This is a genomic window from Catenuloplanes niger (assembly GCF_031458255.1).
GTDB lineage: Bacteria > Actinomycetota > Actinomycetes > Mycobacteriales > Micromonosporaceae > Catenuloplanes > Catenuloplanes niger.
In genome coordinates this window covers 8095274-8210616 of the sequence record NZ_JAVDYC010000001.1, presented here as the reverse complement: position 1 = coordinate 8210616, position 115343 = coordinate 8095274, and the positions used below count along the sequence as shown (strand labels likewise).

Sequence of the window (115343 nt, the reverse complement as noted above, 5' to 3'; positions counted from 1 at the left end):
CCGCGGCTCCTGGCGGGACTTCGAGTCGTTGAGCTTGCGGCGCAGGTCGTCACGCACGTCGTTCAGCGCGGCGTGCAGGTCCTCCTCGGTCGAGGTGGTGACGATCTTCGGGCGGCCGGCGATCCAGCACTCCAGCGTGACCTTCTGGCCCTTCGCCTCCCGGTCCTTGACCGACACCTCCAGTTCGGTGGCGTCGACGTCGAAGGAGGCGAGGCGCGCGTCCAGCGTGGCGAACTGCTCGGCGATCCAGTTCCGGTCCCCCTGGGAGAATCCGGCGCCGACCCGCAGGCAGGTGGCGACGGTGGCCGGGCTCGCGGCGGTAGTCATGGCAGCTCCTCACGTACGTTCCGGTACGGCATGCCGCGGGCCGTGGCGGCCCCGCGGTGCTCGGTCTCATACCCGTTCTGCGGCGATCCAATACGCATTGGCTGCTATTTTGCGGATGTAAAAATCGAGAAATTCCAATTCGTCGCTGCGTGTCGCACATACGACAACAACCGGTGGCAGACCAGCAGTTTCTTAACCGGCACGTGACAATCCGGGATTAGGGTCCATGCCAATTGATCGCCATCACAGCGTGGCTCCCGGTTTCCGGGGAATTCCGGAGGTGCGGCATGACGGAGATCCCGGTCACATCATTGACCATCGGCATCGCGGCCACGCCGGACGACCGACGCCGGCTGGCCCGGCTGCTCGGCGACACCGAGGCGTTCCTGATCGTCTCCAGCGTCGACCAGGCCCGCCAGTTCCTCGACATCGTCGGCTCCCCCGAGTCGACCGTGATCACGACGCTCGCCGCGACCGCGACCGCCACCGCGACCATGGCCACGCCACCGGCGGCGGCCCCGGTCGTCGCGGAGCAACCGGCGCTGCGCGTCGACTCCGACCGGCGCGTGCTGCGCTGGCGGGACCGCGAGGTCAGCCTCACCCCGCTGGAGCACGACTTCCTGAACTGCCTGGTCGGCTCGCCCGGCCAGGTGTGGACCTACAAGCAGCTGCACCTCGAGGTCTGGGGCAACGAGCACCTCGGCCGCGGCTCCGACCTGCACTCCGTCGTCCGCCGCGTCCGCCGCAAGCTGGCCGACATCGGCACCTCCGCCCGCATCCTCTCGGTCCGCGGCGTCGGCTTCCGCTACGCGTCCCACTAGGGAGGTGTGGTGGAGCGAGGCCCACCACACCCGCCCCGGGGCGCGTTCAGCGGTACGCGGCGGCCTGCACCGCATAGAGGCCGGCGTACGCGCCGCCCGCGGCCAGCAGGGTCTCGTGGTCGCCGGCCTCGGCGACCCGGCCGTCGCGCAGCACCACGATCAGGTCGGCGGCGCGGACGGTCGAGAACCGGTGCGAGACGAACACGGTGATCGCACCGGCGCGCGCGGCGACGGCCGAGGCCTGGGCCGCGTACCGGTCGAAGAGCCGGTGCTCGGCATCGGGGTCCAGCGCGGACGCCGGCTCGTCCAGCACCAGCAGCAGCGGCGTACGGCGCATGAACGCCCGGCCGAGCGCCAGCCGCTGCCACTGGCCGCCGGACAGGCCGGTGCCGTCGGTGTAGGCGGTGCCCAGCGGCGAGTCCAGGCCGCGCGGAAGCGCGTCGACCATCGCCTCCGCGCCGGCCCGGGACAGCGCGTCGCGTACCGCCCGGTCGTCGCCGAGCCGCGGCAGGTCACCCACGCCCACGGTCTCCCGGACCGGGAACTCGAAGCGGACGTGGTCCTGGAAACCGGCCGACAGCCGGTCCCGCCAGCGGGCCGCCGGGATCCGCCGCAGGTCCACGCCGTCCACCAGGATTCGTCCGGTGGTCGGCGTGTACAGGCCGCACAGCAGCTTGATCAGGGTGGACTTGCCGGCACCGTTCTCGCCGATCACCGCGACCGTGGCGCCGGCCGGCAGCGTCAGGTGCACGTCCCGCAGCACCGCCCGGTCCGCGCCGGGGCGCCGGAACGAGACGCCGTCGAGCGTGATGCCGGTCCGCAGCCGGTCCGGCACCTCGCCGTCGCCGGTGGCGCCGGTGCCCGCGACCGCGGCCCGCACCTCGGCCGCGTGCCGGTACGCGGTGTCGATCCGCTGCAGGTCCCGCACCAGCGCCACCGCGGCGGTGAACTGCGCGTTGACCTGCACGGCCAGCGCGACCACGAGCACGACGGTGCCGGCCCCGGCCGCCCGGTCGACCGCGACGAGCACGGCCGCGCCGTAGGCCGGCGCGAACAGCGCCTGACCCGCCGCACGGATCGCGGCGGCACGCAGCTGACCCGCGGTGAGCAGCCCGGTGGCGGTCCGCCACAGTGCCGCGTGCCGGTCCAGCAGGAGCCCGCCCACCCCGGCGACGCGCAGCTCGCCGGCGTACCGCGGGGAGGTGACCAGCCCGAACAGGTGCCGCGCCACCCGGGTCGGCTCGGCCGCCGCGGTCCGGGCCCGGTCCAGGACCCGCTCGGCGAGGCGGGCCGCGGCCAGCGGCGGCAGCACGGCCAGCGGCAGGAACAGCAGCAGCGGGCTGACCCGGGCGAGCAGCACCGCGGTGACCGGCACGGCCAGCACCAGGCCGCCGAGGCCGAGCACCGCGCCGAGCCCGGTGTGGAACTGCCGGCTCTCCCGCTGCAGCAGCGTGAACCGGTCGGCCAGGTCCGCGCGCTCGTGGTGCGCGATGCCGTCCGAGCCGTTGGAGAGCGCGGCCAGGTCCCGGTCGAAGTCGAGCTCGGCCAGTTCGGACAGTTCGAACCAGAAGACGTGCCCGAAGTGGGTGAACGTCAGCGCGGCCACGGCCAGCACGGCCACGGCCGCACCGGACACGGCGGCGGCCACCGGGCGCCCGGTGAGCACCGCGCCGGTCATCGCGGCGAGCGCGGCGGCGATCAGTGGGCCGGCCAGCGCGCCGCCGAGCGCGAACCCGGCCGCGGTCAGGATGCGGCGCGGGTCGGCGCGCCACGCGTTGCGCAGCAGCAGGACGGCCGTGGAGATCATGCGGGCACCTGCCGGTCGTGGTAGCGGGCGGCCTGCAGGCCGTACATCCGCGCGTAGTCGCCGCCGAGCGCGATCAGCTCGTCGTGGGTGCCGCGCTCGGCGACCCGGCCGCCGGCGAGGACCACGATGTGGTCGGCGTGCCGGACGGTGGCGAACCGGTGCGACACCAGCACGGTGGTCGCGCCCCGGGTCAGCTCGGCGAACTCGTCGAAGAACCGGGCCTCGGTGCGGACGTCGAGGCTGGCCGTCGGCTCGTCCAGGACCAGCACGGTGGCGCCGTGCCGGAGCGCGAACACCGCCCGGGCCAGCGCGATCCGCTGCCACTGGCCGCCGGACAGGTCGGTCCCGCCGGTCAGGTGCGGTGCCAGCGGCGTGTCCAGCCCGGCCGGCAGCCGGTCCAGGTCGGCGGCGATCCCGGCGGCCGCGGCCGCGGCCCGGATGCCGGCCCGGTCGTCGAGCGGACCCGCGGCGCCGAGTCCGATGTTGTCCGCCGCGGACATCTCGTACCGGGCGAAGTCCTGGAACGTGACCGCGATCCGGCGCCGCCAGGCCGCGACGTCCGTCCCGGCCAGGTCCACGCCGTCGACCAGGATCCGGCCGGTGTCCGGGTCGTGCAGCCGGGCCAGCAGCTTGACCAGCGTGGACTTGCCCGCGCCGTTCGCGCCGACGATCGCGGTGCACCGCCCGGCCGGCAGCGCGAGGTCGAGCCGGTCGAGGACGGGCCGGTCCCGGCCGGGATAGGTGAACCTCACGCCGTCGAACCGGATCTCGCCGCGCACGCCGGGTGCCGGGGCGGACCCGGCCGGCGCGCCGCCCCCGGCCAGCCCGGCGAAGCGGTCGACCGCGTCGTGCGCGCGCATCCCGACCGTGGTCTGCAGGTCGACCTCCGGATAGAACTCACCGAGCCGGAGCGCGCCGAGCGTGGCCAGCACGGTCAGGAAGAACGCGGTGGCGGGCAGGTGCCCGCCGGTCGCGCCGAGCGCGGCCAGCACCAGCGCGACGGCCGGTACGCCGACCGCGGTGACCCGGTGGAACGGCGCCAGGTAGGCGGCCCGCCGCGCCGCCCACAGCGGGTGCAGCCAGGCGTGGTAGGCCGTGCCGAGCCGATCGTGCAGCCAGCCGCCGAGCCCGAAGACCCGGATCTCCTTGCCGGCGTCCGGCGCGACGGACAGCCGCCGCAGGTAGTCGATCTCCCGTTCCGGGCCGGCGAGCGCGTCCCGGGCCGCGGCGTAGCGGCGCAGCCCGTACCGCTGGGCGTGCCGGAACAGCAGCACCACACCGGCCAGCACGGCACCGGCCCACCATGCGAACGCCACCGCCACGCACAGGCAGTAGCCGGCCCACTCCACGACCCGGGCGAGCAGCACCACCGCGGCCGCGCCCGCCTGCCCGGGACTGCGTACCCCCTCCTCCAGCTCGCGGGCGGCGATCCGCAGCGCGTCCACGGTCGCCGGCCGGGTCAGTGACGTGAGGCCCGGGTCGGCGAGCGCGGCGGTCATCATCCGCGCGGTCACCGCGCCGTCGATCCGGCGCGCGGCCAGTTCGGCCAGCGCCGTCCGGACCTGCGCGAGCACCTCGCGCAGCAGCAGCGCGCCGGTCGCGACCGCGAACCAGACCAGCAGCCGCGGGCCGCGCACCGGCCCGGCCGAGGCGCCGAGGACCTGGCTGCTCGCCACCGCGAACAGCACCGGCAGCGCGCCGGTGACGAGCGCGGTCGCGGTCAGCCCGGCGACCGTCCCGGCCCCGGCGAGCGGCACCACCCGGAGCCCCGCGGTCGTCGCCCGGAGCCCCGCGGTCAGCGCGGCCGACCCGGTCACCGCCCGCAGCAGCGCGGTCATCGCCCGGCCAGCACGTCGGCGCAGCGCGGCAGGGCCAGGAACGCGGCGACGTCGTTGAGGTTGAACGGGCTGATGGTCGGCACCGCGGGCAGCAGCCGGATCAGCGGCGTCGGATACTTCGCCACGATGTGCAGGTAGTTCGGGATCAGCGTGGCCAGGTTGTCGGCGAACACCTTCTCGTGCGGATGGTGCAGTGCCACGGCCGCGCGGCTGATCTCGAACCGGGCGCCGGCCAGGTGCAGCCGGATGCCGAAGTCCACGTCCTCCCCGCCCCAGCTGCGGAAGTGCTCGTCGAACGCGCCGACCTCGCGGGCCAGCGCGGTCCGGACCGAGACGTTGCAGCTCCAGAACACGGTCCACGGCGCGGGCAGGTCCGCCAGGTCGTCGTGGTGGCGCCGGTAGAAGTCCTCGCGCATGTCCGGCCAGCGCCCGTCCGCGGCGAGCGTGGCGATCGCGGCCCCGGCGTCGGACGGGTCGATCAGGTCGATGATCGTGGCGGCGTCCTCGTTGTCCAGGTTGAAACCCCAGACGTAGCCGATGACGGCCCGTTCCCCACCGCCGCGGGCGTGCCGGTCGACGTGCGCGCGGACCAGGCCGGGATGCGCGAGCACGCCGGAGTCGAGGAACACGCTGACGTCGCCGCGGGCGTGGGACAGCCCGAGGTTGCGCACGGCGGAGACCCGGTAGCCCTCGTCCGGCTGGAAGTGGTAGCTCAGGTCCAGCCGGTCGCGGTAGGCGTCGACCACGGCCGGGGTGTGGTCGGCCGAGCCGTCGTCCGCGACGATCACCTCGAACCGGCCGGCCGGCAGGTCCTGCCGGGCCAGCGACTCCAGCGTGTGGCCGAGCAGCTCGGCCCGGTTGTAGGTCGGGATGATCACGCTGGCGCTCAGTGCGGTTGACATACCAGCTCGCTCCTGGGGTGTGCATGCGCGGCCTCGGCGACGGCCGCGACGAAGAGGTCGATCCGGGCGCGGGTGACGCCCGGCGTGCAGACGATGTGGCTGAGACCGCCGACCGACGGCATCGGCCAGTCGCGCGGCACCGGTCGCGGCGGCGTGGCGAACACGACCGTGCGGGCCTGCGGATGCGCGCGCCAGGCGGGCCAGCCGGCGGCCGTGAGCGCGCGTTCGGCGTACTCCGCGGTGGCCCGGCCCCGGTCGGCCAGCTCACGCAGCCCGTCCCGGCCGTGCCGGCGCATCAGGTACCACAGGATCAGCGCGGCGTGCCCGCTCCGCGAGCTGCTGAGCGCGTCGGGTGCGCCGCACATCAGGTCGCCGGGGTCCGCGGCGACGCCCGGGGCCCGGCGGGCGAGGTAGACACCGCACGGGAACGGGACGCCGAGGAACTTGTGCCCGCTGATCGACAGGCTGTCCGCACCGGCACCGGTCAGCCCGAACGGCGGCGGCCCGGCGCTGGCGAGTGCGAGCGGCAGCCCGGCCAGCGCCGCGTCCGCGTGCACGTACCCGCCGGTGGCCCCGGCCCGGCGCAGCGTGGCCCGGATCCGCGGTACGTCGTCGACCGCCTCGGTCAGCGTGGTGCCGACGGTCGCCAGCACGATCGCGGGCCGGCCGCGCACCAGCCGTTCCAGCGCCGCGTAGTCCATCTCGCCGCGCGGGCCGGCCGGGACCGCGACCGCGTCCATCCGCAGCAGGTCGGCGGCGCGGGCCACGCTCGCGTGCGCGGCCGTGGAGTGGTAGACGCGGGCGCCGGGGTGGCGGCGCCGGGCCTCCCACAGCCCGGCGAGCACGCCTTCGCCGCCGCCGGAGGTGACGTAGCCCCAGTGCCGGCCCGGCGCCGCGCCGAACACGTCGGCGAGCTCGCCGACCAGTTCGCGTTCCAGGTCCTTGGTGTGCCAGGCGAACACCGGGTCGGTGCCCGGGTCGCCGTAGTTGTTGAGCTCGTAGGCGAAGAACGCGGTGAGCACGGCGGGCAGCGGTGCGGACCAGCCGGGGAAGCCGACCTTGGTCCGTTCCGCCGCGATCAGCGCGAGCAGGCGCTCGGCGAGCAGCGCCTCGGTCACCGGGCCGCCCCGGCGACCAGCGCCGCGAGGGCCCGGATCGGGTCGTGGCGGGCGAACTCGTCCCGCATGGCCCGGGCCTGGCGCCGGTACGCGGCGTCGGTCAGCACCGTGCGTACCGCGTCCCCGATCCGCTCCGGGCCGGGGCGGCCGGTGCGCACGTCCACGCCGACGCCGGACCACGCCACGCGGGCGGCCACCTCGGCCTTGTCCTCGGTGTCGCCGGCCACCACCAGCGGTACGCCGTGGTGCAGCGCGGTGTGCACGCCGCCGTACCCGCCGTTGGTGACCAGCACGTCGGCGTACGGCAGCAGCAGGTCGAACGGGACGTAGCCCTCGACCCGGGCGTTGTCCGGCCGGTCCGGCAGCAGCCGGCGCACCTCGTCCGGGCCGTCCGGGCGGGCGGTGGCGACGACGACCAGCGCGTCCAGGCCGGCCAGCCCGCGCATCGCGGGGACGATCAGCTCGGACAGGTCGTCGTTGGCGAGCGTGCCCTGGGTGACCACCACCACCGGCCGGCCGGCGCGCAGTTCGGGCCACCATCCCGGCGGTTCGTAGGCGCCACCGGCCGACGGCGGCAGCGCGCCGGCGCACCGGAACGAGGCGGGCGCGTCCGTGCGCGGGTACTCGAAGGCCGGGACGGTGAGCTGCAGGTAGTGGGCGGGCGCGGTGACCGCGCAGTCGAAGATGAAGCCGGGCAGCGGGACGCCGAGGCCGGCGAACGTCTTCTCGATGTCGCGCTGCATGTCGGCGTACACCTCGAGCAGCTCGGTGTTGAGCGCGCGGATCCGGTCGCGGTCCGCGGTGAACGGCACGCCCAGCCCGAACGGGGGCGCGTCCGCGCTGGTCAGCATCGGCGGCAGCACGCCGAGGCAGACGGTGAGCGGCCGGCCCGGATCGTCGGTGAGGGAGAACGGCAGCGCGCCGAGGAAGATCGTGTCGTGCACCAGGACGGCCGCGGGGAACTCGGTGAGCAGCGCGGTCAGCTGCCGGTGCTGTGCCCCGGCGGCGTCGGCGAAGACCCGCTGCCAGAAGAACGCGTGCTGGCCCGGCCCGGGTGGGACGTCCGCGAAGCCGGGGAACGAGGCGTCCATGTCGCGGTCGTCGAAGTCGGCCTCGGGGTCGAGCGGGACGAATCGCAGTCCGGCCGCGCGGACGCGGCCGGCGTAGCGGGCACCGGTCAGGAACAGCACCTCGTGGCCGTGGGCGGCCAGGTCGGTGGCGGCGGTGAGAAGCGGGGTGACGTGTCCGTGGAAGGGCGTGGCGGCCACGATGACAGAAGTCATGGCGATCCCCTATAAGGTGCTTTGAGCTGATTGGGAGCGTTCCCAAGAGAGGGCGGCGGAACGCTAACACGCCTGCGGGTTATGAACTTTTACGTTCCCTTAAGCCCAAAGGTCACCTTTCGGGGACGTCGACGGGAGCCACCTGCGTCGATGCCGAGGAGGTCCGCCCGAAAGCGTGACGTGACGAGTGCCACAACGAAGGGCCCGCCCCCGGTCTCGTCGACCGGAGGCGGGCCCGTGGTGGGGACCGGGTGTCAGCAGGTGGTGGGGCGCAGTGCCCAGTCGACCGTGGTCGGCGTACTCGTGTTGATCTTCGTGGTCTTGGTCTGCGGCTTCCAGCCGTCCTTGGCGACGATCAGGGTGAGCGGGTTGTTGCGGTTGTCCAGCCAGTGGGCGTACCGGCCGGCCGCGTCCGTGGTGAACGTGAAGGACTGTGCCCAGGAGTCGACCTGGACGGTGGCGCCGGCCAGCGGTGCGCTGACGCCCTGGCAGTTGATGCCGGTCACGGTGCCGAGCAGCTTGCCCCAGGTCTTGGGCGGCTGGACGGTGAGCGTGACCGACACCGGCGCCACGGTGTACGGCGTGTTCTCCTTGATCGCGATGCCCGCGGTGTACGTGCCGGGCTGCTCGACCGTGCCGGCGAGCGTGGCCGTGACCGTGACCGACTTGCCGGGCGCGAGCGTCGCGGTCGTCTTGTCCAGCGTCAGCCAGGAGACGTCCGCACCGGTGGCGCACTCCTCGAAGCCGGGCAGCACCTCACTGTCCGGCAGCGCGTTGAAGTTGCCGGACGAGCCGCCCACCTTGTAGAAGCCGCAGGCCGCACCGCCGCGGTAGCGGGCGGCGTTCGCGTTCGGCAGCGCCGACCAGGTGCCGGCGTCCGGGTCGTAGGCGAAGCCGGCGTTCGTGATCGCGCCGCCCTGCGAACCGCCGACGACCAGCAGCTTGCCGTTGGCCACCGCGTACGACGACGCCCAGTTGTCGGCCGGCGCGTCCGCGATCGCGGTCCACGCCGTGCCGTCGAAGGTGTAGGACGCCTTCTGCGAGGCGGAACCGTCGTTGCCGCCGGTGCAGTAGATCGCGTCCGCGATCGCGCCGCACGAGCCGAACGCCACCGACTTCGGGTACGCGGCCGCGGTCGACCAGGTGTTCGTGCCCGGGTCGTACGCGGTCACGGTGTTGGACATCGGGGTGCAGGCGGCCGTGGTGCAGCCGCCGATCGCGTAGAGCTTGCCGTCCAGCACCGCCTGCGCGGCCGCGGCGCGCGGCGCCGGGTTGTCGGCCAGCTTGGTCCAGGTGTTCGCGTCGGGGTCGTAGGACCAGGTGGTCGGCGACGGGCCGGCCGGGCCCCAGCCACCGGTGACGTAGATCTTGCCGTCGATCGCGCCGGCCGTGACCGCGTTCCGCGCCTCGGGCAGGTCCGCGATCCCGGACCAGGCCTGCGCCACCGCGTCGTACACGTAGTTCTTCGCGGAGGACGCGGTGCCGTTGCCGCCGGCGATGGAGTAGGTCCTGCCGTCCAGCGACACGACCCGGTTGTCCATCACGTTGGCCGGGTAGTTGCCGATCCCGGTCCACGGCGCCGCGCTCGGCGCCGTGGCGGCCGGGACCGCGGTGGCGGCCATCGACGAGCGGCTGGCGAACGAGGCCGGCGTGGTCAGTCGCTGCAGCGGCGCACCGGCGGCGGCCAGGAGCTGCCGGTCGGTGACCTTGGTGCCGTCCGCGCGGAGCAGCTCGAAGCCGCCGGGCCGCTCGCTGAACTCCAGCTCGACCGGCAGCCCGCCGTTGTTCTTGACGGTGATCTTCTTGCTGACCGTGCCGTCCGGCATGCGGACCGTGCCGGTGACCGCGGCCGGGGTGACCGTGATCTGACCGGCCGCGAGCTGGAACGACGTGGCGACGACCCGGTTCGCCTTGACCGTGACGGACTTCGTCTGGGACGCGTAGTTCGCCGCGGCCGCGGTGTAGTCGATCTTTCCGGTGGCCGTGGAGACCAGCCAGAAGAAGCCGTCCTCCAGGCCCGGGTCGTCCGGCGTCGCCGCGGTGACGGCCGAGGTGCCGCCGCCGCTGACGGTGGCGCCGTTGACGTACCCGCCGGTGTTCTTGTCCTCGACGTGGCCGACGACCAGGCCGGCGGTGACCGGCTTGCACTCGAAGTTGGTGCCGATCAGCACGTTGTCGACCGCCCACCACCACTCGTAGCTGGCGTCGTAGTAGCGGAAGCGGACCTGCACGTCCGGCTCACCGGCCGCGGTCGGGATCGGGATCTCGGTGGTGCGCGGGCCGAGCGCGTCCGTGGTCTGCCGCAGCACGTTCGTCCAGGTGGCGCCGCCGTCGACGCTCAGGTCGACATCGGCCCGGTCCGAGCCCAGCCAGTTGAAGTCCTGGTTGAACCGGATCACCGGCGCGGTCACCGCGGACAGGTTGACGACCGGGCTGACCAGCGAGGTGTCCTGCGCGCCGCCGGCACCGTACTCGTCGCTGTCGACGATGGCGAAGCCGCCGGTGCCGCCGGTCTTGTTGCCGCGGTTGCCGTCGTCGGTGAACTTCCAGGTCTGGCCGCGGCCGGCCGCGTCGGTCACCGTCCAGCCGGCGGGCGTGGAGGCGGCGTCGAACGTCTCGTACTCACCGTCGGAGACCCAGCCGTAGCCGGGCGCGGTGGTGCACGCCGCGACGTCGACCGGCACCGCCTTGTCCCAGGTGGCGTCCGAGACGCCGACCGTGACGTTCTCGCTGACGGTCTGGTATCCGGGGTAGACCGGATCCACGGTCAGCTGGTAGGTCGCGCCGGCCGGCAGCTCGAGCTCGTAGTAGCCGTCGGTCGGGTCGGTGTAGTCGGACACACCGGACGGGCCCGCGACGGTGATCTTGGCGTACAGCGGCCAGCCGTGACCGGAGCCGTCCGTGATCGTGCCGGTGACCTTGACCTTCGGCACCTCGGCCAGCGCCACGTCGAGCGTGGTGGTGGCGTTGTTGCTGATGGTGACGGTGCGGGTCACGGTGCCGAACCCGAAGCCGGCGATCGTGACCGTGTAGTCGCCGGCCGGCAGCAGCACGCTGAACGTGCCGTCCGCGGCCGTGGTGAGCGTGCGCTCGACCGCGCCGGCGACCGTGACGGTGGCACCGGCGACCGGCGTGCCGCCGGGCCCGGTGACCGTGCCGGCCAGCGTGCCGGTGTCGCCGATCGGCGCCGAGTTCAGCAGCGCCAGCGCGTCCAGGCGGCCCTCGCCCCAGACGTTGTTGTCCGTGGCCGTACCGCCGCAGCTGGTGTTGTTGACGTCGATCGCGCTGCCGTCGAGCAGCGCGCGGGTGCCGGCGATGTCACCGACCAGCGCGGGCGCGGCCGACCAGAGCAGCGCGATCGCGCCGGCCAGGTGCGGTGCGGCCATCGACGTGCCGGAGATGCTCTCGTAGCCGTTGCCGGGGACGCTGGAGCGCACGTTCACGCCCGGGGCGGAGATGTTCGGCTTGACCTCGCCGTTCTGCCCGGCCCCGCGGGAGGAGAAGTTCGCGATCGCGTTGTTCACGTCGTAGGCGCCGGCCGAGTAGTTGCTGACCAGGCTGCCCGGGGAACCGCTGGTGTTGCAGCCGGACAGGCCGATGTTGCCGTTGGACCAGACGCCGAAGATGCCGGACGCGGTCCAGGCGTTCGTGATGTCCTCCATGAACGGCTCGTTGGACGGCAGCCGCGTACCCCAGGAGTTGTTGATGATGTTGGGCCGCTTGCTCGCGTCCGGGTTCTGGCCGGCGGAGTCGGTCGGCTCCAGCATCCACTGGCCGGAGGTGATCAGCGCGGCGTCGGACGGGCAGCAGCCGTTGGCCGCGATCCACTTGACGCCGGGCGCGACGCCGACCTGGTTGCCGCCGTCGGCACCGGCCATCGTGCCCATCGTGTGCGTGCCGTGGCCGTCGGTGTCGCACGGCGCGTCACCGGCACAGGCGTTGGCCGCGTCGAAGAAGTTGTAGTTGTGGTCGAACGTACCGTCGCCGTTGTTGCCACGGTACTTGCCGACCAGCGCGGGGTGGTCGAACTGCACGCCGGTGTCGATGTTGGCGATGACGACGTTCTCGCCGGTCACGCCGTACTGCGACCAGACGTCGTCGGCGTTGATGCTGGCGATGCCCCACTCGAGGGCGTTCACGGTCTTCTCGTCGTCGCCCTCCTTCGTCTCCGGGATCTCGTAGGCGACGCTCGGGTAGAGGCCCTGCACCTCGGGCAGCGCGGCGATCTTCTGGGCGGTCGTCGTGGACCCGCCGGTCACCTTGATCGCGTTGGTGGCCCAGAACGACTGGAAGCTGACCCCGGCCGAGGTCAGCTCCGCGCGCACCTTCTCCTGCGCGGCGTTCGCCGTCTTCTTCAGCTCCGCGGCGACCGCGGTGCCGCGCGCGTTCCAGTCCTTGGTCGCGGCGGCCTTGCCCAGGTCGGCCTTTGCGGTGAACCGGATCCAGTAGTCAGCCTCGGCCTTCGCCGCGAACTGCTGCGCGAGCGCCGGTGGAATCTTGTCCTCCTTGGCGGCGGCCTGCGCAGGCTGCGCGCCGACGACGGACACCAGGAGGCTCGCGGCCGCGACGGCGGTGGCCGCCGCGGCTCTAAGCAGGTGTGGACGATCGAACATCGATGCTGCCTCTCCTCGGTACGACTCGGGGGGTTGAGCGAGTCATGCGGAGGGCGGCGGAAGTCTCGCCCCGCCGTTCGGAGGATCTCGCGAACGGCGAACTTCCATGCCCAGGCTCCGGAGGGATGACGCCGGAAGCCCGAAGGGACACTATGATCTAGCAGAATGGACGATCAAGACGGTACGTAAGCAAGTTGTCACCAAGAGATAAGCATGCCGACGACGAGCCGAGCCCGCTGCTGATCGCGGTCGCGGCCTCCCCCGCCGAGCGCCTCCGGCTGGCCGAACGCCTGGAGGGGATCGCCCCGGTGCTGCTGGTCCCGGATCTGGACGAACTGCGCCGATTGCTGTCCGCGGAGCCCGGCGACGGCGGTTGACAAGCCTCCGACGTGAGCAGTTCCCGAGCATTCAGCGGGCTTACGTCGTACTCCCAGCGGACTTTGATGTTTGAAACCGCCGTTCGTGGTTAGGGAGCCGCGGCCTCGACGAGCGGGAACCAGCTGCCGCGGTTCGGCACGTCGGCCAGCACGGCATCGCCGACGACCCGCTCCAGCAGCTCCGGGTCGACCTCGGCGGCCGGCGGCGCGTGGCCCTCGACGAGCCACCTGCCGTCCGCGGTGAGCCGCACGCAGGTGTTGTCGTCGACGCAGGTCGCGGGCGCGCCCGGGGTGGTGACGCCGGTGTGCGACGTCCAGCGCGCGTCGACCAGCCGGACCGCGATCGTGGGCACGCCGCTCTCCAGCACGTCGACCGGCATGGTCAGCCCCCGGTACTCCGGCCGGTCCGCGGTCAGCCGGATGCTGCCCAGCTGCTCGCTCACGCTGAGCGGCCAGTCGTCGACCGTGCCGCCGGACGTGAGCGTGTATCCCTCCGGCACGGTGACCAGGTCGATCGGGGTGGTGGCCGGATAGGGCGCGGTCATCGTGAGACCCTCCGCGACCGCGAGAAGATCCGCCCGGGGGTACGGCTCGGCCGCGATCATCGAGATCACCGCCCACGCGTCGTCCGCGTACTGCCAGGCCACCCCGGGACGCGGCTGCTCGTCGACGAACTCCCGCTGGTAGGGCACGTTCTCGGCCCAGAAGCCGTCCCGCCCGCGCACCGTGATCCGCTCCTGGCCGAGGTAGCGCTCCGGGTCGTAGACGCCGGGCCGGTAGACGGTCAGCAGCGCGTCGTAACCGGGCCGGGAGTCGATCACCTCGCCGTTGTCGTCCTCCAGCTCGACCAGCTCGTACGGCCGGCGGATCCACGCCTCCTGGTAGCCGGGCGTGACCAGCATCGGCTCGGACACCTTCAGCTCGCCGGCGGTGTAACCGTGGAACGTGTAGCTGAACGGCGGCGCGGCCAGTCCCTGCGCCACCACGTCACCCGGCACCGCCAGCTGCCCGGTGTCCGGCTCACCGTCGGTGACGGTGATGAAACCCGGCGCGTTCCGGGCGACGATCACGCCGGTGACCACCACCGCCGCCACCGTCAGCGTGGCGCTGATCAGCGCGATCCGGGTTCCCAGACGCTCCCGTCGCAGGTCACGATCGGTGGGTGGGGTGTCGTACACGATGGAGGCTCCCGGTCCGGCTCCGCTGACATGTCGCCGTGGGTAACGGAACGAGGGGGGCCACCGGTTCACCCACGGATCGAGGAATTTCCCGTCATCAGGCGACCGGGGTGGGCGGCAGGGCCTCCGAAGAGGGAGAATTCCGATCACTACCGCCCGTCGAAGGAGACCGATGGCTCCGCCCCTGACCCGGCTGACCGGCCTGTTCCGCGCCGGCAACCGGGACCACTCGCCGCTGACCAGCGCGTTCTCGCTGATCATCTGCGGCCTGCTGGCCGGTGTGGTCGTGGCCGCGGCCGCTTTCCCGGTGGCAGCGATATCCGGCCTGGCGACGAAGTCCGGCATCGAGGCGTTCGACAGTCTGCCCACCGAGATCACGGTGCAGCGGACGCCACAGAACACATATCTGTACGCGTCCGACAACAAGACACAACTCGCCATGATCTATGACGAGAACCGCAAGGACATCGAGTACCGCGAGATGCCGCAGGTCATCCGCGACGCGATCGTCGCCGCCGAGGACCGCACGTTCTTCACGCACAACGGCGTCGACTACAAGGGCATCCTGCGCGCGTTCCTGAACAACAAGAACAGCGAGGCCGCCCAGCAGGGCGCGTCCACGCTGACCATGCAGTACGTGCGGATGGCGATCTCGTACTCGGCCACCCACCCGGCCGACGTGGTCGCGGCCACCGAGGACACCACGGCCCGCAAGGCCCGCGAGGTGCGGTACGCGATGCAGGTCGAGGAGGAGATGTCCAAGGAGGACATCATCACCAACTACCTGAACATGGCACCGTTCGGCGCCGGCTCCTACGGCGTCTGGGCGGCCAGTCAGGTCTACTTCTCCAAGCAGCCCAAGGACCTCACGATCGAGGAGGCCGCGCTGCTGGCCGGCATGGTCAAGGCGCCGTCCGCGTACGACCCGACCACCGAGGAGGGTAAGAAGCTGGCGCTCGACCGCCGCAACAACTACGTCATCCCCGGCATGGTCGAGCTCGGCTTCATCACGGCCGAGGAGGGCGAGAAGGCCAAGCGGGCCGAGATCAAGGTCAACGGCAAGCGCACGCCGGGCGGTTGCGTGAACACCAGCAAGAACGACTGGGGCTTCTTCTGCGACTACTTCTACCGCTGGTGGATGGACCAGGAGACGTTCGGTGCCACGCCGTACGACCGGGAGCGGCGGCTGAAGAGCGGCGGCTACCGCATCGTGACCTCGCTCGACCCGAACATCCAGAAGTCCGCCCGGGCGAACGTCGGCCGGTACGCGGCGGACGGCAACCGCAACGCGCTGACGGTCGCGGCCGTGCAGCCGGGCACCGGGCACGTGCGCGCGCTCGCGGTCAACCGGGTCTACAAGAACGACGACCGGGGCAACGAGCCGAACAGCGACCCGGTGAAGCGACGGGCCGGCGTGCGCGGGACGTACCCGAACACCACGAACCCGATCATCACCGGCAGCCCGGACGTGGGCGGGTTCCAGGGCGGGTCGACGTTCAAGCTGTTCACGCTGGTCGCGGCGCTGGAGAAGGGCTACCCGCTGACGTACGACATCGCCTCGCCGCGGTCGTACTACGTCTCCAACTTCCCGGTCGAGCCGAACACCACCGGGCCCTGCCGCGGCCGCCCGGTCTACTGCCCGGCGAACTTCTCCTCGTCGCTGACCGGCACGTTCAACATGTGGTCCGGGTTCGGCCGGTCGGTGAACACGTACTTCGTGCCGCTGGAGGAGCGGGTCGGCGCGGACAAGGTGGTCGACGCCGCGAAGCGCCTCGGCATCAAGTTCCGCACCGAGGAGGACCAGCGGCTGGAGAAGGGCTCGTCCACCTGGGGCGCGTTCACGCTCGGCGTCTCCGACACCACGTCACTGGACCTGGCGAACGCGTACGCGACGATCGCCGCGGACGGCCGCTACTGCGAGCCGATCCCGGTCGCGGAGATCTGGCAGGACAAGCAGAAGCTGGCCGCCGGCGATCCACGCTGCGGGCAAGCGATCGACAAGGACGTGGCGCGCGCGGTCGCGGACGCGGCGCGCTGCCCGGTCGGCGACCGGTCCGAGACGTCGCGGTGCGCGGGCAGCACCGACCCGGGCGCGCGCGACCGGATCGGCAAGCCCGTGATCGGCAAGTCCGGCACCACGGACGGCTACCGCACCGCCGCGTTCGTGGTCAGCACCGTGCAGCTCACGGTCGCCGGCATCGTCGGCGACCCGGACAACCACAACACGTCCATGCAGGGTGGCGGCGACGCCTGGGGTGATCCGCACTCCGAGGCGGTCAACCCCGCCGTGATCAACACGCTGGCCGACGCGATGAAGGGCAAGGAAGCCAGGGAGTTCACGCCGCCCAGCGAAAAGATGATCACCGGCAAGCTGGTGTCGATCCCGTCCGTGACCTGCAACTCCGAGGCGGATGCGATCACCCGGCTGAAGGCGCGCGGCTTCCAGGTCCAGGTCTCCGCCGAACGCGTCGACTCCACCTGCGCGGCGGGCCGCGTCGCCCGCACCGAACCCGGCGACAGCACGGTCGAGGGCGGCACGGTGGTCCTGCGCATCAGCAACGGCAACGCGCCCCCGCGCCCACCGGCCAACGGCGGTGGCGGCAACAACGGTGGCGGCGGCAACAACGACGATGACGATGACGACCAGGGCATTTCCATCCCGGACATTCCCGGCCTGCCCGACATTCCGGGCTTCCCGGACTGACCGGTGCCCGGTGGTGAGGGAATCCGATTCCCTCACCACCGCGCCGGCCCGCCCGTCACGCACGGCACCGAACGACGATCCCCGTGTCGCTGGTGGCCGTGCGGCGGACACACTCGCAGACCGCGTGGCTTGTGCGGCGCGTTGCCGGCTCCGGCCGCCACGGCAGGAGACCATCCGGGCACCGGCACACAGCACCGCACCGGCTCCGCGGATCAGCGACTCCCGCACCGTCGGGTGCGCCACGACCCGCTTGCCCCTGCACCACCCGTACCGCGCGCGCCGGCATCGACGACCGTCGCACCTTGCCCATGCGGCGTGGTCAAGGTGTGGTGGTATGCGGCCTCCGCGGGACGGGATCCGTAACCGCTCATCTCACAGCGGGGGCGGGTGAGCCGGTGTCGCGGGTGTGGGCAGGGACGAGCCGCGAGCAAGACAAGCTGAGTGGCATCGGGCACCGGTTCGGCCGCGGACGGGCCTACCTTCCGGATCGTTGTTCGGTCACATGACCTGTCGGACCCTTCCTCTACAGTGGCCCGCGGGGTGAGGGAGGCGGGCAATGACCGAGATGTCAGACGCGAACCTGGACCGGATCGCCGCGGCCGTCGGCCACGGCACACGACTGTTGGCCGGGCGGCTGGCCGACGGCCCCGCGGCACGCCTGGGCCGACTCGGCGTCGCGAACGACCGGGCCCCGGAGTTCCCGTCCGCCAACGCAATCCCGGCCGGCCGGGCACCAACACTTGACGGCCGGGCACCGTCGCTTGACGGCCCGGTGTCGTCGCTTGACAGCCGGGTGTCGTCGCTTGACAGCCGGGTGTCGTCGCTTGACAGGCCGGTGCCGTCGCTTGACGGCCGGCCGCTATCGCTTGACGGCCGGCCATTATCGCTTGGTGGCCGGGCACCGTCGCCGAGCGACCACCCGGTACTGGCCGCGCTTCGGGCTCTCGGCGCGCCGCTGACCGAGCGGGTGCTCGGCGCGCTCGAGCTAACGCTGACCGAGCTGGGCGACGTCGCCGGCCCTGCGCTTCTCGGCGCGCACGTGCCGCAAGTGCCGACCGGGCCGACCGGGCCGACCGCCGGCGGATACTGGATGGTCACTGACGGGATGGCCAGTGCGGCACTGTCCGCCGCGGCCACGCTGGTCCGCACGCTCGGCGACCCGGTACTCGACCTGACCCGGCGGCTGGCCGGGCACCCGGCGGTGCGGTTGCCGTCCGCCCCGCCCGGTGCGGACGAGGAGGCGATCGCGGCCCGGCACGGCGCCGGACATGTCGGACTCGCGGTCGCGGTGGCACACGCGGCCCTGCGGAACACGGCCCCCTGGCCGGGCATCCGGCACGCGGACGCGGCGGTCGGGCTCGGCCTCGGCGTAGCCGCGATCCTGCTGCGGGAGACCCCGATGCCACCCGCCTACGCCGCAGCTCGGCTGGCGAAGATCCGCGCCGAGTACCAATATCCCCAGCACAGCACGGGCAGCGTGCTACCGGCCGGCCACCTGTTCGCCCTCACGGAGGCCGACCACCTCCCCGAGTCCACCCGGCCGTCGGCGCCCGAGGACGACCAACCGCCGCCAGCCGCCCGCCCGGCCGGAAACCCCGAGCCCAGCGGAAGCCACGAGCCCAGCACGAACGGCGAGCCTGGCGCGAACGGCGAACCTGGCGCGAACCGCGAGCTAAGCGGAAACCCCGAGCCCGGCGGGAACCGGGTACCAGGCGGGAACCGCGAACCAAGTGGGCACCGCCAGTCAGGCGGGCACCGCGAACCAAGCGCGGGAAATGGGTTCGGGGATACCGGGTTGGTCGTCGCGGTCGATGGTGGGGCGGTGATCCGGACCGGCGGGGACGGCGGACATGTGCGGGTGGAGCTGGACGTGCTGGCGGAGGCGCCGGAGACCGTCGACGAGGGATGGGACGAGGTGGCGGAGGTCAGCTGGCGGGCCCGGACGGGGCAGGCGACGCTGATCGGTGCCGGCCGCGGATCGCACCGCGGCGTGACGCCGCCCTGGCCCGGCGACTACCGGCTGCGGGTGCACGCGCGTGGCCGGGACGTCGAGGACGGTGGGCCGGAGTCGTACCGGCTGACCGTGTGGGCCGCACCGCCCGCGCCACCGCTCCTGCTGCGCGGCACGGACCGGCTCGGCCACCGGCTGCGCGGCGAGCCGGCCGCGCCCGTGCCGCCGCACCGGGCGTACCGCTGGATCCGCCACTCCCGGCTGCAGCTCGCGGCCACGGTCACGATCGCGACCGGGGTGACGGCCGACGAGGCGCTGCGCGCGTTCGGGGCGGACCCGGACGCACCGCTGCCGTTCCCGGACCGGGCGTTCGGCGCGGACGCGCTGACCGTGCTGGCGACGCCGGATGCGGTGCTGATCGTGGAGGAGCACCACCGTCGTGGGTCGCACGCCGGGGTGCTGGCCGCGCTGTCCGCGCGCGGCCGGGCCGCCAGCATGTTCTGGAACGACAACGCGCGCACCCGGCTGTCGTTCGCCGAGCACGGCTGGGTCCTGGCCAGCGTCGAACCGGCACCGGACCCGCACCCGGACATCCCGGCCGGCCCGGTCGCGGACGCGCTGGCCGGACTGGACCTGGCGGCGTTCGGCGAGCGCGCGGAGAAGGGCCTGCTCGCGGTGGAACGCTTCACCGGGCGGGGTCTGACCCGCGCCGACCTGGCGGCGATCGACGCGACCGGCATCGCCTTCGCCGCACCGGACCCATTCACGGCCCCGCCGGCCGACCCACCGGCCGCCGCCTCGCCACACGGTCTCGGCCACCCGCTCGAACCACCACCGCGACCGCACCCGCCCACGACACCACGGGCCCACCGGCCGGCCACCGATTCGACACGCGGCCTCGGCCGCCTGCTCGGAACGCTCGACGTGCCGGGCGGAGCCAGCCGCGGCCCGGCCGCACCGCACGGACCGGCATAGGCACGCCGGCCGCATCCTCGAACCCGGCACATCCCGACCGCATCCGACCCGGCTCGGTCCGGCCGCGGAGGCAGCCGGGCAGCGAAGTCCGCCGGCTCGGGGATAAGCCGGCCACCGACCCGGCCGACCACAACACCTGGCCCGGCCGGGACCTCGGATCCAGTCAAAAGCGGATCTTCCCGCTTCCGGCGTGGTGCTGCCCGCATGCTCCCGCGGGCACCGGTCGTCGCTGGCGCTCCTCCCTGCACGCCGGGTGGGTGGTCACCAAACCCGGCGGCAAGCCGCCGAACCCCGCCAGCTGCCCCCGCTCTGCTTGCAGCCGCCCTCCCGCAAGGGACAAACCGCGGCATCGCCCGCACAGGTCATGCCCAGCCCGTGTTCGCGCCCCTGCTGCCCCGCCCACCGGCTCATCACCGCTGCCGCACTCGAAACCGCTACCGCACTTGGAACCGCAGCCGCACTCGGAGCCGCTACCGCACTCGGAGCCGCTACCGCACTCGGAATCGCAGCCGCACTCGGAACCGCAGCGGCACTCGGAGCTCTCCACGCCCGAAATATCGCACTATCTCGCTCCCAGCGGGAGGCTCCAAGCCCGCAGAGGTCCGCCCGACCGCCCTGAGTGATCAATCAGGTGAGCAAAAAGACGATCCACTTCGTCTAATGACCTCTTTTTCGCCCACCTGATTGATCACTCAGGACACCCACCTTCGGGGGACCGAGATCCTTCGCGCGGCGAAGCGCTGGAGGAGCATCGTGGGCGCGGACGCGCCCCTCGCAGGCGCGCGCACCACATGCCGAAGCGCCACAACCCGCTCGACAGAGGTCCGGCACAGGCCCCGGCACGGGCCCGGCGGCAAGTCCGGCCCACACGCGGCGGCAGACCCGGCAGACCCGGCAGACCCGGGCGGCAGGCCAGGCAGGAACCCGGCGTCGAGCATGCCGCCGGGTCCGGCGCGCACCCGGCGGCAGGCACGGCGCCGGGCAAGACGTGGCGGGAACACGGCGGACGCAGCGGCGCCGGGCAAGACGTGGCGGGGACACGGCGGACGCAGCGGTGCCGGGTGAGACGTGGCGGTGCCGGGTGAGACGTGGCGGGAACGCGGCGGAGATGGCGGCACGTGGCGGGTGAGCGGTGGGGGTGTGGTGAGTGGGGTTGGGCGTTCGCGGGGGCGCCGGATGCCGTTAACGCCACGCTCTGCTTTCGGATAACCACGGAACGCTAGGGTCCTCGGCATGGATCGACGATCTTTGTTGCGTGCGACCGTGGCGGGCGCGGGTGGGCTGGCGCTGCCGTTCACCGCATGGTCGGCGGCGTATGCGGCGCCGGCGCAGAACGCGGCCGGGCCGTACGGGCCGTTGCAGGCCGCGGACGCGAACGGCATCGCGCTGCCGGCCGGGTTCACCAGCCGGGTGGTCGCCCGGTCGCGGCAGGTCGTGCCGGGCACCTCCTACGTCTGGCACGACGCGCCGGACGGCGGCGCGGTGATCCCGAACGGCAGCGGCTGGGTCTACGTGTCGAACTCGGAGGTGAGCGCGTCCGCGGGCGGGGGCGCGTCGCGGATCGTCTTCGACGCGAACGGCACGGTGACCGGCGCGTCGCGGATCCTGTCCGGGACGAACATGAACTGCGCGGGCGGCAGGACGCCGTGGAACACCTGGTTGTCCTGCGAGGAGGTGTCGCTCGGCCGGGTGTGGGAGACGTACCCGCTGGGTGGCACGGCCGTGGTCCGGCCCGCGATGGGGCGGTTCACGCACGAGGCCGCGGCCGCGGACCCGGACCGCGGGGTCGTCTACCTGACCGAGGACGAGACGGACGGGCGGTTCTACCGGTTCGTACCCACGGTGTGGGGTGATCTGTCCGCGGGCACGCTGCAGGTCATGGTCGCCGGCTCGGGCACGTCCGGCACGTTCACCTGGCGAACCGTGCCGGACCCGGACGGCTCGCCGACGCCGGTCCGCCGTCAGGTCAGCGGCGCGAAGTCGTTCAACGGCGGCGAGGGCTGCCACTACGCGAACGGGACGGTGTGGTTCACCACCAAGGGCGACAACCGGGTGTGGCAGGTGAACCCGGCCGCGGGCACGTACGAGCTGGCCTACGACGACAACCTGGTCTCGCCCGGGTCGGCGCCGCTGACCGGGGTGGACAATGTGACCGGTGCGCCGTCCGGCGACCTCTACGTGGCCGAGGACGGCGGGAACATGGAGATCTGCCTGATCACGCCGGACGACCGGATCTCGGTGTTCCTGCGGGTGAGCGGCCAGGGCTCGTCGGAGCTGACCGGGCCCGCGTTCACCCCGGCCGGTGACCGGCTCTACTTCTCGTCGCAGCGTGGCACGTCCGGGTCGTCGTCCGGCGGCATCACGTACTGCGTGACCGGCCCGTTCCGGCGATGAAACGGGCCGGTTCACCGGTCACACGCGGAACCGGCACTCGGCGACGCTGAGCTTGCCCCAGATGACCGTGCGCCAGTTGCCCGTCCACTCGCCGCCGAAGCTGGCGCAGATGTGCGGGCACTTGGCGCGCGCGTCGTCGTTGTTCCACAGCGGTCCGGCCGGGACGTCCGTGGTGTACTCGTCGACGCCGTCCCGGTGCACCGGCAGCTCGACCTCGACCACGCTCATCGCGCCGCCGACCACGGTCCACCACTGGCCGGTGAACGTGCCGCCGTGCGCGGCCGCGATCCACGGGCCGACCTGTTGGGCCTGGTCGTTGTTCCACAGCGGGCCGGCCGGGATCGCCACCTTGAAGGTGCCGCCGTAACGAGCGGTCCGTTCGGCCTTCGGTGCCGCACCGGCCGCCCCCGCGGCGGTCAGTCCGGCGATCACGGGTGCGGTGGCGACGCCCGCCATCAGCACGCGACGGTTCATGAGAGCCTCCTCGATCTCACGCCGACGATCATCGGCGAAGTCACCGTAACGGCTCCCCCACCTGCGAAAACGTGGAACGGCGTTACGTCCTCGAGATCAACGGTCGCAACGCCTCGCCCGCGGAGGTCACAACGCCCGGTTCGTGCCCGTTCCGGATCAGGCTGATGATCACACCGCCGACGCCGTGCGCCAGCACCTCGTCGTGCAGCACGGACGCGAGGTGGTCCGGCGTACCGGCGATCGTGATCGGCCCCCACGTGTCCGGCAGCTCCGCCATGATCCGTTTCGCCTCCGCCGCGGTCTCGGTGACCACCGCGCGGGTCAGGAAGCTGGTCGTGAGCGTGGCCGGGTCACGGCCGATCTCCTCGCAGCGTCGCCGGAGGACGGACAGTTTGTGCGGCAGGTCCGGGCGGTAGCAGTTGATGTTGTGGTGGTCGGCGTGGCGGGCGGAGAGCCGGAACGTCCGCTGCTCGCCGCTGCCGCCCAGCATGATCGGGACGGTCGGGCGCAGCCGCGGGTTGTTGATCGCGGCTCGGGTCCGGTACCACGCACCGTCCACCGTGGGCCGCTCGCCGCGCAGCATCGGGCCGATGATCCGCAGCGCCTCGTCCAGCCGGGCGAACCGGTCGGTCCAGGTGCCGAACGCGAAGCCGTAGTCCTCGTGCTCGCGCGCGAACCAGCCGGCGCCGAGGCCGAGCACCGCGCGCCCGCCGGAGATCACGTCGAGCGTGGTGACGGTCTTCGCGAGCAGCGCGGGATTACGGTACGTGTTGCCGGTGACCAGCGTGGACAGTCGCACGGTGCGCGTCTCGCGGGCCAGCGCGGCCAGCGTCGTGTACGCCTCCAGCATCGGTTCCTCGATCGGTGCGATCGCCGGGAGCTGGTACATGTGGTCCATCACCAGCACCGTGTCGAAGCCGGCGGCCTCGGCGTCGCGGGCCTGCCGCGCGACCGTGCCGAAGATGTCGCCGGGCGCCGCGCCGGGATAGCTGAAGCTCGGGATCTGGTAACCCAGTCGGATCGTCACGCCGCGTACCTCCACGCCAATGTAAGAGACCTCTTACACTGCTAATGTAAGAGACCATTAACACCAGGGCAAGCGGGGGTACGGAGAGTGGCGCGCGGCTATCACCACGGCGACCTGCGGGCCGCGCTGATCCGGGCGAGCCTGGAGGTGCTCGCCGAGGACGGGCCGGGCGGGTTCTCGGTGGCGCGCGTCGCACGACGACTCGGGGTCAGCACGGCCGCGCCGTACCGGCACTTCCCGGACCGGGAGCACCTGCTCTCCGCGGTCGCGGCCACGGCGGCCCGGGACCTGGCGGGCGAGGTGACGGCGGCGGCGGACGCGGCCGGGACGGACCCGGTGGCCCGCTTCGCGGCGGCCGGGGCGGCGTATCTGCGCTTCGCCGTCCGTACCGGCGCGGGATTCTTGGTGATCTTCTCGACCGAGTTGTCCGGGGTGGACGATCCGGAGCGGACCGCGGCCACCAGAGCGCTGATGAGCGACTGGATCGAGCTGGTCGCCGCGACCGGCGACCGGCCGATGCAGGACTCGCTGCACGTGATCGAGGAGCAGATCGCGCTCGCCCAGGGCTACGCGGCGCTCTACACACAGGGCTTCTTCCACCGGTCGTCGGTGCCGGTGGAGGAGATCGCGGCGCGGGTCGCGCTGGGCAGCCGGCGCCTGGTCACCGGCGGCTGAGGCCGGCCCGGCAGGCCCCGCCGCCCGCCGCCACCGCCCCGGGACGCCGGCGGATCGATCAGCCGTCCCCGCACGCCCCGGCCGGGCGGACAGCGGTCACGCCGGACGCGCCCCACCCGATGGCCCCGGCCGCTCGGCGGACGCGGGCGGCTCAGCGAACCCAGCCCACTCAGCGGAAGCGGGCGGCTCAGCGGAAGCGGGCGGAACGGCGGGCCAGCGGTGCACGGTCGTGCCGTCCGCGGTGAAGAGCACGGGGTGGCCGTCGATCTCGGCGGCGGCGACCGCCAGGATGTCGCGGGCGTGCGTGGCCGGTCGCGGGCCGAGCGGGTGGTCGCCGTGGAAGCGATGCAGGTCGCGGCCGGCGGCGACGGCGAGGACCGGACCGAACGCGGAGACCGCACGCGCGCCGTCCACCGGGACCGCCGGCACGCACGCGTCCGCGGACGCCCACATCACCCGGCCCCCCTCGACGAACGGCACCCGGTCGGCGACGCCCGCGTGCACGGCGAGGCGCGCGGCGTGCCGGTGCTCCTCGACCGGCTTCGGCGCCCGCGGCCCGAGCCGGGTGCGGGACGTCCGCACGCCGGTGACGCTGTCGTACCCGTGGACGGCGCCGTCTCCGAAGAGGACGTGCGCGGTGCCGCCGTGCGCGGTCAACGCGATCACGGTGCGGGACGACGCGCGGAACGTGCGGCCGGGGGCCGCCAGCGTGGTCGCGTGCCAGCGGGCGCCGGCCGGGCGCCAGAGCCGGACGAGTTCGTCGCCGTCCAGCGTGAGCACGCCGAGGCCGGCGGCGTCCGCGAACGGTTCGCAGCGCGCCCATGCGGACGGCGCGGCGAACGCGCGCACGGGGGTGCCGTCGCCGAGTTCGTGGAGGACCAGGCCGTGCCGGACCACGGTGACGAGGAGACCGCCGGTGACCGCGAGGCGGCGGGCGGGACTGGAAAGGAACGGGTGGGCACCGTTCGGGTTGTGCACGCAGGGATTCTGCACCATCGCGGTCCGAACACAAAACAACATTTACGAAATCGACCAGCGCCTATTGCCACACGTTCCGTCGTCGTGCTTGATTGTTTCTGAGTGTTTCCCGTCTGTTGCGGACCGGAACGCACGACGCCCCCGTGAGAAGGGAAAGCGTACGGATGAAGGCATTCACCGCGCTGGTCGCCGCGCTGGTCGTGGTCACCGGCTCACCCGCGGTCGCCGCTCCCCCACCGGCCCGGTGGCAGCCGGGCACCCCGCCGATCGCGACACCGTGGACAGACGACGCCGGCCCGCACCACGCGCTGCCGGAATATCCGCGCCCGCAGCTGACCCGCGCCCGCTGGCAGAGCCTCAACGGCGTGTGGGAGTTCGCCGCCGCCACCGCAGGGCAGGCACCGCCGACCGGGACCACGCTGGCCGAGCGGGTGCTCGTGCCGTACCCGATCGAGTCCGCGCTCTCCGGCATCCAGCGCTCCGAGGACCGGATGTTCTACCGGCGCACGTTCACCGTGCCGGCCGGCTGGCGGGTCGGCGGCGACCAGCGGCTGCGGCTGCACTTCGGCGCGGTCGACTACGACGCGACGGTCTGGGTCAACGGCGTCCGGGTCGCCACGCACCGCGGCGGGTACGACGCGTTCAGCGCGGACGTCACGGACGCGCTGACCCGGCGCGGCCCACAGGAGATCATCGTCGGCGTCGAGGACCTCACGGACGCGACCTGGCAGCCGGTCGGCAAGCAGCGCAACACCCCGGACGCGGGCATCTTCTACGTCGGCGCGTCCGGCATCTGGCAGAGCGTGTGGATGGAGCCGGTGCGGCGCGGCGCCGTCGACCGGCTCGACCTCACCCCGGACGTGGCCGGCGGCCTGCTGCGCGTCAACCCGCGGATCGCGGCCGCGGCCGGGCTCACCGTCGAGGCGGTCGCGAAGCAGGGCAACCGGGTCGTCGGGCGGGCGAGCGGGGCCGCCGGCGGTGAACTGCGCGTCCCCGTACCGAAGGCGAGGCTCTGGTCCCCTGATTCACCGTTCCTGTACGACCTGTCCGTGCGGGTGCTCCGCGGCCGTACCGTGGTGGACGAGGTGGGGTCGTACTTCGGGATGCGCGAGGTCGGCAAGGCGGTCGGCGCGGACGGGAAGCTGTACCAGACGCTGAACGGGAAGATCCTGTTCAACCTGTCCACGCTCGACCAGGGCTACTGGCCGGACGGCATCTACACCGCGCCCACGGACGAGGCGCTGCGGTTCGACATCGCGCAGACCAAGCGGCTCGGCTTCAACACGATCCGCAAGCACATCAAGACCGAGCCGGACCGCTGGTACTACTGGGCGGACAGGCTCGGCATGATGGTCTGGCAGGACATGCCGTCGATGCGGACCGGCGGCACTCCCCCGGTCGAGGCGCAGGTGGAGTTCGAGCGCCAGCTGCACGAGATCGTCGACGAGAAGAAGTCCTGGACCTCGATCGTCACCTGGGTGCCGTTCAACGAGGGCTGGGGCGAGTGGGACCGCGCGGCCACCGGCCGGATCGCGGACGCGGTCAAGGCGCAGGACCCGACCCGGATCGTCAACGCGCACAGCGGCGTCAACTGCTGCGCGTCCAAGGGCGACTCCGGGCGCGGCGACATGATCGACTGGCACGACTACGTCGGACCGGCCGCGCCGCAGCCGGACGCGAACCGGGTCGCGGCCGACGGCGAGCACGGCGGCTTCGGCCTCGAGGTGCCCGGGCACATGTGGTACCCGGACGGGCACGCCTACGAGATGACGCCGGACAGCGCGACGCTCACCCGGCGGTACGTGGAGAACCAGACCGACCTGCTGCGCGCGGCGGAGCGGTGCGGGCTGTCCGGGTCCGTCTACACCCAGATCACCGACGTGGAACATGAGGTCAACGGCTTCTACACGTACGACCGGGCGGTCGAGAAGATGGACTTCGCCGCGGTCGCGGAGATCAACAAGCGGATCATCGCGTCCGTGGACGGCAGCGGCGCAGGCGCCCCGGCACCCGGCACGCCCGGGCCGGCCGGCGTGGGCCACTGGCCGCTCGACGGGAACGCCGTCGACGCCGTCGGCGACCACGACGCCACCCTGACCGGCGCGCCCGCCTGGACCGACGGCGTCTCCGGTGCCGCGCTGCAACTCGACGGCGCCGGGCAGTACGCGGAGACGGCCGGGCCGGTGCTGGACACCACCGGCAGCTACACCGCGTCCGCGTGGGTGCGGCTGGACAGCCTCGGCGGCTGGGCGACCGCGGTCGGCCAGGACGGCGCCAACCGCAGCGCGTTCTTCCTGCAGTACTCCAGCGCGGACAACCGGTTCGCGTTCTCCTTCGCGGGCGGGCGCGCGCTGGCCCCGGACGTGCCGGAGACCGGCCGCTGGTACCACCTGACCGGCGTCCGGGACGTGGCCGTGGGCACCATCACGCTGTACGTCGACGGACAGCGGACCGGCAGCGTCAGCGCCTGCCACGGTGACTCCTCCGGTGGGCCGCTGACGATCGGCCGGGCCCGGTACAACAGCGGGCCGGTCGACTTCTGGCGCGGTGCGATCGACCAGGTGCGTGTCTACGATCGGGCACTGACGGACGCCGAGGTGGCCGAACTGCACTCGACCAGCATGTGATCCATGTGGTCCGGAACGTGCAAATTGCGCGTTCCGGACCACCCCCGCGCCGCCTCGGTCGTTGACCCCTTCAGAATCCCCCTCGGCTCTGGAGGTACCCGGATTGACCTCTGGTGAGGTGCCGCTGCGACGTAGTGCGTACGCCACGACGAACGTGGACGAGGCGCACGACGCGATGCGCCGCGTCTACTTCGACTTCGCCGCGCGCGTGCCGCCCCGGCTGAGCGAGTTCAGCTACCAGGTCCGCTCCGTCGACAGCGGCGTCATCGGACTGGACCGCATGCGGTACTCCACCACGCTGGACATCTCCACCGAACCGGTCGGGTACGTGCACGCCACGTACGTCCTGAACGGCAAGCTCACGATCCGCGCCGGCGGCGAAGAGGTGCACGTCACCACCGGCGACCTGGTGCTGGTGCCGCCCGGACAGTGCTTCCAGGGAACCCTGAGCGACTTCGACGTACGGATCATGCGGTTGCCGCTGACCGCGGTCACCCACGCGGCCGCGGCCCGCTGGGGGATGGAACCGGCCGACTTCGCGTTCCGTTCGATGAGCCCGATCTCCGCGTCGCTCGGCCGGTACTGGCAGGAGACGCTCACCTACCTGCACCGGGTGGTGCTCACCCCGGACGCCACCCTGCCCAGCGCGCCGGCGCACGCGGCCATCATCGACCTGGCCGCCGCGGCCACCATCGCGACGTTCCCCAGCACGGCCACCACGGCCTGCTACCTCCCCGGCCCCGGCGAGACCGGGCCGGCGACGGTCCGGCGCGCGATCGCGTACCTCGAGGAACACGCGGCCGACGCGACGACACTGGCCGACGTGGCGACCGCGGCCCGCACCGGGCCCCGTGGCCTGCAGGCCGCGTTCCGCCGGCACCTCGACACCACGCCGATGGCCTACCTGCGGCGCATCCGCCTCGAACGCGCGCACCGGGACCTGCTCGCCGCGGACCCGGCCCACGGCGCCACGGTCGGCGCGATCGCCCGCCAATGGGGCTTCACCCACCTCGGCCGCTTCGCCGCCGCCTACCGCGACGCCTACGGCACCTCCCCGGCGGAGACCTTGCGCACCCGCTGACTCCTCGGCGTACGCACCCGTCCTGCCGCACACCCGCTATATCTTCCTAGGAGGCTAGATATCCGGCGGGCCTGCATACGATGAACGCCATGCTGGGGGCGCACTTCGCGATCACGCCGGAGCAGGAACGCGCGCTTCACGCCGCCGAGGACGCCGGCGAGATCGACGAGTTCGTCGGCGAACTCGAGGAATCATGGTCCGAGGACCGGCTCAAGGTTGACTCGGACAAGGCCTGGGACGCCATCCACCGCTGCCTTTCCGACGGCATGCCGCACCACGGCGACGGCGGATATCCGCTGTCGCACACGATCCTCGGCGGACGCCATCTGCACGACGAGCACCACGTCGTGCACATCACCGCGGCGCAGGTCAGCGACGTGTCCGCCGCCCTGGAGCGGGTGGACCGGGCATGGTTCCGCCGGCGGTTCGACGCGATCGACGACACCGGGTACGGCGGCGCTCTCGACGACGCGGACTTCGCGTACACCTGGGACAACGTCGTCGACATCCGCGACTTCTTCCGCCGCGCCACCGCCGCCCGGCGAGCGGTGCTCTTCACCGCCACCTGACCGGATGCACGAAACCGTCGCGCCGGCCACCCACCGCACAAGATCCACAGTCCTGCACGCAGGGCCCGACTCGTTGACGTGACTTCAGGCGTGGTACGCCACTCAGTGCAATGAAGACACGGAGCACGAATACGGCATATCAATCAAAGGCTTGACCACCCGACTGACTCCTGAAGACCGAACCGCGGGAAACCGGTATGGACGGGTCGACATACGCCGAGCAGGAGGTGCACCGGAGCAAGAACAACCGGTTCATCGCCCACGTGGTCGACGACCGGTTCCAGGCCCCCTGCGGGCCACTCCACCTCGGTGAAGCCATCCACGAACTCCGCCCGTGGGCGACCAGCCGGCACCGAGGTGCCCGCTAACCGGCGACCTCGTCGATCATCCAATCACGTCGCCGTCCGGCGCCACCCAGCATCACGGCTCCCCACAGCGGTCGACGCACGAATCTGCCGATGAGCGAATGTCACTCTGGGGGATCGCGGGATGTGCGGCGTCTCGACGGTCCGCAGGATGCCGGGCGGTGGCGAGACTGTGGCGGAATGCGGCACCTCCCCTCGGTGGTCATGGCCGTGCCGTCGGGAGTGGAGCAGCGGCGACCAGGGCCGGCCGGGGCGAGCTGAACGTCCAGTCGCCAGGTTGCCGTCGCCGGTCACGACAGCTCCCGCACCACACGGCCCGGGATCGACGTTTAGATGATGCATGTCGATGGACTCGTCATGCGCCGATCGTTGGCGTCATCGATATGTGATACGTCGTGGGCGAGGATTGGACCGTCGTGGTGGCGTTGAGTCGGTCGGCTTTGGTTCGTGTCGGGGTGGCTGTGGTGCTCGTTGTTGGTGCGGGGGTGATCGCGTGGGAGATGGTCACGTGCTCTCCGCCTCGCGAGCAGGCGGAGATGGTCAAGCGGTTTCAGGCGGACCCTTTGCTCGACACGGTTCCGCCTGACGGCCGCTTCGCTGGGGAGTATGCGCGAACCTATAGTTGCGACTCGGGGTTCGGAAATGGTGGCGGAGGTAGCCTGACTGGGCCGGGCTTCGCTGAGGTGGGCAAGCGGTACAACACCCCGGCCGCCTACACCTACGACGATCTGCGCCGGCAGTTCGACCAGCCGGCGCGGGCGGCTGGCTGGGTCAATGATCCGGGGCGGACATATCCGGAAGCCGGACATCTCGGGTACTGCCGGCAGGTCGGCAACCGGTTGGTCCACGCGCGCGTAGGCTCCACGGACCGGACGGCGTGGATTGAGGGTTCACCGGGTTCGGGTATCGAGGGATCATGCCAGCGAGCGGATGCCCTGCGAGGCCGCGGCGACTCTCAAGATCAGTAGGCGCCGCTGCGGATTTCTGAAGGCGAAAGCCACATCCAGGCACGTGATCATGCCGGGGCTCGCGGGAGGGGATTGCCCCACGATGAAGGTCTCGCTATTGCACCAGACGCCCTTGAATCGACCTCTTACCATGAACCAATTGATGCCGATCGAGATAGGGGAAAGCTTTGATCGGAAATCTAATCCAAGTCATCAGTCTAATTGCCGTCGCTGCGACGATCCATTTCGCTTCCCGGCAAACCAGAAGCCTGCGGGAGCAAATCAGAATTTCCAACCTCGTGAGTCGCTACGAAACATTGGGGCACGCGAGCGAAAGGTATGACGTCGGTTTGCAGCTAATTTTCCAACGACCGGATTTTCGCCCTTATATTTTCGAGCGTAAATCTATCGACTTAACCGGAGATGACCTGGCGAGGGTGTTGATCATAGCCGACCTCATGGCCGGGGCGGCGGATTATGCGGTCCGGGTAGGAAGTCGATTCCCGGACGATACAGGGTCCGACTGGATCGGGGTTGCACAGGCGATGACGATGCAGCCAGTCTTTCGAAAGCTGACGCTGGAGCGCCCCTACGAATTTCCTGACCTGATCAAGTTTTTTCAGACCGAGGTTGATGACCAAACGCCGCCACCCACCAGTTAGTCCGAAAGCGCCGTTGCCCCACTCTTGTCGCTGGAGTCATGAAATCCGCCGCATTGACATTGCGGCCAACCCGCTACAGGTCAGGGATGGAATGCATCAGAGCGGACACTCGGACTTCGTCCCGGATCGGTAGGGATGAACCCAATTCGGGCCGCATTCGGGGCATAACGTTCGAGAAGTCACGACGCTCAAAACCTCGCACTCCTCGTCCGTCGGCACAGCGTTTGAGCGCTGGCACGACTTTGCACCGGAGGACATGTTCGCGTGGCACGTCGAGATCACGGAGCTGTGGCGCGAATGGACCGACAACCCGGAAGCACGGTCCGCGCCGTTCCGGGTGTTCGGGTGGTACGACACCGGCGGGCCGGCGCACCTCGGGCGTCTGGACGGGTTGGCCCGGGCCGGGCGACTCGGCGAACTCGCCGTTCTCGCCGAAACCGACAACCGCGCCCGTCGGCGCCTCGACCGGCAACTGCACGATGAGGGTCGTGCGGACGAGCTGCGGGCCCGGGCGGTCGGTGGTGACCGGACCGCACTCCTTCTGCTGATCCGGCTTCTTCGGGCCCGGGGCGAGGACGACGCGGCCCGTCAAGTGGTCCAGGAGCTCGCCACCACCGGCGACGACTATGCGGTGCGGCTGGCGCACGGCCCTCTCCCGGAGCCCTGGCCGCCGTCGCCCGCCGGATGATCACCGTCGAGGTGGGCCGGGGACCTCACGCGTACCGGCGAAGTGGTCTGTGCGGGCATGTCAGGGTCTTGTGGGGTCGCCGCCGGGACGGATTTGGTGGCGTGCGGCGGCGTCCGATACCTTCCGTCGCGCCTTCGACGGTGGGATACGTCGACGAGCGGATATTCCTCTCCGCGGTGGGGAGGACGGGCTGCTGACGATCGGAGAGACGTGCTCCAGGAACAACTCGCCCAGGCACCGGCCGAGCCCGTGCGGGACCGTGCGCCGGTCGGGCGCGCGCCGTGGCCGAGCCGGCTGCTCGACCTGCTGCTCCTGGTCTCGACGGTGACGTCCGCGGCCGTCACGGTCCGGGGGCCGAGCACCGGCACGAAGGTCGGGTTGGCGACGCTGGTCTTCGTACTCACGTCGGTGATCTGGATCGTGCTCGGCCTGATCTACGCGACGGTCCGGATCCGCCGTATCCGGCGGGCGCGCCGGGGTGACACGGGCTGGCCCGGCCGGCTGGCCGGACGGCGCACCACCTACCTGATCACGCTCGGCACCGCGCTCATCGTGCTCTCCAACGGCACCAACATCGTCGTGTTCAAGGGCAGCGATCTGAACTCGTACATGAGCCGGGTCATCGGCATCACGATGGTGCTGGTGGCCTGGACGATCCTGCAGCTCGCCTACTCCGAGCGGTACGCGCGGATGGAGCTGGAGAACACCGGCCCCGCGCACCTGGACTTCCCGGCGACGCCGCACCCCTCCCTGCTGGAGTACGCCTACTTCGCGTTCACGGTCGGCTCCACGTTCGGTACGTCGGACGTGACGGTGCAGACCAGCCGGATGCGCGGCGTGGTGCTGTGCCACGGCCTGCTCGCCTTCGTCTACAACACCGCCGTCCTCGGCATGGTGCTGAGCCTCATCGCCGGCTGACCCCGCACCACGAACCGGCGGCGCCGGCGCGCTTCCGAAGGCCGGCGCCGCGCCCGCGGACCCGCTCCGGCGGGCAGGTCCGGGCCTTGCTCACCGCAGCGGTGGGCGAGGCCCGGTGCGGTGATCACCGGCTGGTGGCGCGGGTGCCGGCGTGCCGCGCGTGACGAGCTTGGCAACGCCGAACGCGACAAGCCAGGGCAGCGACAGGAAGCCGCCGCAGGCGAGCAGGATCATCAGGACGGCGTCGCCGATCTCACCGTGGAACCGCAGGTCCGGCCACGAGAAGTTACTGCCCAGCAACGACAGCCCGTAGAACAGCACGATCACGACACTGATCCCCGTCGCGATGCGCCGACCACGCGGGCTCCCCGACGCGGACCAGGCCCCCATCCCCAGCATGATCATGGGCGCCAGGCACAGCCCGGACATCAGGACCAGCCCGATGTACGTCGCGCCGGGCCCGTCGGCCAGGATCGTGTCAGGAACATCGGCCATCGGGGCTCTCCAGACGTGGCAGGGTGGGTGGGCGTGATCAGCGCTCCGATCGGGCGGACCGGAGCGGCGGTCGGGGCGAGCGTACGAACCGGGTTCCAGCGCATGCGGATGTCCTCGGCGCGGTGCGACGGAAATTTCCACCGTTTCTGTCGGGGCGCGGCGATGATTTCCCGGGCGCGCTCGAGTCTGCATGCCCGTAGGGGGCGGGACGGGGACCGTCCTCACTCATTCGGGACTGATGGGGGGCGCTGTGAGCGGTATCCGGGTGTTGGTGGCGGGAGCGAGCATCGCGGGGCCGGCGCTGGCCCACTGGCTGCGCAGGCGAGGGGCCGCGGTCACCGTGGTGGAGCGGGCTCCCGCGTTGCGTCCCGGCGGGCAGGCGGTGGACGCCCGCGGGGTGGCCAAGGAGGTCATCCGGCGCATGGGGCTGGACGCGGTGGTGCGCGCGGCCCGCACCGAGACCGCCGGCGCGCACACGGTCGACGTGAACGGGAACGTGCTGGAGACCTTCCGTGCGGACGACGACGGCGGCGACGGGTACATCTCCGAGATCGAGATCCTGCGCGGAGATCTGTCCCGGGTGCTGTACGAGGACACCCGGGACGCTGTCGAGTACGTGTTCGGCGACCGGATCGCCGGGCTCACCCAGGACACCGACGGCGTCGACGTCATCTTCGCGGGTGGCGGCCGGCGACGCTTCGACCTGGTGATCGGGGCCGACGGGCTGCATTCGGCGTTGCGGGCGACGGTCTTCGGACCGCACGAGCGGTTCGTCCGTCACCTCGGTCTGGTGTTGGCCTTCTACAGCGTGCCCAACGAGTTCGGGCTGGACCGCTGGCTGATCGACTACCAGGATCATGGGTCCGGGCGCTCGGTCGGCCTGCGGCCTCTTCCGGACGCCGGCCGAGCGATGGCCATGCTCTCCTTCCCCGCACCCGACTTCGACATCGACCACCGCGACGTCGAGGCGCAGAAGGGACTCCTGCGGGAGCGGATGTCCGGCCTGGGCTGGTCGACCCCGCGCATCCTCGCGTACCTCGACGACGCCCCGGACTTCTACCTCGACCAGGTCGCCCAGGTCGTGATGGACCGCTGGTCCGCCGGACGGGTGGGGCTGCTCGGCGACGCGGCGTTCAGCTCGTCACCGTTCTCCGGCGGCGGCACGGGGATGGCCCTGGTCGGCGCCTATCTGCTCGCCGGAGAGCTGGCCGCCGCCGGCTGGGACCCGCGGGCCGGGTTCGCCGGCTACGAACGGCGGATGCGCCCGTTCGTCGAGGCCAACCAGGAGATCGGCCGTCTGCACGTGCAGAGCCGCGCCGTCCCGGACGCCGAACCCGCCCCGGAGCCCGACATGGAGTCGCTCATGGCGGTCGTCGAACGCGCGATCAATGGCGTCGACCTGCCGGACTACGCGGACGTCCCGGACTCCGAGACCTCGACCGCGCCGTAGGGCGCCGACGCGCCCTCGCGCAACGACCCGGCGGAGACGCGAAGGCGGGCAGCGCGGGTAGCCGTGGCTCCGGCGCCCGGCGCGGCCCCGGCCGGCGGGCCGCTCCTTGACGGTGCACGGCAGGCTGAACTCGAAACCGCCGAGCGCGCACCTTGCGGCATGACAGGACGTCTCATTCGCCGCACCGGCTCCGGTGTCGTCGCTGAAGCGATCGGCAGATCTCGGCATCGAGCGCCGACAGGTTCGGGATGTCCGCACCGTCCCACCAACGAATCGCCTCGACCTCGTCGTTGGGTTCGAACGGGGTGCGGCCGCCGAGTACGGCTCCATAAACCGCCGCATACTCCACGCGGTTGTCCGGCTTCAAACGGAAAACGGCAAGTCCGATGTAGGCGACGTCCGGCGCGGCCTGACCGGTTTCCTCCACGAACTCGCGGACTGCAGCGGCTCCAGGTGTCTCACCACGGTCGATCATGCCGCCGGGCAGCTCCCACCGCCCGCGCCGGCGGTTGAGGACGAGGAGCGTAGAACCCTGGTGCCTGCCGACCACCAGCGACAGGGGAAGCGGCACATCGGGGTCGAGTCGCTCAAGATCCCGTTCGTGTCCGGTTCGGAACTCCAGGAGTTCATTTCCGTCAACGTCGACAGCGATCGGCGGATTCACGGACACAATAATCGCAACGGCACGCGGGCTGGTGCACGCGGCCCCGACCGGGTCATCGGGAGAGCTCGGTGGTCCGGAGATCTGTCGCGATCATCGAGAAGACGGCCAGGTCGTGTGCCTTCTCGCCGTCCCACTCGGCCATCCGCAGGGTGCCCTCCCGGTGATATCCGGCCTTCTCGGCGACCCGCAGGGAAGCGACGTTGTCCAGGCGGGCATGCAACTGGATCCGCCGCATCCCGCCGTCGGTGAGTGCCCACCGGCCGACCGCGCGGGCCGCCTCGGTCGCGTGGCCTCGACCGCGCCGATCGGCCCGGACCCCGTAGCCGATCTCGCTGTGCCCCGCCTCCCAGTCGGTGTCACGTAGCCCGATGCTGCCGACGATCTCGCCGCTGGACTCCTCCACCATCGCCAGGTGCACACCCTCGCCGGTCAACCGCCGCCGGTGCACCGTCTCGGCCAGCCACCCCTCCACGTCGGTGACGGCCCCGGGACCGCCCGGCGGCAGTGCCGTCCGGTCACCGGCCGCCACGAGTGCTGCTACCCGCGCCGCGTCCCGCGACCCGAACTCACGAATCTCCAAGCCACCCGAGATGATCTTCACTGGAGGGAACATGGCGAGCAGCGTAACCCCACCCATCGGTACGTGACCGGCGCCCACGGTGCCGGCCGGGACCGAGCGCGTGAAGGGTGTGAGCGCGGGCGGGCGGGCGTCCCCGGCGGGTCGGGGTGGACCGCGCCGGGGATCGTCGGTGTCAGCCTGCCTTGTGGGCGCCGATCTCCGTCTCGCTGACCCGGGTCGGTTCCAGCACGCGGTGCAGGAAGGTCTTCGTGCGCTCCTCGCGGGGGTTGCCGAAGACCTCGGCGGGCGGGCCCTGTTCGACGACCACCCCGCCGTCCATGAAGACCACCCGGGACGCGACCTCGCGGGCGAACGCCATCTCGTGCGTGACCACCAGCATGGTCATGCCCTCGGCGGCCAGGCCGCGCATGACCGCGAGGACCTCGCCGACCAGTTCCGGGTCGAGCGCGGACGTCGGCTCGTCGAAGAGCATCAGCTGGGGGTCCATGGCCAGCGCGCGGGCGATCGCCACGCGCTGCTGCTGACCGCCGGAGAGCTGGGCCGGGTACGCGCCGGCCTTCTCCGCCAGGCCGACCCGTTCGAGGTTGAGCGCGGCGATCCGGTCCGCCTCGGCGCGGGAGCGTTTGAGCACGCGACGCTGCGCGATCGTCACGTTCTCCCGGACGGTGAGGTGGCCGAACAGGTTGAACTGCTGGAACACCATGCCGATCCGGCGCCGGACCGCGTCGATGTCGCAGTCGTCGTCGGTGACCTCGACGCCGCCGACGTGGATCGTGCCGGACGTCGGCGTCTCCAGCAGGTTCACGCAGCGCAGCAGCGTGGACTTGCCGGAGCCGGACGGGCCGATCACGCAGACGACCTCGCCCGGCTCGACCGCGAGGTCGATGCCGCGCAGCACCTCGAGCCTGCCGAACGACTTGTGCAGGCCGCGGATGTCGATGGTGGACATGGCGGTCACCTCTCCCTCGCGGCGCGCCGCTCCAGCCCGCGGACCAGCTGCGACAGCGGCAGCGTGATCAGCAGGTAGAGCAGGCCGGCCACGACCAGCGGCGTCGGGTTGACGCGGGTGTTGAGCGCGTCACCGGCGAACTTGGTCAGCTCGATGGTCGTGGAGGTCACGCCGAGCACGTACACCAGCGAGGTGTCCTTGGTCAGCAGAATGATCTCGTTGGTCAGCGGCGGGATGACGATCCGGAACGCCTGCGGCAGGATGATCGAGATCATCGCCCGGGTGTGTGACATGCCGAGCGTGCGCGCGGCCTCGAGCTGCCCCTTCGGGACGGCCTGGATGCCGGCGCGCAGCGTCTCCGCCATGTACGCGGCCGCGGTCAGGCCGAGACCGAGCGTGACCGAGCCGTAGACGCCGCCCGGGATCTCCCGGTCCGGGAACGCCAGCGGCACGCCGTAGCCGACCATGAACAGCACCAGCAGCGACGGCAGGCCGCGGAACAGCTCGATGTAGGCGGTCGCGAACCAGCGGTACGGCAGGATCGACGACAGCCGCATCAGCGCCAGGATCAGGCCCAGGACCAGGCCGAACACGAACGCCAACAGCGTGTAGAGAACGGTGTTGCGCAGCGCGACCGTGATGGCCTCGGGGAACATGCCCTGCGCGATGTCGAGCCGGAAGAACGCGTCCGACAGGGTCGCCCAGTCCGCGGCGGTCACCACGGCCAGGATGACCAGTGCGAAAACCACATAGCCGGCGGTACGGACGAGCCGTTGCCGCCGGCGTCGAGTCAGCTTCATGTGGTCGGTCAGGCGGTCGGCTTGGCGCCGATCCAGGTCGCGTAGATCTGGTCGTAGGTGCCGTCGGCGCGGGCCGCGGCGAGCGACTCGTTGACGGCCTTGAGCAGCTCGGCGTTGCCCTTCTTGACCGCGAAGCCGTACTGCTCACCGGTGTCGAAGCCGGCCGCGACCTCGACCTTGCCGACGTTGTTCTTGATGTACTCGTTCCAGACCGGCAGGTCGTTGACGGCCGCGTCGACCTGCTTGGTGGCGAGCGCCTGCTGCTGCGCGGCCAGGTCCTTGTACGAGACGACCTCGATGTCCAGGCTCTTCTGCTCGACCTGGGTCTTGATGTAGTCCTCGCCGGTGGTGCCGCCCTGCACGCCGACGCGCTTGCCCGCGAGCTCCTCCAGCGTCTTGACCTGGTTGCCGGTGAGGACCGCGAGCGCCTGGGTGGCGTCGAAGTACGGGTCGGAGAAGTCCAGCACCTGCTTGCGCTCGTCGGTGATGGTCATGCCGGCTGCCGCGATGTCGCACTTGCCGGCGTTGAGGTCGGAGCCGGACTTGATGCCCTCGAACGGCGTGTCGATGATCTCCTGGGTCACGCCGAGCTTCTTCGCGACCAGATCGACGAGCGCGACGTCGAAGCCGACCACCTTGCCGGTCTCGTCCGGTGCCTGGAACGGCGCGTACGGCAGGTGCGTGCAGGTGGTGAGCGCACCGGCCTTGATCAGCGCGACGCCGCCCTCGGTGGTGCCGCCGGTGTCCTCCTTGGCGCAGCCGGCGAGCCCGCCGACGACCAGCGCGGCGGCGGTCGCCAGCGTGGCCATCCGGCGCGAGTATCCGAGCGATTTCATGCTTTGTCTCCCCAGGTCCCTGCCCGCACGCCAGGCGGGTCGAGCCACATTAATCCAGAGTTATCCGCCCGGCAACAGAGAAGATCATCCTACGTCGGCGGCCGGACGTGACCGTGCACACACCTTCCGCTTCCCCGCGTTGCCGCCGTCACCGTCGTGTCCCCCGGCTGGACATTTCCCATTGATCACATAGGATTAGGCGCCAATTGAGGGGGGTCCCGTGACGGAGATGGTGTTCTCCGCGCCACCGGCCGCGCAGCGTGCGCACGTCTGGCGCCGGCTGCGCCGTGACCGCTGGGCCGTGACCGGCGGGGTGGTCGCCGTGACGCTGGTCGCGGCCGCGCTGGCCGCGCCGCTGCTCACCCGGGTCTCCGGGCACGACCCCTACACCTACGACCTGGACGCGGTCTCCGGCGGCGGCGTGCCCCTCGGCGCCGGCGGCGGCATCGGCGCGGAGCACTGGTTCGGCGTCGAGCCGATGACCGGCCGGGACCTGTTCGCGATCGTGCTGCACGGCGCCCGCACCTCGCTGCTGGTCGGCGTGGGCGCCACACTCGTCGCGATCGCGATCGGTGTCGCACTCGGCGCCACCGCGGGCTTCGCCGGCGGGTGGTGGGACGCGCTCGCCTCCCGTACCACGGGTGTGGTCTTCGGGTTTCCGGCCCTGGTCTTCATGATCGCGCTCAGCGCGGTCGCGCCTCCGGAGATCCCCCGGCTGCTCCTGGTGGTGCTGGTCGTCGGCTTCTTCGGCTGGCCGCCGATCGCCCGGGTGGTGCGTGCGCAGACCATCGCGCTGCGGGAGCGCACGTTCGTGGTGGCCGCGGTCGCGCTCGGTGCCCGGCCGCACCAGGTGCTGTGGCGGCACATCCTGCCGAACCTGCTGCCCACGGTGCTGGTCTTCGGCACGATGCTGGTGCCGTCGATGATCGGCATGGAGGCCGCGCTGTCGTTCCTCGGCGTGGGCGTGCCGCCGCCGACGCCGTCCTGGGGCCGCTCGATCGGCGACGCGATCTCCTGGGTGCAGCTCGACCCGATGTACCTGCTGTTCCCCGGCGGGGCGCTGTTCGCGGCCACGCTGTCGTTCAACCTGCTCGGCGACGGACTCCGGGACGCGCTCGACCCGCGGCTGCGGGAGCTGCGCCGATGACCTGGATCCCGCGGCGTCTCGGCGGCATGCTCGGCGTGCTGCTGATCGTCAGCTTCCTGACGTACACGCTGCTGATCGTGGCGCCGTCCGACCCGGCACTGATGTCCTGCGGGCGCCCCTGCACGCCGGACCGGCTCGCGGACGCCCGCGCGTTCATGGGGTACGACCAACCGCTGCTCGGGCAGTACCTGTCCTTCCTGGGCGGGATCGTCACCGGCCGCACGTTCGGCGACGGCGCGGCCGCGGTCGAGTGCGCCGCCCCGTGCCTGGGCTACTCGTTCCGGCTCGGCGCGCCGGTCACCGAGCTGATCGCCGAACGCGCGCCGGTCACGTTCTCGCTGGCCGTCGGCGCGGCCGTGCTGTGGCTGCTGCTCGGCGTGACGGCCGGCACGGTCTCCGCCGTCCGGCGCGGCTCGCTGCTGGACCGCGCCGCGATGACGCTCTCCGTCGCCGCGGTGTCCGCGCCCGCCTACCTGGTCGGGCTGATCGGCCTGCTGATCTTCGGGTTCACGCTGAACGTGGTGCCGGTCTCCGGGTACGTCCCGCTGACCGAGAGCCCGGTCGACTGGGCCTGGCACCTGGTCCTGCCGTGGCTGGTGCTCGCGCTGATCTCCGCGGCCGTCTACGCCCGGCTCACCCGCACCCAGCTGCTGGACGTGCTCGGCGAGGACTTCGTGCGCACCGCGCGCGCCAAGGGCCTGCGCGAGGGCACGGTGCTGCGCCGGCACGGGCTGCGCAACACGCTCGTACCCATCGTCACGTACTTCGGTCTGGACCTCGGCAGCCTGCTCGGCGGCGCGGTCCTGACCGAGCGCGTGTTCAGCATGCCGGGCCTCGGCTCGCTGCTGATCGACGCGTACGGCAACGCCGACCTGCCCGTGATCATCGGCGTCACCGTCTTCTCGGCCGCCGTGATCGTGGCCGCCAACGCCGCCGTGGACGTGCTGCACGGCGTGCTCGACCCCCGTCAGAAGGGAAACCGATGAGAGCCCGCCATGCCGTCGCCGTGGCCGCCGCAGTGATCCTGGGGCTGTCCGCGTGCAACGCCAACCCCTCCGGCCCGCCCGGCGAGACCACCGCGCAGAAGGGTGGCACGCTGCGCATCCTGTCCTCGGCCAGCGAGTTCGACCTGGACCCGGCGAAGAGCCAGTCGCTGGCGATCACCTCGTCCGGCCTGGTGCTGCGCCGGCTCACCACCTGGGACATCTCCCCCGGCAAGCCGCCCGCGGTGGTCCCGGACCTGGCCACCGACACCGGCACCACCACCGACGGCGGCCGGACCTGGACGTTCACGCTGAAGGACGGGCTCACCTACCCGGACGGTTCGGCGATCACCACCCGGGACATCAAGTACGGGCTGGAGCGCTCGTTCGCGCCGGAGCTCAGCGGTGGTCTCGGCTACCACAAGGCGCTGCTGGCCGGCGGGGACGCGTACCGCGGGCCGTACTCGGGGCAGTCGCTGGACTCGATCGCCACGCCGGACGACCGGACGATCACGTTCACGCTGACCAGCGCGTACGGCGACTGGCCGTGGATCGTCTCGATGCCCGCGTTCGCGCCGGTGCCGAAGGCCCAGGACGACCCGGCGGACTACGGCAAGAACCCGGTCCCGTCCGGGCCGTACCGGATCGCCTCGTACACGGCCGGGTCCGAGGCGGTGCTGGAGCGCAACCCGGCGTGGAAGCAGGAGACCGACCCGGTCCGCACCGCCGGGCCGGACCGGATCGTGTTCCAGCTCGGGCAGGACACCACGGTCGCGGCGCAGCGGCTGGTCGCGGACTCCGGGGACGACCGGTCCGCGTTCGGCGCCAACTTCGTGCCCCCGGCCCAGCTCGCGCAGGCGCAGGCGAACCCGGCCGTCAAGGACCGGATCGTCACCTCGTCGCCGGGCGCGCTCGCCTACCTGGTGATCAACACCAAGAGGGTCACCGACCTGCGGGTACGCCAGGCGCTCGCCTACGCCACGGACAAGCGCGCCTACCAGGTCGCCTCCGGCGGGGAGACCGGCGGCGGGCTCGCCACCACGCTGATCACGCCGGGCATCCCGGGGCGGGTCGAGTACGACCTGTTCCCGGCCGACCCGGCCGGTGACGCCACGAAGGCGAAGTCGCTGCTGGCCGAGGCCGGCCGGACCGCGCCGAGGCTCACGCTGCTGGTCCGCAGCGACGGGCAGTGGAGCAGCCAGGCGCAGGCGCTGCAGCAGGGCTTCGCCCGGGCCGGGATCCAGGTCGAGCTGCGCACCGAGGAGTACGAGGCCTGGCGGGAACACGTGACCAGCGGCGACCGCGACGACTGGGACCTGACGCTCACCTCCTGGCAGCCGGACTTCCCGTCCGCGAACGGCAACATCCAGCCGCTCTTCGCCTCCGGCGAGATCGGCGGTGGCGGGTTCAACCTCTCCCGGTACTCGGTGCCGGAGGTGGACGCGCTCATCGCCCGGGCCACCGCGGAGGTCGACCCGGCGGCGTCGCAGGCGCTGTGGGCGCAGGCGGACCGGCGCATCCTCCAGGACGTGCCGGTGGTGCCGCTGATCTACACCAGGAACTCGTTCCTGCGCGGGTCCGCGGTGCAGAACTTCGTGATCGGCGAGTTCCCGGCGTACCCGAACTATCTGAAGGTGTCGCTGAAGCAGTGAGTGAGGTGCTGGAGTTCGACGGGGTCTCCGTCGCCTTCGGCCGGGTGCGGGCCGCCCGCGACGTGACGTTCGCGTTGCGCCGCGGGCGGGTCCTCGCGCTGGTCGGCGAGTCGGGATCCGGCAAGTCGGTGACCGCGACGGCCGCGCTCGGACTGCTGCCCCCGTCCGCGACCGTCACCGGGAGCATCCGGCTCTCCGGCGAGGAGCTGGTGGGTGCGCCACCTGGCGTGCTCCGGGCCGTGCGGGGCGCGCGGATCGGCACGATCTTCCAGGAGCCGATGAGCGCGTGGAACCCGGTCTACACGATCGGGGCGCAGATCGCCGAGGCCGTCTCGGTGCACCGCCGGCTCGGGCGGGCGGCGCTGCGTACCCGCGTGCTGTCGCTGTTGTCCTCGGTGGGTCTGGACGAGCCGGACCGGATCGCCGCGTCGTACCCGCACCAGCTCTCCGGGGGGCAGTTGCAGCGCGCGATGATCGCGATGGCGATCAGCGGTGACCCGGACGTGCTGATCGCGGACGAGCCGACCACCGCGCTCGACGTCACGGTCCAGGCCGGCATCCTGGCGCTGCTGCGCGGCCTGCGCGACACCGCGATCCTGCTCATCACGCACGACATGGGCGTGGTCGCGGACCTCGCCGACGACGTGGTGGTGATGCGCGCCGGGTCCGTGGTCGAGTCCGCGCCGGCCGAGCGGCTGTTCGACGCGCCGGCGCACGACTACACGCGTGCGCTGCTGGCCGCGGTCCCGTCGCTGACCGGCGAGTTCCCGGCCGCCCCGGCCACCTCGGCCGCGCCCGTGGTGTCGGTCCGGGACCTGTCCGTGGTCTACGACCGGCGCGTCCGCGCGGTCGACGGCGTGTCCCTGGACATCCCGGCCGGCACCGTGGTCGGCCTGGTCGGCGAGTCCGGCTCCGGCAAGTCCACGATCGGCCGCGCGCTGGCCGGTCTCGCCCCGGTCACGGCCGGCACCGTCACGGTCGGCGGCGTCGGCCTCGGCGCCGCGTCCCGGCGGGACCTGCGCGCCGTACGTACCCGGATCGGCATGGTCTTCCAGGACCCGGCGAGCGCGCTCGACCCGCGCCGCACGGTCGGTGACAGCGTCGCCGAACCGATCGTGCTGCACTCCCGCGCCACGGACGCGCGCACCCGGGTGGCCGAACTGCTGGACGCGGTCCGGCTCGACCCGTCGCTCGCCGAGCGGTACCCGCACGAACTCTCCGGCGGCCAGCGCCAGCGGGTGGTGCTCGCCCGGGCGCTCGCGCTGCGGCCCGCGCTGCTCGTCGCGGACGAGCCGACCAGCGCGCTCGACGTGTCGGTGCAGGCCGGTGTGCTGGCGCTGCTCGCCTCGTTGCAGCGGGAGCACGGTTTCGCGTGCCTGTTCATCAGCCATGACCTGGCCGTGGTCCGGTCGATCGCGCACCGGGTGGCGGTGCTGCACCGGGGGCGGGTCGTCGAGGAGGGCACCACCGGGAAGGTGCTGACCGCGCCGGAGCACCCGTACACCCGGCGGCTGCTCGACGCGGCACCGGTTGCGGACCCGCGACGGCAGCGCGCCCGGCAGGCATCCGCTTCCTGAGGACGGCGTCACGCACGGCAGCGCGGGCTCCCGGCATCCGGAAGCCCGCGCTGTCGGTCAGGGTCAGCTCGGCCCGTTCGCCTCGCTGATCATCTCCTGGAGCGCGGCGCGCAGCTCGGGCAGCGGCGCCACCTCGGCCGACGTCGCCGTCCGGGCCGCCGCCGGGGTGCGGACCGGGCCGGCCACCGGGAAGACCTCGGTCTCACCCGGAAGCGGGATGCCCGGACAGGTCACCGAACCGGGACGCGAGTTGTGCAGCAGGAACACGTTGACCATGCCGTCCACGCAGGGGTTGCCGTCCAGCGCGTACTGGCCGTGGAACGGTGCGTCGTCCACCGAGATCAGGCTGACGCCCGGCGCGGCCCGGACCGCGGACCTGGCCTGCTCGTAACCGGTCTGCGGGTCGAACTCGCTCTGCACGACCAGGATCCGGCCGGTCACCTGGGCGGGCAGCTGCGGCAGCTGCTGACGCGGCGCGTCCGACCAGAAGCCACACGTCTCGCCGATGCCGTACTGCCAGCCGAACAGCGGGAACTGCGGGCCCTGCTGGTCGCTGAGCCGCTTGTACCAGGCGGCCGAGCGGGTCGGCTGGTCGTTGCAGGCCACCGCGAACCGGGTCGTCGGCACCAGCGCGTAGTCCGCCGGGTCGTCGGCGAGCGCCTTCGCCGCCGCCTGCGGGGTGAGCGCGCTCAGCGGCACGCCGAACCGCTCCCGGGACACCGTGTCGAGCTGCGGCGCGAGATCCGATTCGGTCAGCGGCGGGGTCTCGCCGTTGGCACCGGCGACCCCGATCGCCAGCACCAGCGCGGCCAGCGTCCAGGCGAACGGCGAGCCGAGACCGACGAACGCGGAGTCGTAGTCGTCCGGGCTGACGCCGTTGGCGGCGAACCAGGCCCGGCCGCGCTCCCAGTTCGCGGCCGCCTCCTCGGGCGTCGCGCCGACATCGTCCGGGAACTGGCGGGTCACCCACGGCAGGAACGTGTCCTCGAACAGCCGCTGGTTGATCGGCGGCCAGGCCTCGAACGCGGCCTGGAGCCGGCCCTGGAAGTCGACGCTGGAGTCCAGCACCATCTTGCCGGTGCTGGCCGGGAACAGCGACGCGTACTTCGCGCCGAGCCAGGTGCCGTACGAGTAGCCGAGGTAGTCCAGCTTCGGCTCGCCGAGCAGCAGCCGGATCAGCTCCATGTCGTGCGCGGTCTGCCAGGTGGTGATGAACGGCGCGAGCGCCTCGCTCTGGCAGGCCTCGGCGATCGCCCGCGGCGTCTTCTGGTGCTCGGCGATGCTCTCCGCCGAACGGTCCCGGGCGTCCAGGTCGGTGCGCTGGGAGATCCGGTCGAGCGGCACCTCGCAGGTCTCCGGGTCGAAGCCGCCCTCCTGGCCGGTGCCGCGCGGGTCCATGCCGATCAGCGCGTACCGTTCGTGCAGCTGGGGCTGCAGCGCGGCGATCGCGCCGGGCAGCGACGTCCCCTGGCCGCCGGGTCCGCCGGGGTTGAGCAGCATCGAGCCGAGCTTCTCGCCGCTCGCGGCGACCCGGCTGATCGAGACCTGCAGGGTGCGCCCGTTGCCCGGTGCAGCCCAGTCGCGGGGCACCGTGACCAGCGCGCACTCGGCCGGCACCGTGCCCTCCTGGGCCGGGAACGCGCACGCTCCCCAGGTCAGTTCCTGATCTGCGAAGGCGTCGAACGGTCCGGTCGCGGCGGACGCCGGGACGGAGGTCCCGGTGAGCACCAGCGCCGTGGTGAGTGCGAGCGCCGCACCGGCGGTCGGTCTGCGCACGGGCAGTCCTTTCGATGGCGGGTATCTGACCCGGTCGATCCCAGCACCGTTCCGCTCGGGCGTCCAGGGCCGGTGCGTCCATGTAGTACTTTCGGCCGGTATGGGGAGACAGACGCCGATCCGGGTCCTGGTGGCCGACGACCAGGCCCTGGTCCGCACCGGCCTGCGGCTCATCCTCGACGCCGAGCCGGACATCGAGGTGATCAGCGAGGCGGCCGACGGTGCGGCCGCGGTGCGGCTGGCCCGCCTCCTGCGCCCCGACGTGACGCTGATGGACATCCGCATGCCCGGGCTGGACGGTGTGCGCGCCACCGAGCTGCTGGCCGGCCCGCAGGTCACCGACCCGCTCCGGGTGGTCGTGGTGACCACCTACGACGTCGACGAGCAGGTCTACGCCGCGCTGCTCGCCGGCGCCTGCGGTTTCCTGCTCAAGGACGCCGGCGCCCGCTGGCTGCCCGAGGCCGTCCGGGCCGCGGTCGACGGCGAGGCGGTCGTGTCCCCGTCCGTCACCGTCCGCCTGCTGCGGCACTTCACCCGCTCCGCGGCCGCCCCCGCCGGCCCGCCCGGCCTGCCGGTCACCACGCGCGAGCTGGACGTCGTGCTCGCCGTCGCCCGCGGCCGCACCAACGCCGAGATCGCCGGCGACCTGCACATCTCGCTGTCCACGGTGAAGACGCACCTGGCGAGCCTGCAGGGCAAGCTCGCGCTCCGGAACCGTACCGAGATCGCGATCTGGGCCTGGCGGCACGGTCTCGTCGGCCGCGACGGCCCGCCGCCGTCGCTCCACTGAGGACGGCGGCGGGTCAGCTGCGGGCGACCAGGCGGACGTAGGTGAAGTAGGCGCCGAGCGTGGCCACCAGCGAGGCGATCAGCGCCATGCCGGTGCCGACACCGACCCGCAGCGGGCTCATCGCCGCGAACGTCATCGCGGCCAGCAGGATGCTGAAGATGCTCAGGAACGTGAACGCGATGACCAGCCCGTTGAGCAGGCGCGCCCGGCGGCCCTGCAGGCTCGACGACAGCTGCTGGTGCAGCGTCCGGAGGAAGCCGAGCCGGCCGTCCAGCGAGTCGAGCACCCGCCCGAACTGCCATTCCTCCTCCAGCGCCCGCCAGATGATCTGATCGGTCGAGTCCAGGTGCGGCTCCACCGACGCGTACCGCAGCCGGAACGACTGCACCGCGTGGTAGAGCCCGAGGATGCCGTTCGTCTGCTGCTCCAGCGCGTCGATCGTCAGGTCCGGGTCGTTCGGCCGGACCCGGGCGAGCTGGCTCTCCAGCGCGGCGTCGTGGGCCAGCGCGGTCGCCCAGCACACCTGGTGAACGCCGGCCAGCCGGATCAGGCCCTGTACCAGCTGGTCGTCGGCGTCCTCCGCCACCACCACGCAGTTGCGACCGACCCGCACCACCGGCGACCGCGGTGTCTCCACCACGCACCGCCGCCCGACCGGGGTCACCCGCGCGGCCAGCGCGGTCCGCTCCGCGTCGGTGGACTCGGGCGTGGGCGTGATCAGGTAGACCGCGTTCGCCCAGAGCGCCATCACGTCCGTCGCTTCCAGGCCGAAGCGGCGGCCCGGCCGAGACGCGCCCGGACCAGCGCGGTCACCTCCGGCGCCATGGCCGCCACCAGACCGCGGGTGTCGAGGACCAGCGAGCTCGCGTCCCGGTACGCCGTCGCCGGCAGGTCGAAGGTGAACAGCACCAGCCCGGTTCCCACGTTCCACAGGCTCAGCCGCGCGTCGACCAGCCGCCACCGCGCGGTCTCGCCGGACAGGAACCGGTCCACCCGGTCGCCCACCACGTCGGGCACGCCGCGCAGTTCCACCACGCCGCGCGGCATGCGGCGCAGGAACCGGTCCAGGATGCCGGCACCGTAGTCCTGCAGCCCGAGATCCTCCTTGTCCGCCGGTGCCCGCCACGGCCCGTAGCCGCGCAGGCTCTCCTCGGACGCGTCGGCCCACCCCCGCAGCTCGGCGCGCTCCGTGGAGCCGACCGGAAAATAGGCCAGCACGCGTACCCGCTCGGCAACCACCGGCGATCCTCCCCACATAGGCGGACTCCGATGGTACGGACGGCGCGCCACCACCGGCGGGGTCCCGGTGACCGGCGGCGGGACGTGCAGGGAGGAGCGCCGGCGACGACCGGTGCCCGCGGGAGCATGCGCGACGCCACCACGCCGGAAGCGGGAACATCGGCTCTTATGGCATTTGCTCCCGCCGGAAGTACGCGTGGTACGCGTCGGTATCACCCTGGAAGAACGGTGCGAAGAGCGTGCCGTCGACCGTGAAGGTGAGTGGCTCCGGTCCGGGAACGGCGGTGCCGAGCGGGTCGGGGAACCGCAGGTACGACGTGGCGGTGGACTTGGCGATCAACGTCAGTGGGCCGTAGCGCAGCGCCTGGAGGCCGGGGTCGTCGAGCGCCGGCTCGGTGTGCAGGCGGTACGGGAAGCGGACCTCGACGCGGTCGCCGGTCCGCCAGGCGCGGGAGATCGAGGCGTAGCCGTCGGCGGCGGCGGTGACCGGCCGGCGGCGGCCGTTGACCGTGACCCGGAACGTGTCGCGGGCCCAGGACGGGATGCGCAGGCGCAGGTCGAGACGGCCGTCGCCGGTGACGGTGAGCGTGCTGGTGTCGGTGCGGGGGAAGTCACCGGTCTGCGTGACGGTGAGCCCGCGCTCGGCCCAGTGCAGCGTGGACGGCAGGTAGAGGTTGACCCACAGCGTGTCGCCGGCCACCGACCGGAAGTAGATGGTGTCCTGGTATTTCGTGTGGTTCTCCAGGCCGGTGCCGCCGCAGCAGGTGCCGACGTTGCCGTAGCCGCGGCGGACGCCGGGGCCGACCGGGACCATGTAGGTGACCAGCGGGTCGGTGGTGCTGTCCGCGTCGCGGCGGGACGCGAGGATCTGGTTGACCAGCGCGCGCTCGTAGTAGTCCGTGTAGCGCGCGTCCGGCGCGTGCCCGAACAGCGCGCGGGCGACCTTGAGCAGGTTGTACGCCGCGCACGTCTCCGCGTTGGTGGTGGTGACGATGCTGGCCGCGATCGCGTCCCGGGCGCGGAAGATCTCGCCCTGGCCGGTGCCGCCGTGCGCGTAGGTGCGGTGCGGGACGACCATGTCGAAGAAGTTCGCGGCCGCGGTGCGGTAGCGGGTCTCGCCGGTCTCCTCGTACAGCCGCAGATAGCCGAGGAACTGCGGGATGTGCTGGTTGGCGTGGCGGCCGTCGAGGCTGTCGACGCCGGCGGCCGCGTCCGCGAGCAGCGCGGTGTTGTCGAAGCAGCGTGCGGTGTCCAGGAACGTGGCGTCACCGGTGAGCGCGGCCAGGTCGGCCAGCACCTCGTTCATGCCGCCGTACTCGCCGGCGATGTAGAGCGCCCACATCCGGTCGAGCTGGGCGCGGGGCAGGTGGCCGAGGCGGCTGTGCACCCACTCGCCCATCCGGCGCGCCGTGTCCAGCGCGATCTCGTTGCCGGCCAGCGTGTGCGCGTCCAGCAGCCCGCGCATGATCTTGTGGCAGGTGTAGTAGGGCGCCCAGATCGCCGGGTACGTCACGAACTGTTCCAACTGGATGAACTGCGTCTCCGGGTACGCGGCGAGGAAGCCCGCGTGGCTCGGGCCGGGCGCGCCGCCCTGGCCGGTGACGACGGCGGCGTGCCGATCCTGGCCGGACGCGTCGTGCACCGCGGTCCCGGCGGTCTCCTCGAAGCGATATGCCACCACGTTCCCGTCGAACCCGGGCGTGGTCAGCACCCGGTCGTAGATGTGGAACTCGCTCACCGTCGCGGCGAGATGGGCGTCGCCGTACTGCGAGCGGCCGATCCAGTTGTTCTTCGGTGCGCCCAGGTCCGCCGGGGTCAGCGTCATCGCGGTGTTCGTGCCGGCGACCACGCCGTCGACGTACAGCGTGCCGACCGCGCCGTCGAGCGTGACCGCGACGTCCACCCACTCCCCCACCGGCAGGCGCGTGGTGCTGGTGATCCGCTGTTCGCCGCCGCTGCCGCCGGTCGTGATCGCAAGACGCACGCCGGCACCGTCGTCCGCGGCCAGGAACATGTTGACCGTGGTGCCGGTGCCGACATCGACGATCCGCGACCAGGTACGGCGTTCGGTGAGCCGCAGCCGGACCGCGATCGTGCAGCGGGTCAGGCCGTCGATCGTGGCGTCCGGCAGGCCCACGTACTGCCCGTCGCCGGTGAGCGTCAGGCCGTCGGTCCCCCAGGTCGGCGCGGGTGGTGGCGTGCCCGGCGCGCCGACCCGCTCCGCCCACGCGTCCTGGCACTCCCGGAGACCGGCGACGATCTGGTCCAGTTTGTCCTTGAAGAGTGTTTCGCCGGTGGACGCCCAGGCCTGGGCCAGCATGGAGAGGAAATGGCCGCTGTAGTGGCCGCGCAGGTTCCCGGTCGCGTCGTCCCACCCACCGGGCGGTGGCGCACCGCGGGTGTCCAGGCCGGCGGCGGCCCGGAAGTTGCTCAGGACCCGGTCGACGGGGTACGCGCGGGCGTAGGCCAGCATGCGGTCCCGCTTCCCGGTGAAGACGCCGGGCAGCAGCCGCACCTGGTCGAGGCGGAACGGGACGGCCGTGACGTGGGCGGCGGTGTCGCCGGCGCCGGTGGCATCGGTCGCTTCGGCGGTGTCGGTGAACGGGATCAGGGCACCGAGTTGCAGCAGGTGCCGGCGGGACAGGCCAGTCATGTCGAGCCTCCAGTCGCGGTCCCCCATACCACGACATTGTTGTGCGTCTATGACATTGTGTATAGCGGCGGTCTACCGATCGCGTGAATCTCGCGCGGGCGTCTCACGTTCGGCCCCGCTCGGGCGTTGGAGGATCCGTGAACTCGTACGAATACCTGGACACCGCCGTTGATCCCGCCGAGGCGCGCCGCCTCGAGGCCGTTCGCCGTTACGTGCTCGTCGACCAGCCGGTGGAGGACGCCTACGACCGGATCGCCTACCTGGCCGGCACGATCTTCGACACCCCGATCGCCACCGTGTCCCTGGTCGAACAGGACCGGGTGTGGCTCGCCGCCTGCCACGGACTCACCGGCGTGCGTGAGGTCGGCCGGGAACCGGGGCTGTGCGCGTCGGTCATCGCGCAGGACGACACCTACGTGGTCACGAACGCGGCCCGGGACCCGCGCACGCTCGAACACCCGCTGGTCCGCGGCGAACTCGGGCTGCGCTTCTACGTCGCCGCACCGATCCGCACCCACGACGGCTACCGCCTCGGCACGGTCAACGCGATCGACAGCCGGCCGCGTACCGCCACGCCCCGGCAGCTGCGTGCGCTGGAGCACCTCGCGTCGATGGTCTCCGACGAACTGGAGATGCGGCTCCGTCTGATCCGCAGCGCAGCCGGCCGCTGACCCCGCCGGCCGCGGTGCGGCGTCCCCACAAGACGGTGCTCACGATCCCGTCGACGGCCGGCACGGCCTCCGCGACGGGCACCTCCCGGCGCACCGCATCGCGCACCCGAGCGCGGAGGTCCCGTGCCGGCTCGGGTCGGTGATCCGCTCGCCGAGGATCGGGGTCAGCAGCCCGCGACGGTCAACCGCGATCACACCGGCGGCCGCGAGCCGGTCCCCTCGGCCGCCGCCGCTCCAGCACGTCGAACCAGCGCCGCGGCCCGCGCACCGCGGCGCTGTCGTCGTCCAGCCGGCCCTTCGCCGGCCGAAGGCTGAGCAGGTACGGCCGGTGCGGCAACCCGTCCGCGGCGACTCTCCGCCGGGTCATGTCTCCCCCGCCCCTCGCGTCACGCCCAGTCGACGGCGTGTTCCCGGCACCGGGTCAAGGGGGCGGGTACGGGTCAGCGGCGGACGCGGTGCACGGCGTGCTCGAACGCGGCGCGCGTCATCGGCAGCGTCGGGCTGGACGCCATCAGCATGAGATCCTCCCGCCAGGTCGTGGTGCCGTCGAGGAACCGCAGCACGCGGTCGGCCGGATTCCGGTCGAAGAGCCGGTCGAAGAACGCGACCCCGTCGGTCAGCCCCCGGTCCAGCGCCCGCAACTGCACCGCGTCCATCCACAGATGCCGCGCCGGATACGGCGGCGCCGGCACCGGCGGCCGCCCGTCCGCGAGCGCCCGCGCGATGTCGTCCGCCTGCCGCGCCATCGCCGAGAACGTGTATCCGGTCGACGGCCGCGTCGCCCCGCCCGCCGTCCCGAGCCGCACCACGCGCGGCGACGGCCGGGACACGAACGGCCCGTCCGTCATCGGGATCACCCCGTCCTCGACCTCCCGCACCCGCAGCGCACGCAGATCCAGACCGAGCAGCCCGGCGTACGCACGCAGCGCCTCGTCGTAGGCGTCACCGCTCAGCGTCGCGGGCGAGAACTCCGTGTACTCGATCAGCGCGAACCGGTCACTGACCGGCAGCACGTACCCGAACGAGATCCCGCGCTCCGGCTGCGGCGTCCGGAAGTCCATCAGGACGGCCCGTCCCGGCTCGAACGTCGCCCGGTCCGCCTCCAGCCACCACCCCCGGAAGTGCTGCAGCCACGTGGTCAGCCCCGGCCGCTCCGGCTTCCGCGGCCGAGAGTCCAGCACCCACCCGGCCCGCACCAGCGGCACCCCGTCCGGCCCCGTCACCGTGACCCGCTCGCCGTCGTCCTGCACCGCACCCGCGGGCGCGGTGACCCGGACCGCGTCCAGGCGCTTCTCCGCCTCGGCCGCCAGCTCGTACAGCGGCGCCGACCGCAACATCGCATACCGCAGCGGCGCCAGCCGCAACACCCGCCGCCGGGCCGGCGTGACCACGTCGACCTCGTCCCAGCTCGCGCTGAGCAGCGGATCGAGGAACGTTCCCGGCTCCCCCCAGAACGCCCACGTCCGATCCTGCCCCCGCTTGTGCACCGGATCGACGATCGCCACCCGGAGCCCGTCCACCCCGGCCCGCCCGAGCGCGGCCAGCACGAGCGAGGCCGCTCCCCCGCCGCCCACCAGGGCGATGTCGACATCAGTGATCACCCGGCCAGCCTGCCGCCCTGCTCACCACACGTCAAACCCGCAGGGCCGCCCCAAGAGCGCCACGGAGGCGTCGGGAAGATCGGGAACCTGATCCGGCGGGACAGGACCGCATTCAGGACGTCCGTGACGGCGGGTCAGGTGGCGGTCATCGCGACGCGGACGTGGGTGCGGCCGGCGGTGGTGGAGATGGCCATGGCGTCGCAGAGTTGGCGGACCAGCCAGAGGCCGCGGCCGCCCAGGCTGTCGTCCGGTGGTGGGCCGTAGCCGACCAGGGGGTCCGGTGGGCCGGGGCCGTCGTCGGAGACCTCGCAGACGATGGTGTCGTCCGCGCGCCAGAGGCGCAGGTGGCGTTGGCCGGAGCCGTGGCGGAGGCCGTTGATGGCGATCTCGGTGGCGACCAGCAGCAGGTCGTCGAGCGGGTCGTCGGGCCAGCCGGACGCGACCGCGCGCACGGTGCGCCGGATCGCGCCCAGCTCGGAGACGTCGCGCAGGACCAGGTCGGCGGCGGGTGGGCCGGTGACCGGTGGCGGGTCCTCGGGCAGTTCGGGCAGCAGCGCGGCGGGTGGGCGGTAGCCGGTGCTGTCCCGGCGGTCGGGGTCGCGGACCACCGGATGGGTACGGTGGGCGTCCGCGACGACCTGGTCGGGCAGCACGCGGGTGTCGTACGGGCAGACGATCCACGCGGGGGCGTCCGCGAACAGCGCGTTGACCGCCGACTCGTACCGCGTCCAGGAGCGGTGTCTGTCGACGCCGCCGAACACAACCTCGCCGACGATCCGGGCCCGCCCGTGGCCGCGGGCCTGGGCCTGCGCGAGCAGGCCGCGCCAGCCGGCGATGGTGACGGCGGGCCGCCGGTACCACTCCTCCCGGTCGATGAACATGACCTGCGCCGCGTCCGCACCGAGTGCGTCGCGCAGCAGCGCCGTGTGGTCCGTGCGCACCGCGGCGACGAGCGCGTCGCCGTCGGCCAGGCCGTCGCGGAGGAACGGCAGGACCGCGTCGCAGTAGGCGGTGTCGCTGTCGTAGAGGAGTGCCTCGTGGCACAGCCCGGTCCCGGTCATGCCGGTCCCCCGGCGTAGGGCGAGCGCACGGCCAGCAGCCTGATCAGCTTGGTGAGCTGCGGCGACTCGCCGACGAGCCGGTACGTGCGCCGCCCGTCCCGGACCAGCCGGGTGATCGTGGCGACGTCGTAGACCGCGGCCTCGGACAGGTCGACCTCCGCCGCGGTCCCGGCGGCCGCGGCGTCCTCGGCCAGCGTGTCCAGCATCGCCGCGACCGCGTGCCGGTTGGACGCGTCGATCTCGCCGCGCAGCGTCAACCGCGGTGGCGTGGCCGAGATCCGCATGCGCAGGGCCGGCTCCCACTCGGCCTCGTCGGCCCCGGGACCCTTGGTGCACGGGTGCGCCGCCATGATCGGCGCGAGTTCCGCGGCGGTGAACAGGCGCCGGTCGTACAGGCAGAGCGCCATCGCGTATCCCTCGGCGAAGACCCGGTTGACGCCCGCCTCGTACCCGGCGAGGTCCTCGGATCCGGGAAGGCGGGACGCGGCCCACGCCATGTCACCGATCGCGCGGAGCCCGGCCCAGCCCGCGGCCCGGGTCACCGCCTGCTCGGCCGCCCAGACGGCGGGCATCGCGGCCGCGTCGAACCGGCCGGTCGCCAGGTAGCCGCCGGACGACGAGGTGATCCGCAGCTGGCCGGCCGCGACGGCCTCGGCGACCGGCACCCCGCGCGCGTCCAGGCCGGCGGCCACGGCCTGCGGTAACAGGCTGTGCGTGAGGTACACGATCCGGTGCCGGCGGGCGAGGCCGTCGGCGACGCACCGCGCGGTCACGCGCAGCTGCTCGTCGTCGGTGCCGATCGTCCAGCACACGTGATCACCCGGTTGCAGCGTCGCCACCATCGCCGTCACCTCCCATCCCTGTCAGCACGCCGTTCGAGTCGGGCCGGGACGGCGACGATCACTCCGGGCCGGCGGACGCACCGGCCGGGTGGCGCGGGCGGGTCGATCCGCGCCGAGCCGGACATATCAGAATATCCGCGGCCACCCCGGCTACCACGCAGCGGGAGCGTAGTCCTTCAGAAAACACCCGTACACGTCCTCGCCCAGCTCGCCGCGCACGATCGGGTCGTAGACGCGCGCCGCGCCGTCCACCAGGTCGAGCGGCGCGTGAAAGCCCTCCTCGTGCAGCCGCAGCTTCGTCGGGTGCGGCCGCTCGTCCGTGATCCAGCCGGTGTCCACGCTGGTCATCAGGATGCCGTCGGTGAACAGGTCGTCCGCGCTGGTGCGGGTCAGCATGTTCAGCGAGGCCTTCGCCATGTTCGTGTGCGGGTGGCCGGCGCCCTTGTAGCCGCGGGTGAACACGCCCTCCATCGCGGAGACGTTCACCACGTACCGGCGTGGGTGCTTGGATCGGGTCATCGCCTCACGCAGGCGGCTGACCAGGATGAACGGCGCCGTCACGTTGCACAGCTGCACTTCGAGCAGCTCCATCGCCGGCACCTCGTGCACCCGGTCGCTCCAGCTGTTCGTCGGCGCGGTGTCCGGCACCAGGCCGCCCGCGTCGATCAGCGTGGACCCGGCGGTCAGCGCGAGCGCGGTCACGTTGTGCGCGCTGACGGTCGGCACGCCGCCGGTCAGCTCGCCGGCCGGGGACCGCCCGCCGAGGAACTCCATCTCCGGCAGCGGGCCCGCGGGCAGCGGCTCGGCCTCCGCCGCCGTGATCGCCGCGTAGCTACCGGGCGGACGCCGTACCGTCTGGGCCGCGTTGTTGATCAGGATGTCGAGCGGCCCGCGGGCCGCGACCGAGTCGGCCAGCGCGACCACCTGGGCCGGGTCCCGCAGGTCGATGCCGACGATGCGCAGCCGGTGCAGCCAGTCGCCGCTGTCCGGCATCGCGGCGAAGCGCCGCACCGCGTCGTGCGGGAACCGGGTGGTGATCGTGGTGTGCGCGCCGTCCCGCAGCAGGCGCAGCGCGATGTACATGCCGATCTTGGCGCGCCCGCCGGTGAGCAGCGCGTTCCGGCCGGTCAGGTCGGTGCGCGCGTCCCGCCGGCTGTGGTTGAGCTCGGCGCACGTCGGGCAGAGCTGGTGGTACCACGAGTCGACCTGCGTGTACCGCTGCTTGCACACGTAACAGCCGCGCGGCTGCTTCAGGACGCCCGCGGTGCGCCCCTGCGTCCGGCTCTGCAGCGGCAGCCCCGCGGTCTCGTCGTCGATCCGGCCGGGCGCGCCGGTCGCGGTCGCCTCGGTCACCGCCCGGTCCGCGGCCAGCACCGCGTCCCGCCGCTCCTTGCGCCGCGCCAGCTTGACCGTCTTGAACAGCCCGGCGGTCGCCCGCCGCACCGCCACCGCGTCCGGGTGCTCCGGCGGCAGCGCCTCAGCCTCCGCGAGGACCTCCAGGCACACCGCCAGCCGTTCCGGATCCAGACCTGCTCCACTCACGTCCGGGAACTGTACTGGCCGGACCCGCCCCGGCCCCAATCCAGTGACCCCTCACGGCACCAGAACGATCTTTCCCACGGTACGGCCGGCCTCCCCGGCCCGGTGCGCCTCAGCCGCCTCGGACAGCGGCAGCACCCGGTCGACGTGCACCCGCAGCAGGCCCTCGTCGACCAGTTCCGCCAGCTCCTCGAGGCCGGCCCGGTCCGGCTCGGCCAGCAGGAACCGGCCACCCGCGGCGACCGACGCCGCGGTGTCCGCACCGTTCAGCGTCAGCAGCATCCCGCCCGGCCGCAGCGTCCTGACCAGCGACGACACCTGACCGGCCACGACGCCGATCGCCAGGTCGACGTCACGCACCACGTCGCCGACGTCCGTGTCGCGGTAGTCGATCACCTCGTCCGCGCCGAACTCGCGTACCAGTGCGTGCTTGTCCGCCCTCGACGTCCCGATCACGTGCGCGCCGCGGGCCTTGGCGATCTGCACGGCCAGGTGACCGAAACCACCGGCCGCGGCCGGGATCAGGACGCGCTGGCCGGCCCGCACCCGGGCGGTGTCGACCAGCACCTGCCACGCGGTCAGTCCGGCCAGCGCCAGGCCACCCGCCTCGGTCATGGTCATCGCCCGCGGCCGGTGCGCGAAGTGCCGGGCCGGGCCGGTGACGTACTCCGCGTACGCGCCCGCCTCCTTCGGGAACCGGAAAAGCCCGAAAACCTCATCACCGGGTACGAACCGGGTGACGCCCGGTCCGACCGCGGTGACGACCCCGGCCGCCTCCCAGCCCACCGTGAACGGCGGCGTGCCCAGGTAGCCGCCGCCGGCCCGCACCTTCCAGTCGACCGGGTTCACGCCGGCCGCCCGCACCTCGACCTGGATCTCGGCCGGCCCCGGCTCCGGCCGGTCCGCCGCCACCCACTCCAGCACCTCGGGACCGCCGAGCGTCCGCTGCAGGATCTTCCGCACGCATCGACCTTAGGGCCTTAGGCCTCTTGTTTTTCGCACCGACGTTGATCCCTGTGCGGATTCTGTGCGTACTCATCGCCACCAGGGTGTGTCGGTGTGCGGTGCAGTTCGGTGTGTCGGTGTGTCGGTGTCGAGGAGGACCCGTGTTGTGGTGGCGACGTGTGTCGGGCTCGTTGATCGTGTCGGCCGGTCTGGTGCTCATGCAGTCGGCGGCGGCCCAGGCCGCGGAACCCGGCGTCCCGGTGCCGCCCGGTGAACTGATCCCGGACACCGCCACCGGTGAGGTCACCGACGCGGACATCGACCTGGTGGTCAAGGTGCGGCTGGCCGGGCTGTGGGAGATCCCGGCCGGCGAGATGGCGCAGGAGAAGTCCGAGAACTTGCGGATCCGCGAGATCGGCAAGGACATCGCGGAACAGCACGAGGTGCTGGACCAGCTCGCCCGGGACGCCGCCGAGAAGCTCGACATCAAGCTGCCGAACAAGCCGAACAAGGACCAGCAGGGCTGGCTCGACGAGATGGAGGAGGCCGAGGGCGAGGAGTTCGACCAGATCTACATCGACCGGCTCCGCGCGGCCCACGGCAAGATCTTCCCGGCGATCGCGACGATCCGGGCCAGCACCCGCAACGACACCGTGCGGCGGCTGGCGCAGCAGGCCAACCAGTTCGTGGCCACCCACCTGACGTTGCTGGAGTCCAGCGACCTGGTCGACTTCGAGGCGCTGCCCACCGCGCCGAACCCGGCGGCGTCGCCGTCGAAGGCCAGCAGCCGGGCGCTCGACGAGGTCGCCGAGACCCAGACCATCCAGTCGAACCAGAACCTGGTCCTCGGGCTGATCGCGGTGGTGGTGGCCGGCGGCGCGTTCCTCGCCTGGCGCACCGTGGGCACGTCGTCGCGCCGCACGTCCCGCCGCCGCTCCCGCTTCTGACCGACCGCCGCCCGTTCCCGGCCGGCCGGCGCTTCCGGCCGGCCGGCGCTTCCGGCCGGCCGGGCTACGGCGCGCGGAACGATATTCCGCGTGCGCCGGGCCTCGCGGGTCGCCGGCTGTCCCGTCAGGCCGGGCCGTCGTCGACGGGTGCCGGTGTCAGGTGGGTGCGCAGGGCCGCGGCGAGAGCGTCCTGGGCCGGTGGGGCGACCCGGTCGTTATCGGGCGTGCCGAGATAGCCGAAGACACCCGGGCCGCGGCGGTCCGCCGGGAGGTCGGGCATGCGCGGGACCACGTGGAAGTGCACGTGGGCGAAGCCTTCCCGCTCGGCGAACTGCACCAGATAGGTCTTCGCGCAGCCGGTCACGGCGCGCAGCGCCCGGGACAGCCGCACCTGCCAGACACCGAGGCCGGCCGCTTCCGCGTCGGTCAGGTCGGCGATCGCCTCGACGTGCCGGAGCGGGACGAGGACCAGCCAGCCGGGCAGTGCCGAGTCGAAGGCGTGGGCGACCCGCCAGTGCCGGTCCGCGACGATCAGCTCACGCGGCGGCAGCGTGCCGGCCGCCCGATTGTGCCGGCAGGTGTAGCAGTCCATTGCCGACACGGTAGTGCGCGCCCCGGCGGGTGACGTGCGCGGACGCCGGGCATGATCGTGGGATGACGACGGTGGTCGGTGGGGTGGACGAGCTGCTGGCGCGGGCCCGGCACGGGATGCGGCGGCTGGCGGCGCGGGAGGTACCCGGGGCGGTGGCGGCGGGTGCGCTGCTGATCGACACGCGGACGGACCGGCAGCGGGCACGGCAGGGTGACCTGCCGGGTGCGATCGTCATCGACCGGACCGTGCTGGAGTGGCGGCTCGATCCGGCGTCGGCGAGCCGGATCCCGGAGGCGACCGGTTACGACGTGCCGATCGTGGTGGTGTGCCGGCAGGGTTACAGCTCGAGTCTGGCGGCGGCGAGCCTGCGGGCGATCGGCCTGCACCGGGCCACCGACCTGGAGGGCGGCGTGGAGGCGTGGATCACGGCCGGGTTGCCGACGGCTACCGGGCCGGCGGACGTGCGCGAATGACATGATCTTCCTCCGGTGGGCGGCGCGTCGCGGGCGGCCCCGGGCGAGGACGGGTTGATCATGGACGCTGGGGAAGAACCGGAGAACCAGGCGCCACCGGTACGGAAGCGCCGCCGCGCGCTGTGGTGGACGCTCGGCGGGATCGCGGCGCTGGTCGTGGTCGCGATCGTGGTGGCCGGCGCACGACTCGCTACGCCGCTGCGGGCGGACCCGGCCCGGTTCGCCGAGGTCGCCGCGGAGGTCGAGGACACCGGGGACGCGCTGATCATGCGACCGGCCGTGGCGTCGACCGGTGACGGGATCGTGTTCGTCCCCGGCGCGCGGGTCGAGGCCGAGGCCTACGCGTGGACGCTCGCGCCGCTGGTCACGGCCGGTTCGACCGTGATCATCGTGCGTCCGCCGCTGCGGTTCGCGATCCTGGAGCGCCGCGACCTGGCCGAGTTCACCGCGCTCGCACCCGAGGTGACCCGGTGGGGAGTCGGCGGGCACTCGCTCGGCGGCGTCCGGGCCTGCACGTACGCGGCGAACGAGCCGGGCCGGGTGGCCGGGCTGCTGCTGCTCGGGTCGTACTGCAACGACGACCTCTCCGGCACGGCGCTCCCGGTGCTCAGCATCGGCGGCTCGCGGGACGGCTTCAGCACGCCGGAGGACATCCGGGAAGCGGCTCACCTGCTGCCGGCCGGCGCGACCTTCGTCGAGATCGAGGGCATGAACCACTCCCAGTTCGGCGCGTACGGCGACCAGGACGGCGACGGCACCGCGACGATCGACGACGAGGCCGCGCGGGCCGCCCTGATCAAGGCGATCGACAACCCTTGACCTCAACCCCGGTTCAGGTCGGACGCTGCTACGGCGACCGGGCGGCGGAACGGCCGGGCGTCCGGCCGGTGCGTGCGGGCGGCCGGCCGGGTGGGTTCGCTGCGCGCCACGTTCGGGGGTGGCGCGACGCCGACCTGCGACGGTGCCGGGCGGCACGCGGCGCCGTCGCCGCCCGGGCCACCGCGGCCGACCGCGGGATCGGGGCCTCCGCCACGCGGGGCCACCACGGCCGGCCGCCGGATCACCGCGTTCCGCCACACGGGCCCGCCACAGCCGGCCAGCCGCCGGGTAACCGCGTTCCGCCACGCGGGGCCGCCACGGCCGGCCGCCGGGTCGGCTCGTCCACCGCGCGGGGCCGCCGGCGTGTCGTCGCCGGGGCCGCGCTTTCGCCGGAGCGGGGCGGGGCGGGGCACCGTGTGCCCGCGGTTCGTTCCGCCGTCGGCACGTCGGCGCTGCCGGCCGGACCGGGACGATCCGTGGGGGTGCTCCGCCGACCGGGTCGCGCGGCGCCTCGCGTACCGTGAAATGATCTTGATTTTGGTTGTCGGTAGGTCGCGATAGGGTGACGGGATGACGGCGGCCGAGCGCGCGTACGCGTACATGAAGGAGCGCATCATCCGCGGCGAGCTGGCCGGTGGCGCGCGGCTCAGCGAGGGTCAGATCTGTGCTGAGCTGGAGCTCAGCCGCACCCCCGTGCACGAGGCGTTTCTTCGCCTGGAGGCGGAACGGTTGCTGACCCTCTCCAGCCGGCAGGGCGCGGTGGTGACCGCGATCCCGCCGGGCGAGGCCCGCGACGTGCTGGAGATGCGCGGCGCCCTGGAGCGCACCGCCGCCGCCCGCGTCGTCGCCGACCGCGTCGACCCGGCCCGGATCGCTGCGGCGCTCCGCACCCCGCTCGGCTACCAGCGCGAGGCGCTCGACTCCGACGACCTGAACGCGTACGTGGTCGCGGACTGCGACTTCCACGGCGCGGTGATCACGCTGTCCGGCAACCGCATCGCCGCCCACTTCTACGACCTGTTGCGCGACCGTCAGCTGCGCCTCTTCCACCAGGTCTTCACGGTCGGCGGCCTGAAGCCCGACGAGGCGCTCGACGAGCACGAGGACCTCGCCCGCCTCCTCGCCGCGCACGACGCCGACGGATACCTCGCCGTCCTCACCCGCCATCTCGCCCGCCACCAGGGCGTCCTCTGAACCGGACCGCCCACCACCGGCGTGTTCCACGATCGGCGGATCTCCGCTCGACCGCGTCACCGTCGCCCGGCGGGACGCGAGACGGCCCGCCGGTGACCGGCCGCACGCGGCCTTGACCGACGTCCACACCGGCGAGAGGCGACGCGAATGCTGCCACGACGGGTCTACTGGGGTCTCGCAGCCCTCGGCACGATCGTTCCCTACACGGCGCTGGGGATCTTCATCAGCCGGCACGGCCCCGACCCGGTCGAGCTGACGCGAGAGGCGTTCGGCTCACCGGGAGCCGTCTTCTTCGCGCTCGACGTCATCCTCTGCGCCGTCACGGTGCTGGTCAGCGTGCTGCGGGACACGCGTGACCGCCGCATCAGGACGGTCGTGACAGCCGCCACCGTGCTGGTGGGCCCCAGCTGCGGCCTGCCGCTGTGGCTGGCGCTCCGCCAGCCGGCGAACCGGACCGAGCACCGAACATGAGAACCACGCACCCGCCCGAACCCTGCCGCGGTGCTGCCCTGCATCGCCGACCGGGCGGCCGGGGTCAATCCACCGGTGCGCGGACGCCGCGCCGGCATCGTGGGCGGTATCGCGACGTTCGCCGGCGGTGTCAGAGGCACAGCGGGCATGGCTCGACACGGGCGGACAGCTCCCGCGCGGCCCACTCCTCGAGCTCGACCCGGGTCCCGCAAATCTTGCTGTACTCGCCGGAGGTCCACCGCGAGGCCCCGGGCTGCAGGACGTTGATCGTTCTGGTTGGCGGGACACCATCGTGGGTGACCTCATCCGACCACCGCGTCTCCGCATCGGACGGCGACGGCTTGCCGGACTCGCCCGGGGTGGGTTCGCGGCCGCGGTGGTCGGGGACGGAAGGGGTCCGCGGGGATGGATGCCGCGGTACTGGCTCTCGGCGCGGGAGATGCGGGACCGGTTCCGCGGCGCCGGGTTCGCGGAGGTCTTCGAGGGCAGCACCCCCGCCGAGGGTACGGAACCGCCGTACGGCTGTCTGCTGGTCCGCAGGACCGGACAGCGCGCACGGACGGCGCCGCCGGGGCAGGTCAGCAGAACTCGGCGCACACCGCGTTGATGGTGGCGGACGCGCGTCTCGAGGCGGACTGGCCGTTCTGGGCGTAGGTCACCCAGGCCACGATCTCCTTGTCGGTGACGGCGCTGACCGCGACCGTGCAGCTCGCCGACGTCGCGGTGCAACCGCTGACCACCGAGGAGTACGGGCCGGTGACGTCCCAGGAGAACGTGTAGCTTCCGCTGAGGTTGTCGACCAGGAAGCCGACCTGCACGTTCCGGTGGAGGTGCAGGTTCGTGCACGCGGGGGTGAACGGCACGACCGGGCCCGGCGAGACGCGGCAGCCGAACGTCTCCGCACCGAACGCGGCGGCCGGCGACGGGACGGCGATCAGGGCGAGTGCGGTGGCGGCGGCAGTGATGAACGGTTTCACGGTGCTCCTCCTTCGTCGCGGCCGACCGCCTTCCGACCGGCGGTGACCGCTGCGGCAGAGCCTGCCGGCACCGACTGGACCGCGACTGGACCGGCGGCGCGGGAGCAGCACCGAGGGCGGTCGCCGCCGGCCGCGGCTCAGCGCAGCACCAGCAGGTCGAGCGTGTCGACGACCGGGCCGGAGCCGGTGCGCGCGGCCTCGGTCAGCCGGGCGACGCCGGCCGCGTACGCCTCGTCGCTGATCAGTTGCAGTGGGGTGTGCGCGGCGCGCCGGAGCGTGGCGGCCGCCTCGGCCACCGACCGGGCGGACACCTGCGCGACCGGTTCGCAGGCCGCGGTGCCGAATCCGGCGGTGGCGAACGCCGCCTCGACGCCGGCGACGCTCGGATAGCCGTCGAGCACCGCGACCGCCTCCGGGAACCAGCGGAACAGGTGGATCGCCTCGTGCCGGCCGGCGAACGCGGACCGGATCAGCACCGGCGCACCCGGCTTCAGCACCCGCCGGATCTCCCGGGCCGCCGCCTCCAGGTCGGGGATGTGGTGTACGACGGTGGAGAGCCACACGGCGTCCAGGCTCGCGTGCGCGGCGGGGATGTCGTCGGCGGCACCGGGCAGGACCGGCGCGATCACGGCGCGCTCGCGCATCGCCGCCGCGGGTTCCACCGCCAGCACGTCGAGCGCCGGCCACCAGGAGCGGAACGCCCGCGTCCAGCTGCCGGTGCCGCATCCCAGGTCGAGCAGGCGTTTCCCGGGAGCGGGACGGACGTGGCGGCCGACCGCCGCACGCCACCCGGCGAGGCCGTCGTCCCGCAGGTGCCGGGTCTGCGCGAACGCCGCGGCGTCGGCATCGTCGTACGCGATCAGGGCCATGCACCGACCTCACTCCGCGACGCGGGCACCGAGCAAGCGTCTGTGCACCGGTTCACAGCTAGGCTGGCGCGATGCCCCGTCCCGGCCCCGCCCACGCGGTCCATCCCGGCACGTTCGACCCCTTCACCCCCGGCCACCTCGACGTCGTCGACCGGTCGCGTCGCCTGTTCGCGCACGTCACGGTGCTGGTCGCCGTCAACGGCGGCAAGCGGCCGTCGCAGCCGGCCGCCGCCCGGGCGACCGCGATCCGGGCTCTGCTCCCGGCGGACTGGACGACCGTGTCGGTGGTCGCCTGGCCCGGGCTGACCGCGGACTACTGCCGGCAGCGGGCCGGCGGCGTGATCGTCCGCGGGGTCCGGAACTCGACCGACTGGCAGCACGAGCACGACCTGGCCGCGATGAACGAGGCGCTGGGCGTGCCCACCGTCTTCGTACCGGCCCGCCCCGGCCTCGCGGCCACATCGTCCACCGCGGCACGGGCACTGCAGACCTGATCACCCGGCCCCGTGCCACCATCGGGCGGTGCGCAACGAACAACGGGTCCGGACGGGGACGGCGGAGTCGCGGGAGTTCGCGCGGCGCGTTCAGCTGGCGATGAGCCTGTCGTCGCGGCTCAACGCGCTGCCGTTCGACGATCTCGACGCGCGGCGGGCCGTGCTCGCCGAGATCTTCGGTGGGCCGGTGCCGGAGTCGCTGTCGGTCCTGCCGCCGTTCCACTGTGACTACGGGCTGGGAGCGGCGTTCGGGGAGCGGGTGTTCATCAACCAGGGGTGCTTCTTCCTCGACTACGGTGGCATCACGATCGGCGACCGCGTCATGATCGGTCCGCGGGTGACGCTGAGTACGGCCGGGCATCCCGTCGAGCTCGGCGAGCGCTACGACTTCATCACCCACGCACCCATCGTGATCGAGGACGACGTGTGGATCGGTGCGGCGGTCACGGTCACCCCGGGCGTGACGATCGGCCGCGGCTCGGTCGTCGGCGCCGGCGCCGTCGTCGCGCGGGACGTGCCGCCGTTGAGCGTGGTGACGGCGACCAGCATCGTCGAGCGCAGACGCCTCAAGCCCGCCTGACGGCAGCCGGCTCCGCGGGCGAGCGGGCCGGGTGGGCGCCACGGCGTCCCGCCCGGCCGGTGCCCGCCGCTCGGGGCGGGGACCGGCCGGGGTGCCGGTCAGCTCAGCACGAAGGTGCCGGCCCGTGGGCCGGTGGTCAGCGTGCCGCGGTCGTGTCGCAGGTGGACGGCCGGGTCGGTGGCGAGGTGCAGCGCGATGCCGCCGCCGGGGCGGCGTACCCGCCGGAAGGGGGTGGGTGCGGTGCCCGCCGCGACCGTGACCGTGCCGCCGGTCACCTGGAGGTGCCGGTCGGGGTGGCTGACGGTCTGGATCGTCTCGGTGCCGTCCGGGCCGGGGACGAAGCGGAACTGGGTGTGCTCCAGGTCGCGTGGGGCGACGGGTACGGTGACCGCGGTGCCGTCGTGGTGGACGAACGCGCCGCGGGCGTCCGCCGGGGAGATCCGCACGATCGGGCCGCCGGCGCCGACCGGGATGCCGAACATCGGGGTGCCGTCCGCGTGCCAGTAGAGCTTCTGCACGCGGGTGTGCCGGTTCGGGTCGTGGAGCGGGTCGCCGGTGATGTCCCGGTAGTCGCGGGCGTGGTAGACGAGCACGTCGGTGACGCCGTCCTCGGCCACGGTGAACGAGTTGTGGCCCGGACCGTACCGCCGGGTCCGTTCGTCGGTCGTGAAGACCGGGCCGGGTGTCTTGGTCCAGGACGCGTTGCGCATCAGGTCGGCGGACGCGGACGCGGTGAGCAGGCCCATCGCGTAGCGGGCGTCGGTGGCGGACGCGGAGAACGTGACGAAGACCCGGCCGTTGCGGATCAGGACGGCCGGGCCCTCGTTGACCCGGAAGCCCTGGATCTCCCAGTCCCGGGTGGGGGTGGCGATCCGGGTGGGTTTGCCGCCGAGCGTCCACGGGTTGGCCATCGGCGCGATGTAGAGGCTGGAGTTGACCGCGATCTCCGGCTCGGACTGCGCCCAGACCAGGTAGCGGCGGCCGCGGTGCGCGAACGTGGTGGCGTCCAGCGTGAAGCCGTCCCATTCGGTCGCGAGCCGGCCGCGCAGCGTCCACCCGGCCGGGTCGGTGGGGTCGGCGAGCGGGGACTCCAGGACGTACGTGCGGATCCGGAAGACGTCGTCGGAGTCGCCGGCCGCGAAGTAGATGTACCACCGGCCGTCGATCCGGTGCAGTTCCGGCGCCCAGATGTGGCCGCCCATCGGTCCGGTCGCGGGCCGGCGCCAGACCACGGACTCGGTCGCGGTGGCCAGCCCGGCGATCGTGGTCGCGCCGCGCACGATGAGCCGGTCGTACTCGGGGACGGACGCAGTGAAGTAGTAGTTGCCCCTGATCCGCGGCGTGATGAACGGGTCGGCCCGCTGCGGGATCAGCGGGTCGGCCGTGGGCACGCCGTAGATCTCCGCGTCGGTGCGGTCGTCGCGGGCGGTCGCGGGTGCGGCGGCGCCGAGGCCGCCGAGCATCCCGGCCCCGGCCACGCCCAGCAGCAGGTTGCGTCGGCTGGTCATCTGCGGGCCCCTCACTTGGTCTTCAGTCGCAGGAACGTCACGGAGTTGGCCGGGAACGTCCGGGTGAAGTCGGACGAGATGCCGCGGACGGTGCTGACCTGCGGCTGGATCGGCTCGGCGGAGCGGGTGTTCTGCTCCCCCGGGTCGCCGGTGATCACGGTCAGCTGAGCGCGGTCACGCACCCGCAGGCCGCCGAGGTCGATCCGGGTGACCGCGTCCGAGGACTGTGCGTTGACCACCTTGACGATCAGGTCGTCGCCGTCGCGCGTGACCACCTGCGCGACCGGCGCGGTGACCTGGTCGTCGGTGAAGCCGGCCCATTCCACGCCGTCGAGCAGCAGTTTCACGGACGTGCCGCGGACCTGGACGGTGAGGTCGTAGGTCCGGCCGGTCTCGATCGTGCTCGGCTTGAGCAGCAGTTGTTCCTTCGCACCGCCGACGCCCTTCTCCACGCCGCCCTGGGTGTTGTTCCAGCCGCCCAGGTTCCACCAGTAGAACGCGCCGGTGTCCTTGAGCCCGAACCCGACCAGGAAACCCTCCGCGCCGGAGAGCTTGGTGGCCTTGACCGAGTAGTCGTAGTCGGTCGCGGTGATGTCCGCGCCGCGCACCATGGTGTCCTGCGCCGCGGTGTCCGACTGGGTGTAGGCGCCGTCCACCACGGACCAGGCGCCCCGGCCGGTGAACGGCGACCAGGCGTCCGCACCGGCCGAGAAGTCGTCCGCGAACAGCACCTCGCCGCCGGGCGTGGTGACCCGCACATCGTCGTAGCGGGCCGCGGTGGCCCAGGTGGACAGCCCGACCGCGCCGGTGATCGGCTGCGGTTCCAGACCGGGACCGACGAGCGACGACGGTACGGTCCGGTCGCCCACGTTGTTCATGAACAGTTTCTGCACCTGGTAGCTGGTCGAGCCCCAGGACTCGTCGTTGTCGAACCAGATCAGGTCGGGCCGCCACTGCACGTGGTCGACGTTGGCCAGCAGCGGCGCGTAGGAGGCCATCCGCACCACGTCCGCGTTGCGTTCCAGGCCGGTCATGTAGGCGGCCTCGGCGAGCGAGTTGAACAGCTTGTTGTCCAGCGACGCGTACTCGCCGAGGAACACGTCCGGGCCGTTGCGGTCGTAGGAGTCGTAGCGTTCGTTGTGCGACAGGAACCAGGCCGGGCTGTTGTAGTAGTGCTCGTCGATCATCTCGGTGCCGGCCGCGCGGTTGAGTTCCCACAGCCGGTCGAACGTGGCACCCGTGTCGTCCGGCCCGCTGTTGCCGACCACGACGATGTCCGGGTACCGCGCCTCGATCGCGGCGCGGAACCTGGTGAACCGGGCGAAGTACGCGTCCGGCAGGTTCTCCTCGTTGCCGACCGCGACGTGCGTCAGCGCGAACGGCTTCGGGTGCCCCATGTCGGCGCGCAGCTTCCCCCACGTCGACGTGGCCGGGCCGGTCGCGAACTCGATCAGGTCGAGCGTGTCCTGGATGTGCCGTTGCAGCAGCGCCTCGTCGTCCGTGGCCCGGTTCTGCCCGCAGCCGGTGACCAGCGCCGGCACCACCGGCAGCGGCATCGCACCGAGGTCCTCGGCGAACTGGAAGTACTCGTAGTAGCCCAGGCCGTACGTCTGGTTGTAGCCCCAGAAGTTCTTGTTCGTCGCCCGCTGCTCGACCGGCCCGACCGTGTCCTTCCACTGGTACGACCGCGCCCGCTCGAAGTTCGACGCCGCGTCGTACCCCTCGTGGCTGCCGGTGTTGACCAGGCACCCGCCGGGGAACCGCACGAAGCCCGGGTTGAGCGCCGCGACCTTCTCCGCGAGGTCCTTGCGCAGCCCGTTCCGCCGGTTCTTGAACGTCTCCCGCGGGAACAGCGAGACCTCGTCCAGCCGCAGCGTGTCCGCTCCCCCGGCCGCGACGGTGAGCCGTCCCGCGTCCGTGGTCCGGTTCGCCCGCAGGACGCCCGTGTACTTCGCCCAGCCGGCTCCGCGGGTGGTGATCGTCAGGGGGGCGGCGAGCGCCTGGCCGGCCGCGTCGTGCAGCGTGACGGTCAGCGGCGCGGCGCCGGCGGCCCAGACGGAGAAGTCGTAGAGCGCGCCCGCGGTCAGCGCGATCCCGCTGTTGAAGCCCGCGTTGGTCAGCGACTGCCCGCCGGCCAGCCGCAGGTAGGTGCGGTTGCGCTCGTGGAGCCGGCCGTCGTCGTCGGCCGTGGTCCCGGTGGTCGTCCAGGCGGTCAGGCCGGTGAACGACGGGTGGTCGACCGGGAGGAACTCGAACGACCGGTTCCGGACCAGCTCCGCGTAGAGCCCGCCGTCCGCCGCGTAGTTGATGTCCTCGAAGAACACGCCGTACATCGAGTCGGGGATCTCCACGCCGGTCGCGGCGGGGTCGAGCGTGATCGTGTACTCCGGCGCGGCCACGGAGGTGCCGGGCGCGGCCAGCAGCGCGGTGCTCAGAAGCAGGGCCGCGCCGGCCCTGGTGAGGATGCGTCGTCGGGACATTGCATGGACCCCCGGGGTCATGTGAGCGCTAACACAGCGCCCACAGTGTTAACGACACATCTCCATTCGTCAACGTCTCGGCGGCCGCCGGAAACATCGGTTGACACCCTATATAGAGTACGAGACATGCCACCGTTCCGTGCCACGTTGCAGACCCGGCTGGTCCTGCAGACGCTGCTCACCGACCCCGAGGCGGAGCTCTACGGGCTGCAGATCGTCGACGCCACCGGCCTGCCACCCGGCACCATCTACCCGATCCTGGCCCGACTCGAGGGCGCCGGCTGGGTCGCCAGCCGCTGGGAGGAGGGCGAGCACGCCGAGGGCCGCCCGCGTCGGCGCTACTACCGGCTGACGCCGGACAGCGTCGCGCCGGCCGGTGCGCTGCTGGCCGAGTCCGACCGCCGCCGTGCCGCACACCGCCGCCCCGCCGTCCCGTTCCCGCACCCGCACCCGCCGCTCGGAGGTCTCACCCGATGATCGACGCCATGATCCGGGCCGGTGCCCGGCTGCTGCCGCCCGGCCACCGCGACCGCTGGCGTGAGGAGACGCTCGGCCTGCTCGCCGACGTGCGCGGCGCCCGCCGGTGGTGGTACGCGGCGGACGTCCTGGTGAAACTGCCGGCACTGCGCCGCTCGCTGTCCGGCCGCCCCAGCCTCCTCCCGGTCCTGGCCGGCCTGGCCATGCTCGGCACCACCGCGCTGATCGTCGGCACACCCGCACTGGCCACGGTGATCGGCGAGGACAACGCGGAGGCGCTGTTCCTGGTGGCCCCGCTCGGCCTCGCACCCGCGGTCGCGATGCGCGCGTCCACCGCCGGCGGCGGCCGGTTGCGCACCGGCCTCACCGTCGCGGCCTGTGGCTTCGGCGCGCCGATCGCGGCGGTCCTGATCGCACTGGCCAGCATCGCCGGGCCGCCCACCGGCGTCGCCGCGACACCCACCGGCACCGCCGGGCCGCTCACCGGCGCGCTGGTGGCCGCGGCCGTGCTGTGCGCGACGGCCCCGGCCGGCTGGCTGATCGCCACGTCCGTCACCGACCTGCGCGCCCGCCGCGCCCCGGCCGCGCTCTGCGCCGCCGGTCTGCTCGCCGGTGCCGCGCTCACCCTCATGCTGTTCTGTTTCGGCGTGAGCCTCACCCGGGGCGGGCTGCCGTCGTCGCTGCAGAGCCTGGCGATCCTGAGCGTCGCCGTGCTGCTCCCCGCCTACCTGGTGTGGAGCGTGTGGACCGGCCTGCGACTGCTGCGCCCGGCCCCGGCACCCGGCCACGCCGGGTTCCGGTAGCACCCGGCCCGGCCGTCCGGCTGCGGCACCACGTTCCCGGTGGCGGGTGCGGCCCGCATCCGCCACCGGACGCTCACCCACCCGGCCGGGGATACCGGCTCCGCAGCTCCCGGAGCCGGGCGGCCCGGCCGTCAGCCCGCGGATCCGCGGGCCCGGCGCCGGCGGGCCGGGGAACGGCCGGCGGATCCGGCAGGCCGAGCACGGCGGCGACCGTCCGCACGACGCCCGCCACGTCCCCGGCCGCGATGCGCGCGGCCACGGCCGCGGAACGGTGCCGCAGCCGCGACGCGAGGACACGGCATTCGGCGGTGACGGCACCGGCACCGCGCCGCACGGCGCAGGCCTCCGCGTCAGCGAGTTCGATGACGAGTCGCAGTGTCGTGCATCCGGACACCTCCCACCAGGCGCGCCACTCCGGCCTCGAGCCGATGTCGTCCGTGATCTCGAGGACGGCGTCCGCGTAGGCGGTCCAGTCCCCGCCCCCGCCGAACACCAGCGGCTCGCACCACCGCGAGCGCTCGTCGGCGACGCCGCCGAGTTCGCCGATCAGGTCCCAGAATTCCTCGTCGGTCACGGTGCCTCCGCTCCGTCGTCGGCGGGACGGTGCCGCCGGCTCGAGGTGTGCGCCGGACGGGCACGCGTAGTCGTGCCGGGCCCGGGTATCCGGCCGCCATGGCACGATATGCGGTGGCCGCCTCCGGGCAGGCGCGTGGCGACGACAACATCCGGCAGCCGGCCGGGGACGCGCACGCCTGGCTGCCCGGGACCAACCAGACCGTCTGCGGCGTGCCGCTGGCCCGGGCCGGGCTGCGGCGCTTCCCGCACGTACCGTGGGAATATCGTTCCTCGGACGTGCTCACCGAGGCCGACGAGGTCCGGCACCTGTGCGAACGGTGCCTCGCCGCGACCCGCCCGCGCGGCGCCCGCGGGCGCGGATGGGTGCGGGTGTCACCGCGGCCCTGAGCCCGCCTCGCGTGTCCGGGCACGCGTCGTCAGAGTGCCGGGGCGGGGCGGCCTGCCGGGGCGGGGCGGCCGCACCGTTGCGGCGCGGGCCATCGGCCGGCCCGGAACGCGGCCGGGGGCGCGCCCATCAGCCGCCGGAACGCGGCCGTCATGTGTGACTGGTCGTAGAAGCCGGCCAGCGCCGCCACCTCGGGCAGCGGCAGGTCCGGATGGTCGAGCACCACCCGGACGCGGTCGATGAGCGTGTAGAGCCGCGGCGGCACGCCGACGCCGGACGTGAACAGCCCGCGCAGGTGCCGCTCGCTCACGTGCAGCCGCCGCGCGGCCCGGTGCACCGGTTCCGGCCGCGCGCCCGTGAACAACCGCGCCGCCGTCCCCAGCAACCTCGACGGTCCCGCCGGCGCCGGTGCCGCGTCACGCAACAGATCCACCACATCAAGATCAAAATTTCTCAGCGGTACGGCGCGGTCCGTGATCGCTCGCACCGGGAGCCCGAGGAGGTCCGCCGCACGCCCGGAGGCGACCCGGACCCGCACGCATCCGGCGGGCGATCGCACCCCGTCCCAGTAGTGGGCGCGCGTGCGCGGACCCATCACCACCACGTCCTCCGGACCGGGCCGGCTCCCGGCCGGCCAGGCCAGCTCGGTGCCGTGGTCCGGCTCCGCCAGCACCGCGTCCCCGTGCCACCGGTGCGGCACCAGCCGCGGCGGCCCCTCGAACCAACTGCTCACCCCGTCACGGTATGCGCCGGCCGGCCCGCGCCGCGCCCCCGCGCGGCCGATCGTGCCGAATCGTCCCAACCGCGCCGGTCACCCCTTGACGGTGACCGGCGCGCGGCCCCGGTAGCCGACCGCACCCTCGCCGACCGTCTGGTGGGTGCCGACGAAACCGTCCCCGCGCCCGTCGAACGCCACGGTGCCGTTGTTGCCGTGCTGGTCCCGCCAGCTCACCCGGGTCAGCCGCACGCCGGCGACGCCGACCGCGAGATCGAGGTGACCGGCCCGGTGCCAGCCGCCGCCCCAGCCGGCCTCCACCTCGAACGTCCGCACGGTGGCGCCGGACCCGGCGTCGTCCGCGTCCCACCGGCCGGCCAGGTCACCGCGGAACTCGCGCGGTGCGGTGGAGCCGGGCGGGCGGCACCAGCCGTAGAACTCGTGCAGTTCGCCGGTGAGCGTGACCGCGTACTCCGCGCCGGACGAGTCCGCCCAGGCGAGCTGCGCGAGCGGGCTGTGCCGGCCGGTCCCGACGTACGCCAGGACCGGCGGGCCGGGCTGCCAGCCGCGGCCGGCGAGCGTGCGGGTCGCGTACCGCAGCAGGGGTTTCTCGGCGGCGTGCCGGTCGAGCGCGTGCGCGGACCGGTCCCGTTCCCAGACCGAGTCGACCGTCACCCGGTAGAGCCAGAGCATGCTGCGCGCGCCGGCCCCGGAGGTCAGGCGCAGCGTGTTGGCGCCGGGGCTCAGCATGCCGGCCGGGAAAGCGAAGTCCATCCGCTGCGGCAGGTCGCCGCCGCCCGGGATCCGCCAGTCCCGCACCACGGGCTGCCCGCCGACGGTGACGTCCAGCGGCGCGTAACCGATCTCACCGCCCAGCTCGGACACCAGCGCGACGATCCGCAGCGTCGCCTCGAGGTGCGCGTTCTCCGCCGGCACCTGGAACGTCATCGTCACCGATCCGCCCGCGCCGAGTGCGAGGTGCCCGCCGGCCGGGTGGCCGCCCTCGACCGTCAGCTCGGCGTTCCCGGTCAGCGGCGGCGTCTGCGCGAAACTCACGTACGTCGGTTCCATCGCGCGAGCCTACGGCGCGCCGTGGTCGGGCCCGGACCGACCGGTGCCGGCCCGGTGGCCTCGCCCGCGCGGCCGAGACCCGGTACGCGCAGTGCCGGAACGTCCTATATCCGGCGGGGCCGCGCCGCGCAGCATCGACGGCATGATTCTGGTTACCGGTGCCACCGGCACCATCGGACGGCTGACGGTCGCGGGGTTGCTGGCGCGTGGCGTGCCGGTCCGCGCGATGACCCGTGATCCGCGGCGGATCGCGCCGGCGGACGGGCTGGAGGTCGTCGCGGGTGACTTCGACGACCCTGGCTCGCTGCGCCGGGCCGCGACCGGCGCGGAGCGGATCCTGCTGGTCACCGCGCCGCCGGAGCCGACCGAACGGCACGACGTCGCGATGGTCGACGCGGCCGTGCGGGCCGGGGCGGGCGCGGTGGTGAAGCTGTCCGCGATCGGGACCGGTGAGCGGTACGCCGGTGGCGTCATCGGCGAGTGGCACCTGCGCGGCGAGGAGGCGCTGCGCGGCAGCGGGCTGTCCTGGACGATCCTGCGCCCGTCCGTCTTCGCCTCCAACACGCTGTGGTGGGCGCCCGCGATCCGGGCCGGCGCGCCGGTGCCGGACCCGGTGGACGGCGCGCGTCAGGGCGTGGTCGACCCGCGCGACGTCGCCGCGGTCGCGGTCGCGGCACTGACCGGCACCGGCCACGACGCGGCGGTGTACACGCTCACCGGCCCGGCCCCGGTCAGCGTGGGCGAGCAGGCGCTCATCCTCGGTGAGGTGCTCGGCCGGCACGTCGCGGTCACCACCGCGCCACCGCCGGCGGCCGCGTGGGCGGCCGGGATCGCCTGGTCCCGCGACGGCCACAACGCGGTGGTCACCGACGACGTGTCGCGCGTGCTCGGCCGCGCCCCGGCGAGCTTCCGTACCTGGGCGGCCGACCACCGGACCGCGTTCTGAGCGGGGAAATGCCGACCACCGGCGGAACCGGGCGGTGTCCTACCGTGGGCGGCATGGCACCTACCCCGCTGGATCTGATTCCCGCCGCCATCGACCGGTTCGGCGCGCGGGTGCGCGCGGTGCCGGCCGATCGGTGGGACGCGCCGACGCCGTGCACCGAGTGGACCGTCCGCGATCTCGTCAACCACATGGTGAGCGAACACCTGTGGGCGCCGCACATCCTGGCGGGCGAGACGCTGGAGCAGGTGGGCGCGCGCTACGACGGTGACGTGGTCGGCGACGACCCGGCCGGCGCGTGGGCGCGGGCCGCGGAACTGTCCCGGGCCGCCTGGCTCGGCACGGACCTGGCCGGGTCGGCCCGGTTCTCGTTCGGCGAGGCGCCGCTGACCGTCTACGCGGATCAGATGCTGGTCGACCTGACCGTCCACGGCTGGGATCTCGCCCGCGGCGCCGGCCTGGACGAGTCCCTCGACCCGGACGGCGTCGCGCACAGCCTGGCCTACGCCCGGGCGAACGTCGACCGTTTCTCCGGCCTGGGCATCGTCGCTCCCCCGGTGCCGACGACCAGCACCGACCCGGCCGTGCAACTGCTGTCCCTGCTGGGCCGCACGGTTTGAGTCCTGTCCCGGCCCGGCCGGGACGTGCAGGGAGGCCGCCCGCGGCCGACCGGTGCCCGCGGGAGCGTGCGGAACCCCGCCACGCCGGAAGCGGGACGACGAAGCCCTTGATCTGCTGTTCCGGTCGCGGTGTCCCGCTCCACCCGGGACACCGCGACCGGGCCGGTCAGGCCGCGGCGGCCAGGTCGTCCGGGAAGTCGAGGCCCAGCTCGCGCAGCACGTCGATGTTGAGCTGGTACGCGATCGCCGCCTCCGCCGCCAGGCGCTCCAGTTCCGCCGGCGGGTACGGCAGCGCGTCCAGGCGCGTGCGGTAGGCGTCCTTGTAGGCGCGCGGGTCCGGGATCCGGTCGAAGACGTAGAACGACGTGCCCGCGCCGTAGGACGACCGCAGCGCCGGGCCGAGCATCAGCCCACCGGACAGGTCGCCGAGGTAGCGCACGTAGTGGTGGGCGATGAACCCGGCCGGCCACTCCGCGCACGCGGTGCGCAGCCGCGACGTGTAGCGCTCGGTGGCCGGCAGCGCGGACACCGCCGACGCCCAGTCACGGCCGTGCAGCTCGCGCAGGTCGGCCTCGAGCGTGGGCAGCCGGTCGAGCGCCGGATCGACGAACGCGCCGGCCACCGGGTCCGCGCGCATCCGTTCACCGACGCTCTCCAGCTCGCGGTAGATCAGGTAGTGCTGGGCGGCCAGCGCCGCGAACCCGGCGACCGGGACCGCGCCGACCGCGAGCCGGGACAGGAACCCGGTCGACTCCGCGTCGCGGTGCGCGGTGGCGGTGGACTTGCGAAGGTCGAGCGCGAATCCGGTCATGTCAGGTCCTCCGATGCAACGGTGACGGGCAGCACCAGCGGCCGGCCCGTACGGGGATGCGGCATGACCTCGATGTCGTGCCGGTACACCTCGGTCAGCAACGTCTCGGTGAGCACGTCCGCGGGCGGTCCGTCCGCGCGCACCCGGCCGGCGGCCATCAGCACGATCCGGTCCGCGTGCGCGGCGGCCAGGCCGAGGTCGTGCAGCACCACCACGACCGCGTCGCCGCGGGCGGCCCGCTGCCGGGCCGTGCGCAGCACCAGCTCCTGGTGCCGCAGGTCGAGCGCGGCGGTCGGCTCGTCGAGCAGCAGCACCGGCGTGTCCTGGGCGAGCACCCGGGCCAGCGACGCGCGGGCCTGCTCACCGCCGGAGAGCGCGCGGAACGGCCGGTCCGCGAACGCGGTCATCTCGGTCGTCGCCAGCGCCGCGTCGACACCGTCCGTGGTGGCCCACGGCGCCCGGCCCATCGCCACGATCTGCCGGACCGTGAACGGGAACGTGACCGTGTTCTGCTGCGGCAGCACGGCGCGCAGCCGGGCGAGTTCGACCGGCCGGTACGAGCCGAGCGGCCGTCCGTCGAGCAGCACCTCGCCACCGGCCAGCGGCACGTCGCCGCAGAGCGCGGCGAGGAGCGTGGACTTTCCGGCGCCGTTCGGGCCGATCAGCGCGACCACCTCGCCGCGGTCCACGGTCACGGTCACTCCGTCGACGATCGGCCGGCCACCGAGCAGCACGCGTGCGTCCCGTGCTCCGATCATCCCCAGCCTCCCGCCCGGGCGCGGGTGCGGCGCAGCAGCCAGAAGAAGCACGGGCCGCCGACCACCGCGGTGAGCACGCCCAGCGGCAGCTCCTGATACTCCAGCAGCGTGCGGGCGAGCAGGTCGCCGAGGACCACCACGACGGCACCGCCGAGCGCGCCGGCCGGGATGAGCACGCGATGGCCCGGCCCGGCGACCATCCGCACCAGGTGCGGCACGACCAGGCCGATGAACGCGATGATCCCGGTGAACGCGACCGCCGAGGCGGTCAGCAGGGCCACCACCACGATGGCGGTACGCCGGAGCCGCTCCGTGTCGACGCCCAGGTGCCGGGCCGGGCGCTCGCCGAGCGCGAGCAGGTCGAGCCGGCGGGCCAGCAGCACGGCCACGGTGACGCCCGCGACCGCGCACGGACCGGCGACCGCGACCGCGGCCCAGTTCGCCGAGGCGAGGCTGCCGAGCTGCCAGAACGCGATCGCGCGGACGCCGTCGTCGTCGGTGAGGAACATCAGCAGGCCGAGCAGCGCGCCCGCGGTCGCGTTGACCGCGACGCCGGTGAGCACGAGCGTGACCACCTCGGTCCGGCCGCCGGACCGCGACATCGCGTAGACGGCCGCGGTGGTGATCAGCCCGCCGGCGAACGCGGCCGCGGCCACGGTCCACGGGCCGAACAGCGACGCGCCGAAGACGATCGCGGACGCGGCACCGACGGCCGCACCGGACGACACGCCGATCACACCGGGCTCGGCGAGCGGGTTGCCGAACACGCCCTGCATGAGCGCGCCCGCGCTGCCGAGCGCGGCGCCGACGATCGCGGCCAGCACGACACGCGGGAACCGCACCACCCACAGCGCGTTCTCGCCCTGCGCGACCGCCGGCAGCGGGCCGACGTCCAGCCCGAGCCGGTGCAGGATCGAACCGACCACTTCGGACGGTGCGATCGGCACCTGCCCGGAGCCGGCCGCGACCACGCACACGACGACCACGGCAACGGCCAGGGCGACGATCAACACCGCTCCGGGGGTACGGGTCCGGAGCGACGACCGTCCCCGTGCGGCACGGGCGGCCTGGGACGGCGGGTGGCCTTCGGACCCGCTCGTCGTGCGAGGGCCGTCCGCCGTCCCCGGGAGTGGCGCCGCGCCGGACGAGCGGAGCGACGACCGGGAACTCAGCACGGCGTGTACACCGCCTCGGCGAGGGCCTGGATGGCGCGGCCGGTGCGGGCGCCGAAGTTGAGCAGGATGCCGTCCGCCATGTCGACGATCCGCCGGTTGACCCCGGCCGGGGTCTGCGCGACGCCGGGCAGCTCGAGCAGGCCGTCGACGCCGCCGACCGAGTTGAGGCCCTCGGTCATCACCAGGATCACGTCCGGAGCCGCGTTGATCAGACCTTCGCTGGTCATCGGCCGGAACTTCTCCAGCCCGATCTCGGTGCCCGCGTCGACCGCGCCGATCGCCTGGATCATCGCGTCCGAACCGGCGCCCTTGCCGCCGATCAGGTAGACGCCCGCGCTGCCGCGCACGTAGAGGAACGCGATCCGGGGTGGTTTCCCGCCGGGCGCGGTCGCCTTCGCCGCGTCGATCTCGCCCTGGACGCGGGTGACCAGCCGTTCGCCGGCCTCGGGCACGCCGAGCGCGGCCGCGACCGCGCGGATGTGCCGCGGAACCGCCTCCAGGTTCTGCTCGTCGTCGATCATGACGACCGGGATGCCGGACCTGCGCAGCTGCTCCAGGACCGCGGCCGGCCCGATGCTGTCGTCCGCGATCACCACGGTCGGGTCGAGCTTCAGCACCGCCTCCGCGCCGAGGTCGTGGCCCTGCGGCGTGACCAGTGGCAGCTTCGCCGCGGCCGGGAACGTGGTGGACGTGTCCCGCCCGACCACGTTGCCGCCCAGCCCGAGGCTGAACACGATCTCCGCGAGCGAGCCGTAGAGGTTGACCGCCAGGATCCGGCTGACGTCGGTGACCGTCACCGTCGACCCGTCCGCGGAGTCCACGGTGACCGGCAGCGCGGGCGTGGGCGCCGGGTCGAGCGGCGTGATGTCGTCACCGTCCAGCGCGGCGGTCACGATGCCGCAGTCCCCGCCGGCCGACGAGCTGGACCCGCCCGCCTCCGCGACGGTGGTGCAGCCCCCGGCGGCGAACAGTGCCGCCACGGCCGCGATGGTGGCCAGCTTGCGCACGGCACTCCCTCTCCGATGGTGATCCGATGTGGAACGCGCGGCCCGGCCGGCCGCCGCCGCGCGGCGAGCCCCGGCCGCGCGGCCGGCGTCCGCCGCATGCCCGGCGTCCGCCGCATGCCCGGCGTACGCGGCATGCCCGGCGTCCGCCGCGCGGCCGAGGTTGCCGGTGGGCGCCGCGGGACCGTCGGGTGCCGGGTGGCCCGGGGCGGCGGCGTCGCCGGGTGGGGTCGCGCCGTGCGGCCGGACGGCGGTCATGTGGTGGTCCCGGTGCGGTTGCCGCGGCGGCGGAGGCGGCCGGCGACCACGGCGATGGCGATGCCCGCGAGGAACGCGGCGCCGATGCCCCACCAGTGACCGAGCGGCGTGGCCGCGCTGACCCGGTTGAGCGGCGTCGCCCGGCCGGCCATCGCGGCCGGCTCGCCCGGCGCCGGTGGCAGCGAGGCCGTGGCCTGAGCGGTCGCGGCCGGTGCGGCGAACGTGCGGCCGGGTGTGGCGCTCCCGCCGGGGGCCGGCACGCCGGCACCGCCCGGCCCGCCGCCGGCCGCCGTTCCGGTGTTGCCCGCACCGCCGGCGGCGTCGCCCGTGCCGCCGGCCGGCGCGTTGCCGCCACCGGTCGTGCCGCCGCCGTTGGCGCCGCCACCGTTGGAGCCGCCGCCGTCGGAGCCGCCGGACCCGTTCGTACCGCCGGAGGCGAAGGTCACGGGTATCCGCACGTCCTGGGAGCGGTCCTGGGTGCGGGTGTGGTCGTTGCGGGTCACGACGGAGCAGGCCCGGACCGTGCAGTCGACCGCGCCGATCGTGGGTGTCACGCGGATCGAGGCGGAGAACGAGCCGCCGCTGCCGTACGGCGTGGTCAGGCCCTCGGCGTAGGACGGCGGATTCGACGAGATCCAGATCGAGGCGCCGGAGCTGCCGGACGTGTCCGCGCCGCCGCCGCACGGCGTGGGCAGCGCGCCCGCGCCGTTGTCCACACAGAACGCGACGTAGATGCCCTTGGTGTCGTCGTAGCCGCGCCCGGAGACCGTGACGGTCTCGCCCGCGCGGCTGAGCTGCTCCGACTTGGAGACGGTGAGGCGCTGGCCCCCGGTGCCGTTCGCGGTCGTGTCGGCGCGCGCGGGCGCCGCCGGCAGCACCACGACGGCCAGCACCACCACCGCGGTCAGACCGGTCCTGATCTGCACAGACCCTCCACGCTTGATCCAGTTAGTTAGGCGAGGCTAACCTAAACCACGAGCGGAGGCACCAGTGCACCTGCTCACAAAGTTGATCATTTACTTTGCTTGTTAGGCAAGGCTAACCTAACTGCCGCCCGGTCCCAAGAGCCGGGTGAGGGTTCGCACCCTCCGAGGAATGTCCGAAAGGGACACACATGGCCCTGAAGACCGGCCCTCGCCGGGCCGCGTACTGGGCATCCGCCCTGACCATCGGCGCCGCCGCGGTGCTGACCGTCGCCTCCCCGGCCTCGGCCGCCCCCGCCGACGTCGCCGGGGGCAAGCTGGACTGGGGCTTCAAGGCCTCGTTCCGCAACTACGTGAAGAGCGGCAACGGCAACCCGCCGATCGGTGCCAGCAACGGCGCCAGCATCGACACGGACGGCACCTTCGACTTCCCGGCCACCGGCGGCACGTTCGACGCCGCGGCCGGGACGGCGACGGTGAACTACGGGGGGACGGTCGTCTTCTCGTACCCGGCGCACTTCTTCACCATCACGATCGCGAACCCGACCGTCGTCGTCGACACCGACGGCACCGGCACGCTGTTCGCGGACGTGGACCTGACCGGCATGGCCGAGCAGCACCTCGACCAGGCGGAGGTGGCCACGCTCGCGGTCACCAACCCGGCGGTCGACGGTGGCACGATCACCTGGACGAACCTCGCGGCCACGCTCACCGACACCGGTGCCAGCGCGTTCAACGGGTTCTACGCCGGTGGCACGCAGCTCGACCCGCTGACCGCCTCGGCGTCGTCGTCCACGACGACGCCGGAGGAGCCGGAGGAGCCGGGCAACCCCGGCCAGCCCGGCGGTGGCAGCGCCACCCAGCAGATCACCGCGGCCGTGACCGGCGGCGCGCTGACGCTCACCACGTCCGGCACGTCGGTGGCGCTCTCGGCGGCGACGCCGGGCGCGACCGCCACCGGCGCGCTGAACGCGGTCACGGTCAGCGACCTGCGCGGCACCAACGCGGGCTGGGACCTGGTCGGCCAGGCCACGGACTTCACCAGCACCACCGGTGGCGTCATCCCGGCCGACAACCTCGGCTGGACCCCGACCGCGACCGTCGTCAGCAGCGGCCTGCAGGCCGCGAACGGCGTCACGGCCGCGGTCACGCCCGGTGCGCCCGCCGCCCCGGGCAGCGGTCTCGGCAGCAGCCGGGCCCTGTGCAGCGCCGACGCGGGGAGCAGCCTCGGCAGCTCCACCTGCGGTGCCGCGCTGAGCCTCGGCGTGCCCGAGTCGAGCGCGGCCGGCTCCTCCTACGCCGCGGTGCTCACGCTCACCCTGGCCTGATCCGGGGCCGCTGACGGTGCCGGCCCGGGTCGAGCGGGCCGGCACCCGTACGGATCGACGCCGGCCCCTCCCCTGGGCCGGCGTCGCCGTCCTGCCATCCCACCACATTGGAGCTTCCGCGCCGTGACCACCATCCGACACTCCCGCCGCCCGGCCACGGCGCTGGCCCTCCTCGCGGTGGCCGTTCCGGCACTCGCCCTCCCCGCGCCCGCCGCCGCCTCCGCACCCGTCGTGACCGCCGGGCCGGCCGCCGGAGCCACGCTCGCCGCCGGGCCGGCGACCGGCACGACCGCCGGCACGACGCACATCGCCCGCGGCACCGCGCTCGCCGCCGAGGCCCGGGGCGCGGCGTCCGTCGCGGCGGACACGAAGTGGTCGGTGCAGCCGTCGACGGACCGGGGCCCGGACGGGCGGGACTACTTCATCTACGCGAACGCGCCGGGCAGTGAGCGGACCGACCACGTCGGCATCACGAACCTGACGGACGCACCCCTGACCTTCACCGTGTACGGCACGGACGCGCACACCACGGCGGACGGCGCGTTCGCGCTGCTGCCCGCGGCGCAGTCACCGACCGACGTCGGATCGTGGGTGACGCTGGCGTCGCGCGCGTACACGGTGCCGGCGAACACCCGCCTGGACGTGCCGTTCCGGCTGACCGTGCCGAAGAACGCCACGCCGGGCGACCACGCGGGCGGGCTGGTCGCGTCGATCGCGGAGTCCACCACGGACGCGAACGGGCAGACCGTGCTGGTCGACCGGCGCATCGCGGTCCGGATCTACCTGACCGTGGACGGGCCGGCCCGGCCGGAGATGACGATCGACGGGCTGCGCGTGTCGCACACCCAGGGCCTGAACCCGGCGTCCGGCGGCACCACCACGGTCACCTACCGGCTGCGCAACACCGGCAACCTGCGGCTGACCGGCGCGTCGACCGTGCGGGTGACCGGCCCGGCGGGCTGGCGGCTCGCGTCCACGGACGCGCTGGCGGTGCCGGAGCTGCTGCCCGGCAGCGAGATCACCGTCACCGAGCGGATCACCGGCGTGCAGCCGGCCGGGCGCCTCACCGCGACCGTGTCCGTGGTGCCGTCCACACCGGACACGCTGCTCGGGCCGGTCACGCTCGGCACGTCGCTGTGGGCGCCGCCGTGGGTGCTGATCGGCCTGCTGGCGCTGCTGCTGGCCTGGGCCGGCTACCGGCTGGTCCGCACCGTCCGGGCCCGCCGCGCGACGGCCGGGAAACCCGCGGACGTCACCGAGACCGTCGAGACCGCCGCGCCGTGAACCGGCGCCGGGCGCGTCGCCGGGACGACGCGCCCGACGCCCGGTCACCGGGACGCGGTCAGCTCCAGACCATGTCGATCTGGCGCTCGAAGACGCGGTAGCCGGCGCGGTCGAACGCGGCCGCCATCGGGGTGTTCCCCACGTCGGTGGCGGCGCGCACGTGCGGCACGCCCTGCTCGGCCAGCAGTCGCGTGCCCGCCGCGAGCAGGTCGTCGACCAGGCCCCGGCCGCGCGCCTCCGGCACCACGCCGATGTACGCGATGACCGGGTGGTAGCCGTTGTGCGCGGGCAGCACGAACCCGGCCGGTGTGCCGTCCGGCAACTCGCCGACCCGCCACCACTCGCGCGGGCTCGGGTAGCGCAGCAACTCCTCGTGGTACTGCGCGCGTGCGGCCTCCCCGGCCGGGCGCCGGGTCAGTTCGTCCCGGCCGTGCGCGTCCAGCGTGCCCGTCATGACCCGGGTCATCAGGTCGATCAGCTCGTCCGCGCCGTGCGGTTCGCGGAACGTGAGGCGGCCCCGGGACGGCGGCAGCGGCGCGGTGGCCGGCCAGTGCAGCCGCAGCCGCTCCACGAACAGCCGGCCGCCGAGCGCCTCGACCGCGCGCATGCGCAGCTCGGCCGGGCCCGGGTCGGCCCGCCAGTCCGGCGGGAGGAAGCGGGTGAACTCCGGCCGGCCGCGCACGGTCGACAGCGCGCGCTCCAGCAGGCGTACCCCGTCGTCGAGGTCCTGCTCCCGGTCGACGTCGAAGACGTCGATGACCATCGGTTCCGGGTCGCCGGGCCGGGACCAGAACGCCACGCGGGCGGTCAGCCGGTCGTCGCGCAGCGCCACCCACAGCCAGTGGGCGTGCCGCCGGCCCGCCGCGAAGTCCGTCGCGATCTGGTCGTTCAGCTGGTACGGCAGGCGGTTGAACAGGTCGAGTTCGTCAAGCCCGGTGATCGGGCGAATCGTGAGCGTCACGGCTCTCCTCGTGCGAGTGCGTGCCCGTGCGCCGGGAGGGCACGAGCGAATCGGTCCTGCGATACATCGCGCCTCCTTCCTGTTCGTGGTCCGGCCCTCTTCCTAACCACTGCGACCGGCGCCCGCAACCGGTTTCCGGCCCTACACTCGCGCGATGGACGCGGTGGTGAGGTTTCGGGTCGGGGATGTGACGCTGGCCTGTGCGGTGACCGGGCCGGTGGACGCGGCGGTCGTGGTGCTGCTGCACGGCGGCGGCGCGGACCGGTCCACCTGGGACGGTGTGGCCGGTGCGATCGCGGCGCGGCACCGGGTCCTCGCGGTGGACGTGCGCGGGTTCGGGGAGAGCGACCGGCCGGGCGTCTACCACCTGACCGCGATGCGGGACGACGTGTTCGGGCTGCTGGACGCGGCCGAGGTCGCGCGGGCCGCGCTGGTCGGGCACTCCAGCGGTGGGACGGTGGCGCTGCTCGCGGCCGCGCACCGGCCGGAACGGGTCACCCGGCTGGTGCTGGAGGAGGCGCCGATGCCGAAGCCGGGCGCGCTGCGGCTCGGGCCCCTACGGCGGCCGGACGCCGAGCCGCCCTACGACTGGGCGGCCCGGGAGACCGTCGTGGCGCAGCTGAACGCGCCGGACCCGGCATGGTGGGCGGCGCTGCCGGGGATCACCGCGCCGACGCTGATCCTGGACGGCGGGCCGGGCAGCCACCTGGACCCCGCGCTCGCGCGTGAGGCCGCGGCGCTGATCCCGGACGCGCGCGTGCGGGAGATCCCGGCCGGGCACCACATCCACCGGGACGCACCGGCCGCGTTCACCGGCGCGGTGCTGCCCTTCCTGAGCCAGTGATCAGCGGGGGCGGGTCAGGCCGGTTCCGGGACCGCGCCCGGGTCGCCGCCCGGGTCGTCCGGCGTGGCTTCGATCGGCGGCGGCGGGAGCGTGTCCGGGGTGTCGGGCAGCAGCTCACCGGCGTCGTCCGGGGCGGGCTCGGTCGGGTCGATCGGCGGGTACGGTTCGGGATGTGCCATGACCCTTCATGCCCCGGCGGCCGGAACGCAAACCAGGGCCGGGCACCGGCGGGACCCGCGCCGCGCCGGTTCAGCCGGTCAGGTACCCGCGTCTGATCAGCGCCGTGCGCAGGGACTTCAGGGCGTAGAACGTGCGCGACTTGACGGTGCCCTCCGGGATGCCGAGGCTCCCGGCGAGCTCGGCGACGCTGCGGCCCTCGAAGTACGCACCCACCAGGATCTTCCGGGAGTTGTCGGGGAGGGAGGCGATCGCGGCGCGCACCTCCATCCGGTCGATGGTGCGCCGCGCCTCGTCGTCCACCCGCGCGGCCCGGCTCTCCAGGTGCTCGTCGCCGACCATGACCACCCGGACGCGGGCCGCGCGCACGTGGTCGATCGCGATCCGGCGGGCCACGGTGAGCAGCCAGGCCCGGTTCCAGGTGCCAGCCTCGTTACGGGCGTCGGGGTGCTGCCAGGCCCGAATCGCGGTCTCCTGCAGCAGGTCAGCGGCCAGATGGGCATCGCCGGTCACCCGGGTGAGCGTGACCATCAGCGCCGTGCCGTGCTCCCGATAGAGGTTCTCGAGGCCGTCCGAGATAGCCACGCGCATCACCCGAACCTACGAAGATCGGCTGCACGCGTCGTCACCCGAGAGCGGCAAATGCGCATACCCCCCTGGGGGTACGCGGCAGTCCTTCGCGGGGGAGACGCGCCGGGCAATCCATCCACGATAGCGTCGTGACGTGCGGAGACTGTTCGACCCGGTGATGACCGACGTGCTGCTGGCGACCGCGCTGACCGGGTTGACCGCCACCTCGCTCGTCACTATGAGTGACGGCCCGCCACACTGGCAGGCATCGACGCTGGCGTTCCTGTCCGTGGCGCCGGTGGCGCTGCGGCAGTGGGCGCCGGTCGGCACGCTCACGGTCATCATCAGCGCGCTCGTGCTCTACGGCCTGTGCGGCTTCGGTGCCTGGCCGAACTCGGGGCTGGGCCTGGTGATCGGGCAGTTCACGGTCGCGATGCTGCGCTCCCGGCGGATCGCCGCGGTGACGTTCGTGGCCACGCTGCTGACCCTCGTGGTGGCCTACCACACCTACCCGGTGCGGCTCACCATCCCGGAACTCCTGCAGTACGCGCTGGTGATGGTGATCGCGTGGACGGTCGGCGACAGCACCCGCCGGTGGGCGCTGCGCGCGGAACGGGCGGCCACGAAGACCGCGGAGGCGGTGGTCGAGGAACGGGTGCGGATCGCCCGGGAGATGCACGACATCGTCACGCACCACATGTCGGTGATCTCGCTGCAGGCCGGCGTCGCGGAGTACGTGCTGGACTCCGACCCGGCCACCGCGCGGACCGCGATCTCCACGGTGGGCGCGGCCGGGCGCGAGGCGCTGTCCGAGATGCGCCGGCTGCTGGACGTGCTGCGCATCGACCACGGCGCCGAGTCGTTCCGGCCGCAGCCGGGCCTGGGCGACCTGGACGACCTGGTCGCGCGCACCCGCTCCGCCGGGCTGGCGGTCGACGTGCACGTCACCGGCCGGGTGCGGGCGCTCGCGGCCGGGCCGGACCTGTGCGCGTACCGGGTGGTGCAGGAGTCGCTGACGAACGTGCTGCAGCACGCCGGTCCCGCGACCGCCCGGGTCGACGTCGACTACGGCGACCTCACGCTGACCGTGAGGATCACCGACGACGGTACGAAGACGCACGACCCGCCGCCGTCGCCGGACTCGCACGGCATCCGCGGCATGCGCGAGCGAGCGGCGCTCTACGGCGGCGTGCTCACCGCCGGCCGCCACGTCGGCGGCGGTTTCCGTGTCCTGTTACGCCTTCCGATCGAGGAGATCCCTTCATGAGTGAGCCCGCGAGCTCATTGCCGGCTCACCGCCGGCCCCACGGCCCGGCCGGGGGTGCGGCATGACGCTCCGGCTCGTCGTGGCCGACGACCAGGCGCTCATCCGCGCCGGCCTGATCGCGCTGTTCAACGCGGCGCCCGGGATCGAGGTGGCCGGGGAGGCGTGCGACGGTGCGGAGGCGATCGCGGTCGCGGAGCGGACCCGGCCGGACGTGGTGCTGATGGACATCCGGATGCCGCACGTCGACGGCATCGCGGCCACCCGGGCGATCCTGGCCGGCGAGCACCGGCCGCACGTGGTCGCGCTCACCACGTTCGACCTCGACGAGTACGTGTACGCCGCGCTCAGCGCGGGCGCGTCCGGCTTCCTGCTGAAGGACACCCCACCGCAGCGGATCATCTCGGCCGTGCACACGATCGTCGCCGGTGACCTGCTGATGGCGCCCCGGATCACGCAGCGGCTGATCGAGGCGTACGCGGACCGGCACCGCTCCCCCGCCGCCACCGTGCCCGCGCTGAACAGCCTGACCGCGCGCGAGACCGAGGTGCTGCGCCTGGTCGCGAACGGTCTCTCCAACACGCAGATCGCGGAACGCCTGGTGCTCAGCGAGGCGACCGTGAAGACCCACGTCAAACGCCTGATGGGCAAGCTGGGCCTGGCCAGCCGCGCCCAGGCCGTGGTCGCCGCCTACGAGAGCGGCCTGGTCGCCCCGCGCGGCCGCTGAGGCCTTACCCTGCCGGGATGATAATCGGCACGGGGTCGGTGAAGGTGGGCGGCGGCGTGACGATCGCCTACCGGACGGCCGGGGACGCGGGTGCGCCGCCGGTGGTGCTGTTGCACGGCGGCGGCAGCCGGGGCGCGGCGAGCTGGGACTCGGTCACCGTCGCGCTGGCCGCGGCCGGGACCCGCCCGGTCGCGCTCGACCTGCGCGGCCACGGCGGCAGCAGCCGCACCCGGGACTATCCGCTGACCGGGTTCCGCGACGACGTGCTCGCCACGATGGACGCGCTGGGACTCGGCACGGTGTCCCTGGTCGGACACTCGCTCGGCGCGCACACCGCGTCGCTGGTCGCGCAGGGCGCACCGGGACGGGTGACGCGGCTGGTGCTGGAGGATCCGCCGGTGCCGTCCAGGACACCGGGTGTGCGGAGTCTGCCCGGGTGGACGCTGTTGCTGCCGATGCTGGGCACGGCGGTGCGCCGCGGCGGTTTCGACCGGCGGGCGCTCACCCGGGCGGTCCGGCAGTTGCGCGAGCCGGACCCGGCCTGGTGGGCCCGGCTCCCGTCGATCGTCGCGCCCACGCTGGTGATCGGCGGCGGCCCGCGCAGCCACGTCGCCGCCGAGAGCCTCGACGGGCTGGTGCGGGCGCTGCCGGACGGCCGGCTGGTCACGATCCCGGCCGGCCACCGCGTGCACAGCACCGCGCCGGCCGCGTTCGAGGCCGCGGTCCTGCCGTTCCTCACCGCGCCCCGCTGACCGCCCGATCACCCCGGCCGACCGCACCGCCCGCTGACCACCCGGTCAGGCGACCCGCCGAGCGGCCGATCAGGCGGCCCGCCGAGGCGGGCCGGTCGGGCCGGTCAGGTGCCGAGCGGGCCGGCCGGGACGTCGCCACGGAGCGTGATGCGGTGCATGACGCGGCGCGCGTCGCCGTAGTCGCGGTTGGCGTAGTGCGAGGTGCTGCGGTTGTCCCACATCGCCACGTCGCCGGGCCGCCAGCGGTGCCGGACGATGTGCTCCGGCTTGGTCAGGTGCGCGTAGAGCAGGTCCAGGATCGCGCGTGACTCCGCGTCCGACACGCCCACGATGTGCGAGGTGAAGCCCGGGTTGACGAAGATGCCCCTGCGGCCGGTCTCCGGGTGCACGCGCACGACCGGGTGTTCGACCGGGTCGAGCCGGGTGACGACCTCGCCGTCCCACTCGTTGCCGCGGCCGTTGCGGCGCTGCGCCAGGTAGTAGCCGAACTCCCGGTTGCCGTCGTGCACCGCGGTCAGCCCGTCCACCAGCCGCCGCACGCCCGGATGCAGCGACTCGTAGGCGAGCTGCGAGTCGGCCCAGCTGGTGTCGCCGCCGCTGGGCGGCAGCGTGACCGCGCGCAGGATCGAGCCCATCGGTGGCCGGCGCACGAACGTCACGTCCGTGTGCCAGACGTCCGCGAACCCGTTGTCCGCGCTGTCGATCGCGTAGATCTCCTGGTGCCGTTCGCTGAGCGGGCCGATCACCGGATGCGACGCGGTCAGTTCGCCGAGCCGGTTGCCCAGCCGCACCTGCGCGTCCACGTCCAGTGTCTGGTCGTGGAAGAACAGCACCTTCCGGTCGACCAGCGCGGCCCGGACCGCGGTGATCTCCTCGTCGGTCGCGGTGGCCAGGTCGAGCCCGTGCACGTCCGCGCCGAAACGCGGTCCGAGCGGCTCGAGGCGGAGCTCCACTGTGGTCGCGGTCATGACCAGATCCTTTCGACGGTACGGTGAAACGGCTGTCTTTCGGGCGGCCACGCGGCCAGGCGGCCGGCACGGCCGGGCAGCGGCGCGGTCAGGCCGGTGGCGCGGTCAGGCCGGTGGCGCGGCCGGGCGGTGGCGCGGCCGGGCGGTGGCGCGGCCGGGCGGCGGCGCGGACCGCGTGGCCGATCTCGGCGCGCAGGGCCGCGTACTCCGGCCGGGCGCGCAGCTCCTCCGGTTCGACGTCGCCGCGGGGCAACGGGATGGGCAGGTCGAGCGCGATCCGGCCGGGCCGTTCGGTGAGCACCACGACGCGGCTGCCGAGGAACACCGCCTCGTCGACGCTGTGCGTGACGAAGACGCTGGTCCGGCCGGTGGCCGCGCTGACCCGGCGCAGGTCCTCCTGCAGGCGTTCCCGGGTGAGCGCGTCCAGCGCGGCGAACGGCTCGTCCAGGAGCAGCAGCGGGTTCTCCACGGCGAGCGCGCGGGCGATCGCGACGCGCTGCTGCTGACCGCCGGAGATCTGCCAGACCCGGCGGCGTGCCACGTCGTGCAGGCCGACGTTCGCCAGCAGCTGCGGCACGCGGGCGCCGCGTTCCTCCGGTGGCACGCCGGCGTAGCGCAGCGCCAGGTCGACGTTGCCGCCGACGGTCCGCCACGGGAACAGGCGTGGCTGCTGGAAGACCAGTCCGGCGCCGCGTCCCGGCCGGGGCGGCGAGCCGGCCGTCCGCACGGTGCCGGCGGCCGGCTCCTCGAATCCCGCGATCAGGCGCAGCAGCGTGCTCTTGCCGCACCCGGACGCGCCGACCAGCACCAGGAACTCGCCCGCCGGCACGCGCAGGCTGACCGGCCCGACCGCGGTGACCGCGGCCGCGCCGTGCCCGTACACGTGCGTGACGTCGTCGATCTCCACGGCCCAGGCCGCCGCGTCGGTGGTGCCGGTGGTGCCGGTCACGTCGTTCCCGGTGGTGGGCGCCGACGGGCCGGCGCGGTCAGGAGAGCGCACCGGGCAGGCCCTTCACGTAGATGGCCCGCTGCACGGTGGCCAGGTCCGGTACCGAGTCGATCTTCTTCTGGTCGTGGAGGAACCGCGCGGCCTCGACCAGGTTGTCGGCGAGCCGGCCGGGGGCACCCTCGGTGCCGAGCCACTCCGGCGTGGCCAGGTCCGCGGGCTTCAGGAAGACGCCCTGGCTCAGCTGGTTCCGCGCGTCCTCGGGGGAGATGTTCAGCTCCGCGCCGACCGCGGTCGCGGCGGCGGCCGGGTCGGTGGCGATCAGGTCCAGCGCCTGCGCCTCGGCCCTGCGCCAGGCGTCGACCGCGTCCGGATGCGCCTCGGCGAACGCGGTCGAGACCACGCCCAGGTCCAGGGTGGGCCGGCCGGCGGCGGCCAGCTCGCGGCTGGAGATCAGCACCGTGCCGTCCTTCTTCAGCGCGTCCAGCGTGGGCAGCCAGGTGTACGCCGCGTCCAGGTCACCACGCGTCCACGCGGCCAGGATGTCCTGCGGCTCGAGGTCGACGACGGTCAGGTCGGACTCGGTCAGCCCGGCCCGTGCCAGCGCGGCCAGCAGGCTGTAGTGCGACGTCGACGCGAACGACGTGGCCACCTTCTTGCCGCGCAGCCCCGCGATGTCCGTCACGCCGGAGGCGTTGCGCGCGACCAGTGCCTCGTTGTCGCCGGCCACGTCCAGCACGAAGGCCACCTGGTACGGGATGTTCAGCGGAGCGGAGAGCCCACGCGCGACCGGGCTGGAGCCGATCGCAGCGATGTCTATGCTGCCGGCCACGAACGCGGTGTTGATGCTGCCCCCGGAGTCGAACTTGGTCCAGGTGATCTCGTAGTCGGGCAGCGCCTTCTCCAGCAGCCCCTGGTTCTTCACGATCAGGTCGCCGGACGGGAACGCCTGGTAGGCGATGCGGATGGTCCGGTCCGCGGCGTCGCCACCGCCGCCGCCACGGCCCTGGCTGGCCGCGCCGTCACCGCACGCGGCGGTCGCCATCAGGACCGCCACCGCCGCCACCGCGAAACGCTTGAAGCTGCTCACACTCGTACCCTCTGCTGGTCGATGTCGATTGGTTCTAGATGCGCCCGCGCCAGGGCACCAGCCGCTCCTCGGCCTGGCGCAACAGCGCGTCGATGAGCAGGCCGGACAGCCCGATGGCGAAGAGCCCGAGCACCACGACGTCGGTCTGCGAGTAACGCTGCGCGTCCCGGACCATGCCGCCGATGCCGGGCACGCCGTTGATCGTCTCGGCCGCGACCACGGACGAGTACGCGATGCCGACCGCGAGCCGGATCCCGGTGAAGATCTCCGGGAGCGCGTGCGGGAGCACCACGTCGCGGACCACGTCGCCGCGGCCCGCGCCGAGCGCCCGCGCGGCCTCGACCAGCCCGGCCGGTGCCGCGTGCACGGCCGCCGCGGTGGCGACCGCGACCGGGGGCAGCGCCGCGATCGACAGCAGCCACAGTTTCGGCGTCTCGTCGATGCCGAACCAGATGATGAACAGGCTGAAGTAGGCCAGCGGCGGCAGCGCCCGGACGAACGTGACCACCGGTTCGGTCACCACCCGCACCCACGGCACCGTGCCCATCACCACGCCGACGACGAGACCGGCGGCGACGCCGATCAGCGAGCCGATCAGGATCCGGCGCAGGCTCACGCCGAGGTGCTCGATCAGCAGATGTCCGCTGTAGCCGTCGGTCGAGGTCACGATCAGCTGGTGCCAGACCGCGGCGGGCGACGGGATGAACGTCGGGTTCCGCATGAACCGGGCGGTCAGTTCCCAGAGCACGAGCAGGACGACGACGGCGAGGACCCGCAGCGCGACGTGGCGGCGGCGGGCCGGTTTCGTGGTCACGGGCGCGCCGGCGGACGGCGGCGCCGTGGTCTCCAGTACGGCGGTCACCCTGATATTCCTATAGGACTACTCGGGATTGGGCAATGCCCGTTCACGCTTCGGGAGACACCCGGGTGTGCGAGGGTCACCCACGGGGTATGTGAGCGGCGCCCCCGAGCAGGAGGAACACGTGCCCACCGAACTCAACGTGCCAGCGGCCTGCGCGGTCGTGGTCAACCCGGCGAAGGTGCCGGACCTCGACGAATTCCGGCAGACCGTGACCGAGACGCTGGCCAAGGCCGGCTGGCCGGTGCCGGTCTGGTACGAGACCACGCCCGAGGACCCGGGCCGCGGCCAGACCGCGCAGGCGCTCGACGAGGGCGCCGAGGTGGTGTTCGCGGCCGGCGGCGACGGCACCGTGATGGCCTGCATCACCGCGCTGGCCGGCACGGACGTGGCGCTGGCGATCCTGCCGGCCGGCACCGGCAACCTGCTCGCGGCGAACCTGGGCCTGTCCACCGACCTCGCGGCCGGGCTCGGCACCGCGATCGAGGGCGGGCTGCGGCGGCTGGACGTGGGCCGCTGCGAGGACGCGTGCTTCGCGGTGATGGCCGGCCTCGGCTTCGACGCGAAGATGCTCGACTCCACGTCGGAGACGACGAAGAAGCGGATCGGCTGGCCGGCGTACGTCATCGGCGCGGTCAAGCACCTGCGCGACCGGCCGACGCGGGTCACCATCACGATCGACGGCGGCCGGCCGTTCCGCCGGCGCGCCAAGACCGTGCTGATCGCGAACGTGGGCCGGCTGCAGGGCGGCGTCCGGCTGCTCGAGGCGGCCGACCCGGCGGACGGGAAGCTGGACGTGGCCGTGCTGTCGCCGCGCACGCTCCGGCAGTGGGCCGCGATGGCGTGGGCGGTCGCGCGGCGGCACGAGCACGTACCGGCGCTGGAGGTCCTCCGCGGCTCCAAGGTGTCCGTCGTGACCCGCCGGCCCGAGCCGCGTCAGCTCGACGGCGACCTGATCGACCCCGGCACCCGGCTCGACGTCGAGGTGCTGCCGAAGGCGCTGTGGCTGTGCGTGCCGCAGCCGGCCGACCACCCGGACATCGCGACCGACGCGGACGCCGTGGCGGACCGCGCGAAGCGCCTGATGAAGTCCGGTCAGTAGGCGCCGACCGACCACAGCGACAGGTACGGCAGGACCGGCGCGAAGTAGGAGACGCCGCCTGCCGTGCAGTTGCCGGAGCCGCCGCTGAGCGTGCCGAGCCCGGTCGTGGTGGCGAAGAGCGGGCCGCCGCTGTCGCCCGGCTCCGCGCACGCGGTCGTCCGGGTCAGGCCGTACACCGTGCCCTCGGCGTAGTTGACCGTGACGTTGACCGCGGTCACCGTGCCACCGCGCAGGCCGGTCGTGCTGCCGGACCGCTGCACGGCCTGGCCCACGGACGCGGTGCCGAACGCGGTGATCGGCTGCAGCGTGCCGTTGTAGCGGTTGACCGCGCTCGGGTGCGGTGGGAGCACGACGCCGGCCGGCGGCACGTACCGGACCAGCGCGAGGTCCCGCGGGTCGAGCCGGCGCTCCACCGTACCGATCACCGTGCCGCCGCTGCTGACCGTCGACCCGACCGGGCCGACACAGTGGCCGGACGTGAGGAAGTAGTACCGGTAGGGCGTGGTGGTGCTGCGCACGTTGAAGCCGACCGTGCACCGGTAGCGGCCGCCCGGGACGATCGCGTCGCCGCCCGCGATGGACCGCCGCCGCACGCCCGGCTCCCGCACCACGGTCCCGGCCCGGGCCGCCAGCCGGCGCAGGTCCCGCTCCCCCACCGACGCGTCCACCGCGACCGTCCGCTCGCCGGTCACCGGATCCGTCCACCACGCCGTCCCGGGCAGCGTCTCCACCGACTGCGCCCGCGCCGCCGCCAGCACCGCCAGCAACGACACCACCATGACCAGCACCGCGACAACCCGCCTCATCCACGCAGCGTCGCACTCCGGCCACGGTGCGCCCCAATCCCGGCGCGCCCATCCCATCGGCGCGATGGTCCGCCGGGTTTCGCGGGGAATGAGCCGCCTCGGATCCGCGGCCGCGGGAGCGGCGGAAGGTGACCACGCCGGAAGCGGGACATCCGCTTTCGAAAGGGTTTTTCTCCCCCGGTACGCGGGTCGCGGCGACGCATTCCGGGCCACCCGGGAGGGGGATGCCCACCGGAGAGTTTCCGCAGGTCAAGCCGCGTTGAGCGATCATGGCGAGAATACCGCCGGAACGACCCTCGCATTCGATGTCGGCGGCTTGGTAACATGCCGCGGTTCAAAGCCCGTCTCACCGGCGTCTCGTCGGCACGAAGCCGCGCGTATGAGCCCGCACGTACGGAGAAAATCGTGGCTGACAATCGGATGAAGGATCGTGTCAAGGTGATGTTCAACGGCAACGCAATGCCGGACAGCACGACCTCGGAGCACCCCGAGGTCATGCCCGCCCTGGCAGCACAGGCCCTCGGCGGCCCGGCCGGCGGTCCCCCCATGCCCGGCCAGGCGCTCCAGGTCCTGACCATGGCCCAGCGCACGGCCGAGGCCCACATCACGGGCGCCCAGGCCCAGGCGGAGAAGATCCGTGCCGAGGCGGCCGCCGCGGCGCAGCAGATCGCGGAGGCGGCCGAGCGGCACGCGGACAACGTGCGCCGCGAGGCCGAGAAGGCGGTCGCGGAGGCCCGTGCCGCGGCCGAGCGACTGACCCGCGAGTCGCAGAACCGCGTCGACGAGGCGCACCGTGTGGCCGAGAAGATCGTCGCGGACGCCCGCTCCCAGGCGAAGACGATCGAGCAGAACGCGGAGCAGAACGCGGAGCACACCCGTCAGCAGGCCCAGCGCCGGTTCGACGACGTGGTCGGCAGCCTCGGCGCGAAGCGGGAGTCGCTGCAGGACCAGATCGAGGCGCTGGAGCAGTTCGACCGGGAGTACCGGTCGCGCCTGACCTCGTTCATGCAGGGTCAGCTCCGCGCGCTCTGGGTGGACCAGCCGCAGGTCACCGGCGAGATCACGGACGAGGCCGACTACGACGAGGAGGAGGGCGAGGTCGTGCCGGTCGCGATCCCCGCCCAGGCGCAGCGCGCGGTCCAGGCAGCGCAGGCGCAGGCCGCGGCCCAGGCCCAGCAGCAGGCCCAGCAGGCGTCCCCGGCCCAGCCGGCGACGCCGGGCCAGCCGGTGTCCCCGGGCCAGCAGGCGGCGCAGGCGGCCCAGGCCGCGCAGGCAGCGCAGGCCGCTCAGGCCCAGCGGCACGCGGCGCGGGACGATGAGGACGACGAGGTCGCCGACGACAAGAAGTGACTCTCCGTGAGGAGCCCGGGACGCCACGAGGGCGTTCCGGGCTCTTTTGTTTTATCTGCGACACGGTTCGAACTCTCGATACCTATCACTCGTCAACAGGTCGTCAACACCGCGCGGGCCTAATTGCAGAAAGCCCGGCACATCAGTACGAGGAGGAATCGACCCGTGCAGCGCATATCGCTCACTCCACGACCCGCCCCTGCACGGCACGTACCGCCGCCGTCCTCAGCCGGTCTCGGCTGGGCGCTGCGGACCGTGCTGCGGGACTACCTGGCCCGGGCCGACGCGGTCCTGGCCACCGCGCCCGGCGGCCAGCACGGCTACGAGATCCTGGCCGCGGTCTCCGCCGGTGACTACGGCACCCAGATCTCGCTGGCGAACCGGCTCGGCATCCACCGCACGGTGGTCACCGACCGTATCGACGACCTGGAGCGGGCCGGCATGCTCCAGCGGCACCTGTCCGCCGCCGACCGCCGGGTCCGCCGCCTGGTGATCACGGACGCGGGCCGGGCCGTGCTGACCGAGCTCTCCGCCGGCCTGGAGGCGGCCGAGGAGGAGACCCTGGCGTCGCTCGACGAGGAGAAGCGTGAGCAGTTCCTGAACGCTCTCCACCTGCTGGCCCGTCGGCCGGTCGTGGCGGCCTGACCCGAAACAGCACCACACATCGGGTGGCAGCCCGATGAGCACCACATCGAATGGGGGGATCGATCTAGGGCGGACCGCCCTAGATCGCGCCCATGCTTGAATGCAGGGCATGATCCGGACACTCTCGGTCGAGGGCTACCGCTCGATACGCGACCTCACCGTGGAGCTCACGCCGCTCACGGTCGTCACCGGCGCGAACGGCAGCGGAAAGTCCAGTCTCTACCGCTCGCTGCGCCTGCTGGCCGAGGCCGCGCGCAACGGTGCGGTCGCCGCGATCGCGCGCGAGGGCGGTCTGCCGTCCGCCCGCTGGGCCGGCCGGCCCGGCAAGACCGGCCCGGTCTCGATCCGTCTCGGGTTCGCCGGGGACGACGGCGGTTACGCCATCGATCTCGGCCTGCCGGTACCCAAGATCGGCTCGTTCTTCAACAACGATCCGGAGATCAAGCGCGAGGCGCTCTGGTCCGGTCCGCTGCTGCGCCCGTCCGCGGTGCTGGCCGACCGCGCCGGCCCGCTGATCTCGGTCCGGAACGGCCGGCGCCTGGAACCCGTGCTGGAGGCGGTTCCGCCGTACGACAGCATGCTCAGCGAGTACGCGGACGGCCCGCTGATCGTCATGCGGGAACGGATCCGGCGCTGGCGCTTCTACGACCACCTGCGCACGGACGCGGACGCCCCCGCCCGCCGCACCGTCATCGGCACGCGCACCCCCGTCCTCGGGCACGACGGCGGCGACCTGGCCGCCGCGCTGCAGACGATCCGGGAGATCGGGGTCGAGGGCGAGCTGGAGGACGCGATCGACGCCGCGTTCCCGGGCAGCCGCATCGGGATCGACGACGACCCGGACGGCCTCCTGCGGCTCACACTCACCCAGGACGGCCTGCGCCGCCCGCTCGGCACCGCGGAGTTCTCCGACGGCACGCTGCGCTACCTGCTGCTGGCCGCCGCGCTGCTGACGCCGCGCCCGCCGGAGCTGATGGTGCTCAACGAGCCGGAGACCAGCCTCCACCCGGACCTGCTCGCGCCGCTCGCCGGCCTGATCCGCACCGCGGCCACCCGCTGCCAGATCGTGGTGGTCACGCACGCGACCGCGCTCGCCGACGCGCTCGGCGACGACGCGCACCGGATCGAGCTGATCAAGGAGGAGGGCGAGACGCGGGTGGCCGGTCTGGGCCGATTCGAGGCACCCGCCTGGCAGTGGCCGAAACGCTAATAAGATCCTGTTCGTGGCTTTCACCGGCTCGACGAGGAGTGACGCGATGGGCGGCCCTGATCCCGGACCGCGCACCGATCGGGGCGGGCTGATGCTCGACATCCGCCGGATCTACGTCGAGCCGGCCGCCGCCGCGTCGCCGCGCGGAGCCGAGATCCTCGCCCGCTTCCCGGACGCGGTGCGGGTCGAGGTGGACAGTCACCACCGCATCCCCGAGCTGTACGGCGACGAGACGAACGTCAACCGGTGGGTGCGGATCAAACGCGAGGCGCTGGTGCTGGGCGTCAAGAAATCGCTGACCGCCCGCCCCAACGGCCGGTCCGCCGACTTCATCGCGCCGTCCACCGCGAACGGCTGCGCGATGGCCTGCGCCTACTGCTACGTGCCCCGGCACAAGGGATACAGCAACCCGGTCACGGTCTTCACCAACATCGACAAGATCGGTGGGTACGTCCGGCGGCACGCCGGCCGGCAGGGCGTCAAACCCGCGCCGAACGAGTGCGACCCGCGGTACTGGGTCTACGACATCGGTGAGAACTCCGACTGCAGCGTCGACGCGCTGATCAGCGACAACGTCCGCGACCTGGTCACGCTGTTCCGCTCGCTGCCGAACGCGAAGGCGTCGTTCGCCACCAAGTACGTCAACCGCGACCTGCTCGACTGGGAGCCACGGGGCCGCACCCGGATCCGGTTCTCGCTGATGCCGGCGGGCGACGCCAAGCTCCTGGACATCCGGACGTCCCCGGTCGCGGACCGGATCGCCGCGATCGACGACTTCGTCGCCGCCGGCTACGAGGTGCACGTCAACCTCTCCCCCGTCGTGGTGCGCGACGGCTGGCTGGCGGACTGGGCCGGCCTGCTCGACCAGCTCGACGCCGGCATCGGCCCGGCCGCGAAGGCGCAGCTGGCCGCGGAGGTCATCTTCCTGACCCACAACCGGGACCTGCACGAGGTCAACCTCGGCTGGCATCCGAAGGCCGAGGAGCTGATCTGGCGCCCGGACCTCCAGCAGGGCAAACGCTCGGAGAACGGCTTCTGGAACGTCCGCTACCGCACCGGGGCGAAGGGGCGTTACGTGGCGGCGCTGACCGACCTGATCGCGGAGCGCACGCCGTACTGCCGGGTGCGGTACGCGTTCTGACCGGCGCACGGGTGCCGGCACGCGCGGTCGTCCGGGTGCCGGCACGCGCGGTCGTCCGGGTGCCGGCACGCGCGGTCGTCCGGGTGCCGGCACGCGCGGTCGTCCGGGTGCCGGCGCCCGCGGTCGTCCGGGCGCCGTGGACCGGGTGTCAGCTCATGTCGACGCCGAACGCCGCCTCGCGCACGTCCGCGTCCGGATGCGCGCGCAGCGCCTCCAGCAGGCCCCGCCACGGCTCCTTCCAGCCGACCCCGGCGCCGTGCGCGACCAGCGCGACCGCGAACAGCCCGCCGGCCACGTCGCCGCGGGCGGTCAGCCGGGCGACCGCGTCCGGGTCGGACCAGTCGCGCAGGCTCCGCAGGCGGGTGGCCGCCCGGTCGGCGACGCGCGCGGCGAGGACCGGGCGGGAGGCGCACAGCGCCACGATCTCGTCCAGGTTGTCCAGCCGGCCCAGGTCGAGGAGCAGGCCCGCGGCGAGGCCGGTGAAGCCGGGCTGCCCGGCCAGCCACCGCGCGGGCTCGACCAGCGCGGACCGGTCCGCGCTCGGCGGCAGCGTGCGCGCCCGCACGGCCGCGCCGCGGGTCAGCACCTCGATCCGGCGCCGGGCCGGGCGATCCCTGTCGCCCGCGCCCACCGGCACCCCGGCCGCGGTCCCACCGCCGGTGGACGCTCCGCCGGTGGACGCGGCACCGGCGGACGCTGCATCAGCGGCCGGGGTGGCGGCGGTGGGTGCGGGTGGGGACGCCGGGTGGGGTGCGCCGCCGCCCGGCCGGGCGTCGAGCGCGACGAGCGTGGTCATCGCCCGGGCGAGCACGCCGGGACCGCCGGCCCGCAGCAGGCCGGCGACCTCCATGTGGGTGAGCGAGTCGCGGACGTCGGTGAGCCGGTCCGCGATCAGGTCGTCGACGCCGGTCAGCCACGGCGCCCAGCTCCGGAACTGCCCGAACGCGACCCGCCGGACCTCCCGGTCGTCCGCGGTCGCCGCGTCCACGACGAACTCGGCGTAGCGGCGCCGGTGCCGGGCCGCGATCCGGTACGGATGCGTGCTCAGCACCGCCCGCCGGTCCTCCCGGCTGCCGCCGACCGCGGTCCGCAGGACCGCCCAGCTCTCCTCCGCGCCGAGCCGCTGCCGGGCCGCGGAGACGATCGCGGCGCGCACGTCGCGGTGCTGGTCCGGCCGCGTGTAGGCGTCGTGCAGCACGGTCATCACGGCCGGCGGCCCGAACCGGCCCAGCAGCCGGGCCGCCTCCTTGCGGCTGGTCACCTTCGCCGGCCCGGTCAGCACCGGACCGACGACGTCGGCCAGCACCGACGGGGGTACGTACCGGGCCGCGCGCCCGGCCGCGTAGAGCGCGACCCGCGCCCGGTCGCCGTCCGCGTACCGCAGCAGGACCGGCAGCGCCTCGTCCGGCCGGTCCGTCCGGGCGAGCGCGCCGAGCGCGGCCTCCGCGATCGCCACCTCCGGCCGGTCGAGGTAGCGCAGCACCAGCTCGCGGCCCGCGCCGGGGATCTCCGCCGCGGTCCGCACCGCCCGCGCGCGCCGCCACACGTCCTGGCCCGGGTCCGCCGCGATCAGCGCCTGCAACTCCACGAACCGGGCCTGCTGTCGGGGCAGCCACCGTTCGGGCCGGGCCGACCGGTCCGGCACCCAGCGCGGGCCCGCCGACACGAACCGGCCCCGGACCGGGCCGTCCAGCACCCGGTCGAGCAGGTCGGTGCGGACCGTGCAGATCGTGGACCAGACGACGTACAGGCTCGCCGTGGACACGTCGTGGTCCAGCACCCGCGCGACCCGCGCGGCCCGGTGCCGCGGGTCGGCCAGCCACAGGTCGATCGCGGTGCGCGCGACCGACGGCAGCGTGTGCCGGCCGGTCGCCTCCCCCAGGAGTTCCTGCAGCTCCGGTACGGTACGGGCGCGCTTGCCGAGCGCGTGCGTGAGCGCGAACAGCGGCCCGTGGTTCGCCCGGGCGATCCCGTCCTCGACCCACCGGCGCAGCCGGGCGAAGACCGCTCGCTCCTGCCCGCGCCGCAGCACGGAGTCGAACCGCCGCAGCACCGGTACGGCCGAGCCGCTGCTCACCAGGTCGATCGTGAGCAGCGCCCACTCGGTCAGCTCCGCGGAGTCCACGTGGTGGCGGAGCACGTCGGCCGCGAGACCACCGAGCGCGGACGTGGTCGCGGCGGACGCGTCCCGGGCCTCGACCGCGTCCGTGGTCAGCCGGGTCAGCCCGGCCGCGGTACCGGCGGTGAGCAGCGGCGCGATCGCGGCCAGCGCGGTGAGCGCGGACGCCCGCACCGGGTCCTGCTCGTTGCGCAGCCGGCCCAGCCGGGTGACCACCTCGGCGACGGCCAGCGGGTCGCGGGACCGGCGGGCCGCGGCGACGAGCAGCGCATACCCGCTCGACCGCGCGTCGGCGTCGCCGGACCGCAGCGCGGTCTCCAGCGCCGCCCGCGCGTCCGGCCAGGCCAGGTAGGAGCTCCACGCCCACACCTGTGCCTCGTGCTCGCGGATCCTGGGCAGCGTCAGCACCCGGGTCGCCTCCCGGATCCGGACCGCGGCCGGCAGTACCTCCAGCACACCGGGCGCCGGAACGAACACGGACGTGTCGACGTCGGCCATGGCCAGGTCGTAGAGCTCGCCGCGCCGGCGCGGCGGGAGCGCGTCGAGGAGCGCGGCCAGCGCGGCCCCGTGGTGCCGGAAGCGGACGCCGATCGGGGCCAGCTCGTCCGTGGGCAACGCGGCGAGGCGGCGCAGCAGACCGGGCGGCGGCATGGTCCGTTCCAGCCAGCCGGTGCGGGCCGGCGCGGTGAGCAGCCGGACGACGCGGCGCGGGTCGTGCGTGGCGAGCCGGCTGTACGCGGTGAGCGGGCCGGGCAGCGTCTCCTCCGGACCGTACCGTTCCAGCAGGTCCAGTGCCCGCGCCGGATCGCAGCGCAGGACCGCGTGCACGACGTCGCCCCAGACCCGGTCGCGCTCCTCGGGGCCGGCCGCGGCCAGCCGTTCGCGCGCCCGGTCCAGCACCACGCCGGCGTGCCGGCGCACCAGCCGGCTCAGTCCGACACCGTGCTCCAGCGCCGGCAGCAGCGCCCGCACGGTGTCGGTGCCGCAGCCGGGCAGCAACGCGGCGGCCTCGTCGTCGCCGAACCGGGCGCGGACCTCGGGCATCAGCGCGTCCGCGACGTCCGGCGCGAACCGCCGGCGCAGCGCGCGGTAGACCCGCCGGCGTTCCGCCGGGGGCCGGTCCGCGTGGGTGTGGGCCGGCAGGCCGGCGTGCACGGCCGCGGCCAGCGCCTCCGCCCGCAGTGCCGGCACCGGGTCGGCCACCGCGGCCGCGATCCCCGCGGGGTCCCGCACCGCCGTCGCCGCGATCAGCGCGAGCCGCCGCTCGTAGACGCCCTGACCGCGGAGGTCCGCGCAGATCTCGGCGCGGTCCGGTGCGGTGCGCGCCCACCGGGCGAGCGTCGTCATCCGCTCCCGGTAGGACAGGGTCGTCAGCGACGTCAGCAGCTTGCGGGTTCCGGTCAGCACCGCGCCCATTGTGCCCGTGCACGGCTCGCGGCGAGATCGAATAACGGTCGGAGATCGCCGGGGAGTACGCTGCCGGGGTGGCCAGGTATTTCGACGTGCATCCGGACAATCCGCAGCCCAGGGCCATCTCTCAGGTGGTGGCGACGCTGCGCGAGGGCGGGCTGATCGCCTACCCGACGGACTCCTGCTTCGCGCTGGGGTGCCTGGTCGGCAACCGGGACGGGCTGGAGCGCATCCGGGCGATCCGCGGGCTGGACGACAAGCATCACTTCACGCTGGTGTGCCGGGACTTCGCGCAGGTGGGGCAGTTCGTGCACATAAGCAACGCGGTGTTCCGGTCGGTGAAGGCCGCGATCCCGGGCAGCTACACGTTCATTCTGCCGGCCACCCGCGAGGTGCCGAAGCGGCTGCTGCACCCGCGGAAGAAGACCGTGGGTGTGCGGGTGCCGGCCCACACGGTCACCCAGGCGCTGCTGGCGGAGCTCGGTGAGCCGCTGCTGTCGACCACGCTGCTGCTGCCGGGCGAGGACGAGGCACCGGTGCAGGGCTGGGAGATCAAGGAGCGGCTCGACCACCAGCTGGACGCGGTGCTGGACGCGGGCGAGTGCGGCGTGGTGCCGACCACGGTGATCGACCTGTCCGAGGACGTGCCGGAGGTGCTGCGCGTCGGCGCCGGTGACCCGTCCCGGTTCGAGGTCTGATCGTTGACCGGCCGGCTGGACGCGCGGGTCGACGGCGCGATCGCCACCGTCACGATCACGAACCCGCGCAAGCGGAACGTGATGACCGCGGACATGTGGCGGGCGCTGCCGACCGTGCTGTCGTCGCTGGCCGCCGATCCCGCGGTGCGGGTGCTCGTGCTGCGCGGTGCGGACGGCACGTTCTGCGCCGGCGCGGACCTGGCGAACATCGCGGAGGCGTACCCGGGCGGTGAGGACTCGATCGTCACGCGCGCCGAGGCGGCGCTGGTGGCCTTCCCCCGGCCGACCGTCGCGTACGTCGAGGGCTACGCGATCGGTGGCGGCTGCCAGCTGGCGGTCGCCTGCGACCTGCGGTTCGCGGCCGCGGACGCGGTCCTCGGGGTGCCGCCGGGCAAGCTCGGCATCGTCTATCCACACGCGAGCACCCGCCGGCTGGTGTCCGTGGTGGGCCCCGCGACCGCGAAGTACCTGCTCTTCTCCGGCGACCCGGTCGGTGCGCCGAGAGCCGCGGAACTCGGCCTGGTCGACGAGATCGCCACACCGGACCGCCTGGCCGAGTTCACCGCCACGCTCACGTCCCGGTCGCCGATGTCCCTGGCCGCCGCGAAGGCGTTCGTGGAGTCCACCGACCCGGCCGTGGTCGAACACTGGCACCGGGTCGGGATCGCCAGCCCGGACCGGGTGGAGGGCGTGGCCGCGTTCCACGAGAAGCGCCCGGCCCGCTTCTGAGCACCGCCGCACGACGATCACTCCACACCGGTCGCGCACCGCGGGTCCCACGGTGCGCGACGACGGTTCAGCCCGCCATCGGCGGCAGCGGTGGCGGGGTGCCCCAGCCGCCACCGCCGACGGCGGGTGGGAGCGCGCCGCCGTTGTGAGCGCGAAGATACTCCCGCAGCGTGTAGATCATGGCGTCGGTGTCGTTGCGGGTGACGCTCTCGATGTGCACCTGCGCCGCGTCCGCGACACCCATGATCAGCTCGACCGCGACCCGGCCGTTCACCATCAGTCTCAGCAACTGACGGCCGGTGACGTGCGCGATCAGGCCCTCGGACGGCTTCGGCGCGGCGACCGGGGCGGGCGGCGCACCGGGCGGCACCGGCACCGGCACGCCGGGCAGGAAGACGTTGACCCGGTCGCTGGAGGTCTCCATGCCGTCGACGTGCTGCAGGTGGTACTCCTTCGTGGAGTCGGTCAGCGTGGCGCCGGTCGCCATGTCCAGCACGCACTCGTACGTCTGCAGCTGGTTGTGCGACAGGTAGACCACGAGGATCTTCGACAGCGACGAGCGCACCCGCCCGTCGAACTCGCTGCGGCGCAGCCGGCACCACGGGAAGTTCTGCAGGTTCGGCAGGCCCGTGAAGACCAGCACGTTCCTGCCGTGCTGCAGCGTGACGTCACCCGGGTTCCGGTTCAGCCGTTTCCGGCCCGCCTCCACCGCGTAGTACGTACCCTCCTCCAGCCAGAGGTCCATCTCCTGGTCGGTCGCCCGCGGATACGCGAGCGCGTACGCACGCTGGTAGGCGTTGTACGCGCCGAGCAGCCGCGCACCACCCACCGGCGCGGCCACGATCCCGGCGAGCAGGCCGAGGCAGCCGAGACAGGCCACGCCGCCGGCACCGTTCGATCCGGACGGTGCCGAGGCGGAGACGCCGAACGCCACCACGGCGCCGCCGGCCAGCACGACGCCCCCGATCAGCAGCACCAGCGCGAACGTGTAGTCGGGCCGGACGGGCTCCGGATTGAAGTACTTGTCAACCCGCTCCGCGCGGGAGGACTGGACGACGTTCATGATCTGCTCCGTTGTCGAAGGAACCGCCAGGTCGCACACTCGGCGGCGGGAACGTGGTCGGCGATCTCCCCGGCCAGCCCCGGGTCGATGTCGCACAGGTCGGGCATCCGGACCGGGACCGGCGGCACCGGTGCGCCGCGCAGTGTGTAGCGGTCCTCCCGGACCAGCGCGAACAGCGCGGACGCGTGCGCGGCACCGGGATCGAGACGCACCGTGTTGATGAGCAGCCGCTCGACGCCGTCGGTGGTCTCACCACGGTGGTGAGCCGGCCGGACGCCGCCCAGCAGCGCGAGCGCCCAGTAGTAGTAGGCGTCCGAGGCGGACGGGCGGCGCCGCTGCACGTCGGCGAGGTGACGCAGGGCCTCCGGATACACCCGCCGGTCGAACGCGTCCCGGAACCGGTGAAAGTCATGATCGGCCCGGAGCGGACTCGCCAGGCGGGGACGGATCCACGGGTACGCCCCGGCGATCTCGTCCAGCGGCATCAGCCACGCGGTCCGGTCCGGTCCCGCCTCGCCGCTCACCACCATGCCCACGAGCAGCCCGGTCACGCCGTCGAGGACCGCGCCACCGCTGAATCCCGCCACGACCCACGGCGTGAACGCGTCCAGCGCGTCGATCTGCACCAGGCGGCCGTCCCGGGAGTCACCGGCGACCCGGCCCCGCGCCCGGCGCCCGTAGTCGTCGTCCCAGCCGGGCCGGCCGGGCAGGCCGAACAGCTCCAGCGGCGTACCACGGGCCGGTCGCTCGATCGAACCCAGCGGTGCCGGGTCCACCGCCGTCGTGCTGCGCGCGCAGGCCAGGTCGAGTCCGCCACCGGCCGGCGCGACCGGGCAGTCCTCCTCGGCGCGGCCGTACGCCGGCAGGCCGATTCGGCACCGCCGCTGCTCGCCGATGACGTGCGCGCAGGTCAGCACGCGTCCCTTCGCGGCGACGAATCCGCAACCGTGATCCCGGTCGGCCGACACGACGGCCCGCCAGGCGCCCATCTCACTGTGTCCGTTTCCAGAGCAGCTCCACGCCGATGTTGCCCTCCAGCGCGGACCGGGCGATCACGGCGCCCAGTTCACTGGTGAGCTTCACCCCGAACGTCAGCTTGATCTCGTCCGGCGACCCGGCCTTGCGAAGCACCCGCAACGCGTCCTCGGCCGCGTCGCGGATCTCGGCCAGGTTGCCGTCGAAAGCGGCGCGCACGTCGCGCACCCGGTCCCGTCCGGCGGAGACGGGAACTCCGCCGCGTCTCGGCTCCCGGACCTCCGCGATCACCCGGGTGCCGTTGGCCAATCTGAATCGCACGTACTCGGCATCGTCCACACCCAGCATCGAAACAACGAACGAAGATCATCTCTAACGGGTGTACGGTCCGGAAGCGTGGGCGTTCCGCCCTGCTCACGGCACTGACCGGCGTGGCCGTCCGGCGCCCGGGTGACCCCGTTCCGGGGGTCAGGAGGCCGGTGCCACGCGCTGCGCGACGAGCACCCGTTCGAGGCCCGGCCGGTCCGGTGCGTCGCGGATGTCGCGCACCGCGAATCCCGCGGCGCGCAGCGAGGCGCCGAGTTCGTCGAGGGTACGGAAGCGGAGCGTGGAGTCGGAGGTCAGCTCCGCGCCGTCCGGGAAGCGGTAGGTGTACCGGAACGACACCAGCGGCAGGCGCACGTCCGTCAACCGCAGCCGCCGCTCGATGCCGTCGCGGACCACGGGCTCGGTGGACCAGGTGGCCCAGTCGCGGCGTTCCGGGCGGCGGGTCTCGAACACCAGCCGGCCGCCCGGGCGCAGCGCGCCGTGGACGCCGCGCAGCGCGGCGGCCCACTCCTCGTCGGTGACGAACACCTGCGCCACGTTGCCGGTCATCGTGGCCAGGTCGGCGTCGACGGCCGGCGCCTGCGCCGCGCCCGCGTGCACCCACGTGACGCGCGCGTCCCGGGCCCGCGCGATCTCCAGCGAGGCGAGCGCCGGATCGACGCCGGTCACGGACCGGCCGGTGTCCGCCAGCATCGCGGCCAGGTTGCCGGTGCCGCAGCCGATGTCGATCACGCTCCGGGCACCGAACTCGCGCGCGATCGCCAGGTAGGCGGCGAGGTCGCGCCGGTCCCCGTCGAACAGGTCGTAGACCGCGGCGAGCCGCGGGTGGTCGAAGATGGCGTCGGGCACCGCACGACCGTACGGCCGAGCCGGGTTTACGGGTATCGATTTTTTCGAGGTGCCGCCCCGGCCGGGCGCACCTCCGTCCGGTGGACCGGAACAGCGGGAGATCCACGCCGCGGCCCGGAAATCCGGTCAGGAGCCCGCACTACCGGTAGAACGGGTCCGGCGGGTCGGCGGACGGCGGGCGGGCCAGCGGCAGCGCGCCGAGTGCGCGGCCGAGCTGTCCGCCGGCCGACTCGGTGGCCCGGCCGACCGGGATCGGCGGGATGGTCAGCGGCTCCGGCGAGACGAGCAGCATCGCGGGCGTGGGGAAGTTGCGGTCGCCGACCACGGCGACGGAGCCGAGCACGGCCTCGGTCGGCGCGGGCATCTCGATGCGGTGCCACTCGTCCGGGTGCGGCGCCGGGCGCACCGTGTGCCGGCCGGTCGCCCCGCCCAGCCACGCGATGGACGCGATCACCAGCGGTACGCCGCCGTCCGGCGCCTCGGTGGTGGCCTTGAGCCGCAGGTAGGGCGCGTCCACCTCGCACAGGATCCGCCACCAGGTCAGGCCGCGGCTGGTCGCGGACGCCACGTACGCGTAGAGGCGGTCCGGGATCGGTGGCGCCGGCGCGTCGGGCGCGGCCGGCGTGGGCGCGGCGACGGTCGGGCCGACGTCCGCGAACGCGCGCAGCAGCGGGCTCGGGTCCGGCACCCGCACGCGCACGTCCGGGACCGCGGGCGCGAGCGCGTCCGGGTGCCGGCGGACCAGGTCGCGCAGCACCCCGGCGAGCGCGGGATGCCGGGCGGCCGCGCTGGTCAGCAGCGCCAGCATCCGTACCCGCTGATGGTGGGTGGCGCGCGGCACGAACAGCGCCAGGTCGGCGGTGCGCAGCGCGGCACCGGCCGGCAGCAGCGCGCGGACCACCAACTCCTCCGCGACCAGCGCGGGCCGGACCGGCCGCCAGTGCCCGCCGCGCTCGGCCGGGTAGAGCTCGGACAGCCACGCGTCCACGTCGCCGGTGCCGTTGTGGCTGCCCAGCAGCGTGCGGGCCTCGTCGGCGGAGGTCGCGCCGAACAGCGTGGCGACCGCGACCAGCCGGGCGCGGGCGGCCCGGTTCGGCGTGATCCGGTGCCGGTCCGCGACCCGGTTGAGGTAGCGGTCCTCGTGCCGGAGCAGCGCGGCGAGCGGGTCGTGGTAGTAGCGGCCGGCGTCCGGCAGCGGGCGGCCGATCGCCCAGAGCAGCGCCGCGGCCTGCAGCGTCAGCGCGTGCCCGAACGCGGGCAGCGCCTCGGTCATCGGCCGCGGCGACTGCTCGACCACGGCCGTGTACGGGCTGCCCGGCATGCCCCGGTCGAAGACCTCGGCGAACGCGCGGGCGGCCCGGCGCTGCTCGGCCGCGCGCGTCGCCGGATCGGGGTAGAGCGGCCCGAGCGCGAGCATGCGGATGCCGGCCAGCCGGGTCCGGTCGCTGAGCCCGAGCGTCCACGACCCGGCGCTCCGGGCCAGCAGCAGCGCGCGGATCCGGGCCCGGCGGCCCATCGCCAGCCGGTCCAGCACCTCGGCCAGCAGCGCGGGCGGGCGGGACTCGGCGTCGTCCACGATGATCAGCGTGGGCGCGATCGGCCCGTCCACCGCGTCCAGCCCGGCGATCAGCCGCCGCAGGTCACCGGCGACGCCGCCGAGCCAGCCCTGCGCGCGCAGCCGGGTGAGCAGTTCGGCCGCGAGCCGCGTCTTGCCCTCGCCGGACGGCGCGTGCATCAGCATGTGGACGGTACGGTCCTCCGCGTTGCACCACGCGGTCAGCTCGCGGATCTCGCGCACCCGCCCGCGGAACGGCACCACCGCGGCCTCCGCCGTGAGCAGCGGCGGGTACGGGCCCTCCGCGGCGCGGGCCACCACGCGGTCCGGGCCGGCGTACGGGTCGATCAGCGCGTGCGCCAGCTCGACCGGCTCGGACACCACCGGCCGGGTGGTGAACCGGCCGACCGGGCGGGAGAACGTCCGGTCGCGCAGCAGCCGCCAGACCGGGGTGAGCGTGAGCGAGCGCCGCCCCGGCCGGTACGCGTCGTCGGTGATCACGCCGAGCAGCAGGCCGCGGGCGAAGACCGGCGCGCCGGCGAGACCGGGCGGCAGCGGGTCGGCGTCGAGTTCGAGCTGGTAGAGGCCGTCGGAGACGCGCACCCGGCCGGGGATGACGACCGCGACGTCGCTCTCGTCCTCCGCCGGGTGCTCGATCGGCGGCTCCGGCTCGCCGTCCGGTGGTTGCAGCGCCTCGAGCGCGCGCAGCGCCGAGATCGGGTCCGGCGGGCCGGTCACGATCCGCACCTGCCGGGTCGGCCCGGCCCACGCCGGGCGCGGCTCGTGGCCCCGGGGCCGGGCGGTGCCGATCGGCCGGACGGTGCCGCCGCCCGCCGCGGTCGTGCGCCGCTCGCCGGACCCGCGCGGGCCGGGTGACCCGCGCCGCTCGGGCGGGGTGCGTCGCTCGGGCGGGGTGCGCTGGGCGGGAGGCCCGTCGGGGGCACCCGCGCCCTCTGCGGCACCCGCGTCCGCACCGCCCACGTCCTCCACGGCACCCGGCGACCCGCCGGCACCCGGGGCCTCGCCGGCGTCCGGGCTGACCAGTGCCAGCGCGGAGACCTCCAGCTCGGTGCCGGACGACAGGATCCGGCCGAACCGGGCCGGTGGCAGCCGGGTCTCCCCCGCCGCGGCCGGCACCTCGACCAGCGCGACCTCCATCACCGGATCGGACCAGATCAGCCGGCCCGGCGTGGACGGCACGTGGTCGGGGTAGCCCTCCACCTCGACCGTGTCGTCCAGGCGGCCCGGATGGTGCTCCGCGGTCAGCACGAGGCCGTCCGCGATCACGTAGCCCAGCGGCCGGTCGGCGGCCCCGGCGACCCGGACGAGACGACTGGGCTCCGCCACTAGAGACCTGCTCCCTGACGGAACATTCCACCGTGGACGTTTCCCTGAGCCGCCACTCGTCCTCCTGTCCGTCCGCTCACCACATTGTGATCCACCCGACCACGTTTCGCGCCCCGGACACAAGGGACGGTACGGTCGATCTCGGAGACGGACGGTCGCGCGTCAAGGACCTGCCGTCCCGCTCCGCCAACGGCGTGGTGATCACTCCGGGACGACGGCCGGCGGAGGCCGCGTCAGCGCTGCCGGCGGGACCCGCGGCGGCGGGCGGTGGCGGTGACCGCGTATCCACCGGCGGCGATCATCGCGCACCACGGGTGGTGCACGCGGCCCGGGTCAGGCCAGCGGGACGACCTCGGGGGCGCCGAGGCGGGTGGCGTCGGCGGTCTCGTCGTCGGGCTCCTCCTGGGAGGCGCGCTCGGCCTCCACCCGGAGCCGGTAGTGCGAGATCTCCCGGCGTTTCTGCTCGTCGGTCCAGTGCAGCGCGCCGGCCATCAGGTCCGCGACCACCGGCAGCGCCTCCAGGCCGCGGTCGAACGTCTCGATCGAGATGCGGGTGCGGCGGGTCATCACGTCCTCGATGTGCCGCGCGCCCTCGAACGTCACCGCGTAGACGACCTCCGCGCGCAGGTAGTCGTCGGCGCCGGCCAGCGCCGGCTTCAGGGAGGGGTCCGCGGCGATCAGCGCGAGCACCTCGTGGATCAGCGCGCCGTACCGGCCGAGCAGGTGTTCGATCCGCGCGACGTGCAGGCCGGACGAGGCCGCGAGCCGGTGCCGCTGGTTCCACAGCGCCGCGAAGCCCTCCGCGCCGGCCAGCGGCACCCGCGCGGTCACCGACCGGGGTATCGCGCCGCCGAGGTTGTGCGCCGCCGCGTTCACCGCGTCCGCGGCCATCACCCGGTAGGTGGTGTACTTGCCACCGGCCACGACGACCAGGCCGGGCTGCGGCGACGCCACCGTGTGCTCGCGGGACAGCTGGGACGTGGACTCCGACTCGCCGTGCAGCAGCGGCCGCAGGCCCGCGTAGACGCCCTCCACGTCGGCCCGGGTCAGCGGCGTGACCAGCACCCGGTTGACCTCGGACAGCAGGTAGTCGATGTCCTTGCGGGACGCGGCCGGGTGGGCCTTGCCGAGCGTCCAGTCGCTGTCCGTGGTCCCGATGATCCAGTGCCGTCCCCACGGGATCACGAACAGCACGCTGGAGGCGGTGCGCAGGATCAGGCCGGTGGTCGACTGGATCCGGTCGCGCGGCACCACCAGGTGGATGCCCTTGGACGCGCGCACGTGGAACTGGCCGCGCTCGCCCACCAGGCCCTGCGTCTCGTCGGTCCACACGCCGGTCGCGTTGATCACCTGCCGGGCGCGGATGTCGAAGGTCCGGTCGTACTCCAGGTCGCGCACGCGCACCCCGGTCACCCGCGCGCCCTCGCGCAGGAAGCCGACCACCCGGGTGCGGGACGCGACGTGCGCGCCGTACGCGGCCGCGGTCCGGACCAGGAACAGCGTGTGCCGCGCGTCGTCGATCTGCGCGTCGGAGTACTGCAGCGCGCCGACCAGGCTGTCCTTCCTCAGCGCCGCGCACGCGCGCAGCGCCTGCCGCCGGGTCAGGTGCCGGTGCGGCGGCAGCCCGCCCCGCCGCGCCAGCATGTCGTAGAGCAGCACGCCCGCGCCGGCGTAGGCCCGTTCCCAGGCGCGGTGCCGCAACGGGTAGAGGAACCGGACCGGCCGGGCGAGGTGCGGGGCCAGCACGGACAGGATCAGGCCGCGTTCCCGCAGCGCCTCGCGGACCAGCCCGAAATCGAGCATCTCCAGGTATCGCAGCCCGCCGTGGATCAGCTTGCTGGACCGGCTGGACGTGCCGCTGGCCCAGTCCCGCGCCTCGACCAGGCCGACGCTCAGCCCGCGGGTGACCGCGTCCAGCGCGCATCCGGCGCCGACCACGCCACCGCCGATCACGACGACGTCCAGCTCACGATCGGCCATCGCGTCCAGCGCGGCGGCCCGGTCGTCCGGCGACAGGGTTCCGTTCGTCATGCTGCACCGCCCATCAGGATCAAAATCTCGCCACGGTACGGACCGTCCGCTCATCGATCCGCTCGGTGCCCGGCCACTGTCGTGGCCGGTGTCCGGGGGCGGGCCGCCGTCGGTGGGCGACCCGCCCCGCGGATCGACCTCAGTCCACGTCTACCCAGTCGAGCGTCCGTTCCACGGCCTTCTTCCACCGGCCGTAGCCGGACTCGCGGCGTTCCGCGTCCCAGTTCGGGGTCCAGCGCTGCGACTCGTTCCAGTTCGCCCGCAGCTCGTTGGTGTCCTTCCAGAAGCCGACCGCGAGCCCGGCCGCGTAGGCCGCGCCGAGCGCGGTGGTCTCCGCGACGACCGGCCGGCTGACCGGCACGCCGAGCACGTCCGCCTGCAGCTGCATGCAGAGGTTGTTCGCGGTGACGCCGCCGTCGACCTTGAGCACGTCCAGCGTGACGCCGGAGTCCTCGCGCATCGCCTCGACCACGTCCCGGCTCTGGTAGCAGATGGACTCGAGCGTGGCGCGCGCGATGTGCGCGTTCGTGTTGAAGCGGGACAGGCCGACGATCGCGCCGCGCGCGTCCGACCGCCAGTACGGCGCGAACAGCCCGGAGAACGCGGGCACGAAGTAGACGCCGCCGCTGTCCTCGACCTGCGCCGCGAGCGACTCGCTCTCCGCCGCGTTGCCGATGATCCGCAGCTGGTCGCGCAGCCACTGCACGGCCGAGCCGGTCACCGCGATCGAGCCCTCCAGCGCGTAGACCGGTGCGGCGTCACCGAGCTGGTACGCGACCGTGGTGAGCAGCCCGTTGCTCGACCGGACCAGCTCGGTGCCGGTGTTGAGCAGCATGAAGTTGCCCGTACCGTAGGTGTTCTTGGCCTCGCCGACGTTGAAGCACACCTGCCCGACCGTGGCCGCCTGCTGGTCGCCGAGGTCACCGGTGATCGGCACCTCGCCGCCGAGCGGCCCGGAGACGCGGCAGACGCCGTAGCCGGACGGGTCGGACGACGGCCGGATCTCCGGCAGCATCGCCCGCGGGATGCCGAAGAAGGACAGCAGCTCGTCGTCCCACTGCAGCGTCTCGAGGTTCATCAGCATGGTGCGGGACGCGTTCGTGACGTCCGTGACGTGCTTCCCGCCGTCCACCCCGCCGGTGAGGTTCCACAGCAGCCAGGAGTCGGTGTTGCCGAAGATCGCGTCGCCGCGCTCGGCCGCCTCCCGCACGCCGTCGACGTTCTCCAGGATCCACTGGATCTTGCCGCCGGAGAAGTAGGTGGCGGGCGGCAGGCCGGCCTTCTGCCGGATCACGTCACCCCGGCCGTCCCGGTCCAGCGCGGACGCGATCCGGTCGGTGCGGGTGTCCTGCCAGACGATCGCGTTGTAGTACGGCCGGCCGGTGCGCCGGTCCCAGACGACGGTGGTCTCGCGCTGGTTGGTGATGCCGAGCGCGGCCAGGTCGGTCGCGCCCAGGTTGAGCTTGCCCATCGCGGTCCGGGCGACCGCGACCGTGCGCTCCCAGATCTCGATCGGGTTGTGCTCGACCCACCCCGCCTGCGGCAGGATCTGCTCGTGCTCCAGCTGGTGCCGGCCGACCTCGTTGCCACCGTGGTCGAAGATCATGAAGCGGGTGCTGGTCGTTCCCTGGTCTATCGCGCCGACGAAGTCAGCCATCGGGTGCCCTTTCTGGTCGAGGGGGCGTGCTCACGACGTACCCCCGCGGGAATGTGATCCTCACACGCCGGTGCGCTGCCTCGGGACGTCCGGCTCGGCCACCGGCGCGGGCTGCGCCGGCAGGAACCGGCCGATCAGCGCCTGGTAGAGCCCCGCACCGAGCACGCCGCCGATCAGCGGCCCGACGATCGGTATCCAGAAGTACGGATACCCGTTCTGATCTCGGAACGCGTCCTCGTAGCCGGTGAGGAACGACGCCAGCCGCGGGCCGAGGTCGCGGGCCGGGTTGATCGCGTAGCCCGCGTCCGTGCCCCAGGCCATGCCGATCGCGACCACGATCAGGCCGACCACGAACGGGGCCAGGTTCGCGCCCGGCGGCGTGTTCAGCACGTCCGTCACGGCCAGGATCAGGAACAGCAGGATCGCGGTGCCGATGATCTGGTCCCGGAACGCGCCCCACTCGCCGACCGGCAGCGCGCCGTTGCCCGGCAGCGTGGAGAACACGCCCTGCGACTTGATCGTCAGGCCCGGGTCGAACGCGTTGAGCACCTCCGTATAGTTCCAGCGCACGATCAGCGCCGCGACGAACGCGCCGAGCAGCTGGGCCAGTGCGTACGGTGCGACCTTGCGCCACGGGAAGCCCTTGAAGACCGCGAGCGCGACGGTGACCGCCGGGTTGAGGTGCGCGCCGCTGATCCGGCCCGCCACGTAGACGCCGAGCGTGACGCCCAGGCCCCACGCCCAGGCGATGCTGTCGTGGTCGCCGATACCGCCCGCGACGACCTGGGCGACGACGCCGCACCCGAACAGGATGAGGATCAGGGTGCCGGCGAACTCCGCGGCCAGCTCGCCGGTCAGGCCACCGGGGATTCTGAATCGCTGTGCCATCTTGCCTCCACAGTTACGGAGTGATTGCACTGTCGTTACCGGCTCTGACGCTATGGACGGTCAACATTGATCGTCAACGAACCGGGGTCGGCATTGTCGAACGCCGGGTTTCGATGCAGTCTTGGTGCATGCCGGGCCCGGTGCAGTCGATCGAGCGGGCGGCCGCGATGCTGCGCCTGCTCGCGCACAGTCACGGCCGCCTCGGCATCGTGGAGATAGCCCGGTCGCTGGACCTGGCCAAGAGCACCACCCACGGCATCATCCGCACGCTGCAACGGGTCGGCTTCGTCGAGCAGGACGAGACCGGCAAGTACCGGCTCGGCGCCGCCCTGCTGCACCTCGGCACCTCCTACCTGGACGTCAACGAGCTGCGGTCCCGCTCGATCAACTGGGCGGACCCGCTGGCCGCGCGCAGCGGCGAGGCGGTCCGGATCGGCACGGTCCTGGAGGGCCAGGTGCTGGTCGTGCACCACGTGTTCCGCCCGGACGACTCGCTCCAGACGCTCGATGTGGGGTCGTTGCTGCCGTTGCATGCCACTGCGCTGGGAAAGGTGCTGCTGGCGTACGACTCGACGGCTTTTGCTTCTTTGCGCACCCTGGAGGCCTTCACCCGCCGGACGCTGACCGACCGCCGCGACCTCGCCCGCGAGCTGGTGACGGTCCGTGACTCGGGGTTCGCCGCCGAAACCGGTGAGCTGACCCCGGGCGAGGCCTCGCTGGCCGCACCGATCCGCGGCTACGGCGGGCTGGTCGTGGGCGCGATCGGCATCTCGGGCGCGATCGACCGGCTCTGCTCCGCGTCGCTGCGCCCCGACCCCCGGCTTGTCGGATACGTCCGGGACGCGGCCCGCGCGGTCTCCCGGGACCTGGGCTCCCGTGGGGGATGAGCATGTCCGAGCGGTACGTCGTCGCCATCGACCAGGGCACCACCTCCACCCGCTGCATCGTCTTCGACCGGCGCGGCCGGTTGCACGCGGTCGCCCAGCAGGAGCACCACCAGTACTACCCGCGGCCCGGCTGGGTCGAGCACGACGCCGTGGAGATCTGGCAGCACGTCCGCCGCACGGCCGCGGCCGCGCTCACCTCCGCCGGGATCACGCTGGACCAGGTGGCCGCGCTCGGCATCACCAACCAGCGCGAGACCACCGTGCTCTGGGACCGGCACACCGGCCGCCCGGTCGCGCGCGCGATCGTCTGGCAGGACACCCGCACGGACGAGCTGGTCAACGCGCTCGCCGCGACGCCGGGCGCGGAGAGCGTGCCGAAGCGCAGCGGGCTGCCGCTGGCCACCTACTTCTCCGCGCCGCGGATCCGCTGGCTGCTCGACCACACGCCCGGCCTGCGGGAGCGCGCCGCGCGCGGTGACGTGCTGTTCGGCACGATGGAGACCTGGCTGATCTGGAACCTGACCGGCGGCCTGCACGTCACCGACGTGACGAACGCGTCCCGTACCCTCCTGATGGACCTGCGCTCGCTGTCCTGGGACGACGAACTGCTGTCCTTCTTCGGCATCCCGCGCGCGATGCTGCCGGAGATCCGGCCGTCCGTCGGGCTGCTCGGCACGGCCACCGAGGTCTTCACCGGCGTGCCGATCGCGGCCGCGCTCGGCGACCAGCAGGCCGCGCTGTTCGGCCAGACCTGCTTCACGCCCGGCGAGGCGAAGTGCACCTACGGCACCGGCAGTTTCCTGCTGCTGCACACCGGCCTGGAACCGGTCGCGTCCACGCACGGGCTGCTCAGCACGGTCGCCTACCAGATCGACGGCGCACCGCCGGCGTACGCGCTGGAGGGCTCGATCGCGGTCACCGGCTCGCTGGTCCAGTGGTTCCGCGACCAGCTCGGCCTGATCACCACCGCGCCGGAGATCGAGACGCTGGCCCGGACCGTCACGGACAACGGCGGCTGCTACATCGTGCCCGCGTTCTCCGGCCTCTACGCCCCGCACTGGCGCAGCTCCGCCCGCGGCGTGATCGTGGGCCTGACCAGCTACATCACCAAGGGGCACCTGGCCCGCGCGGTGCTGGAGGCGACCGGCTGGCAGACCCGCGAGGTGGTCGACGCGATGAACGCCGACTCCGGGCTCGCGCTCTCCACGCTCAAGGTGGACGGCGGCATGACGTCGGACAACCTGCTGATGCAGTTCGTCGCGGACGTGCTCGACGTGCCGGTGGTCCGCCCGATGGTCGTGGAGACGGTCTC

General features: G+C 73.2%; 104 protein-coding genes and 1 pseudogene (2 of these 105 running past the window's edge). 48 read left to right on the top strand and 57 right to left on the bottom strand.

All coding sequences use genetic code 11. The annotated features are described in order from the left end of the window. Positions 1-327: the 5' portion of an HPF/RaiA family ribosome-associated protein gene (locus J2S44_RS36110; protein ID WP_310423641.1), read on the bottom strand. 84 nt of this gene lie to the left of the window's left edge; only the first 327 of its 411 coding nucleotides appear in the window; the start codon lies at positions 325-327; its stop codon lies beyond the left edge, outside the window. Between the two features lie 287 nt (positions 328-614). Here J2S44_RS36110 and J2S44_RS36105 point away from each other — a divergent pair, with 287 nt between their 5' ends. Next, on the top strand, positions 615-1148 hold the full coding sequence (locus J2S44_RS36105; protein WP_310423638.1) for a winged helix-turn-helix domain-containing protein: 534 nt from the start codon (positions 615-617) through the stop codon (positions 1146-1148). 46 nt (positions 1149-1194) lie between these two features. On the opposite strand, the gene J2S44_RS36100 is transcribed toward J2S44_RS36105, so the two are convergent. The 6 genes from J2S44_RS36100 to J2S44_RS36075 all read right to left on the bottom strand — a co-directional run bounded on the left by J2S44_RS36100 (position 1195) and on the right by J2S44_RS36075 (position 12709). Then, positions 1195-2955, bottom strand: coding sequence for an ATP-binding cassette domain-containing protein (locus J2S44_RS36100; protein ID WP_310423635.1), 1761 nt, complete (start codon positions 2953-2955; stop codon positions 1195-1197). Further along, on the bottom strand, positions 2952-4793 hold the full coding sequence (locus tag J2S44_RS36095; RefSeq protein ID WP_310423632.1) for an ABC transporter ATP-binding protein: 1842 nt from the start codon (positions 4791-4793) through the stop codon (positions 2952-2954). The genes J2S44_RS36100 and J2S44_RS36095 overlap by 4 nt, the downstream gene beginning before the upstream one ends. Continuing rightward, the gene (locus J2S44_RS36090) at positions 4790-5695 is read right to left on the bottom strand and encodes a glycosyltransferase (protein ID WP_310423629.1); all 906 of its coding nucleotides are present in this window, start codon (positions 5693-5695) and stop codon (positions 4790-4792) included. Before J2S44_RS36090 ends, J2S44_RS36095 begins: the two co-directional genes overlap by 4 nt. Further along, positions 5680-6813, bottom strand: a complete 1134-nt coding sequence (locus J2S44_RS36085; RefSeq protein ID WP_310423626.1) for an aminotransferase class V-fold PLP-dependent enzyme — start codon at positions 6811-6813, stop codon at positions 5680-5682. Before J2S44_RS36085 ends, J2S44_RS36090 begins: the two co-directional genes overlap by 16 nt. Beyond that, complete coding sequence (locus J2S44_RS36080) at positions 6810-8096, bottom strand: glycosyltransferase (protein ID WP_310423622.1); 1287 nt, start codon at positions 8094-8096, stop codon at positions 6810-6812. The genes J2S44_RS36085 and J2S44_RS36080 overlap by 4 nt, the downstream gene beginning before the upstream one ends. Positions 8097-8350: 254 nt before the next feature. Further along, positions 8351-12709, bottom strand: a complete 4359-nt coding sequence (locus tag J2S44_RS36075; protein ID WP_310423619.1) for a S8 family serine peptidase — start codon at positions 12707-12709, stop codon at positions 8351-8353. Positions 12710-12903: 194 nt separating this feature from the next. Here J2S44_RS36075 and J2S44_RS36070 point away from each other — a divergent pair, with 194 nt between their 5' ends. After that, entirely contained in the window at positions 12904-13086 is a 183-nt protein-coding gene (locus J2S44_RS36070; protein ID WP_310423616.1) for a hypothetical protein, read from the top strand. Between the two features lie 89 nt (positions 13087-13175). Here the strand turns inward: J2S44_RS36070 and J2S44_RS36065 are convergent, their stop codons facing one another. Continuing rightward, a complete protein-coding gene (locus tag J2S44_RS36065; RefSeq protein ID WP_310423613.1) occupies positions 13176-14264 on the bottom strand; it encodes a hypothetical protein in 1089 nt (362 codons plus the stop codon). Positions 14265-14436: 172 nt separating this feature from the next. Between J2S44_RS36065 and J2S44_RS36060 the strand changes: the two genes are divergently transcribed. From J2S44_RS36060 to J2S44_RS36050, 3 genes are all read left to right on the top strand, one after another. Further along, complete coding sequence (locus tag J2S44_RS36060; protein ID WP_310423610.1) at positions 14437-16968, top strand: transglycosylase domain-containing protein; 2532 nt, start codon at positions 14437-14439, stop codon at positions 16966-16968. A 556-nt stretch (positions 16969-17524) separates the two neighbouring features. Continuing rightward, the gene (locus J2S44_RS36055; RefSeq protein ID WP_310423607.1) at positions 17525-19894 is read left to right on the top strand and encodes a hypothetical protein; all 2370 of its coding nucleotides are present in this window, start codon (positions 17525-17527) and stop codon (positions 19892-19894) included. Between the two features lie 1233 nt (positions 19895-21127). After that, positions 21128-22288, top strand: coding sequence for an alkaline phosphatase PhoX (locus J2S44_RS36050; protein ID WP_310423605.1), 1161 nt, complete (start codon positions 21128-21130; stop codon positions 22286-22288). Positions 22289-22306: 18 nt separating this feature from the next. On the opposite strand, the gene J2S44_RS36045 is transcribed toward J2S44_RS36050, so the two are convergent. Both J2S44_RS36045 and J2S44_RS36040 read right to left on the bottom strand, forming a co-directional pair. Next, positions 22307-22762: a mannan-binding protein gene (locus J2S44_RS36045; protein ID WP_310423601.1), complete on the bottom strand. Its 456-nt coding sequence runs from the start codon at positions 22760-22762 to the stop codon at positions 22307-22309. Positions 22763-22844: 82 nt separating this feature from the next. Then, positions 22845-23789, bottom strand: coding sequence for an LLM class F420-dependent oxidoreductase (locus tag J2S44_RS36040; RefSeq protein WP_310423598.1), 945 nt, complete (start codon positions 23787-23789; stop codon positions 22845-22847). Between the two features lie 87 nt (positions 23790-23876). Between J2S44_RS36040 and J2S44_RS36035 the strand changes: the two genes are divergently transcribed. Continuing rightward, the gene (locus tag J2S44_RS36035) at positions 23877-24464 is read left to right on the top strand and encodes a TetR/AcrR family transcriptional regulator (protein WP_310423595.1); all 588 of its coding nucleotides are present in this window, start codon (positions 23877-23879) and stop codon (positions 24462-24464) included. Positions 24465-24560: 96 nt separating this feature from the next. On the opposite strand, the gene J2S44_RS36030 is transcribed toward J2S44_RS36035, so the two are convergent. After that, positions 24561-25442 carry a hypothetical protein gene (locus J2S44_RS36030; RefSeq protein ID WP_310423592.1) on the bottom strand — a complete coding sequence of 294 codons (882 nt, stop codon included), beginning with the start codon at positions 25440-25442 and terminating at the stop codon, positions 24561-24563. A gap of 164 nt (positions 25443-25606) precedes the next feature. Here J2S44_RS36030 and J2S44_RS36025 point away from each other — a divergent pair, with 164 nt between their 5' ends. From J2S44_RS36025 to J2S44_RS35995, 8 genes and pseudogenes are all read left to right on the top strand, one after another. After that, complete coding sequence (locus J2S44_RS36025; protein WP_310423588.1) at positions 25607-28069, top strand: LamG-like jellyroll fold domain-containing protein; 2463 nt, start codon at positions 25607-25609, stop codon at positions 28067-28069. A gap of 103 nt (positions 28070-28172) precedes the next feature. Next, positions 28173-29150 (top strand): AraC family transcriptional regulator, encoded by a 978-nt coding sequence (locus J2S44_RS36020; RefSeq protein WP_310423585.1) that lies wholly within the window; start codon positions 28173-28175, stop codon positions 29148-29150. A gap of 89 nt (positions 29151-29239) precedes the next feature. Next, positions 29240-29719 carry a DUF1877 family protein gene (locus J2S44_RS36015; RefSeq protein ID WP_310423583.1) on the top strand — a complete coding sequence of 160 codons (480 nt, stop codon included), beginning with the start codon at positions 29240-29242 and terminating at the stop codon, positions 29717-29719. A 91-nt stretch (positions 29720-29810) separates the two neighbouring features. Next, a pseudogene (locus J2S44_RS43030) lies at positions 29811-29864 on the top strand (immunity 53 family protein); the annotation flags it as partial. A gap of 25 nt (positions 29865-29889) precedes the next feature. Next, on the top strand, positions 29890-30087 hold the full coding sequence (locus J2S44_RS36010; protein ID WP_310430090.1) for an Imm53 family immunity protein: 198 nt from the start codon (positions 29890-29892) through the stop codon (positions 30085-30087). A 1243-nt stretch (positions 30088-31330) separates the two neighbouring features. Beyond that, complete coding sequence (locus J2S44_RS36005; protein ID WP_310423580.1) at positions 31331-31693, top strand: hypothetical protein; 363 nt, start codon at positions 31331-31333, stop codon at positions 31691-31693. A gap of 256 nt (positions 31694-31949) precedes the next feature. After that, positions 31950-32381, top strand: a complete 432-nt coding sequence (locus J2S44_RS36000) for a hypothetical protein (RefSeq protein ID WP_310423577.1) — start codon at positions 31950-31952, stop codon at positions 32379-32381. Positions 32382-32591: 210 nt separating this feature from the next. Continuing rightward, entirely contained in the window at positions 32592-33299 is a 708-nt protein-coding gene (locus J2S44_RS35995) for a DUF1345 domain-containing protein (protein WP_310423574.1), read from the top strand. 90 nt (positions 33300-33389) lie between these two features. On the opposite strand, the gene J2S44_RS35990 is transcribed toward J2S44_RS35995, so the two are convergent. Continuing rightward, the gene (locus J2S44_RS35990) at positions 33390-33794 is read right to left on the bottom strand and encodes a hypothetical protein (protein ID WP_310423571.1); all 405 of its coding nucleotides are present in this window, start codon (positions 33792-33794) and stop codon (positions 33390-33392) included. Positions 33795-34065: 271 nt separating this feature from the next. Between J2S44_RS35990 and J2S44_RS35985 the strand changes: the two genes are divergently transcribed. Next, entirely contained in the window at positions 34066-35244 is a 1179-nt protein-coding gene (locus tag J2S44_RS35985; protein ID WP_310423568.1) for an FAD-dependent monooxygenase, read from the top strand. A gap of 172 nt (positions 35245-35416) precedes the next feature. Here the strand turns inward: J2S44_RS35985 and J2S44_RS35980 are convergent, their stop codons facing one another. From J2S44_RS35980 to J2S44_RS35960, 5 genes are all read right to left on the bottom strand, one after another. Further along, positions 35417-35908, bottom strand: a complete 492-nt coding sequence (locus J2S44_RS35980) for an NUDIX domain-containing protein (protein ID WP_374727943.1) — start codon at positions 35906-35908, stop codon at positions 35417-35419. Positions 35909-35960: 52 nt separating this feature from the next. Then, positions 35961-36521: a GNAT family N-acetyltransferase gene (locus tag J2S44_RS35975; protein ID WP_310423565.1), complete on the bottom strand. Its 561-nt coding sequence runs from the start codon at positions 36519-36521 to the stop codon at positions 35961-35963. Positions 36522-36660: 139 nt separating this feature from the next. Further along, entirely contained in the window at positions 36661-37437 is a 777-nt protein-coding gene (locus tag J2S44_RS35970) for an amino acid ABC transporter ATP-binding protein (protein ID WP_310423561.1), read from the bottom strand. A 5-nt stretch (positions 37438-37442) separates the two neighbouring features. Then, positions 37443-38186, bottom strand: coding sequence for an amino acid ABC transporter permease (locus J2S44_RS35965; protein ID WP_310423558.1), 744 nt, complete (start codon positions 38184-38186; stop codon positions 37443-37445). Between the two features lie 59 nt (positions 38187-38245). After that, positions 38246-39073: a basic amino acid ABC transporter substrate-binding protein gene (locus J2S44_RS35960; RefSeq protein ID WP_310423555.1), complete on the bottom strand. Its 828-nt coding sequence runs from the start codon at positions 39071-39073 to the stop codon at positions 38246-38248. 229 nt (positions 39074-39302) lie between these two features. On the opposite strand from J2S44_RS35960, the gene J2S44_RS35955 reads away from it, so the two are divergent. The 4 genes from J2S44_RS35955 to J2S44_RS35940 are packed head-to-tail and all read left to right on the top strand — an operon-like array spanning position 39303 to position 44432. Continuing rightward, entirely contained in the window at positions 39303-40220 is a 918-nt protein-coding gene (locus J2S44_RS35955) for an ABC transporter permease (RefSeq protein WP_310430086.1), read from the top strand. Next, entirely contained in the window at positions 40217-41206 is a 990-nt protein-coding gene (locus J2S44_RS35950; RefSeq protein WP_310423552.1) for an ABC transporter permease, read from the top strand. The genes J2S44_RS35955 and J2S44_RS35950 overlap by 4 nt, the downstream gene beginning before the upstream one ends. Further along, positions 41203-42855 (top strand): ABC transporter substrate-binding protein, encoded by a 1653-nt coding sequence (locus J2S44_RS35945; protein ID WP_310423549.1) that lies wholly within the window; start codon positions 41203-41205, stop codon positions 42853-42855. Before J2S44_RS35950 ends, J2S44_RS35945 begins: the two co-directional genes overlap by 4 nt. After that, positions 42852-44432, top strand: coding sequence for a dipeptide ABC transporter ATP-binding protein (locus tag J2S44_RS35940; protein WP_310423546.1), 1581 nt, complete (start codon positions 42852-42854; stop codon positions 44430-44432). Before J2S44_RS35945 ends, J2S44_RS35940 begins: the two co-directional genes overlap by 4 nt. Before the next feature lie 63 nt (positions 44433-44495). Here the strand turns inward: J2S44_RS35940 and J2S44_RS35935 are convergent, their stop codons facing one another. Further along, positions 44496-46208, bottom strand: a complete 1713-nt coding sequence (locus J2S44_RS35935) for an alpha/beta fold hydrolase (RefSeq protein ID WP_310423542.1) — start codon at positions 46206-46208, stop codon at positions 44496-44498. 100 nt (positions 46209-46308) lie between these two features. On the opposite strand from J2S44_RS35935, the gene J2S44_RS35930 reads away from it, so the two are divergent. Then, the gene (locus J2S44_RS35930) at positions 46309-46998 is read left to right on the top strand and encodes a response regulator transcription factor (RefSeq protein WP_310423539.1); all 690 of its coding nucleotides are present in this window, start codon (positions 46309-46311) and stop codon (positions 46996-46998) included. Positions 46999-47011: 13 nt separating this feature from the next. On the opposite strand, the gene J2S44_RS35925 is transcribed toward J2S44_RS35930, so the two are convergent. The 3 genes from J2S44_RS35925 to J2S44_RS35915 all read right to left on the bottom strand — a co-directional run bounded on the left by J2S44_RS35925 (position 47012) and on the right by J2S44_RS35915 (position 50890). Further along, complete coding sequence (locus tag J2S44_RS35925) at positions 47012-47749, bottom strand: hypothetical protein (protein WP_310423535.1); 738 nt, start codon at positions 47747-47749, stop codon at positions 47012-47014. Beyond that, on the bottom strand, positions 47746-48237 hold the full coding sequence (locus J2S44_RS35920) for a hypothetical protein (protein WP_310423532.1): 492 nt from the start codon (positions 48235-48237) through the stop codon (positions 47746-47748). Before J2S44_RS35920 ends, J2S44_RS35925 begins: the two co-directional genes overlap by 4 nt. 166 nt (positions 48238-48403) lie before the next feature. Continuing rightward, positions 48404-50890 (bottom strand): beta-L-arabinofuranosidase domain-containing protein, encoded by a 2487-nt coding sequence (locus J2S44_RS35915; protein WP_310423530.1) that lies wholly within the window; start codon positions 50888-50890, stop codon positions 48404-48406. Between the two features lie 137 nt (positions 50891-51027). Between J2S44_RS35915 and J2S44_RS35910 the strand changes: the two genes are divergently transcribed. Then, complete coding sequence (locus J2S44_RS35910) at positions 51028-51561, top strand: GAF domain-containing protein (RefSeq protein ID WP_310423528.1); 534 nt, start codon at positions 51028-51030, stop codon at positions 51559-51561. Between the two features lie 181 nt (positions 51562-51742). Here the strand turns inward: J2S44_RS35910 and J2S44_RS35905 are convergent, their stop codons facing one another. The 6 genes from J2S44_RS35905 to J2S44_RS35880 form a co-directional block, all read right to left on the bottom strand. After that, a complete protein-coding gene (locus J2S44_RS35905; RefSeq protein ID WP_310423526.1) occupies positions 51743-51928 on the bottom strand; it encodes a hypothetical protein in 186 nt (61 codons plus the stop codon). A gap of 73 nt (positions 51929-52001) precedes the next feature. Further along, the gene (locus J2S44_RS35900; RefSeq protein WP_310423523.1) at positions 52002-53162 is read right to left on the bottom strand and encodes a lycopene cyclase family protein; all 1161 of its coding nucleotides are present in this window, start codon (positions 53160-53162) and stop codon (positions 52002-52004) included. 134 nt (positions 53163-53296) lie between these two features. Then, positions 53297-54223, bottom strand: a complete 927-nt coding sequence (locus J2S44_RS35895; protein WP_310423520.1) for an anti-sigma factor RsbA family regulatory protein — start codon at positions 54221-54223, stop codon at positions 53297-53299. After that, positions 54220-55065, bottom strand: a complete 846-nt coding sequence (locus J2S44_RS35890; protein WP_310430084.1) for an MEDS domain-containing protein — start codon at positions 55063-55065, stop codon at positions 54220-54222. Before J2S44_RS35890 ends, J2S44_RS35895 begins: the two co-directional genes overlap by 4 nt. 150 nt (positions 55066-55215) lie before the next feature. Beyond that, positions 55216-56607 carry an SDR family NAD(P)-dependent oxidoreductase gene (locus J2S44_RS35885; protein ID WP_310423517.1) on the bottom strand — a complete coding sequence of 464 codons (1392 nt, stop codon included), beginning with the start codon at positions 56605-56607 and terminating at the stop codon, positions 55216-55218. A 51-nt stretch (positions 56608-56658) separates the two neighbouring features. Continuing rightward, the gene (locus tag J2S44_RS35880; protein ID WP_310423515.1) at positions 56659-57567 is read right to left on the bottom strand and encodes an NADP-dependent oxidoreductase; all 909 of its coding nucleotides are present in this window, start codon (positions 57565-57567) and stop codon (positions 56659-56661) included. Positions 57568-57728: 161 nt separating this feature from the next. On the opposite strand from J2S44_RS35880, the gene J2S44_RS35875 reads away from it, so the two are divergent. Continuing rightward, the gene (locus tag J2S44_RS35875) at positions 57729-58496 is read left to right on the top strand and encodes a DUF4142 domain-containing protein (protein WP_310423511.1); all 768 of its coding nucleotides are present in this window, start codon (positions 57729-57731) and stop codon (positions 58494-58496) included. 124 nt (positions 58497-58620) lie between these two features. On the opposite strand, the gene J2S44_RS35870 is transcribed toward J2S44_RS35875, so the two are convergent. Beyond that, positions 58621-59088 carry an HIT family protein gene (locus J2S44_RS35870; protein WP_310423509.1) on the bottom strand — a complete coding sequence of 156 codons (468 nt, stop codon included), beginning with the start codon at positions 59086-59088 and terminating at the stop codon, positions 58621-58623. A 62-nt stretch (positions 59089-59150) separates the two neighbouring features. Here J2S44_RS35870 and J2S44_RS35865 point away from each other — a divergent pair, with 62 nt between their 5' ends. From J2S44_RS35865 to J2S44_RS35850, 4 genes are all read left to right on the top strand, one after another. Then, complete coding sequence (locus tag J2S44_RS35865; protein ID WP_310423507.1) at positions 59151-59561, top strand: rhodanese-like domain-containing protein; 411 nt, start codon at positions 59151-59153, stop codon at positions 59559-59561. Between the two features lie 60 nt (positions 59562-59621). Beyond that, entirely contained in the window at positions 59622-60380 is a 759-nt protein-coding gene (locus J2S44_RS35860) for an alpha/beta hydrolase (protein WP_310423503.1), read from the top strand. Positions 60381-60950: 570 nt separating this feature from the next. Continuing rightward, positions 60951-61574 (top strand): GntR family transcriptional regulator, encoded by a 624-nt coding sequence (locus J2S44_RS35855; RefSeq protein ID WP_310423501.1) that lies wholly within the window; start codon positions 60951-60953, stop codon positions 61572-61574. Between the two features lie 147 nt (positions 61575-61721). Further along, on the top strand, positions 61722-62045 hold the full coding sequence (locus J2S44_RS35850; RefSeq protein WP_310423499.1) for a DUF2834 domain-containing protein: 324 nt from the start codon (positions 61722-61724) through the stop codon (positions 62043-62045). A gap of 578 nt (positions 62046-62623) precedes the next feature. On the opposite strand, the gene J2S44_RS35845 is transcribed toward J2S44_RS35850, so the two are convergent. Next, positions 62624-63022: a hypothetical protein gene (locus J2S44_RS35845; RefSeq protein WP_310423496.1), complete on the bottom strand. Its 399-nt coding sequence runs from the start codon at positions 63020-63022 to the stop codon at positions 62624-62626. Between the two features lie 137 nt (positions 63023-63159). Further along, a complete protein-coding gene (locus tag J2S44_RS35840) occupies positions 63160-63891 on the bottom strand; it encodes a class I SAM-dependent methyltransferase (RefSeq protein ID WP_310423494.1) in 732 nt (243 codons plus the stop codon). 71 nt (positions 63892-63962) lie between these two features. On the opposite strand from J2S44_RS35840, the gene coaD reads away from it, so the two are divergent. Continuing rightward, positions 63963-64385: a pantetheine-phosphate adenylyltransferase gene (gene coaD, locus J2S44_RS35835; protein WP_310423491.1), complete on the top strand. Its 423-nt coding sequence runs from the start codon at positions 63963-63965 to the stop codon at positions 64383-64385. Between the two features lie 28 nt (positions 64386-64413). After that, complete coding sequence (locus tag J2S44_RS35830) at positions 64414-64965, top strand: sugar O-acetyltransferase (RefSeq protein WP_310423488.1); 552 nt, start codon at positions 64414-64416, stop codon at positions 64963-64965. A gap of 98 nt (positions 64966-65063) precedes the next feature. On the opposite strand, the gene J2S44_RS35825 is transcribed toward J2S44_RS35830, so the two are convergent. Then, on the bottom strand, positions 65064-66473 hold the full coding sequence (locus J2S44_RS35825; RefSeq protein WP_310423486.1) for a family 43 glycosylhydrolase: 1410 nt from the start codon (positions 66471-66473) through the stop codon (positions 65064-65066). An 11-nt stretch (positions 66474-66484) separates the two neighbouring features. Further along, complete coding sequence (locus J2S44_RS35820) at positions 66485-68953, bottom strand: alpha-L-arabinofuranosidase family protein (protein WP_310423483.1); 2469 nt, start codon at positions 68951-68953, stop codon at positions 66485-66487. Between the two features lie 126 nt (positions 68954-69079). Here J2S44_RS35820 and J2S44_RS35815 point away from each other — a divergent pair, with 126 nt between their 5' ends. Together J2S44_RS35815 and J2S44_RS35810 are read left to right on the top strand one after the other, a co-directional pair. Beyond that, positions 69080-69430, top strand: coding sequence for a PadR family transcriptional regulator (locus J2S44_RS35815; protein ID WP_310423480.1), 351 nt, complete (start codon positions 69080-69082; stop codon positions 69428-69430). Beyond that, complete coding sequence (locus J2S44_RS35810; protein WP_310423477.1) at positions 69427-70233, top strand: hypothetical protein; 807 nt, start codon at positions 69427-69429, stop codon at positions 70231-70233. Before J2S44_RS35815 ends, J2S44_RS35810 begins: the two co-directional genes overlap by 4 nt. A gap of 73 nt (positions 70234-70306) precedes the next feature. Here the strand turns inward: J2S44_RS35810 and J2S44_RS35805 are convergent, their stop codons facing one another. Next, positions 70307-70807, bottom strand: a complete 501-nt coding sequence (locus J2S44_RS35805; RefSeq protein WP_310423474.1) for a hypothetical protein — start codon at positions 70805-70807, stop codon at positions 70307-70309. Between the two features lie 98 nt (positions 70808-70905). Here J2S44_RS35805 and J2S44_RS35800 point away from each other — a divergent pair, with 98 nt between their 5' ends. Then, positions 70906-71196, top strand: a complete 291-nt coding sequence (locus tag J2S44_RS35800; RefSeq protein WP_310423471.1) for a hypothetical protein — start codon at positions 70906-70908, stop codon at positions 71194-71196. A 29-nt stretch (positions 71197-71225) separates the two neighbouring features. On the opposite strand, the gene J2S44_RS35795 is transcribed toward J2S44_RS35800, so the two are convergent. Next, the gene (locus tag J2S44_RS35795; RefSeq protein ID WP_310423468.1) at positions 71226-71927 is read right to left on the bottom strand and encodes a helix-turn-helix transcriptional regulator; all 702 of its coding nucleotides are present in this window, start codon (positions 71925-71927) and stop codon (positions 71226-71228) included. Positions 71928-72005: 78 nt separating this feature from the next. Next, the gene (locus J2S44_RS35790) at positions 72006-72980 is read right to left on the bottom strand and encodes a hypothetical protein (protein WP_310423466.1); all 975 of its coding nucleotides are present in this window, start codon (positions 72978-72980) and stop codon (positions 72006-72008) included. A 142-nt stretch (positions 72981-73122) separates the two neighbouring features. Here J2S44_RS35790 and J2S44_RS35785 point away from each other — a divergent pair, with 142 nt between their 5' ends. Together J2S44_RS35785 and J2S44_RS35780 are read left to right on the top strand one after the other, a co-directional pair. Next, on the top strand, positions 73123-73926 hold the full coding sequence (locus J2S44_RS35785; RefSeq protein ID WP_310423462.1) for an NAD(P)H-binding protein: 804 nt from the start codon (positions 73123-73125) through the stop codon (positions 73924-73926). A 53-nt stretch (positions 73927-73979) separates the two neighbouring features. Beyond that, positions 73980-74543 (top strand): TIGR03086 family metal-binding protein, encoded by a 564-nt coding sequence (locus J2S44_RS35780; protein WP_310423459.1) that lies wholly within the window; start codon positions 73980-73982, stop codon positions 74541-74543. Between the two features lie 166 nt (positions 74544-74709). Here the strand turns inward: J2S44_RS35780 and J2S44_RS35775 are convergent, their stop codons facing one another. The 5 genes from J2S44_RS35775 to J2S44_RS35755 all read right to left on the bottom strand — a co-directional run bounded on the left by J2S44_RS35775 (position 74710) and on the right by J2S44_RS35755 (position 79475). Then, positions 74710-75354: a biliverdin-producing heme oxygenase gene (locus tag J2S44_RS35775; protein WP_310423456.1), complete on the bottom strand. Its 645-nt coding sequence runs from the start codon at positions 75352-75354 to the stop codon at positions 74710-74712. After that, entirely contained in the window at positions 75351-76112 is a 762-nt protein-coding gene (locus tag J2S44_RS35770; protein WP_310423453.1) for a heme ABC transporter ATP-binding protein, read from the bottom strand. The genes J2S44_RS35775 and J2S44_RS35770 overlap by 4 nt, the downstream gene beginning before the upstream one ends. Continuing rightward, positions 76109-77125, bottom strand: a complete 1017-nt coding sequence (locus tag J2S44_RS35765) for a FecCD family ABC transporter permease (RefSeq protein WP_310423450.1) — start codon at positions 77123-77125, stop codon at positions 76109-76111. Before J2S44_RS35765 ends, J2S44_RS35770 begins: the two co-directional genes overlap by 4 nt. Positions 77126-77280: 155 nt before the next feature. Further along, on the bottom strand, positions 77281-78549 hold the full coding sequence (locus J2S44_RS35760) for a heme/hemin ABC transporter substrate-binding protein (protein ID WP_310423447.1): 1269 nt from the start codon (positions 78547-78549) through the stop codon (positions 77281-77283). After that, on the bottom strand, positions 78546-79475 hold the full coding sequence (locus J2S44_RS35755) for a neocarzinostatin apoprotein domain-containing protein (RefSeq protein WP_310423444.1): 930 nt from the start codon (positions 79473-79475) through the stop codon (positions 78546-78548). Before J2S44_RS35755 ends, J2S44_RS35760 begins: the two co-directional genes overlap by 4 nt. Before the next feature lie 188 nt (positions 79476-79663). On the opposite strand from J2S44_RS35755, the gene J2S44_RS35750 reads away from it, so the two are divergent. Together J2S44_RS35750 and J2S44_RS35745 are read left to right on the top strand one after the other, a co-directional pair. After that, complete coding sequence (locus J2S44_RS35750) at positions 79664-80800, top strand: HtaA domain-containing protein (RefSeq protein WP_310423443.1); 1137 nt, start codon at positions 79664-79666, stop codon at positions 80798-80800. A 123-nt stretch (positions 80801-80923) separates the two neighbouring features. Next, positions 80924-82084 (top strand): WxL protein peptidoglycan domain-containing protein, encoded by a 1161-nt coding sequence (locus J2S44_RS35745; protein WP_310423440.1) that lies wholly within the window; start codon positions 80924-80926, stop codon positions 82082-82084. A 58-nt stretch (positions 82085-82142) separates the two neighbouring features. Here J2S44_RS35745 and J2S44_RS35740 read toward each other — a convergent pair whose 3' ends face one another. After that, complete coding sequence (locus J2S44_RS35740; RefSeq protein ID WP_310423437.1) at positions 82143-83045, bottom strand: GNAT family N-acetyltransferase; 903 nt, start codon at positions 83043-83045, stop codon at positions 82143-82145. 154 nt (positions 83046-83199) lie between these two features. Between J2S44_RS35740 and J2S44_RS35735 the strand changes: the two genes are divergently transcribed. Continuing rightward, positions 83200-83889: an alpha/beta fold hydrolase gene (locus J2S44_RS35735; protein WP_310423435.1), complete on the top strand. Its 690-nt coding sequence runs from the start codon at positions 83200-83202 to the stop codon at positions 83887-83889. A 14-nt stretch (positions 83890-83903) separates the two neighbouring features. Here J2S44_RS35735 and J2S44_RS35730 read toward each other — a convergent pair whose 3' ends face one another. Continuing rightward, on the bottom strand, positions 83904-84068 hold the full coding sequence (locus J2S44_RS35730) for a hypothetical protein (protein WP_310423432.1): 165 nt from the start codon (positions 84066-84068) through the stop codon (positions 83904-83906). 70 nt (positions 84069-84138) lie between these two features. Beyond that, positions 84139-84651 carry a sigma-70 family RNA polymerase sigma factor gene (locus tag J2S44_RS35725; RefSeq protein WP_374727942.1) on the bottom strand — a complete coding sequence of 171 codons (513 nt, stop codon included), beginning with the start codon at positions 84649-84651 and terminating at the stop codon, positions 84139-84141. 139 nt (positions 84652-84790) lie between these two features. Between J2S44_RS35725 and J2S44_RS35720 the strand changes: the two genes are divergently transcribed. The 3 genes from J2S44_RS35720 to J2S44_RS35710 all read left to right on the top strand — a co-directional run bounded on the left by J2S44_RS35720 (position 84791) and on the right by J2S44_RS35710 (position 87379). Then, on the top strand, positions 84791-85903 hold the full coding sequence (locus J2S44_RS35720; protein WP_310423426.1) for a sensor histidine kinase: 1113 nt from the start codon (positions 84791-84793) through the stop codon (positions 85901-85903). A gap of 61 nt (positions 85904-85964) precedes the next feature. Next, positions 85965-86627, top strand: coding sequence for a response regulator (locus J2S44_RS35715; RefSeq protein WP_310423423.1), 663 nt, complete (start codon positions 85965-85967; stop codon positions 86625-86627). 17 nt (positions 86628-86644) lie between these two features. Further along, positions 86645-87379, top strand: coding sequence for an alpha/beta fold hydrolase (locus J2S44_RS35710; protein WP_310423421.1), 735 nt, complete (start codon positions 86645-86647; stop codon positions 87377-87379). 104 nt (positions 87380-87483) lie between these two features. Here J2S44_RS35710 and J2S44_RS35705 read toward each other — a convergent pair whose 3' ends face one another. The 4 genes from J2S44_RS35705 to J2S44_RS35690 all read right to left on the bottom strand — a co-directional run bounded on the left by J2S44_RS35705 (position 87484) and on the right by J2S44_RS35690 (position 91245). Further along, on the bottom strand, positions 87484-88347 hold the full coding sequence (locus J2S44_RS35705; protein ID WP_310423418.1) for a TauD/TfdA dioxygenase family protein: 864 nt from the start codon (positions 88345-88347) through the stop codon (positions 87484-87486). A gap of 88 nt (positions 88348-88435) precedes the next feature. Next, the gene (locus J2S44_RS35700) at positions 88436-89254 is read right to left on the bottom strand and encodes an ABC transporter ATP-binding protein (RefSeq protein WP_374728045.1); all 819 of its coding nucleotides are present in this window, start codon (positions 89252-89254) and stop codon (positions 88436-88438) included. 79 nt (positions 89255-89333) lie between these two features. Beyond that, complete coding sequence (locus tag J2S44_RS35695; RefSeq protein WP_310423412.1) at positions 89334-90383, bottom strand: taurine ABC transporter substrate-binding protein; 1050 nt, start codon at positions 90381-90383, stop codon at positions 89334-89336. Between the two features lie 34 nt (positions 90384-90417). Continuing rightward, positions 90418-91245 carry an ABC transporter permease gene (locus J2S44_RS35690; protein WP_310423408.1) on the bottom strand — a complete coding sequence of 276 codons (828 nt, stop codon included), beginning with the start codon at positions 91243-91245 and terminating at the stop codon, positions 90418-90420. A 121-nt stretch (positions 91246-91366) separates the two neighbouring features. On the opposite strand from J2S44_RS35690, the gene J2S44_RS35685 reads away from it, so the two are divergent. Beyond that, complete coding sequence (locus tag J2S44_RS35685) at positions 91367-92344, top strand: diacylglycerol/lipid kinase family protein (RefSeq protein WP_310423405.1); 978 nt, start codon at positions 91367-91369, stop codon at positions 92342-92344. On the opposite strand, the gene J2S44_RS35680 is transcribed toward J2S44_RS35685, so the two are convergent. After that, positions 92338-93150 carry a S1 family peptidase gene (locus tag J2S44_RS35680; RefSeq protein WP_310423402.1) on the bottom strand — a complete coding sequence of 271 codons (813 nt, stop codon included), beginning with the start codon at positions 93148-93150 and terminating at the stop codon, positions 92338-92340. The genes J2S44_RS35685 and J2S44_RS35680 overlap by 7 nt on opposite strands. A gap of 405 nt (positions 93151-93555) precedes the next feature. Between J2S44_RS35680 and J2S44_RS35675 the strand changes: the two genes are divergently transcribed. The 4 genes from J2S44_RS35675 to J2S44_RS35660 all read left to right on the top strand — a co-directional run bounded on the left by J2S44_RS35675 (position 93556) and on the right by J2S44_RS35660 (position 97496). Continuing rightward, entirely contained in the window at positions 93556-94500 is a 945-nt protein-coding gene (locus J2S44_RS35675; RefSeq protein WP_310423398.1) for a FliH/SctL family protein, read from the top strand. A 165-nt stretch (positions 94501-94665) separates the two neighbouring features. Next, the gene (locus tag J2S44_RS35670; protein WP_310423395.1) at positions 94666-95145 is read left to right on the top strand and encodes a MarR family winged helix-turn-helix transcriptional regulator; all 480 of its coding nucleotides are present in this window, start codon (positions 94666-94668) and stop codon (positions 95143-95145) included. A 109-nt stretch (positions 95146-95254) separates the two neighbouring features. Beyond that, complete coding sequence (locus J2S44_RS35665) at positions 95255-96355, top strand: AAA family ATPase (protein WP_310423392.1); 1101 nt, start codon at positions 95255-95257, stop codon at positions 96353-96355. Between the two features lie 13 nt (positions 96356-96368). Next, positions 96369-97496, top strand: coding sequence for a spore photoproduct lyase family protein (locus J2S44_RS35660; protein WP_310423389.1), 1128 nt, complete (start codon positions 96369-96371; stop codon positions 97494-97496). Between the two features lie 148 nt (positions 97497-97644). Here the strand turns inward: J2S44_RS35660 and J2S44_RS35655 are convergent, their stop codons facing one another. Further along, on the bottom strand, positions 97645-101031 hold the full coding sequence (locus J2S44_RS35655; protein WP_310423387.1) for a hypothetical protein: 3387 nt from the start codon (positions 101029-101031) through the stop codon (positions 97645-97647). A 68-nt stretch (positions 101032-101099) separates the two neighbouring features. Between J2S44_RS35655 and J2S44_RS35650 the strand changes: the two genes are divergently transcribed. Then, positions 101100-101723, top strand: coding sequence for an L-threonylcarbamoyladenylate synthase (locus tag J2S44_RS35650; RefSeq protein ID WP_310423383.1), 624 nt, complete (start codon positions 101100-101102; stop codon positions 101721-101723). Positions 101724-101726: 3 nt separating this feature from the next. Continuing rightward, on the top strand, positions 101727-102452 hold the full coding sequence (locus tag J2S44_RS35645; protein ID WP_310423381.1) for an enoyl-CoA hydratase/isomerase family protein: 726 nt from the start codon (positions 101727-101729) through the stop codon (positions 102450-102452). Positions 102453-102519: 67 nt separating this feature from the next. Here the strand turns inward: J2S44_RS35645 and J2S44_RS35640 are convergent, their stop codons facing one another. The 8 genes from J2S44_RS35640 to J2S44_RS35605 form a co-directional block, all read right to left on the bottom strand. After that, on the bottom strand, positions 102520-103515 hold the full coding sequence (locus J2S44_RS35640; protein ID WP_310423378.1) for a hypothetical protein: 996 nt from the start codon (positions 103513-103515) through the stop codon (positions 102520-102522). After that, positions 103512-104504 (bottom strand): S1 family peptidase, encoded by a 993-nt coding sequence (locus J2S44_RS35635; protein WP_310423374.1) that lies wholly within the window; start codon positions 104502-104504, stop codon positions 103512-103514. The genes J2S44_RS35640 and J2S44_RS35635 overlap by 4 nt, the downstream gene beginning before the upstream one ends. A 1-nt stretch (position 104505) precedes the next feature. Next, positions 104506-104829, bottom strand: coding sequence for a CU044_2847 family protein (locus J2S44_RS35630; protein WP_310423370.1), 324 nt, complete (start codon positions 104827-104829; stop codon positions 104506-104508). Positions 104830-104958: 129 nt separating this feature from the next. Continuing rightward, positions 104959-105666 (bottom strand): class I SAM-dependent DNA methyltransferase, encoded by a 708-nt coding sequence (locus J2S44_RS35625; RefSeq protein WP_310423367.1) that lies wholly within the window; start codon positions 105664-105666, stop codon positions 104959-104961. A 139-nt stretch (positions 105667-105805) separates the two neighbouring features. Continuing rightward, complete coding sequence (locus tag J2S44_RS35620; protein WP_310423364.1) at positions 105806-108568, bottom strand: hypothetical protein; 2763 nt, start codon at positions 108566-108568, stop codon at positions 105806-105808. A 333-nt stretch (positions 108569-108901) separates the two neighbouring features. Further along, positions 108902-110599 (bottom strand): glycerol-3-phosphate dehydrogenase/oxidase, encoded by a 1698-nt coding sequence (locus J2S44_RS35615; RefSeq protein ID WP_374727941.1) that lies wholly within the window; start codon positions 110597-110599, stop codon positions 108902-108904. 139 nt (positions 110600-110738) lie between these two features. Beyond that, positions 110739-112256 carry a glycerol kinase GlpK gene (glpK, locus tag J2S44_RS35610; RefSeq protein ID WP_310423361.1) on the bottom strand — a complete coding sequence of 506 codons (1518 nt, stop codon included), beginning with the start codon at positions 112254-112256 and terminating at the stop codon, positions 110739-110741. Positions 112257-112316: 60 nt separating this feature from the next. Then, positions 112317-113144 (bottom strand): MIP/aquaporin family protein, encoded by an 828-nt coding sequence (locus J2S44_RS35605; protein ID WP_310423358.1) that lies wholly within the window; start codon positions 113142-113144, stop codon positions 112317-112319. Between the two features lie 128 nt (positions 113145-113272). On the opposite strand from J2S44_RS35605, the gene J2S44_RS35600 reads away from it, so the two are divergent. Both J2S44_RS35600 and glpK (J2S44_RS35595) read left to right on the top strand, forming a co-directional pair. Beyond that, the gene (locus tag J2S44_RS35600) at positions 113273-114031 is read left to right on the top strand and encodes an IclR family transcriptional regulator (protein WP_310423356.1); all 759 of its coding nucleotides are present in this window, start codon (positions 113273-113275) and stop codon (positions 114029-114031) included. Positions 114032-114033: 2 nt separating this feature from the next. Next, a protein-coding gene (glpK, locus tag J2S44_RS35595) for a glycerol kinase GlpK (RefSeq protein ID WP_310423353.1) crosses the window boundary here: on the top strand, positions 114034-115343 show its 5' portion. 187 nt of this gene lie beyond the right edge of the window; the window shows 1310 of its 1497 coding nt (coding positions 1-1310); it begins with the start codon at positions 114034-114036; its stop codon lies off the right edge, out of view.

Coding starts and splice junctions, on each gene's coding strand:
- J2S44_RS35810 (WP_310423477.1), top strand. CDS start 69,427: ATGATCGACGCCATGATCCGGGCCGGTGCCCGGCTGCTGCCGCCCGGC.
- J2S44_RS35815 (WP_310423480.1), top strand. CDS start 69,080: ATGCCACCGTTCCGTGCCACGTTGCAGACCCGGCTGGTCCTGCAGACG.
- J2S44_RS35770 (WP_310423453.1), bottom strand. CDS start 76,112: ATGATCGGAGCACGGGACGCACGCGTGCTGCTCGGTGGCCGGCCGATC.
- J2S44_RS35850 (WP_310423499.1), top strand. CDS start 61,722: ATGCTGCCACGACGGGTCTACTGGGGTCTCGCAGCCCTCGGCACGATC.
- J2S44_RS35950 (WP_310423552.1), top strand. CDS start 40,217: ATGACCTGGATCCCGCGGCGTCTCGGCGGCATGCTCGGCGTGCTGCTG.
- J2S44_RS35640 (WP_310423378.1), bottom strand. CDS start 103,515: ATGAACGTCGTCCAGTCCTCCCGCGCGGAGCGGGTTGACAAGTACTTC.
- J2S44_RS35825 (WP_310423486.1), bottom strand. CDS start 66,473: ATGACCAGCCGACGCAACCTGCTGCTGGGCGTGGCCGGGGCCGGGATG.
- J2S44_RS35710 (WP_310423421.1), top strand. CDS start 86,645: ATGATAATCGGCACGGGGTCGGTGAAGGTGGGCGGCGGCGTGACGATC.
- J2S44_RS35860 (WP_310423503.1), top strand. CDS start 59,622: ATGGACGCTGGGGAAGAACCGGAGAACCAGGCGCCACCGGTACGGAAG.
- J2S44_RS36080 (WP_310423622.1), bottom strand. CDS start 8,096: ATGACTTCTGTCATCGTGGCCGCCACGCCCTTCCACGGACACGTCACC.
- J2S44_RS35600 (WP_310423356.1), top strand. CDS start 113,273: ATGCCGGGCCCGGTGCAGTCGATCGAGCGGGCGGCCGCGATGCTGCGC.
- J2S44_RS35715 (WP_310423423.1), top strand. CDS start 85,965: ATGACGCTCCGGCTCGTCGTGGCCGACGACCAGGCGCTCATCCGCGCC.
- J2S44_RS35905 (WP_310423526.1), bottom strand. CDS start 51,928: ATGACCCGGCGGAGAGTCGCCGCGGACGGGTTGCCGCACCGGCCGTAC.
- J2S44_RS35680 (WP_310423402.1), bottom strand. CDS start 93,150: ATGAGGCGGGTTGTCGCGGTGCTGGTCATGGTGGTGTCGTTGCTGGCG.
- J2S44_RS35605 (WP_310423358.1), bottom strand. CDS start 113,144: ATGGCACAGCGATTCAGAATCCCCGGTGGCCTGACCGGCGAGCTGGCC.
- J2S44_RS36090 (WP_310423629.1), bottom strand. CDS start 5,695: ATGTCAACCGCACTGAGCGCCAGCGTGATCATCCCGACCTACAACCGG.
- J2S44_RS35895 (WP_310423520.1), bottom strand. CDS start 54,223: ATGACCGGGACCGGGCTGTGCCACGAGGCACTCCTCTACGACAGCGAC.
- J2S44_RS35960 (WP_310423555.1), bottom strand. CDS start 39,073: ATGAAATCGCTCGGATACTCGCGCCGGATGGCCACGCTGGCGACCGCC.
- J2S44_RS36095 (WP_310423632.1), bottom strand. CDS start 4,793: ATGACCGCGCTGCTGCGGGCGGTGACCGGGTCGGCCGCGCTGACCGCG.
- J2S44_RS36060 (WP_310423610.1), top strand. CDS start 14,437: ATGGCTCCGCCCCTGACCCGGCTGACCGGCCTGTTCCGCGCCGGCAAC.
- J2S44_RS35790 (WP_310423466.1), bottom strand. CDS start 72,980: ATGGAACCGACGTACGTGAGTTTCGCGCAGACGCCGCCGCTGACCGGG.
- J2S44_RS36075 (WP_310423619.1), bottom strand. CDS start 12,709: ATGTTCGATCGTCCACACCTGCTTAGAGCCGCGGCGGCCACCGCCGTC.
- J2S44_RS35865 (WP_310423507.1), top strand. CDS start 59,151: ATGACGACGGTGGTCGGTGGGGTGGACGAGCTGCTGGCGCGGGCCCGG.
- J2S44_RS36055 (WP_310423607.1), top strand. CDS start 17,525: ATGACCGAGATGTCAGACGCGAACCTGGACCGGATCGCCGCGGCCGTC.
- J2S44_RS35945 (WP_310423549.1), top strand. CDS start 41,203: ATGAGAGCCCGCCATGCCGTCGCCGTGGCCGCCGCAGTGATCCTGGGG.
- J2S44_RS35760 (WP_310423447.1), bottom strand. CDS start 78,549: ATGACCGCCGTCCGGCCGCACGGCGCGACCCCACCCGGCGACGCCGCC.
- J2S44_RS35665 (WP_310423392.1), top strand. CDS start 95,255: ATGATCCGGACACTCTCGGTCGAGGGCTACCGCTCGATACGCGACCTC.
- J2S44_RS36025 (WP_310423588.1), top strand. CDS start 25,607: ATGAAGGCATTCACCGCGCTGGTCGCCGCGCTGGTCGTGGTCACCGGC.
- J2S44_RS35735 (WP_310423435.1), top strand. CDS start 83,200: ATGGACGCGGTGGTGAGGTTTCGGGTCGGGGATGTGACGCTGGCCTGT.
- J2S44_RS35820 (WP_310423483.1), bottom strand. CDS start 68,953: ATGTCCCGACGACGCATCCTCACCAGGGCCGGCGCGGCCCTGCTTCTG.
- J2S44_RS36015 (WP_310423583.1), top strand. CDS start 29,240: ATGCTGGGGGCGCACTTCGCGATCACGCCGGAGCAGGAACGCGCGCTT.
- J2S44_RS36105 (WP_310423638.1), top strand. CDS start 615: ATGACGGAGATCCCGGTCACATCATTGACCATCGGCATCGCGGCCACG.
- J2S44_RS35870 (WP_310423509.1), bottom strand. CDS start 59,088: ATGGACTGCTACACCTGCCGGCACAATCGGGCGGCCGGCACGCTGCCG.
- J2S44_RS35930 (WP_310423539.1), top strand. CDS start 46,309: ATGGGGAGACAGACGCCGATCCGGGTCCTGGTGGCCGACGACCAGGCC.
- J2S44_RS36050 (WP_310423605.1), top strand. CDS start 21,128: ATGGATCGACGATCTTTGTTGCGTGCGACCGTGGCGGGCGCGGGTGGG.
- J2S44_RS35970 (WP_310423561.1), bottom strand. CDS start 37,437: ATGTCCACCATCGACATCCGCGGCCTGCACAAGTCGTTCGGCAGGCTC.
- J2S44_RS35990 (WP_310423571.1), bottom strand. CDS start 33,794: ATGGCCGATGTTCCTGACACGATCCTGGCCGACGGGCCCGGCGCGACG.
- J2S44_RS36000 (WP_310423577.1), top strand. CDS start 31,950: ATGTTCGCGTGGCACGTCGAGATCACGGAGCTGTGGCGCGAATGGACC.
- J2S44_RS35785 (WP_310423462.1), top strand. CDS start 73,123: ATGATTCTGGTTACCGGTGCCACCGGCACCATCGGACGGCTGACGGTC.
- J2S44_RS35780 (WP_310423459.1), top strand. CDS start 73,980: ATGGCACCTACCCCGCTGGATCTGATTCCCGCCGCCATCGACCGGTTC.
- J2S44_RS35975 (WP_310423565.1), bottom strand. CDS start 36,521: ATGTTCCCTCCAGTGAAGATCATCTCGGGTGGCTTGGAGATTCGTGAG.
- coaD (WP_310423491.1), top strand. CDS start 63,963: ATGCCCCGTCCCGGCCCCGCCCACGCGGTCCATCCCGGCACGTTCGAC.
- J2S44_RS35890 (WP_310430084.1), bottom strand. CDS start 55,065: ATGGTGGCGACGCTGCAACCGGGTGATCACGTGTGCTGGACGATCGGC.
- J2S44_RS35635 (WP_310423374.1), bottom strand. CDS start 104,504: ATGGGCGCCTGGCGGGCCGTCGTGTCGGCCGACCGGGATCACGGTTGC.
- J2S44_RS35915 (WP_310423530.1), bottom strand. CDS start 50,890: ATGACTGGCCTGTCCCGCCGGCACCTGCTGCAACTCGGTGCCCTGATC.
- J2S44_RS35855 (WP_310423501.1), top strand. CDS start 60,951: ATGACGGCGGCCGAGCGCGCGTACGCGTACATGAAGGAGCGCATCATC.
- J2S44_RS35655 (WP_310423387.1), bottom strand. CDS start 101,031: ATGGGCGCGGTGCTGACCGGAACCCGCAAGCTGCTGACGTCGCTGACG.
- glpK (WP_310423361.1), bottom strand. CDS start 112,256: ATGGCTGACTTCGTCGGCGCGATAGACCAGGGAACGACCAGCACCCGC.
- J2S44_RS35730 (WP_310423432.1), bottom strand. CDS start 84,068: ATGGCACATCCCGAACCGTACCCGCCGATCGACCCGACCGAGCCCGCC.
- J2S44_RS35705 (WP_310423418.1), bottom strand. CDS start 88,347: ATGACCGCGACCACAGTGGAGCTCCGCCTCGAGCCGCTCGGACCGCGT.
- J2S44_RS35955 (WP_310430086.1), top strand. CDS start 39,303: ATGGTGTTCTCCGCGCCACCGGCCGCGCAGCGTGCGCACGTCTGGCGC.
- J2S44_RS35840 (WP_310423494.1), bottom strand. CDS start 63,891: ATGGCCCTGATCGCGTACGACGATGCCGACGCCGCGGCGTTCGCGCAG.
- J2S44_RS36100 (WP_310423635.1), bottom strand. CDS start 2,955: ATGATCTCCACGGCCGTCCTGCTGCTGCGCAACGCGTGGCGCGCCGAC.
- J2S44_RS35615 (WP_374727941.1), bottom strand. CDS start 110,599: ATGACGAACGGAACCCTGTCGCCGGACGACCGGGCCGCCGCGCTGGAC.
- J2S44_RS35775 (WP_310423456.1), bottom strand. CDS start 75,354: ATGACCGGATTCGCGCTCGACCTTCGCAAGTCCACCGCCACCGCGCAC.
- J2S44_RS35750 (WP_310423443.1), top strand. CDS start 79,664: ATGGCCCTGAAGACCGGCCCTCGCCGGGCCGCGTACTGGGCATCCGCC.
- J2S44_RS35800 (WP_310423471.1), top strand. CDS start 70,906: ATGGCACGATATGCGGTGGCCGCCTCCGGGCAGGCGCGTGGCGACGAC.
- J2S44_RS36045 (WP_310423601.1), bottom strand. CDS start 22,762: ATGAACCGTCGCGTGCTGATGGCGGGCGTCGCCACCGCACCCGTGATC.